Here is a 115,343-nt window from a genome sequence, read left to right as displayed (position 1 = left end):
CCGTTGCCGCTGCCAAGGATGACAAGGCGGCGCCGGTGGTTACCGCGCCAATCGCCGCGACCGAGGAAGCCAAGCCGGCCTTCGATCCCGAGGCCGATCCCCTGGACGCCATGCCGGCCGTACGCCTGGCGATGGAGCAGGGCGGGCATGTGTCGGCCAGCAGCCAGGCGCCGGCCAAAACCGCACCGACGACTACCCAGGACCAGCCAACCGCCGCACAGAACTTTGCCGCCGGCCTGGCTACCATGGTCGACCAGCAAGCCACCAAGGACAGCACTGGCCAGGGCGGCGACAAGGCCTTCAGCGGCTTGATCGAAGGCGGCCTCAAGGACTTGAAAGAGGCCAGCAGCGACACCCGCGTCGATGACTTCGCCAATCGCCTGGCCGCATTGACCCAGGCAGCCACGCCGAAAACCGCGAATGCCTTGCCGCCGGTGACGAATGCGCCGCTGGCCATGCACCAGAGCGGCTGGACCGACGAGATCGTCAACCGCGTGATGTACCTCTCCAGCGCCAACCTCAAATCGGCGGAGATCCAGTTGCAGCCGGCTGAACTCGGTCGCCTGGACATCAAGGTCAACATGACCGCCGACCAGCAGGCCCAGGTCAACTTCATGAGCGCCCACCCGGTGGTGCGCGAAGCCCTGGAAAGCCAGTCCGGTCGCTTGCGCGAGATGTTCGCCCAGCAGGGCATGGGGCAGGTGGATGTGAACGTGTCCGACCAGTCCCGTGGCCAGGAGCAGCAGCAACAGCAGGCCCAGACCCGTGGTGTGAGCGGTAGCGGCGGGCGCGGTGGAGATAACGGCGACAGCGGCAACCACATTGATGTGGCTGAAGCAGTGGCGCCCGTGACTTCGACGGTGATCGGCTCCAGCGCCGTCGATTACTACGCCTGACGTGAGTCCGGCATAGGACAAAATGTGGGAGGCGGTGTCAGTTCATACAGCAGTTGACTGATACACCGCTATCGGGCCATGGGTATCTACACAGCTTTGGCGTGGCACTGAACCTGTGGCGAGGGAGCTTGCTCCCGTGACGGCCCGAGAGCTCGATGTGAGAGGGGCTGTGCGACGATTCGACTTGCCCCCGATGGCGGCCTCTGGGCCGACCTTTTTTTGGATCATACCGAGTACATATCCGTTGCTGCGGTCACGGCCACTTAGGGTTCCGCTCTTACAGCGGGTCACTTTTTGAAGAGCGCAAAAAGTAACCCAAAAACACAGCCCCGGACCTGCCTGGCACACTGCAGCGCTCTTATTGGGGCTGCTGCGCAGCCCAACGCGGGGCAAGCCCGCTCGCCACAGGTTACTGTTTGCCCGTTCTATCTCTTAACTGACTGGCATTAGGGAAGCCCCCTCCCACATTTGATTTGTGGTGTTCCTTCCTCGGCGCTTGCCAGACAACTCTGGCATAACACTTGCTCTTGCCTTTCCGTAGATCTATGAATTCCCGAATAGTGACGGATTATTGGCATGGCGAAGAGCGACGACGCAGCAAAAGCACCCGCACCGGCAGGCAAAGGCAAGCTCAAGCTTATCCTGATGATTGTCGTGGGCCTGCTCCTGGCCATCGGTGCCTCTGTAGGCGGCACCTGGTACATCATGCACAGCAGTGCCAGCAAGCCGGCACCTGTCGCCGAAACTGCCGGTAACGTCAAGCAACCGGCAATCTTCGAGCCTATGCTTCCGGCCTTTGTCGCCAACTTCAACCAGAACGGTCGCCAACGCTACCTGCAAGTGAGCATCACCTTGCTGGCGCGGAATGCGGCGGACCTGGAGGCTCTCAAGGAGCACATGCCAGTGATCCGCAATAACCTGGTGATGCTGTTCTCCGGGCAGAGTTTCGACGCCTTGGCCACCCCGGTGGGCCAGGAAATGCTGCGCCAGAAGGTCACTGCCAGCGTGCAGGAAGTGGCCCAGAAGGAGCTCGGCAAAGTCGTGATCGAGCAGGCGCTCTTCACTAATTTCGTATTGCAGTAGGATCACCACATGGCCGTGCAGGACCTGCTGTCCCAGGATGAAATCGACGCGCTGTTGCATGGCGTCGACGACGGTCTGGTACAGACCGAAATGGCTGCCGAGCCCGGCAGCGTCAAAAGTTATGACCTGACCAGCCAGGATCGCATCGTCCGTGGACGCATGCCGACCCTGGAGATGATCAACGAACGTTTCGCCCGTTACACCCGGATCAGCATGTTCAACATGCTGCGCCGCTCGGCGGACGTGGCGGTGGGCGGTGTGCAGGTGATGAAGTTCGGCGAGTACGTGCACTCGCTGTACGTACCCACCAGCCTCAACCTGGTCAAGATCAAGCCACTGCGCGGTACCGCGCTGTTCATCCTCGACGCCAAGCTGGTGTTCAAGCTGGTGGACAACTTCTTCGGCGGTGACGGCCGTCACGCCAAGATCGAAGGCCGTGAATTCACCCCCACCGAGTTGCGCGTGGTGCGCATGGTGCTGGAACAGGCCTTCATTGACTTGAAGGAAGCCTGGCAGGCGATCATGGAAGTCAATTTCGAGTACATCAACTCGGAAGTGAACCCGGCCATGGCCAACATCGTCGGGCCGAGCGAGGCCATTGTGGTGTCCACGTTCCACATCGAACTCGATGGCGGTGGCGGCGACCTGCACGTGACCATGCCGTACTCGATGATCGAGCCGGTACGCGAGATGCTCGACGCCGGCTTCCAGTCCGACCTCGATGACCAGGACGAACGCTGGGTCAAGGCCCTGCGCGAAGACCTGCTGGACGTCGACGTGCCGCTGAGCGCCACCGTGGCCCGTCGCCAGTTGCGCCTGCGGGATATTTTGCACATGCAGCCGGGGGACATTATCCCGGTCGAATTGCCGGACGAAATGATCATGCGCGCCAACGGCGTGCCGTCGTTCAAGGTCAAGCTCGGTTCCCACAAGGGCAACCTCGCTTTGCAAGTGGTTGAGCCGATCAATCGTCGCTAGCCACACCTATTGATGCGCCCCTATTTATGAATGTTTGCTCCGCCGAGGACATGTAATGGCTACCGAACACGAAAACACTTCCGCCGAAGACCAGGCCCTGGCTGACGAATGGGCTGCGGCCCTGGAAGAAACCGGCGATGTTGGCCAGGACGATATCGACGCACTGCTGGCCGCCGACGCCGCCACTGCGCCAGCGGGTAACCGTTTGCCCATGGAAGAATTCGGCAGCGTGCCGAAGAACCACGACCCGGTGACCCTCGATGGGCCGAACCTGGACGTGATCCTCGACATCCCGGTGTCGATCTCCATGGAAGTGGGCAGCACCGACATCAACATCCGCAACCTGCTGCAACTCAACCAGGGCTCGGTGATCGAGCTGGATCGCCTGGCCGGTGAGCCGCTGGACGTGCTGGTCAACGGCACCCTGATCGCCCACGGCGAAGTGGTGGTGGTCAACGAAAAGTTCGGCATCCGCCTGACCGACGTGATCAGCCCAAGCGAACGCATCAAGAAGTTGCGCTGATATGAAACGGCTGATGGTGGGACTGTTAGCCGCGTTGCCATTGGCGGCGTGGGCGGCGGAGCCGGTGGCTCAAGCTGCCGCTGCGCCGGTCGGTGGCAGCGTTGGCGGGCAACTCACCCAGCTGGTGCTGGGCCTGTTGCTGGTGGTCGGCTTGATCTTCGTGTTGGCCTGGCTGATGCGTCGCGTGCAGAACATCGGCCCGGGCAATGCCCAGGTCATCGAAATGATCGGCTCGCGCGCCCTCGGCCCGCGTGATCGGCTGGTGCTGGTGCAAGTGGGCGAGGAGCAGATCCTGCTGGGCATTACCCCTGGCCGAATCACCCCGCTGCACGTGCTCAAGACCCCGGTGCAAACCACCCAGTCCCAGCCTGCCACGCCAGAATTCGCCCAGCGCCTGATGGAGTTGCTGGGCAAGGATCAGAAGGATAAGAAGTAATGCGCGTTTTATTGACGCTCATGCTGTTGCTGGCCGCGCCGTTGGCGTTTGGCGCCGACCCGTTGTCGATCCCGGCGATTACGCTGGGTACCAACGCGGCGGGGGCCCAGGAGTATTCGGTCAGCCTGCAGATCCTGCTGATCATGACCGCGCTGAGTTTTATCCCGGCGTTTGTCATGCTGATGACCAGTTTCACGCGGATCATCATCGTGTTCTCGATCCTGCGTCAGGCCCTGGGCTTGCAGCAGACGCCGTCGAACCAGATCCTCACCGGCATGGCCTTGTTCTTGACGCTGTTCATCATGGCGCCGGTGTTCGACAAGGTGAACCAGCAAGCCCTGCAGCCGTACCTGGCAGAGAAAATGACCGCCCAGGATGCGATCGACAAGGCCCAGGGCCCGATCAAGGACTTCATGCTGTCGCAGACGCGCTCCAGCGACCTTGAGCTGTTCATGCGGCTGTCCAAGCGCACCGACATCGCGACCCCGGACCAGGCGCCGCTGACCATCCTGGTGCCGGCGTTCGTCACCTCGGAACTGAAGACGGCGTTCCAGATCGGCTTCATGATCTTTATCCCGTTCCTGATCATCGACCTGGTGGTGGCGAGCGTGCTGATGGCCATGGGTATGATGATGCTGTCGCCGCTGATTATTTCATTGCCATTCAAGATCATGCTGTTTGTGCTGGTGGACGGCTGGGCGCTGATTATCGGCACCCTGGCCAGCAGTTTCGGAGGCGTATAGCGCCATGACCCCAGAAGTCGCCGTCGACCTGTTCCGTGAAGCGCTATGGCTGACCACCATGATGGTTGCCGTGCTGGTGGTGCCGAGCCTGTTGGTGGGCCTGCTGGTGGCGATGTTCCAGGCCGCGACCCAGATCAACGAACAGACCTTGAGCTTCCTGCCGCGCCTGCTGGTGATGCTGGTCACGCTGATCGTCGCCGGGCCCTGGTTGGTACAGACCTTCATGGAATACATCCTGCAGCTGTACGGCAGTATTCCGCAGTTGATCGGCTGACCCGATGCAGTCTTTGCTGGCATTGACCGACACCCAGATCAGCACCTGGGTGGCCTCTTTCATCCTGCCGTTGTTTCGCGTGACGGCGGTGCTGATGAGCATGCCGGTGTTCGGTACCACCCTGGTACCGCGCCGTATCCGCCTGTATTTCGCGGTGGCGATCACCGTGGTGTTGGTGCCGGGCCTGCCGCCAATGCCGCCCGTCAATGCACTCGACCTCAGTGCCCTGATGCTGATCGCCGAGCAGATCCTGATCGGCTCGCTGCTGGGCTTCTCGCTGCAACTGTTTTTCCAGGCGTTCGTGATCGCCGGGCAAATTATCTCGATCCAGATGGGCATGGGTTTCGCGTCCATGGTCGACCCCACCAACGGCGTGTCGGCGGCGGTGATCGGGCAGTTCCTGACCATGCTGGTGACCTTGCTGTTCCTGGCAATGAACGGCCATCTTGTGGTGTTCGAGGTGCTGACCGAAAGCTTCACCACTTTGCCGGTGGGGTCGGGGCTGGTGGTCAATCATTTCTGGGAGCTGGTGGGACGCCTCAGTTGGGTGCTCGGTGCCTCGCTGTTGCTGGTGCTGCCGGCGATCACGGCGTTGCTGGTGGTCAACATCGCTTTTGGCGTCATGACTCGCGCGGCGCCACAGCTGAACATCTTCTCGATTGGTTTCCCCCTGACCCTGGTGCTGGGCATGGGGATTTTCTGGGTCGGCATGGCTGACATTCTCAATCAGTATCAACCGCTGGCGACCGACGCCTTGCAGTTCTTACGTGATCTGGCACGGGCGCGCTGAGCCATGGCCGAGAGCGAGAGTGGTCAGGACAAAACAGAAGACCCCACGGAGAAACGTAAAAAGGACTCCAGGGAAAAGGGCGAGATTGCCCGCTCCAAGGAACTCAACACCGTTGCGACCATGATGGCCGGTGCCGGTGCCTTGCTGATCTATGGCGGCGGCCTGGCGCTGGACCTGATGGAGCTGATGAAGCACAACTTCACCTTGCCGCGCGATGTGTTGCTCAACCCCGGCTCCATGGGCCAATACCTGCTGCACTCGGGCAAGATCGCAATATTGGCGGTGCAGCCCATCTTGATCACCTTGCTGCTGGCCGCGCTGATCGGTCCGGTCGCCCTCGGTGGCTGGCTGTTCGCCGCCGGCAGCATGGCGCCCAAGTTCAGCCGCATGAACCCCGGGGCAGGGCTCAAGCGCATGTTTTCCGCCAAGGCCCTGGTGGAGCTGCTCAAGGCCCTGGCCAAGTTCATCCTGATTCTGTTTGTCGCGCTGATGGTGTTGTCGTCCGACATCGACGACTTGCTGCGTATTGCCCACGAGCCGCTGGAGTCGGCCATCATCCACAGCGTGCAGGTGGTGGGCTGGAGTGCGCTGTGGATGGCCGCCGGGCTGATCATCATTGCGGCGGTGGATGCGCCGATCCAGCTGTGGGAAAGCCACAAGAAACTGCTGATGACCAAGCAGGAAGTGCGCGACGAACACAAGGATCAGGAAGGCCGTCCCGAGGTCAAGCAACGCATCCGCCAACTGCAGCGGGAAATGTCCCAGCGCAAGATGATGGCTTCGGTGCCCGACGCCGACGTGGTCATCACCAACCCGACCCACTACGCCGTGGCGCTCAAATACGACCCGGAGAAGGGCGGCGCACCGATGTTGCTGGCCAAGGGCAGCGACTTCACTGCCCTGAAAATCCGTGAAATTGCGGTGGCCCACGACATCCTGTTGCTGGAGTCACCGGAACTGGCGCGGTCGATCTTCTACTCCACCGACCTCGACCAGGAAATCCCCGCAGGGTTGTACCTGGCCGTGGCCCAGGTGTTGGCGTATGTCTATCAGATTCGCCAATACCGCGCGGGCAAGGGCAAACGCCCTGATCCCCTCAAGGACTTGCCGATTCCGCCGGAATTGCGCCGCGATTCCTGATCTTTCACGCAATTACAGTGCTACCGCTCGTCGAAAAATCCCCTCTACCTGTCAACTTTGACAGTAGCCAGCATCACCTTTTCTCGGTTCTATTGCTTCAGGCACTGCGCAACAGGACGCGGGAAGTGAGGTGATGCAGTTGTTTATAGGCAGAGTCAAAGCTTATGACCCACAGACCGGTAAAGGCTCGATTGCGCCGGATGATGGTGGGGATGACGTGTCAGTAGATCTGCGCAGTTCGGGTGGATACATGCTTTTGGAGGGCCTGAAAGTGTCGTTTCGGATGATTCATCGACCGGATGGCATCTATGCATGCGACGTCAAACTGATCTGACGACACCTGTGCAGGTCCTTAATTGAAGTGTTCGGAGAACGGCAATGGCAACGGGTACTGTGAAGTGGTTTAACGCGGAGAAGGGTTTTGGTTTTATTACGCCCGACGATGGTAGTGGGGATATTTTTGTCCACTATTCAGCAATCATTGCGGGCGGGTTCAAGGCCCTTTTAGAAGGGCAAAAAGTTGAGTTTGGCGTCACCCAGGGCCAAAAAGGGCCCCAGGCCGAGAACGTAAAAGCCCTATAGAAAAAGCAGTTTGGGTCGTTTGAATGTTTCCCTCTCTGCTCCACCCCTGCACCGAAGCAAATGTGGGAATGGGCAAGCCCCCTCCCACATTTGCTTCGTGTACATCCAATAAAACCTGGGCGCCTGTAGCGATCCACACCCTCAAAAGCAAAGTTGGAAGGCTTCTTGCAATACCGCCTCCAGGACGCCTTCCGGCGTCAAAAGTTTGCTTCAAGGAAACGAGGAATACCGGTGGTGGATCGCTCTCAAATGTTCAGCACGGCCCGTGGCACCCTGACTGACCTCTCGCGGGGCAATCTGGGTGTGCCGTTGTTGTTGCTGGTCATGCTGGCAATGATGATGTTGCCGATGCCGCCGTTCTTGTTGGACGTGTTCTTCACTTTCAACATCGCCCTCTCCGTCGTGGTGCTGCTGGTGTGTGTCTACGCCCTGCGGCCGCTGGATTTCGCGGTATTCCCGACGATTCTGCTGGTGGCGACCCTGCTGCGGCTCGCGCTGAACGTGGCGTCCACCCGAGTGGTAATGCTCCACGGTCAAGATGGCCACGCGGCTGCCGGTAAGGTGATCCAGGCCTTCGGTGAGGTGGTGATCGGCGGTAACTACGTGGTCGGTATCGTGGTGTTCGCCATCCTGATGATCATCAACTTTGTCGTGGTAACCAAGGGCGCCGGGCGGATTTCCGAGGTGAGCGCACGTTTTACCCTCGACGCGATGCCCGGCAAGCAGATGGCTATCGACGCCGACCTCAACGCCGGCCTGATCGACCAGAACCAGGCCAAGACCCGCCGTTTGGAAGTCGCCCAGGAAGCCGAGTTCTACGGTTCCATGGACGGTGCCAGCAAATTCGTGCGCGGTGACGCCATCGCCGGCCTGCTGATCCTGTTCATCAACCTGATCGGCGGCATGGCGGTCGGGATCTTCCAGCACGGCATGACCTTCGGCGATGCGGGCAAGGTGTACGCCTTGCTGACCATCGGTGACGGTTTAGTGGCGCAATTGCCATCACTGTTGTTATCTACAGCTGCCGCCATCATGGTGACCCGTGCGTCGGGCTCCGAAGACATGGGCAAGCAAATCAGCCGCCAGATGTTTGCTTCGCCCAAGGCGCTGGCCGTGGCGGCGGGCATCATGGCGATCATGGGGATCGTGCCGGGCATGCCCCATGTGTCGTTCCTGAGCATGGCGGCCATGGCGGGCGGTGGTGCCTACCTGTTCTGGAAGAAGCAAAACGCGGTCAAGGTCCAAGCCCTGCAAGAAGTTGCGCGCCAGCAGGAACTGTTGCCATCGCCGGCCCGCGCCCAGGAAACCAAGGAGTTGGGCTGGGACGACGTGACCCCGATCGACATGATCGGCCTGGAAGTCGGCTACCGCTTGATTCCGCTGGTCGACCGCAACCAGGGTGGCCAGTTGCTCGCGCGGATCAAGGGCGTGCGCAAGAAGCTGTCCCAGGACCTGGGCTTCCTGATGCCCACCGTGCATATCCGCGACAACCTCGACCTGGCACCCAGTGCCTATCGCCTGACCCTGATGGGCGTGATCCTGGCCGAAGCCGAGATCTACCCGGACCGCGAGCTGGCAATCAACCCCGGCCAGGTATTCGGCAGCCTCAACGGCATTACCGCCAAAGATCCGGCTTTTGGCCTGGACGCGGTGTGGATCGAAATCAGCCAGCGCAGCCAGGCGCAGTCCCTGGGCTACACCGTCGTGGACGCCAGTACCGTGGTTGCCACTCACCTCAACCAGATTCTGTACAAGCACTCCCACGAGCTGATCGGCCACGAAGAAGTCCAGCAATTGATGGGCTTGCTGGGCAAGGCTTCGCCAAAACTGGCAGAAGAGCTGGTGCCGGGCGTGCTGTCGTTGTCGCAACTGCTCAAGGTGCTGCAGGCGCTGCTGGCCGAACAGGTGCCCGTACGCGACATTCGCAGCATTGCCGAGGCCATCGCCAACAATGCCGCCAAGAGTCAAGATACTGCCGCGCTGGTGGCGGCGGTGCGTGTCGGATTGTCCCGCGCAATCGTGCAAAGCATTGTAGGGCTTGACTCCGAGCTGCCTGTGATCACCTTGGAACCAAGGTTGGAACAGATATTGCTCAATAGTATTCAGAAGGCAGGACAAGGCCAGGAAGAGGGCGTTCTGCTGGAGCCAAGCATGGCTGAGAAACTGCAGCGTTCGTTGATCGACGCCGCACAGCGCCAGGAAATGCAGGGCCAACCGGTGATTCTGCTGGTGGCAGGCCCGGTCCGGGCGATGTTGTCGCGGTTTGGACGTCTGGCAGTACCGAATTTGCACGTTTTGGCTTATCAGGAAATTCCTGACAACAAGCAAGTGACTATCGTCGCGACAGTAGGGCCCAACGGCTGAGGGTAGTGGGTTATGCAAGTTAAGCGTTTTTTCGCCGCCGATATGCGTCAGGCCATGAAACTGGTCCGCGATGAGCTGGGTGCCGATGCTGCGATTATCGGTAACCGTCGTATTGCCGGCGGTGTCGAGCTGACGGCTGCCCTGGATTACACCCCCTCGGCATTGGCGCCGCGTGTGCCGAACATGGAACTCGAAGACGAACTGCGCAAGACCGCTTCGCGCATCGTCTCGGCCCAGGCCGAACTGAGCATGCGTGGCGACAGCGATGCCACCACCAACCGCCAATTGTTCGCCGGCCTGCCGCTGACCGCCGCCGAACCGCTGGTTGAGCCAACGTTCATCGAACCGCCGCGTCCTGCCGCGCCAGCCCCGGCCGCCGCAGTCGATCAGCGTGTATTCGACTCGATGCGTTTTGAACTCAACGGCCTGCGCGAGCTGCTGGAAGTGCAGCTGGGCTCGCTGGCCTGGACCCAACTGCAAGGCAGCAAACCGCACCAGGCCAACCTCTGGCGTCGCCTGCAACGCATTGGTCTGTCCGGCCCGCTGTCCCGTGACCTGCTGGCCCTGACCACCGAAATCGAAGAGCCTCGCCAGGCCTGGCGCATGTTGCTGGCCCACCTGGCGCGGATGATCGCCACCCCGGAAATCGAACCCCTGGAAGAGGGCGGTGTGATCGCCATGGTCGGCCCTGCCGGCATGGGCAAGACCACCACCCTCGCCAAGCTGGCGGCGCGCTATGTGCTCAAGTACGGCGCGAATAACATCGCGCTGGTGAGCATGGACAGCTACCGCATCGGCGCCCAGGAACAGCTCAAGACCTTGGGCCGTATCCTCAATGTGCCGGTCACCCATGTCGACCCGGGCCAATCCCTGGCCAACGCGCTCGACCCATTGCTGCGCAAACGCGTAGTGCTGATCGACACCGCTGGCCTGCAAGCCAGCGATCCGGCATTGCGCATGCAGCTGGAAAGCCTGGCCGGGCGTGGCATCAAGTCGAAAAATTACCTGGTGCTTGCAACCACCAGCCAGAAACAGGTTCTTACCGCTGCGTACCACAGCTACAAGCGTTGCGGTTTGGCCGGTTGCATCCTGACTAAACTGGATGAAACCGCCAGCCTGGGCGAAGTGTTGAGCCTGGCTATCAGCCATGAACTACCGGTTGCCTACCTGACCGACGGGCCGCGGATCCCGGATGATTTGCATCTGCCGCGCCGTCATCAGTTGGTCAGCCGCGCCGTCAGCGTGCAAATGCAAGAAGAGCCTAGCGAGGAAGCGATGGCCGACATGTTCGCCGACCTCTATCACAACCCGGCAAAACGGGTGGGTTGAGGCGTGATGAACACCGTGAAATGTACCTACATCGATGGTCTGCAAGCGATTCACGCGGCCAAGCCATGTAGCCTGCGTCTAAGCAAGACAAGGTAAAGAAATAAAATGGGCAGCATGCATCCCGTACAGGTGATCGCGGTGACCGGCGGCAAAGGTGGCGTCGGGAAAACTAACGTGTCAGTGAATTTGTCCCTGGCCCTGGCAGAGCTTGGCCGTCGCGTCATGCTGCTGGATGCTGACCTGGGGCTGGCGAACGTCGACGTTCTGCTGGGGCTGACGCCCAAACACACGCTTGCCGATGTGATCGAGGGGCGCTGTGAGCTGCGCGACGTGCTGCTCCAGGGCCCTGGCGGGATCCGCATCGTGCCGGCTGCCTCCGGCACCCAGAGCATGGTGCACCTGAGCCCGGCGCAGCATGCCGGCCTGATCCAGGCATTCAGTGACATCGGCGACAACCTCGACGTGCTGGTGATCGACACCGCCGCCGGGATCGGCGAGTCCGTGGTCAGCTTCGTGCGCGCGGCGCAGGAAGTCTTGCTGGTGGTCTGCGATGAACCCACCTCGATCACCGACGCCTACGCCCTGATCAAACTGCTTAACCGTGACTACGGCATGAACCGCTTCCGCGTCCTGGCCAACATGGCCCAGAGCCCGCAGGAAGGTCGCAACCTGTTCGCCAAGTTGACCAAGGTCACGGATCGCTTTCTCGATGTCGCCTTACAATACGTCGGTGCGGTTCCTTACGACGAGTGTGTGCGCAAGGCTGTGCAAAAGCAGCGTGCAGTCTACGAAGCGTTCCCTCGTTCCAAATGCGCATTGGCGTTCAAGGCTATTGCCCAGAAGGTCGATACCTGGCCGTTGCCTGCCAACCCTCGGGGGCATCTGGAGTTTTTCGTCGAGCGATTGGTGCATCAGACGAGTGCGGGACCGGTGCTATGACAGCGAACGGCTATAACGTGTACAAGAAATCTGCCCGTGACAGCCAGGGCGAATTGATCGAGCGCTATGCGCCGCTGGTCAAGCGCATTGCCTATCACCTGTTGGCACGCCTGCCCGCCAGCGTCCAGGTCGAAGACCTGATCCAGGCGGGCATGATCGGCCTGCTCGAAGTGTCGACCAAGTACGACGCGAGCAAGGGCGCGAGCTTCGAGACTTATGCGGGGATCCGCATCCGTGGCGCAATGCTCGACGAGGTGCGCAAGGGTGACTGGGCGCCGCGTTCGGTGCACCGAAATACCCGCATGGTCAGTGACGCAATTCGTGCAATTGAAGCAAAAACCGGTCGCGACGCTAAAGATCACGAAGTTGCGGCCGAACTCCAATTGAGTCTCGACGATTATTACGGGATTTTGAACGATACCTTGGGCAGCCGCCTGTTCAGTTTCGACGACCTGTTGCAGGACGGCGAACACGAAGGGCTGCATGAGGACGGCGCGAGCGCTCATATGGAGCCGTCGCGTGACCTGGAAGATGAGCGTTTCCAGGGGGCGTTGGCGGACGCCATTGCCAACTTGCCGGAGCGCGAGCGGTTGGTGTTGGCGCTGTACTACGACGAAGAGCTGAACCTCAAGGAAATCGGTGAGGTCCTGGGGGTCAGCGAATCGCGTGTCAGCCAGTTGCACAGCCAGTGCGCCGCCCGCTTGCGGGGGCGTTTGGGAGAGTGGCGAGCGCGCTGACAGGCAGTGTGGGGGAGCATTGCAACGCGATACCGCGAAGGTGATAGGCCTTCGCGGGCTCGGGCCGTGGTGCCCCCGGCAGTCCTTTTTGTGTAATGCCTGTTGATTGAAATGGCGCGTCCAGGTGCTGGGCGCGTTTAAGACTGCTTGGAGGTCGAATTGGACAAGAACATGAAAATCCTCATCGTTGATGACTTCTCAACGATGCGGCGGATCATAAAAAACCTGTTGCGTGACCTTGGGTTCACAAACACGGTCGAGGCGGATGACGGCCTTACGGCGATTCCGATCCTCAACAGCGGGAGCATCGACTTTCTGGTAACGGACTGGAACATGCCGGGCATGACCGGTATCGACTTGTTGCGCCACGTGCGTGCCGACGAAAAATTGCGCAGCCTCCCCGTGTTGATGGTGACCGCCGAAGCCAAGCGTGAACAGATCATCGAAGCCGCCCAGGCCGGGGTCAACGGTTACGTAGTCAAACCATTCACTGCACAGGCCTTGAAAGAGAAGATCGAAAAGATCTTCGAACGCATCCACGGCTAATGCCATCGCGGGGGAGCTATGGAGCATAAAGAAACGTCACAGGGCGACTTTGAGTCGACCCTGAAAAAGCATGCTCACCAGTTGGTCGACAGCCTTGAAAAAGGCCATTTCGGCGACGCGGTGCAGTTAATCCATGAGCTTAACCAGACCCGTGACCGCGGCCTGTACCAGGAAGTGGGCAAGCTCACACGCGAGCTGCACAGTGCGATCGTCAATTTCCAGATTGACCCGCACATGCCCCAGGCCGAAGAGATTTCGCAGATCACCGACGCCACCGAACGCCTGTCCTATGTGGTCAGGCTGACCGAGGCGGCGGCCAACCGCACCATGGACCTGGTGGAAAACGCCACGCCTCTGGTTAACGGCATGGCCACGGAAGCCCAGGCCCTGAGCGTTGACTGGGGCCGCTTCATGCGCCGTGAAGTCGGTGCAGAAGAGTTTCGTGAGCTGGCCCGTCGGGTTGAAGGGTTTTTGTCACGCAGCGAGCAGGAAAACCGCACGGTTTCCAGCAACCTCAATGACATTCTGCTCGCCCAGGATTACCAGGACCTGACCGGTCAGGTGATCAAGCGTGTGACCCAGTTGGTCACCGAAGTGGAAAGCAACCTGCTCAAATTGGTACTCATGGCCGGCCAGGTCGACCGTTTTGCCGGCATCGAACATGACCGCGAAGCGATCCTCTCTGAAAAAGATCCACAAAAACATCTCGCCAAGGGTGAAGGTCCGCAGATTCATGCCGATAAACGTGAAGACGTTGTGTCAGGTCAGGATGACGTAGATGACCTGTTATCCAGTTTAGGCTTCTAAGGAGCACCCACATGAGCTTCGGCGCCGATGAAGAGATCCTTCAGGATTTCCTTGTAGAGGCCGGCGAAATTTTAGAGCAACTGTCCGAACAACTGGTCGAGCTGGAAAGCCGCCCGGATGATGCGAACCTGCTCAATGCAATTTTTCGCGGTTTTCATACTGTAAAAGGGGGCGCCGGCTTCCTCCAGCTCCATGAGCTGGTGGAGTGCTGCCACATCGCCGAGAACGTGTTCGACATCCTGCGCAAGGGTGAGCGTCACGTTGATTCGGAGTTGATGGACGTGATTCTCGAAGCACTGGATGCGGTCAACGGCATGTTCAGCGAAGTTCGCGAGCGTGCCCCGATCACCGCAGCCACTCCGGAACTGCTGGCCGCCCTGGCGCGCTACGCAGAGCCGGCCGACACCTCGGCAGCGCCGGTGGTCGAAGCCGCACCGGAACCGGTGGCGGAGCCTGAAGCGGATGTGACGGACAGCGAGTTCGAGCAACTGCTCAGCTCCCTCAGCGCCGTCAAGGCCGAGGCCGAAGCGCCGGCAGCCGTTGCCCCGGCTGCCGCGCCGAGCAGCGAAGACATTACCGACGCTGAGTTCGAGTCTTTGCTCGACCAATTGCACGGCAAAGGCCAGTTCGCGGCTGATGCCGTGGCCCCTGCCGCCGCTGCTGCGGATGCGCCTGCCGCGCCTGCCAGCACCGACATCACTGACGACGAATTCGAAGCGTTGCTCGACCAATTGCATGGCAAGGGCACCTTCGCGGCCGACGCCTTGCCGGCAGTCGCCGCTACAGCCGCAGCACCGGCTGCCGGTGCCAAGCCGGCGGACGATGGGTTGATCTCCGATCACGAATTCGAAGCGCTGCTGGACGATCTGCACGGCAAGGGCAAGTTCACCGAAGTCGCCCCAGCCCCAGCCCCAGCCGCCGCTGCGGCCACGGCGGCACCGGTTGCCGCCAAAGCCGCCGCCGCGCCAGCCGCCAAGCCTGCGCCGGCTGCTGCCCCGGCGCCAGCGCGTGCCGCCGCCGCACCGGTCGCGGAAAAACCGGCCAGTGAAGCCGAAACCACCGTACGGGTCGATACCGCGCGGCTGGACGACATCATGAACATGGTCGGCGAACTGGTACTGGTGCGTAACCGCCTCGTGCGCCTGGGCCTGAGCAGCGGCGATGAAGCCATGCAGAAGGCCGTGTCGAACCTCGACGTGGTCACCGCCGACCTGCAAACCGCGGTGATGAAAACGCGGATGCAACCGATCAAGAAAGTCTTCGGCCGCTTCCCGCGCCTGGTTCGCGACCTCGCGCGCCAGCTGAAGAAAGAGATCAACCTGGAACTGGTGGGTGAAGAAACCGACCTCGACAAAAACCTTGTCGAGGCCCTGGCCGACCCGCTGGTCCACTTGGTGCGCAACGCTGTCGACCACGGTGTCGAAACCCCGGAAGAACGTGAAGCCTCGGGCAAGTCCCGTGGCGGCAAGGTGATCCTGGCGGCGGAGCAGGAAGGCGACCACATCCTGCTGTCGATCACCGATGACGGCAAGGGCATGGACCCGACCATTCTGCGCAATATCGCGGTCAAGCGTGGCGTGATGGACAAGGACGCCGCCGACCGCCTCACCGACACTGAGTGCTACAACCTGATCTTCGCCCCTGGCTTTTCGACCAAGACCGAGATCTCCGACGTGTCGGGCCGTGGCGTGGGCATGGACGTGGTGAAGACCAAGATCAGCCAGCTCAACGGTTCGATCAACATCTACTCGACCAAGGGCCAGGGTTCCAAGATCGTCATCAAGGTGCCGTTGACCCTGGCGATCATGCCGACCCTGATGGTGATGCTGGGCAACCAGGCGTTCGCCTTCCCGCTGGTCAACGTCAACGAGATCTTCCACCTCGACCTGTCGCGCACCAACGTGGTGGACGGCCAGGAAGTGGTGATCGTGCGGGACAAGGCGTTGCCGCTGTTCTACCTCAAGCGCTGGCTGGTTGCTTCGGCTGCCCATGAAGAGCAGCGCGAAGGCCATGTGGTGATTCTCTCCGTGGGCACCCAGCGTATCGGCTTTGTCGTCGATCAACTGGTTGGCCAGGAAGAAGTGGTCATCAAGCCTTTGGGCAAAATGCTGCAGGGAACCCCGGGCATGTCGGGTGCGACCATCACCGGTGACGGTCGGATCGCGCTGATTCTCGATGTTCCGAGCATGCTCAAGCGTTACGCCGCTCGGCGTATTTGATTCTGGTGGGGCAGGGCGGTACAGCCCGCCCCGCCTAACGGAGTGTTTATGGCAGTCAAGGTCCTGGTGGTGGACGATTCGGGTTTCTTCCGCCGCCGCGTCTCGGAAATTCTTTCCGCCGATCCAAGCATCCAGGTGGTCGGCACGGCCACCAACGGCAAAGAGGCGATTGATCAAGCCATTGCGTTGAAGCCGGACGTGATCACCATGGACTACGAGATGCCGATGATGGATGGCATCACGGCAGTTCGGCATATCATGCAACGCTGCCCGACCCCGGTATTGATGTTCTCCTCGCTGACCCACGAAGGCGCCCGAGTGACCCTCGACGCGTTGGATGCGGGTGCGGTGGACTTCCTGCCGAAGAATTTCGAAGACATCTCGCGCAACCCCGAGAAGGTCAAGCAACTGCTGTGCGAGAAAGTCCACAGTATTTCCCGCAGCAACCGCCGCAGCCTGTTCAGCGCGCCAGCCCCTGCGCCGGCACCGGTTGCTGCACCGGCTGCGCCGAGCAGTTCCTCATTCGGTCGTCCGGCACCTGCGCCGGTTGCACGGCCCGCCGCGCCACCGGTGCGGACGTCGGCACCTGCGGCTGCCCATTCGCCTGCGCCGAAGCGCAAGGCCTATAAGCTGGTCGCCATCGGCACCTCCACTGGCGGTCCGGTTGCCTTGCAGCGCGTGTTGACCCAATTGCCGGCGAACTTCCCGGCACCGATCGTCTTGATCCAGCACATGCCCGCCGCGTTCACCAAGGCCTTCGCCGAGCGCCTGGACAAGCTGTGCCGCATCAGCGTCAAGGAAGCCGAGGATGGCGACATCCTGCGTCCTGGCCTGGCGTTGCTGGCCCCAGGCGGCAAGCAGATGATGGTCGATGCCCGTGGCGCGATCAAAATCCTGCCGGGCGATGAACGCCTCAACTACAAGCCGTGCGTGGACATCACCTTCGGATCGGCGGCCAAGTCCTACGGTGACAAAGTTCTGGCGGTGGTGCTCACCGGCATGGGCGCCGACGGCCGTGAAGGCGCGCGCCTGCTCAAGCAGGGCGGCAGCGCGATCTGGGCTCAGGACGAAGCCAGCTGTGTGATCTATGGCATGCCCATGGCCATCGTCAAGGCTGACCTGGCCGACGCCATCTACAGCCTGGACGACATTGGCAAGCATCTGGTGGAGGCCTGCCTCTGATGGATGTATTGAGCCTGATCGGCATCATCCTGGCGTTTGTCGCGATTATTGGCGGCAACTACCTCGAAGGCGGTCACCTTGGCGCCCTGGCCAACGGCCCGGCGGCACTGATCGTGATTGGCGGCACGGTGGGCGCTGCGTTGCTGCAATCACCGATGAGTTCGTTCAAGCGTGCGATGCAAATCCTCATATGGATCATTTTTCCGCCGCGCGTCGACTTGGCCGGTGGCATCGATCGGGTGGTCAACTGGAGCCTGACCGCGCGCAAGGAAGGCCTGCTGGGCCTCGAGGGCGTGGCTGATGCCGAGCCCGACAGCTACTCGCGCAAAGGCCTGCAATTGCTGGTGGACGGCGCCGAGCCGGAAGCGATCCGCAGCATTCTTGAAGTGGATTTCTACACCCAGGAAAGCCGCGACATCAACGCCGCCAAAGTGTTTGAAAGCATGGGTGGCTACGCGCCGACCATCGGCATCATCGGCGCGGTGATGGGCTTGATCCACGTGATGGGCAACCTGGCCGATCCGTCGCAGCTGGGCAGCGGCATTGCCGTGGCGTTCGTTGCCACCATCTACGGGGTGGCCAGTGCCAACCTGGTGCTGTTGCCGGTGGCCAGCAAGCTCAAGTCGATTGCCATGCGCCAGTCCCGTTACCGCGAGATGCTGCTTGAAGGCATTCTCTCGATTGCCGAGGGCGAGAACCCACGCTCCATCGAATTGAAGCTCCAGGGCTTCATGGATTGATGGGGAGTAATGCCAATGAGCCGTCGCCGTCGCGAGCCTGAAGAACACGTCAACCACGAACGGTGGCTGGTGTCCTATGCAGACTTCATCACCTTGCTGTTCGCATTTTTCGTGGTGATGTACTCCATCTCGTCGATCAACGAAGGCAAGTACAAAGTCATTTCCCAGGCGTTGATCGGCGTGTTCAACGACACTGACCGTTCGCTCAAGCCGATCCCTATTGGCGAGGAGCGGCCCAAGACCGTGACCCCGGCCAAGCCGCTGGTCAACGACAGCGACGAAACCGCGGCCGGCGTAGGCGGCACCAGCGACCCGCTGAAAAGCATCGCCGATGACATCAGTGCCGCGTTTGGCGACCTGATCAGCTCCAACCAGATGACCGTGCGCGGCAATGAGTTGTGGGTAGAGATCGAGCTCAATTCCAGCCTGCTGTTCGCCAGTGCCGATGCGTTGCCCAGCGACCAGGCGTTCACCATCATCGACAAGGTGGCGGCGATCCTCAAACCGTTTGAAAACCCGATCCACGTTGAAGGCTTTACCGACAATGTGCCGATCAGTACCGCGCAATACCCGACCAACTGGGAGCTGTCATCGGCCCGTGCCGCGAGCATCGTGCGCATGCTTGCGATGCAGGGCGTGAACCCTGGGCGCCTGGCGTCGGTGGGGTATGGCGAGTTCCAGCCGGTGGCCAATAACGCCACGCTCGAGGGCCGCGCGCGCAACCGTCGGGTGGTGTTGGTGGTGTCACGAAACCTGGAGGTGCGCCGCAGCCTGACCGGCACCGGTACCGCCAATGCAACACCGGATGCGGCCTTGAAGCGCGCTGGCACACAAACTGCACCGGCCCCTGCAAAGCCGCCGGTTCAGCAGAGTGCCGTCAATTCTCCGTCGCCGGCTCACTAACCTTATGCAATGTCTCGGTCGCGCGTGTGCCCACCGGGAGGAACCATCCGAATGAGAGTCTGGGCAGTTGCCAATCAAAAAGGTGGAGTCGGCAAGACCACCACCTCCATCGCTTTAGCCGGCTTGCTGGCCGAGGCGGGCAAGCGTGTGGTCGTGGTCGACCTCGACCCCCACGGCTCGATGACCAGCTATTTCGGCTACGACCCGGATGCGCTCGAGCACAGCAACTACGACTTGTTCCTGCACAAAGGCAACGTACCGTCCGATCTGCCGGGGCAATTGTTGCTGCCGACCAGCAACGAGAGTATTTCCCTGCTGCCGTCCAGCACCGCGCTGGCCACCCTTGAGCGCCAGTCGCCGGGGCAGAGCGGCCTGGGCCTGGTGATCGCCAAGACCCTGGCGCAACTGTGGCAGGACTTCGACTACGCCATCATCGACAGCCCGCCGTTGCTCGGCGTGCTGATGGTCAACGCCTTGGCGGCCAGCCAGCAACTGGTGATCCCGGTGCAGACCGAGCACCTGGCGGTCAAGGGCCTGGAGCGTATGGTCAGCACCCTGGCGATGATCAACCGTTCGCGCAAACAGGCGTTGCCGTACAGCATCGTGCCGACCCTGTTCGACCGCCGCACCCAGGCCTCCCTCGGCACCTTGCGCGTACTGCGCGACGCCTACCCGGAGACCATCTGGAATGGCTACATCCCGGTGGACACGCGTCTGCGCGATGCCAGCCGTGCCGGGCTCACGCCGTCGCAGTTCGACGGCAAAAGCCGTGGCGTGCTGGCCTACCGTGCATTGCTCAAGCACCTGCTGTCCCAGCAACTTGTGGCGCAGGTGGCCTGATGATGAACCGTCCCGTCGAACTCAAGGTCAAGACCCGGCCGCAACTGGCACTGGAATCCTACCTGGATGCCTTGCTGCAGGACGCGACCGCCGAAGAATTGTCGGAACCGATGCTGGTGCTGGAACCGGCGGTCGAAGTGCCGTCCTCGAGCAGCCTCGATGAGTTCCAGTTGGCTGTATTGGAGGAACAGGCCCGTGATGCCCACGTCGCGCCGGTGATCGTGCCGGCTGTTGTGCCGGTGGCCGTCCCGGTGGTCACGCCCGTCGCGCCTGCGGTGGTCGAGCCGATTGTGGAAGTGCACCTGCCACCGAGCATCACGCCACCTCCGGTGAGCGGTGATGATCGGCCGGCCTGGGCTGCCGAACCGTTCGAATGTTTGCTGTTTGATGTCGCCGGGTTGACCCTGGCGGTGCCGCTGGTGTGCCTGGGCTCGATCTATTCCCTGGAAGGCCAGGAGTTGACGCCGTTGTTCGGGCAGCCGGAGTGGTTCCTGGGCATCCTGCCGAGCCAGGCCGGCAACCTCAAGGTGCTGGATACCGCGCGCTGGGTGATGCCTGACCGCTACCGCGATGACTTCCGCCAAGGCTTGCAATACGTGATCTCGGTGCAGGGCTACGAATGGGGGCTGGCAGTGCATCAAGTCAGCCGCTCGCTGCGCCTGGACCCGAATGAAATCAAATGGCGCAGCCACCGGGGCCAGCGGCCTTGGCTGGCAGGTACCGTGATCGAACACATGTGCGCCTTGCTGGACGTTGCCGAACTGGCCGAGTTGATCGCCAGCGGTGCCGTTAAAGCGATGCCGGTGAACAAACGCAGTTGATTGGACAATAAGGGCCGCACGCGCGTGCGGCCAAAAGAAGTACACACGCCGCCTACATCGGCATTTGAAGGGGTCACAGCTATGAACAAGTCAGCGTCCGCACAAGGTTTGGATGATCCGATCCTGCAATGGGTTACCTTCAAACTGGACAACGAAACCTACGGTATTAACGTGATGCGCGTGCAGGAAGTGCTGCGCTACACCGAAATCGCTCCGGTTCCAGGTGCGCCAAGCTATGTGCTGGGCATCATCAACCTGCGCGGCAACGTGGTGACGGTGATCGACACCCGCCAGCGTTTTGGCCTGGACACGGTCGAAGTCAGCGACAACACGCGTATCGTCATCATCGAAGCCGACAAGCAAGTGGTCGGGATCATGGTCGACAGCGTCGCGGAAGTGGTCTACCTGCGCCAATCGGAAGTGGAAACCGCGCCGAACGTGGGTAACGAGGAATCGGCCAAGTTCATCCAGGGCGTGTGCAACAAGAACAACGAACTGTTGATTCTGGTTGAGCTGGACAAAATGATGAGCGAAGAAGAATGGTCGGAACTGGAGAGCATCTGATTGTTCCTTGAGGTCGCGGTGATTGTCCTGGCCCTGTTGTGGGCCGGGACCTTGGGTTTTCTGCTGCGCTCTATACGCCAGCAGCGCGAATTGGCGATGCAGCAGGCCGAGCGCGATGCGGTGCGTGATCGACGTGTGCTGGAGCTGGTCAAGCGGGTTGATCACTTCCAGCAGAGTGCGGTGAGGGTCGGGGACGAGGTGCATGAACTGCGCGCCATTCTCGCGCCGTTGCCGGACAAGCTGGCGCAGATCGAGCAGCGTGACCCTTCCAGCCTGTCATTTGCCCAGGCGGCGAAGCTGGTGGGCATGGGCGCTACGGTGGATGAACTGACCCAGTCGTGTGGCTTGACCCAGGCTGAGGCGCAGTTGATGAGTAAATTACACAAAAGCTGATTGCGCCCTGTATACCGTGCAAAACCTCTCTATGCCTTGAAGTAGAGCCTTCTGGCTTGAAGTTCCTGGGTGTCGGCTGCGGCTGATTGTGTCGAATGTGTCACAGTGCCATGTTTCTCCATGGCACTTTTATGTCTTTGTGATGACCAACCTGCGCATGTAGGAAGTTTCATTCACAAGGATGCGAAATGTCTGTCGCCCCCCTCTCGAGCAAAACCCTCTGTTTTGCTGCCGTCTTGCGTCGCCACCTCCGCGCTTACCGCGCAATCAAACGCCGTGCTTCAAGATCGACCGCGTAGTGCTCAGTGGCGATCAGGCCGAAGATGTCCAATGAATCCTGTCGATGATCCGGTGCAAGGACGTTGCGTCCGTGCCAGCGGCATTAACCTGACGTTGAGCCATGGGCAATGCCAGGGACGCGCTGGCGCGTGAACGATCTACGCAAACCATGAGGAAGAACGCGATGTTCAGGAAGAGCCTGCTGTTGAGTGTTTACGCGGTGTTATTGATTGGCTGCACGGGCAGGGGCTTTCAACCGCCGCCGCCTGATTTTATCTATTGGCAAAAGAGCGGGGTCTCTGTAGAGGGCGTCAAGAGCAGTATGCTCGCGTGCGGGTACGAGAATGTGGCGGGCACGGGCGGCGGCTCAATCGACGAGAGACTTAGGAGCTTCTACTGCATGAAAGATGCGGGCTTCACACGCAAAGATAACTTGGACATGTGCAAGCTTGGCCGCGCTGGCGAATCACCGGTGTGCGAAGGCCGCCGCTGATCCAACACTAAAAGGAAGCAAGGCATGAACGATCTACGCAATGGACTGTACGGCGTCGCATTGGCGGTGGCAGGGCTGGGCGGTTGCGCCTCGTCGATGACGGTCACCGGCGAGCCGGGGGTGAAGATGGGCCAGAGTTACGCCCAGGTGCTCGCGGTGGTCAGCCGAAACAACGCTGTGACCAAGCAAGTTGATGGCCAAGGCTTCCGGGCTGAGGGTTATTCGCCGATGTTCAAGGACTGCCGGATCAAGTACTTCATCTTCCAGGGCGCTGATGGCTTGCAGCAGGTGAAGTACGAGCCGGCGCCAGAGCTGTCGGTCAACCAGAATTGCCGTCAGCCGTAAGCGGCCCTTTATTCCTCTGCGAGTTGACTGCTGATGAGCCTTTTACGTGTGGTTCCCGTGGCGTTGCTGGTACTGCTGACCGGCTGCGGCCAGGTGGCGAACATCCGCTCCCTGTCCACCGGCTACGTTGCACCGCAGACCGGCGAGACCGCCCGCGTGCGGTTGATCACCGATGGTCTGGTGCGCGCGGTGCCGGGGCGGGATTGCCTGGACTGGAACGTGCCGGGCGCCGGGGTGATGGCGTCGACGAAAGCGGGCTTCCCCGATCACAACGGTGAAAGCCTGGGCATGCCTGGGCCGATTTATTCGTGGGCGGCTGCGGTGTCGTCGGAATTGGTGGTGCCGGCGAACACGCCGATCGCCTTTCATTACCTGGGGCAATTGCAGTATTCCCGGCAATGCTCCGCCAGCATGGCCTTCGTGCCTCGGCCCGGGGTGGATTACAGGGTGCAGGCGTCTATGTATGCCAATTGTTCGATCCAGTTGCATGAACTGCCGGCGGGCGCCAAGCAATGGGTCGCTGTGGAGCCTGCGTCCAAGGGCAAGCTGTCGATGTGCAGCGCGATGGATAACTTCTAATCAGTCGCTGGATTAATTTTTCAACGCCCATGGCTTTTTTTCGGTCGCCCAAGGTCCACATCCTTCAAGCACCTTTGAATCCAGGAGTAAGCCATCCATGACCACACCCAAGGCACTGTTGATCCTCCACGGCAAGCAAGCCCTCAACGAGGACGTGCGCAGCGCCGTGCTGGCCCGGCGCGAGCAGGGTTGGGAGCTGGCGGTACGGGTGACCTGGGAGGGCGGTGACGCAAAGCGCCTGGTGAAGGAGGCCTTGGACGGCGGCTATACCCACATCATTGCCGGCGGCGGCGACGGTACCTTGCGCGACGTGGCCGAAGCCATGGCCCAGGCCAAGGGCCACGCCAGCCTGGTGCTGATGCCTCTGGGGACCGCCAATGATTTCGCCAAGGCTGCTGGCGTGTCGTTGGAGCCCGCCCAGGCCCTGGCGTTGCTGGACGTGCCGCCCAGGGCGATCGACCTCGGCCAGGTCGGCGGACAGATTTTCCTCAATATGGCCACCGGCGGCTTCGGCAGCCAGGTCACCGCCAATACCTCCGAAGACCTGAAGAAAGTCCTCGGTGGCGCCGCCTACCTGTTCACCGGCCTGACGCGCTTCAGCGAGTTGAAGGCCGCCTATGCCGAGCTGGACGGGCCGGATTTTCACTGGAAAGGCGAGCTGTTGGCGCTGGGCATCGGCAACGGTCGCCAGGCGGGCGGTGGGCATGTGCTGTGCCCTGGCGCATTGGCCGACGATGGCTTGCTAGACGTCAGTATCCTGCCGGCGCCCCAGGAAGTAGTCGGCACCTTGCGCGAGCTGATGGGCAACGGTTGGGAGCTGGACGCGATGTTCGTGCGTGCGCGCCTGCCGTGGGTGAATATCAAGGTCGCGCAGGGCTTGTACATCAACCTCGATGGCGAGCCGCTGGAAGGTGACGACCTGCACTTCGAGGCCTTGCCCAAGGCCCTGCGCGTGCATCTGCCGGTGGGTTCGCCCCTAGTCGTCCAGGCTGATGATCTGCTCGCGCACGGCAAATAACACCAGGCCCGCCACGTCGAATATCTGCAGGCGCTTCATGATTTGCGAGCGGTGGGCTTCGACGGTCTTGATGCTCAGGCCCAGGCCGTGGGCGATTTCCCGGGTGGATTTGCCGCGTACGATCAGGCGCAGGATTTCCAATTGGCGGGCCGTGAGGTTGTGGCCGTGGCCGGCGGGCGTTACCGGCCCCTGGCTGCGCACCAGGGCCTGGTTGATCACGGTATGGGCGATCGCCGGGCTCAGGTAACGCTCGTTGTTGCGCAAGGCCAGCAGCGCGTGTTCCAACTCGTTGGCGGTGGTGTCCTTGAGCAGGTAGCCGTGGGCGCCGGCCTCCAGCGCGCACATGATCAGCTCCGGGTCGGTGTGCATCGACAGGATCAGCACCTTGCTCTTGGGGTGCACCCGCTTGAGTTGCTGTAGAGCGTCCAGGCCACTGGTGTGTTTCATCGACAGGTCCAGCAGTACGATGTCCGGCAGCAAGGCATTGAACTGCTCGAGCAATTGCGCGCCATCGCTGGCTTCGCCGGTTACCGTGTAGCCGGGAATATCCTGGATCAGCGCACGTACGCCGGCCCGGATCAGTGCATGGTCATCCACCAGGAGTAATGTGCAGCTCACTCGATAACCTTAGGGGCGCTGGCCCGTTCGAGGGCGCGGGGCGCCCAGGGGAAAATCGCGTCGATCCGTGTCCCGTTGCCTGGCTGGCTGCTGACGGATAATGAACCGCCCAGCTGATCAATGCGCTCGGACATGCCTGCCATGCCCCGTTGACCTTCCAGACCGGGATTGATAGCGGGTGAAAAGCCCTTGCCGTCATCGCAGATGGTCAGCGACAGGCCCTCGGGCAGGCGTTGCAGGCGCACCAGCAGATTGCGCGCCTGGGCGTGGCGCAGCATGTTGGTCACGGCTTCCTGGGTAATGCGAAAGGCTGCCACGGCCATTTCTTCCGGGATGCCGGTCAGTCGTTGCTGGCATTCAAGGCTCCAGTGCACCGGAGTGTTTTCCAGGGTCTTGAGCAGGTGCGCGCGCAGGCTGGCCTCCAGGCCCAGGCTGGCGAGCTGGCGGGGGTTGAGGATGGCGGATACGTCGCGCACCTTGGCCAGGGTCTCATTCAAGGTGTTGCACAGGATACTGCACTGGCTTTGCAGCTCATCCGGCAGGCGGCGCTTGAGCCATTCGCTTTGCAGCTTGGCGGCAGTCAGCAACTGGCCGATATCGTCATGCAGTTCGCGGCTGAGGCGATGGCGTTCGTTTTCCTGCACTTGCAGCAGGCGATCGGCCAATTCCTGAGGCTGGAACTTGATGGATTTACGCGAGCGCCACTGTTGCAGGCCAACCACCATTAAGGTGGCCAGGTTGAGCAGCAGCACCATCAGCGGCAGCGGCGCGGAACGGCTGTAGGCCCACAGGCTCAGCAGGAGCGAGCCAAGGCACAGGGCGAGGATCAAACGGCGTGCGTGACTGCGGGACGCGGCCCTTGCAATGAATGTCTTAAGGCTGGCATGCATAGCGGATGGAGCCAATGAAGGTTCGCTGCGGGAAGACCGGTCGCGGCTGACCGGGCTCTGTTTGGAATACGTTCTTGAATCGTTCTCAAGCAGGCTGAAGTTCAGTTACTCCGAGCGCAGGCATAGTACCACCACTCTTACCGTTGGTCGCCAGGTGCCTTGCGTGGTGCGCTTATTTAAACGCGCAAAAACTCCGGGAATGGTAATCCCAGAGTTAATGAAGTGAGGTTGTATTATTTTAAAGGGTTTGTATCGTTAATGGCTAATTGATATTAACGCGCCACGCCGTTCCAACGAAATTAGTTGGATTCGTCGTTTTTAGATAACCCTGTGCTTGAATGCGACCTGATAACGCCTCAAGACAAATGATGCATACGTTGTTGCGGCTTGTAACTGAAACCCTTTTGCGGAATTTGTAAGGTGACCGTGTCAATCAACTTGGTCTGTTCTTCTTTATCCATGGTCAGTTGGCCTGTTTTCGCATCGATCAGTTCCAACTGCCAGGCCAGCAATGTCAAGCAGTCATGCAGGGCCTCCAGGGCTTGATCATGTAGCTGCAAAGGGTTTTCGGCGTTGGCGATCACGTCCTGGATATGCCGCGAAAACTCGCTGATCGCTTGCAGGGCCAGGCAATCGGCCTTTTCGGCGAGCTTGATCAGGCTGGTTTTCATGCAGTCGATGGCGTCACTGTCGTTGCGGATCAAATGCAGGTGGCTCAGGCATTCTTCCGACTTGGTCAGCAGCTTTTGAGCCTCGTGCAGGAACTCTGGAAGTGCAACTTGCCACTCGTTACCGTCGTTCATCATGCAAGTCTCCACAACATAAGGTCGGGTGATGAGAGGTCGCACCGGGTGAATGGCGTAAAACTACCGCTGAAAGATAACGGGAATCTGTAGGTCGCTTCTGAGTTTTCAGTAGGACGTTTATTTGAATGACGGCGACGGCTGTGCGTGGCCCTCGTGAGCGGGCTCGATTGCACACCTTCAGTTGCCGCGACGTGAACGTCTGGAAGACCCGTGGGTCGAGGACTTGGGATGGCAAACAAAAGCCTGACTCCATTCATGCAATGAGAATGGCGTCACATTAATGGCTATTAGATACTGCGAATATCAGGTTGGGCCTGATTGTGCATAGGGGAATCCCTTACATAGCGGAACCTTGCGTCGATTTGAGTGTCGCGCAACGTCGCTGCACCGCCGTATTAACAGGCTTCAGCAGTAAAGCATGATGTCAGTGTGACATCAATGAATTTACCTGGCATTTTACCGGGGTCAAGGTCCGGCGTTTGCCGCCGATAACAAGCTAACTGCACAAACACTTCGCGCATTACTTTCCAGCGCACACCAGGAGCTCTTAATGGCCGGCATTCTCGACACGGTAGACCAACGCACGCAACTGGTGGGTGAGAATCGCCTGGAGATCCTCATGTTTCGCCTGGCCGGGCGGCAACTGTTCGCTATCAACGTGTTCAAGGTGCAGGAAGTCCTGCAACTGCCCAAGTTGACCCTGATGCCCCAGCGCCACCCCTTCGTGTGCGGTGTGGTCAACCTGCGTGGCCAGACCCTGCCGGTGATCGACTTGTCCCAGGCCATCGGCATGCGTCCGCTGGTGCCGGGCCCTAACAGCACCATTATCGTCACCGAGTACAACCGCTCGGTGCAGGCGTTCCTGGTGGGCGGCGTGGACCGCATCGTCAACATGAACTGGGAAGCCATCCTGCCGCCGCCGACCAGCGCCGGGCGCCAGCATTACCTCACCGCCATCAGCAAGGTCGATGACCAGTTGGTGGAGATCATTGACGTGGAAAAAGTCCTCGCCGAGATCGTGCCGTACAACGCCAAGGTTTCCCGCGAAAAGCTCGACGACCCGGTGCTGGAACGCGCCCGTGGCCGCGAAGTGCTGCTGGTGGACGACTCCAACGTGGCCCTGTCGCAATTGCGCGACACCCTCGGCCAACTGGGCGTGAAGATGCACATCGCCAGCGACGGCCTCAAGGCGCTGAACATGCTTAAGGCCTGGGCGGACGCCGGCCATGTCATGACCGACAAGCTGCTGATGATCTTCACCGACGCCGAAATGCCCGAGATGGACGGCTACCGTCTCACGACTGAAATCCGCAACGACCCACGCCTGCGCAAGCTCTACGTGGTATTGCACACCTCGCTGTCGGGCAGCTTCAACGACTCGATGGTGAAGAAGGTCGGATGCGACAACTTCCTGTCCAAGTTCCAGCCGGACAAGCTGGTGGATGTGGTCCGTCAGCGCCTGATGCTGGACGAAGCGTCCGCTTGACCTTAGGGTGACGGCTTTGCCCCTCAGGAATGCAGGCTCATGCTTCGTCTCAGCGCGTTGTACCGTTACCCCTTGAAGTCCGGCAAGGCCGAGATCCTGCAACAGATTGGCCTGGATAAGCTCGGGTTGGACGGGGACCGACGCTGGATGCTGGTGGATGAGGCCAGCGGGCGTTTCCTCACCCAGCGCGCCGTGGCGAAGATGAGCCAGCTGTCGGCGCTGTGGAACCGCAGCGGCGGCCTGACCCTGAGTTCGCCTGGCTACGCGCCACTGGACGTGGCGTTGCCGGGCAGCGCGGCGCAGTTGCGCGGCGTGACCATCTGGCGCGACACCTTGCGTGTGCCGGACGCCGGCGACGAAGCCGCCGCGTGGGTCAGCGAGTTTATCGGCAAGCCCACGCGGCTGGTGCAGATCCCCCTGGAACGTGCCCGCACCACCCAAGCGGGTTACGGCCGCGATGATGACCAGGTAGCGTTTGCCGACGGTTATCCGTTGCTGGTGATCGGGCAAGCGTCCCTCGACGACCTCTCGCAAAAAGTCGGCCGTCCCATGGACATGCTGCGTTTTCGCCCCAACCTTGTGATCGAGGGCAGCGAAGCCTTCGCCGAAGACGGCTGGAAGCGCCTGCGCATCGGTGATGTCGAGTTTCGCGCAGTCAAACCCTGCTCACGCTGCATTCTCACCACCATCGACCCGCACACCGGCGAGCGCAGTGCCGACCGTGAGCCTTTCGTGACGCTGGAGGCCTACCGCAAGACCGAGGACGGCGCGATTTTCGGCCAGAACCTGGTCAACGATGGCGTGGGCCGCCTGGAAGTGGGCATGCCGGTGATCATCCTCGAATAAGTCATGCGCCCATAAAAAATGCCCGTCTCGCAGGAGACGGGCATTTTTTTTGCGGCGCAGCGATCAGCCGCGGTATTCGCACAGGTAAGCGGTGTCTACCGCGACCTTCAGCTGGAACTTGCTGTTGGCCGGTACGTTGAACTGGCTGCCGGCGGCGAAGGTTTCCCAGTCATTGGCATCGGGCAGCTTGACGGTCAGGGCGCCGGACACCACGTGCATGATTTCACGCTGGGCGGTACCGAATTCGTATTCACCCGGGGCCATCACGCCGAGGGTCGCCGGACCTTCTGCAGTGCCGAAAGCGATCGACTTGACGGTGCCGTCGAAGTACTCATTGACTTTAAACATGTGCGAATCCTCGGAAAAAGGGTCTGGAAAGGTCAGCCAGTATGCCCAAGGCCAGGGAAGCTGCCTAGACCGGCAAAATCAGTGGCAGCAGGCGCGCGGTGTTGCGCGCATCTTCCAGCGCTCGATGTTGCTGGCCCTGGAACTGCATCCCCGCCAATTGCAGGGCGCCATTGAGTCCTGGCGGCTTGTCCAGGCGCCGGGCCTTGGCGAAGCGCTGCTTGAGGTTCACATGGGGGGTGGTGGCCATGACGCTGGCCAGGCCATGGCGCTGCCATTCGAGCTCAAGCTGCACGCGATCATAGTCACCCCAACTGGCCCAACCTTCCAGGCGCGCCTGATGCTGGCCCAGCCAGCGCTCGAATAGCGGCCACACCTCGGTGAAGGGCGCGGCGCCGTCGATGTTTGCCTGGGTGATATGCGTCAGTTGGCGACAAAAGGGCGTGAGCAATGGGCGGCGCAGCGGCCGCACAAAACGCTGGAAGTGGTCCAGCTCGCGGCCCTGGCGGTTGACCAGGCTCGCGCCGATCTCGATGACTTCCATCTCCGTCACGGGCCAGCCGCCTTCATCCGTTGTGGCTTCAAGGTCAATAATCAGCCAATGAGGCATCGTGCAGGTTCCCGTACTCGTCCTTTCCTGTTGGGGATAGAGCGTAGCCCGGCCTTGTAGTTCCGACTAGGTGGTTATTCGATCTCCAGTAAAACCTGGCGATTGCGTACCTGATCGCCGGCTGTGACCTGTACGGCCTTGACCACGCCGTCCATGCAGGCCTTGAGTGGGTGCTCCATTTTCATGGCTTCGAGCACCAGCAGCAGTTGGCCTTTGCTCACGTGTTCACCGGCGCAGACGCGTACGTCGACGATGGCGCCGTCCATCGGAGCCTTGACGCTGCCGCTGGCGGTATCGGCCTGGCGGCTGGCGACTTGCTGGGTGCGGTTGGTCACGGTCAGGCCGGGCAGCCACAACTGGTTGCCATCGAGGTGGTAAGCGATGCGGCGGCGAATGCCGTTGAGCACCAGGGTGGCGTGACGGCCGTCGGTGCTCAGCGGCAGGGGCGCGGCGGCGATGGTGTGGGGTTCGCCGTCAACCTCAAGGCGAAAGGTGCAGGGGATACTGGCGTTGTTGCGCCATCCCGCCAGGCTTTGGGGATGCCGGTCGGCGCTGTGTTGGTAAAACAGCGCGGCGGCCAGGGCGAGTTGATCACTCGTCGCTGCCTGGCGCGGTATTTCGCTGAAGTGCTCGGCGATAAACCCGGTACTGAAATCGCCGCCGATAAAGTCTGGGTGCTTGAGCAAATCCGCCAACAACCGCTGGTTGGTCGTCACCCCCAGCAGCAGCGTGTCTTCCACCGCCCGCAGCAATTTGCGCCGCGCTTCTTCGCGGGTGGCGCCATGGGCGATGATTTTGCCGAGCATCGGGTCATAGAACGGGCTGATGGTTTCGCCTTCGCGCAGCCCATGGTCAACCCGCACACCCACAGCCGGCTCCCAGCGCAGCACCTCACCGGTTTGCGGCAGGAAGCCCTGGGCCGGGTCTTCGGCGTACAGGCGTACTTCCATGGCATGGCCGTTCAGGCTTACCTGCGCCTGCTTGAGCGGCAGCGGCTGGCCGGCGGCGATTTGCAGTTGCCAGGCCACCAGGTCGAGGCCGGTGATCAGCTCGGTGACCGGGTGCTCCACTTGCAGGCGGGTGTTCATTTCCAGGAAGTAGAACCGGCTGTTGCGGTCGAGCAGGAACTCCACGGTACCGGCGCCGACGTAATTCACCGCGCGTCCGGCCTTGAGCGCGGCCTCGCCCATGGCCTGGCGCAGTTCGGGCGTCATCACCGGGCAGGGCGCTTCCTCGATGACTTTTTGATGGCGGCGCTGGATCGAGCAGTCGCGTTCACCGAGGTAAATCAGGTTGCCGTGGCTGTCGCCGAACAGTTGGATCTCGACGTGACGCGGCTCGATCAGTGCCTGTTCGAGGATCAGTTCGTCACTGCCGAACGCATTCATGGCCTCCGAGCGAGCGGTGTGCAGATTGTCCAGCAGCGCCTCTGGCTGGTGGACCAGGCGCATGCCACGCCCGCCGCCGCCGGCGCTGGCCTTGATCATCAGCGGGTAGCCAATGTGCTCGGCTTCACGTTGCAGGCAAGTATCGTCCTGGGCGCTGCCTTGGTAGCCGGCGATGCAAGGCACTCCGGCCTCCAGCATGGCCAGTTTGGACAGGCGCTTGCTGCCCATCAGTTCGATGGCCTCGACGCTGGGGCCGATGAAGGTCAGGCCGGCGTCTCGGCAAGCGCGGGCGAAGTCGGGGTTTTCCGAGAGGAAGCCGTAGCCGGGATGGATGGCGTCGGCGCCGGTTTTTTCGGCGGCCTCGAGGATGGCTGCGATGTTGAGATAGGACTGTTGCACCGGGGCGGGGCCGATGCACACGGCTTCGTCGGCCATCTGCACGTGCAGGGCCTGGGCGTCGGCGTCGCTGTAGACGGCGACGGTGCGGTAGCCCAACGCCTGGGCCGTGCGTTGGATGCGGCAGGCGATTTCGCCGCGGTTGGCGATCAGGATTTTTGTGAACTGCGGCATTTTTTGCTCCGTGTGTATATCCGTTATTTAGGTCACGGCCACTTAGGGTTCCGCCCTTACGGCGGCTCACTTTTGGAAGGACCCAAAAGTAAGCAAAAGGTCCTCGCCCAACACTCGGCACCTCGCCTAGGCTCGGTGTGCCCTCACTCCGGCTTTGGAGCGTGGGCCGCCGCAATGGGCCATCCATGGCCCAGGACGGCTAACCCGGCGTCCTGCCGGGTTACCCACGCTCCAAAGCCTGCGTTCGGCCATACCGAGCCTAGGCGAGGTACCGAGTGGTGGGGCAAGAGCCCTTTTGGTTACGTTTGGGGCTCTTTTCCAAAAGTGACCCGCCGTAAGGGCGGAACCTTAAGCAGCCGTTACCGCAGCAACGGATATGTACTCACCCAAACCCCAAAAAGCGGCCGGCCCGAAGGCCGCCACGGCAGCAAGCGCCCTCGCCACAGACCACTGAAAATTGTGTAGATACCCATGCTCAGCGGGCGTCATTTGCACCACCCAGGCTTGCGCTTCTGCACAAACGCCTGCGTCCCCTCAATCCCTTCTGCACTGGTCACCGCCTCGGCAAACCACTGCGCCGCCTGATCCAGCAGCGGCCCCAATGGCTGCTCCACGCTGGCCAGCAGCAGCGCCTTGGTGCGCGCGTTGGCACCGGGCGCGCAGCGCAGCACCTGCCCCAGCACCTCATCCAAACGCTCCGCCAATGCCTGTGGATCGCACTCGGCGAAGTGCACCAGCCCCAGCCGTTGAGCTTCCAATCCATCAAAGCGTGCGGCGGTGAGTGCCAGTCGTCGCGCCTGGGTCAGGCCGATACGCTTGACCACAAACGGCGCAATCTGGGCCGGCAGCAACCCCAGGCTGGTCTCCGGCAAACCGAACTGCGCCTGGTGATCGGCAATCGCGATGTCGCTTACGCAGGCCAGGCCAAACCCACCGCCCAGCACGGCGCCTTGCAGCACGACGATCACCACTTGCGCCACGGCTTCCACTTCTTGCAGTAACGTGCCAAACGCCCGGTTCAGCGCCTGCAATTGATTGCCGGCGCTGACCAGATCCTTCACATCGGCACCCGCGCAAAAGTGCCCGCCTGCGCCGCTGATCACCACCGCGCGTACCTGGCTGTCCAATGCCGCCAGCACCGCGCGCAGTTCGTTGACCATTTCCAGGCTCATGGCATTGCGGCATTCGGGCCGGTTGAGAGTGATGTGCAGCACGCCGTTATGGGGTTCGAGCAGCAGGGTATTCATGGCTTTTTCCCAGGCAAAGTGCCCATCAGTTTGCAGATGATGCCCAGCATGATTTCGTCGGCGCCGCCGCCAATCGACACCAGGCGCACGTCGCGATAAGCGCGGGCCACCGGGTTGTCCCACATGAAGCCCATGCCGCCCCAGTATTGCAGGCAACTGTCGCTGACTTCGCGGCCCAGGCGCCCGGCCTTGAGCTTGGCCATGGAGGCCAGGCGCGTCACGTCCTGGCCCTTGATGTACTGCTCGGTGGCCTGGTAGACCAGTGCGCGCAGGCATTCGATTTCGGTAGCCAGTTCGGCCAGGCGGAAGTGAATCACCTGGTTGTCGATCAGCGCCTTGCCGAAGGTCTGGCGCTCCTTGCAGTAGGCGATGGTGCTGTCGATGCAGTACTCCAGGCCCTTGATCATATTGGCTGCGCCAAACAGGCGTTCTTCCTGGAACTGCAGCATTTGCATCATGAAGCCCGCGCCTTCGTGGCCGATGCGGTTGCGCTGCGGCACGCGCACGCCGTCGAAGAACACCTGGGCAGTCTCGGAGCTGTGCATGCCGAGCTTTTCCAGGGGCGGGCTGACGCTGATACCGGGGGTGTTCATCGGCACCATGATCAGCGACTTGTTGATATGCGGCTTGTCGTCGGAGGTGTTGGCCAACAGGCAGATAAAGTCGGCGCTGGGCGAATTGGTGATCCACATCTTGCTGCCGTTGATCACGTAGTCATCGCCGTCCTTGCGCGCATGGGTCTTGAGCCCGGCCACATCGGAACCGGCGCCGACTTCCGAGACGCCGATGCAGCCGACCTGCTCACCGCTGATGGCCGGGCGCAGGAACTCGTCGCGCAACTCATCGGAGCCGAAGCGGGCGAGGGCGGGAGTGCACATATCGGTCTGCACGCCGATGGACATGGGGATGCCACCGCAGCGAATGGTACCGAACTCTTCGGCGGCGACGATCGAGTAGCTGTAGTCCAGGCCCATGCCACCGAATTGTTCCGGTTTGCAGATCCCCAGCAAGCCGAGCTCGCCGGCCTTGCGGAAGATGTCGTGGATGGGGAAGCGCCCGGCCTTTTCCCATTCGTCCACATGGGGGTTGATCTCGCGGTCGACGAAGGCGCGGACGGTGCGGCGCAGTTCCTGGTGTTCCTGGGTGAAGATCATTTTTATTGTTCTCCTTAAAAACGCGCCACGCCGAAGCTGTTCGGCTGCAATGGCCGGACTTCGGCCTCGTGACAAATATCCAGCAGAAACCCCAGCAGCGTGCGGGTGTCCCGGGGATCTATCAGCCCGTCGTCCCACAGGTTGGCACTGCCATACAGTGCGGTGGACTGGCTGTCGAGCTTCTGCGCGGTGACCTGCTCGAGCATGTCCAGCACTTTGGGATCGGGCACCAAACCGTCCTTCAGCTGTTTGGCCTCGGTGACAATCCGCAGCACCTTGCCCGCCTGCGCACCGCCCATCACCGCGGTGCGGCTGTTGGGCCAGGCGAAGATAAAACGCGGGTCCAGGCCGCGACCGCACATCGCATAGTTGCCGGCGCCGTACGAGCCGCCGACCACCACGGTGAGTTTAGGCACCCGCGCGTTGGCCACCGCCTGGATCATCTTCGCGCCGTGTTTGATCACCCCTTGCTGCTCCGATTCAGTACCGACCATGAAGCCGGTGGTGTTGTGCAGGAACAGCAGCGGCGTGCGGCTCTGGTCGCACAGCTGGATAAACTGCGCCGCCTTGCTCGCGCCCTTGGGCGTGATCGGGCCGTTGTTGCCGATCACGCCGACCGCGCGGCCCTGGATGTGCAGATGGCCGCAGACGGTATGGGCGTCGAACTCTCCCTTGAACTCGAGGAACTGCGAGCCGTCGGCCAGGCGCGCGAGGATCTCGCGCACGTCGTAGGGCTTTTTCGGGTCATCGGGGATCAGCCCCAGCAGGTCGTCGATGGGGTACAGCGGTTCCTGATATGCGCGTTTTGGCGCCAGCGGCAGGCGGTCATTCCAGGGCAACAGGCTGACGATTTCTCGCACGATGCGCACGCCGTCGGCGTCGTTTTCCGCCAGGTATTCAGCGGTGCCGGCGATTTGCGCATGCATCTCGGCGCCGCCCAACTCTTCATCGGTGGCGACTTCACCGGTCGCCGCCTTGAGCAACGGCGGGCCGGCGAGGAACAGCTTGGCCTTACCGCGTACCACCACCACGTAATCCGACAGCCCTGGCTGGTACGCACCACCGGCGGTGGCCGAGCCATGCACCACGGTGATCTGCGGCAAGCCCATGGCCGACATGCGCGCCTGGTTGGCAAAGCTGCGCGCGCCTTCGACAAAAATCTCCGCGGCATAGTTGAGGTTGGCGCCGCCGCTTTCGGCGAGGGTCACCACCGGCAGTTTGTTTTCCATGGCGATCTGTTGCAGGCGCAGGGATTTTTTCAGGCCGGAGGGCGAAATGGTGCCGCCCTTGATCGCGCTGTTGTTGGCCACCACCAGCATGCGCACGCCGCTGACGTAGCCGATACCGGCGATCAATCCACCGCCGGCGGCGCTGCCGTCCTTGTCATCATGCAGCTTGTAGCCAGCCAGGCTCGCCAGTTCCAAGAACGGTGCGCCAGGGTCCAGCAGCAGGTTGAGGCGCTCGCGCGGCAGCAGTTGGCCGCGTTTGTCGAACTTAGGCTTGGCCTCCTGGGCCTTGCTCAGCAGGGCCTGTTCCAGCTGGTGCAGGTGTTGGATGCCAGCCAGCATGGCGGCGCGGTTTTGCGCAAACAGCGGGCTGTGGGGATCGATCAGGCTGTCAATCGCCGGCATGGTTTATTGCTCCCCCTTGAGCACATCGGGCAAGTACGCGCGGTGGAAACCGTTGAACGCTTCACTCGGTGGTTGCGCCTTGTGCAGCGGCCAGGCACGGCTGCCGAGGCTGGCGGCGCCGTCGATACGCAGGGTGCTGCCGCTGATAAATGCGGCGGCAGGGCTGAGCAGAAACACGATGGCGGCGCTGACTTCCGACTCGGTGCCGATGCGCTTGAGCGGCACGTGTTCACGCAGGGTGGGGATCACTGCCTTGAACGCGCCTTCGTAGGTGTCCATGCCGCTGGACGCGATCCAGCCCGGCGCCACGGCGTTGACCCGCACCCCGGCGCACCCCCACTCGAAGGCGGCGGTCTTGGTGAAGTTGTCCATGCCCGCTCGCGCCGCACCGGAGTGGCCCATGCCGGGCATGCCGCCCCACATGTCGGCGAGCATGTTGACGATGGCCCCACCGTGCTTGCTCATCGACTGGTTGAACACTTCCCGTGCCATCAGGAAACCGCCGACCAGGTTGGTGCGCAGTACGGTTTCAAAACCCTTTTGGTTGATCGACGCCAGCGGCGACGGATACTGCCCACCGGCGTTATTCACCAGGCCATGGATCGGCCCGTGCGCGTGAATAAGCTGTGTGACCAGCGCCTTCACCGCCTCTTCGTCACGAATGTCGCAGGCCTGCCAATGGGCGGTGCCGCCGTCTTCGGTAATTTCAGTCGCGACCTTGGCGAGTTTTTCCGGCTTGCGCCCAACGAGGATGACCTGGGCCCCCAGGGCCGCCAGCTCATGGGCGGTGCAGCGGCCAATCCCGCTGCCACCGCCGGTGACGATCACGGTGTGGCCCTGAAACAGGCCGGCTTTGAAGATCGAGTCGAAGGCCACGGCAGCGCTCCTTTAAGTGAGTTGATTGGCGATGTGTTGCGGCACGGCGATGGGGATTTCCAACAGTTGCTGGGCGAAGGCCTTGCCCTGGGGATCGATGCGCAGGCTGGCGATGCCGCCGCCGCCGAGGGCGTTTTCCAGCAGGAAGTTGAGGCTGTGGCTGCCGGGCAAATACCAGCGTTCGACGCGGCCGTGCACGGGGTCGAGCACGTGGCCCATCCAGTCGACGAGTACCTCCGGGGTCAGCGCTTCGGCGATCCACGGCAGGTACTCGGGGGCGCGGGCGATGACCCCGATATTGCTGTGGTTGCCCTTGTCGCCGGAGCGCGCCACGGCGAGTTTCACCAGCGGTACGCTGGCGTCGGCGCGGCCTTGGGGTTTGGGCGGGTCCATCGGGGCGGCAGGCAGGAGCGGGGCGTCGGCGATGGGCAACGCGCAGACGTGGCGTTGGCCCTGGAAGTCGATCACCACCTCGCAGGCGGCCTTATCGATCAGGAACGAGAACAAGCGGATCAACGGGTAGACCGTTGGCCGCCCGCCGACAATCCCGGTCAGTCCCGGCGCCATCCCGGTGGCAGCCTGGGCGATCTCGCGGGCGAACAACACCAGCGCCTGCTTGCTCGGGTGTCGCACCGCCAGCTTGACCACCACCTCACGGCAGTCGTGGCGCAGGGCGTGAGCGCCATACGTCGCTTCGCTGCCGAGCAGTTCGATGTTCACGTCGGTGTAGGGCGCCCAACCGCGCTGGCTGAACAGTTCCGAGGTCTTGTTGATGATCGCCTGGCTGACCCGCTCGGCCTTGGCCACCGCATCGATCCCGGCGATCAGGCAACTGGCGGTGCAGCGAAAGCCCTCCGGGTAGGTGGCGCTGACCTTGTATTGCGCGGTCGGCGGCAGGCCCTTGGCGCCGTGCAGGCGTACGCAATGTTTGCCTTGCTGCTGCAGCTTGACCTGGCTGAAGTCGCAGATCACATCGGGCAGCAGATACGCGCGTGGATCGCCGATTTCATACAACAGCTGTTCGGCCACGCTCAGTTCGCTGATCAGGCCACCGCTGCCCTCGACTTTATTGACCGTGAACTGGCCGTCGGCGCTGACGTCGACGATGGGGAAACCGATGTGCTCGTAGTCGGGCACATCGCGCCAGTCGGTGAAGTTGCCGCCGGTGCACTGCGCGCCGCATTCGATGATATGCCCGGCCAAGGCTGCCTGGGCGAGGCGATCGTAGTCCTGCCACGACCAACCGAATTCATGCACCAACGCCGCGCTGACCACCGCGCTGTCGACCACCCGGCCAGTGATGACGATGTCCGCGCCCAGTTGCAGTGCCTGCGTGATGCCTGGTGCGCCGAGGTAGGCATTGGCGGACACGCACATCGGCGGCAGCGGCGCGCCGTTGAACATGTCGGTGATGCCGTGCAGGTGCTTGAGCCGCGGTTGCAGGTCATCGCCCAGCAGCACGGCGATTTTCAGCGGGACTTGGGCTTTATCGCAGGCAGCTTGCAGGGCAGCGGCGCAGGCTTGAGGGTGGATGCCGCCGGCGTTGCTGATCACGCGGATGCCCTGGCGCTGGATCTCGGCCAGCAACGGCGTGAGTACCTCGACAAAATCCGTGGCGTAGCCGGCCTGGGGATCTTTCATCCGGGCACTGGCGAGGATCGACATCGTGACTTCCGCCAGGTAGTCGAACACCAGGTAATCCAGCTTGCCGCCGTGCACCAACTGCGCGGCGGCAGTGCAGGTGTCGCCCCAGAAGGCGCTGGCGCAGCCGATACGAACCGTTTTGCTCATGAGAAATCCTTCCTCGAATGGCTGGCAATGAGACTACCAAGCAAGCGCTTGGTTTGTAAACTCTGGTCACAAGTTTTAGCCAAGCGCTTGCTTGGGTGACTGGCACGGCCTAAATTGCCGGCCAAGACGTCAGTAGAAGTAGAGGAGAGCAGCATGGATGAGCACAAAGCCCTGCGGGTAATGCGCACCATGGTCGACGGCGGCCAATTGACCGACCCCGACAGTGCCCGGGGCAAGTTGCTGCAAACCGCGGCTCACCTGTTTCGCAACAAGGGCTTTGAGCGCACCACCGTGCGTGACCTGGCCAGCGCCGTGGGCATTCAGTCTGGCAGCATCTTTCATCACTTCAAGAGCAAGGATGAGATCCTGCGCGCGGTGATGGAGGAAACCATCCACTACAACACGGCCTTGATGCGCGCCTCGCTCGAGGAGGCGACCAACGTGCGCGAACGTGTGCTGGCGCTGATTCGCTGCGAGTTGCAGTCGATCATGGGCGGCAGCGGCGAGGCCATGGCGGTGCTGGTGTATGAATGGCGTTCGCTGTCGGCCGACGGCCAGGCCCACGTGCTGGCCCTGCGCGATGTATATGAAGACATTTGGCTGCAGGTATTGGGCGAGGCCAAGGCGGCGGGCTACATCAAGGGCGATGTGTTTATTGCGCGCCGCTTCCTCACCGGGGCCTTGTCCTGGACCACCACCTGGTTTCGCGCCGAGGGCAGCCTGACCCTGGAGCAATTGGCCGAAGAAGCCTTACTGATGGTTTTGAAGGCCGATTGAGGCGCAAGCTATTAATTTGCCGACGGAAAGTTGTCTCGCTGGACAAAAACGCCTAGCTTATCGCCATCGATGTATTGAACGGTGTGTGCCTTGATGTTATCGCCATGGCGGTTGGCTGCAGGACTTACTTTATGGGCACTCGGCACCGCAGCATGGTTGCCGGCTTCGGCTGCGCAACTGGTGCGCATCGGCGCGGCGCATTTCCCGCCCTATACCGTGCGCCCAGAGAAGGGCGCCGACACCGGATTGTTACCGCAACTGGTGGAGGCCCTGAACGCCTCGCAAACCGACTACCAGTTTGTGCTGGTGCCCACCTCCATCCCCAGGCGCTTCCGCGATTTCGAGCAGGGCCGGGTCGACGTGGCCATCTTCGAAAATCCTGCCTGGGGCTGGCAGAAAATTCCCCACACCAGCGTCGACATGGGGCTTGAGGATGCGGAAATCTTCGTCGCCCAGCGTGATCCCGGCCGTGACCAACGCTATTTCGCCGACCTGGCCGGCAAGCGCCTGGCGGTGTTCAGCGGTTATCACTACGCCTTTGCCAACTTCAACCCCGACCCCAAGTACATGGCCGAGCACTTCAACGCCACGTTGACCTACTCCCATGACAGCAACCTGCTGATGGTTGCGCGCGGACGTGCGGACATCGCCCTGGTGACCCGTTCGTACTTGAGTGACTTCATGGCGCGCAATGTGGATATGGCCGGGCAGTTCCTGGTGTCGGAGCGCATCGATCAGGTTTATCACCATTACGCGTTGCTGCGGCCCAAGGCGCCGATCACGGGCGAGGCGTTTTCGGCGTTGCTCAAGCGACTGCGCGATAGCGGCGAAATGCTGAAGATTTTCGAGCCGTATCGCATTGATGTGATGGCGGTGCCCTGAGGTCAAACTCGACGCGCAAACGTATCGCTATGGTTGCCCGACACCTTGCGGCAGTGCACCAGCGCATCGCGAATCATGAAGTTCACCAACGTCGGTGAAACCCCCAGTTCCTTGGCGATGTCCTTTTGCGGCACGCCGTGCAGGCGGTACATCTCGAACGCGTAGCGGGTGCGCTGGGGCAACTCCGTCAGCGCGTCGGCGATGTTTTCCAGGGTATTGAAATTAATGTGGGAGGTTTCCGGTGAAGCGCCGTGAATAACCACATTCAACCCTTCCTCTTCCGTCCCGGAGTATTTGAGCTCCAGGGCCTGCTTGCGGTAGTGATCGATCGCCAGGTTGCGCACGATCTGGAACAGATAACTCAGTTGGGCCTTGAACGATGACGTGATCGTCGGCGCCGATTGCAGGCGGAAGTAGGCGTCCTGCACGACGTCTTCGGCTCGGGAGCGGCACCCGGTAATACGTGCTGCGATCTTCACCAAAATCAGCCGATTGTCTACGAACGCCTGGAGAAGCGGTGAGTCGCACCTGCCTGTGGATACTTGTTCCGTCATGGAAAATCACCTTGTCGCGAAGAAGTTAGGGGAGGGCGTCCTTGCTGAAGCCTCCTACACATCGGGCAACAAATTATTCTTAATGATAATGATTGTCAAATGAGAAGACGAACTAATCTTATGCTTTCTTGTTCGGTGTGAACCACCCCTCACAGGTAACCGGCGACTAATTATTTGCCGGTGCCGTCCGTTCTTCTGGGTGACAGGGCCGTTAGTCAAGCGGCCAGGGATCAGCACCCGCAGGAGGACGAAATGGGTTTTTACCGTGCGCACAGCGTGTTTCAGTTTGGAGTCGTCGCTCGATGACTATGCCGACTCGACTGCGCCTGTTCTGCCTGCCCTATTCGGGCGCCAGTGCCATGGTTTACGCACGTTGGCGCCGCACCCTGCCGGAGTGGTTGCAGGTGTGCCCGCTGGAATTGCCCGGCCGTGGCATGCGCATGGACGAGCCCCTGCAACGTGATATCAAGGCCTTGGCGGCGCAGCTCGCGGAAGAAATCAGCCGCGACCTGAGCGGCCCTTACGCGTTGTTCGGCCATAGCCTTGGTGGCCTGCTGGCCTTTGAATTGGCCCATGCGCTGAACGCGCGAAATGTTCCAGCGCCGTTGGCACTGTTCGCCTCCGGCACGGCCGGCCCGGCCCGCCGCGATGTCAGCGAATACACCATCGAAAAGACCGACGAGCAACTGATTGCCCGCCTGCGCGAACTGCAAGGCACTGCCGAGGAAGCCCTGGCCAACCCCGAATTGATGCAGTTGATGCTGCCGATCCTGCGCGCCGACTTCCTGCTGTGCGGCAGCTTTATCTACGGCGAGCGTGAGCCGCTGGGCATACCGATCCATGTGTTCGGCGGCAAGCAGGACAGCGTGCGCGCCGACCAGTTGCTCGACTGGCAGCTTGATGCCGCCAGCGGCTTTTCCCTGGACATGTTCGACGGCCACCACTTCTTCCTTATCCAGCACGAAAGTGCCGTATTGCGCTGCGTGCGCCGCTACGCCGACGAACACCTGGCCCGCTGGCGCAATGGCGCGGCGCGGCAATTGGCCGTCGGCTGATCGCTGTTGCTCTCGATTTTCCCGTAAGCCGAATTTCCCGTAAGCCGATTTCAGGCAGGAACCCCATGATGGACGCCTTCGAACTTCCCCGCACCCTGGTCGAGTCCCTTCAACGTCGCGCCGCGCAGACCCCGGACCAGGTCGCCCTGCGCTTCCTCGCCGAGTCGGCCGAGCACAACGTGGTGCTCAGTTACCGTGACCTGGACCTGCGCGCCCGCACCATCGCCGCCGCCTTGCAGGCCAACGCCGAGTTGGGCGACCGTGCGGTGCTGTTGTTCCCCAGTGGCCCGGACTACGTCGCGGCGTTCTTTGGTTGCCTGTACGCCGGGGTGATCGCGGTGCCGGCCTACCCGCCGGAGTCCACCCGCCGTCATCACCAGGAGCGCTTGCTGTCGATTATCGGTGACGCCGAACCACGCCTGCTGCTGACCATCGCCAGCCTGGCCGATGGCCTCGCGCAGATCGAAAACGCGCCGCCGGTGCTGAGTGTCGATACCCTCGACGCACAGACCGCCAGCGCCTGGAGCGCCGCCGACCTGCAACCCGACGACATCGCCTTCCTGCAATACACCTCCGGTTCCACCGCGCTGCCCAAGGGCGTGCAAGTCAGCCACGGCAACCTGGTGGCCAACGAAGTGCTGATCCGACGCGGCTTTGGCATCGACCTGAACCCCGACGACGTGATCGTTAGCTGGCTGCCGCTGTACCACGACATGGGCCTGATCGGCGGCCTGCTGCAACCGATCTTCAGCGGCGTGCCGTGCGTGTTGATGTCGCCGGCCTACTTCCTCGGCCGGCCGTTGCGCTGGCTCGAAGCGATCAGCGAATACCGCGGCACCATCAGCGGCGGACCGGATTTCGCCTACCGCCTGTGCAGCGAGCGGGTCAGTGATTCGGCCCTGGAACGCCTGGACTTGAGCAACTGGCGCGTGGCCTATTCCGGCTCCGAGCCGATCCGCCTCGACACCCTGGAGCGCTTCGCCGAGAAGTTCGCCGCTTGCGGGTTTACCCCGAATAATTTCTTCGCCTCCTACGGCCTGGCCGAAGCCACCCTGTTTGTCGCCGGCGGCCGGCGTGGCCACGGCATCCCCGCGCTGCGTGTCGACGCGCAGGCCCTGGCCGCCAACCGCGCCGAGCCCGGGCAGGGCAGTGCGATCATGAGTTGCGGCACCCGCCAGCCGGAACACGCGGTACTGATCGCCGACCCGCACACCCTGACCGAGCTGGCCGACAACTGCGTCGGCGAACTCTGGGCCAGCGGCCCGAGCATCGCCCACGGCTACTGGCGCAACCCCGAAGCCAGCGCCAGGACCTTCGTGCAACATGCCGGCCGCACCTGGCTGCGCACCGGTGACCTGGGCTTTATCCGCGAGGGTGAGGTGTACATCACCGGCCGCCTGAAAGACCTGCTGATCGTGCGCGGGCACAACCTCTACCCCCAGGACATCGAACAGACCATCGAGCGCGAAGTGGAAGTGGTGCGCAAGGGCCGGGTCGCGGCGTTTGCGGTGAATGACAACGGCCTGGAAGGCATCGGCATCGCCGCAGAAATCAGCCGCAGCGTGCAGAAGATCCTGCCGCCTGAAGCGCTGATCAAAGCCATCCGCCAAGCCGTGGCTGAGGCCTACCAAGAGGCGCCCTGCGTGGTGGTGTTGCTCAACCCCGGCGCCTTGCCCAAGACCTCCAGCGGCAAGGTGCAGCGTGCGGCGTGTGCGCTTCGCCATGTGGATGGCAGCCTCGACAGCTACGCGCAGTTCCCCGGCCTGCCCGCGCAGGCCAGCGATACCGCGCTGGAATCCGAACTGCAAAGCCAGATTGCCGCGATCTGGTGCGAGCAGTTGCAGGTCGCCACGGTGGCGGCTGACGATCACTTCTTCCTGCTCGGCGGCAACTCCATCACCGCCACCCAGGTGGTCGCGCGTCTGCGCGAAACCCTCGGTCTGGAGCTGAACCTGCGCCTGCTGTTCGAGGCGCCGACGCTGTCTGCATTTGCTGCCAGCGTGGCGCAACTGCAACAGGATGGCGGCATCGCCCAAGGTGCTATTCATGCCCTGTCACGCCAGGAAGAGCTGCCGCAGTCCCTGGCCCAGAACCGCCTGTGGATCACCTGGCAACTGGACCCGCAAAGCAGCGCCTACACAATCCCCGGCGCCCTGCGTTTGCGTGGCGAGTTGGATGAAGACGCGGTGCGCTCGAGCTTCCAGCACCTGATCCAGCGTCATGAAGCCCTGCGCACACGTTTCTATGAGCGCGATGGCCGCGCCTTCCAGCGTGTGGATGCCAATCGCGATTTCGACCTGCAGGTTATCGATCTCAGCGACGTGCCCGTCGCCGAGCGTGAAGCCCGCGCGCAGCAGATCCGAGAAGACGAAGCCCGCACCCTGTTCGACCTGGAAAAAGGCCCGCTGCTGTGGGTGACCCTGGTGCGCCTGGACGATGCAGATCACCAGTTGCTGGTGACCCTGCACCACATCATCGCGGACGGCTGGTCGTTGAATATCCTTATCGACGAGTTCTCGCGCCTGTACGCCGCCGCAAGCCAGGGCCAGCCCCTGACGTTGCCACCCCTGGCCTTGCAGTACGCCGATTACGGCAGCTGGCAGCGTCAATGGCTGGCCGACGGTGAAGGCCAGCGGCAACTGGCGTACTGGAAAGAGCAACTGGGGGACGAGCATCCGACCCTGAGCCTGGCCACCGACCACCCGCGAGCGGCCCGGCAACGCCGCAGCGCGTCGCGCCATACTGCGCGCCTGAGTGTCAGCCTCAGCGAAGCGATTCGCCACACTGCCCAGGCCCATGAGTCCACGCCGTTCATGCTGTTGCTGGCGGCGTTCCAGACCTTGCTCTACCGCTACAGCGGCCAGCGCGACATCCGTATCGGCGTGCCCAATGCCAACCGCCCACGCCAGGAAACCCAAGGCCTGATCGGCTTCTTTATCAACACCCTGGTGCTGCGTGCCGAGCTGGACGGGCGCCTGCCTTTCACTGAGCTGTTGGCCGCCACCCGCCAGACGGCATTGGGTGCCCAGGCCCATCAGGACCTGCCGTTCGAGCAGCTGCTGGAAGCCTTCCCGCACGCTCGCGAGCAAGGCCTGTTCCAGGTCATGTTCAACCATCAGCAACGTGACCTCAGCGCCTTGCGCCGCCTGCCGGGCCTGCTCGCCGATGAGCTGCCATGGCACAGCCGCGAAGCCAAGTTCGACCTGCAACTGCACAGCGAAGAAGACCGCAACGGGCGCCTGAGCCTGTCCTTCGACTACGCCGATGAACTGTTCGACAGCGCGACGATCCAGCGCCTGGCCGAGCACTACATCCACCTGTTGCAAGCGGTCTGTGAGCAACCGCAGCAAGCCCTCGGCGACATCCAGCTGATGCAGCAGGATGAACAGCAAACGTGGTGCCAGGCGCCGTGCGCACCCGCTCAACAATGGCTGCCCGAACTGCTCAACCAGCACACCTCGGACAACACCGCGCTGGTTTGGCAGGACGGCAGCCTGACCTTCGCCCAGCTGCACACCCAGGCCAACCGCCTGGCCCATTACCTGCGCGACAAAGGTGTCGGCCCGGACGTGTGCGTGGCCATCGCTGCCGAGCGTTCGCCGCAGTTGCTGGTCGGCCTGCTGGCGATCATCAAGGCCGGTGGTGCCTATGTGCCGCTGGACCCGGATTACCCCGCCGAGCGCCTGGCCTACATGCTCAAGGACAGCGGCGTGCACCTGCTGCTGACCCAGACCGCGTTACTGGAACACTTGCCGACGGCCGACGGCGTGTGCGTGATTGCCATGGACACCCTGCACCTCGACGGTTGGCCGACCCAGCCACCGGGCCTGCACCTGCACGGCGACAACCTCGCCTATGTGATCTACACCTCCGGCTCCACCGGCCAGCCCAAGGGTGTGGGCAATACCCACGCGGCCCTGGCCGAGCGCTTGCAGTGGATGCAGGCCACGTATCAACTGAATGACAGCGACGTGCTGATGCAAAAGGCACCGATCAGTTTCGACGTGTCGGTGTGGGAGTGTTTCTGGCCGCTGATCACCGGCTGCCGCCTGGTGCTGGCCGGCCCTGGCGAACATCGCGATCCGCACCGCATCGCGCAGTTGGTGCAGGCGCACGGCGTAACCACGCTGCACTTTGTGCCGCCGCTGTTGCAGCTGTTTATCGACGAACCGCTGGTACCTGAGTGCACCAGCCTGCGGCGCCTGTTCTCCGGTGGCGAGGCCTTGCCCGCCGAGTTGCGCAATCGCGTGTTGGCGCAGTTGCCGGCGGTGCAACTGCACAACCGCTATGGTCCGACCGAGACGGCGATCAACGTCACCCACTGGCATTGCACTGCCGAGGATGGCGAGCGCTCGCCGATCGGCCGGCCGCTGGGCAATGTGATCTGCCGCGTGCTGGACGAGCAGCTCAACCCGTTGCCGGCCGGTGTGCCGGGCGAACTGTGCATTGGCGGCATCGGTCTGGCGCGCGGTTACCTTGGGCGTGCCGGTTTGACCGCTGAGCGCTTTGTCGCCGACCCGCTGGGCGAGGCCGGCGCGCGTCTGTATCGCACCGGTGACCGCGCACGCTGGAGCGCCGATGGCGTGCTCGAATACCTCGGCCGTCTCGATCAGCAGGTCAAGCTGCGTGGCTTCCGGGTGGAGCCGGAAGAAATCGAAGCGCGCCTGCTGGCCCTGGACGGTATCGCCCAGGCCGTGGTGCTGGTGCGTGACACCCAGTTGATCGGTTACTACACCGCCCATAGCGCGCTGGACGAACAGGACGTCAAAGCCGCCCTGGCCGCCGAGTTGCCGGAGTACATGGTGCCCGCGCAACTGATGCGCCTGGACGCGATGCCCCTGAGCCCGAGCGGCAAACTCGACCGTCGCGCATTGCCGGCGCCGGTGTGGCAAACCCGCGAGCACATCGCCCCCGAAACACCCTTGCAGCAGCAGATTGCAGCGATCTGGCGGGAAGTGCTGGGCTTGCCCCGTATCGGCCTGCGCGATGACTTCTTCGCCCTCGGCGGCCACTCGTTGCTGGCCACGCAAATCATCTCCCGCACCCGCCAGGCCTGCGACGTCGAGCTGCCGTTGCGCACCTTGTTCGAGGCCAGTGAGTTGGGCGCTTTTGCCGAGCAAGTCGGCCTGATCCAGGCCAGCGGCCAACGCAACCAGCAAACCGCAATCGCCACCGTCGACCGCAGCGCGCCCGTGCCGTTGTCGTATTCCCAGCAGCGCATGTGGTTCCTGTGGCAGATGGAACCGGACAGCCCGGCCTATAACGTCGGCGGCATGGCGCGCCTGCGTGGCGTGCTGGATGTGGGGCGTTTCGAGGCGGCGTTGCAGGCCTTGATCATGCGCCACGAAACCCTGCGTACCACCTTTCCGAGCGTCGATGGCGTAGCCAGTCAAAAGGTCTCGGCGCAGACCGACCTGCGCATGGGTTGGCAGGATATGTCTGCGTTGAACGCGAGCGAGCGCGAGCAGCGTTTGCGGCAACTTGCCGATGTTGAGGCCCACACGCCGTTCAACCTGGAGACCGGACCGCTGCTGCGCGCGTGCCTGGTCAAGGCCGGTGAGCAGGAGCACTACCTGGTGCTGACCCTGCACCATATCGTCACCGAAGGCTGGGCCATGGACATCTTTGCCCGTGAACTCAGCGCGCTGTATGAAGCGTTTATCGATGAGCGCCTGTCTCCGCTGCCACCGTTGCCGGTGCAGTATCTGGATTACAGCGTGTGGCAACGCCAATGGTTGGAGTCTGGCGAGCGCCAACGCCAGCTGGATTACTGGACTGCGCAACTGGGCCACGAACACCCGTTGCTCGAATTGCCCGGCGACCGTCCACGGCCACCGGTGCAAAGTCACCGGGGCGAGCTGTACCGCTTCGACCTCAGCGACGATCTCGCCGCTCGTGTGCGTGCCTTCAACGCCGAACGTGGCCTGACCCTGTTCATGACCATGACCGCCACCCTGGCTGTGTTGCTCTACCGCTACAGCGGCCAGACCGACCTGCGCATCGGCGCGCCCGTGGCCAACCGCATTCGCCCGGAAAGCGAAGGGTTGATCGGGGCGTTCCTCAATACCCAGGTGCTGCGTTGCCAGCTCACTGGGCGGATGAGTGTTGCTGAGCTGTTCGAGCAGGTCCGTCACACCGTGATCGAAGGCCAGTCCCATCAGGACCTGCCGTTCGACCATCTGGTGGAAGCCCTGCAACCGCCACGCAGCGCGGCGTACAACCCACTGTTCCAGGTGATGTGCAACGTGCAGCGCTGGGAATTCCAGCAGAGCCGCCAACTGGCCGGCATGACCGTCGAATACCTGGCCAACGATGCCCGCGCGACCAAGTTCGACCTCAACCTGGAAGTCACCGACCTCGATCACCGCCTGGGTTGCTGCCTGACCTACAGCACCGACCTGTTCGACGAACCGCGCATCGCGCGCATGGCCGAGCATTGGCGCAACCTGCTCGAAGCCTTGATCGCCAACCCGCAACAACGTCTCAGCGAACTGCCGTTGCTGAGCGCCACCGAGCAACGTGCGTTGCGGGACAGCCTGGGTGTGGAAGCCGGCGAGCATCGCCTCGACCAGTGCATCCATCAACTGTTCAGCCGTCAGGCGCTCAAGCATGCGCAGGCCCCGGCGCTGACCTTTGCCGGTGTCACCCTCACTTATGCCGAACTGGACGCTCGCGCCAACCGCCTGGCGTGGATGCTGCGCGAGCGTGGCGTCGGCCCGCAGGTGCGTGTCGGCCTGGCGCTGCCGCGCTCGCTGGAAATGGTCATCGGCCTGCTGGCGATCCTCAAGGCCGGTGGCGCGTATGTGCCGCTGGACCCGGAATACCCGCTGGACCGTCTGCACTACATGATCGAAGACAGCGGCATCGGCCTGCTGCTCAGCGATGCAGCGATGTTCGAAGCCCTCGGCGAATTGCCGGCGACCGTGGCTTGCTGGTGCCTGGAAGATGACTTGCCGGTGCTGGCGAATTACCCGGCCGGCGAGCTGCCGTTTATCAGCGTGCCGCAACATCAGGCCTACCTGATCTACACCTCCGGCTCCACCGGTAAACCCAAGGGCGTGGTGGTGTCCCACGGTGAAATCGCCATGCATTGCCAGGCCGTGATCGAACGCTTCGGCATGCGCCCGGACGATTGTGAGCTGCATTTCTATTCAATCAACTTCGACGCCGCCACCGAGCGTCTGTTGGTGCCGTTGCTCAGCGGTGCGCAAGTGGTCCTGCGCGCCCAGGGCCAATGGGATGCCGAGGAAATCTGCGGGCTGATTCGTACCCATCGCATCAACATCCTTGGTTTTACCCCGAGCTACGGCAGCCAGTTGGCGCAGTGGCTGGCGACCCAGCACCAGACCTTGCCGGTGCGCATGTGCATCACCGGCGGCGAAGCGCTGACCGGCGAACACCTGCAGCGTATCCGCGCAGCGTTCCAGCCCGAGGTGTTTTTCAACGCCTACGGCCCGACCGAAACCGTGGTCATGCCGCTGGCCAGCCTCGCGCCGCAGCAGTTGGAAGAGGGCGCCGGCAGCGTGCCGATCGGCAGCATCATCGGCGCCCGCGTGGCCTATATTCTCGACGCCGACCTGGCCTTGGTTCCGCAAGGGGCGACCGGCGAGTTGTATGTCGGCGGCGCTGGCTTGGCCCAGGGTTACCACGAACGTCCGGGGATGACGGCGGAGCGGTTTGTCGCCGACCCGTTTGCCCGCCATGGCGGTCGTCTGTATCGCACCGGCGACCTGGTGCGCCAACGCGCCGATGGCCTGGTGGAGTACCTGGGGCGCATCGATCATCAGGTGAAGATTCGCGGTTTCCGGATCGAGCTGGGCGAGATCGAAACCCGCCTGCTGGAGCATGCCTCCGTGCGCGAGGCGGTGGTGCTGGCGCTGGATTCGCCGAGTGGCAAGCAGCTGGTGGCGTACCTGGTCAGCGACGCCGACCACGCCACCTTGCGTGACGCGCTCAAGGCCCATCTCAAGGCCCATCTCCATAAACAGCTGCCGGACTACATGGTGCCCGCGCACCTGATCGTCCTCGACAGCATGCCGCTGACCGCCAACGGCAAGCTCGACCGCCGCGCCTTGCCGCAACCCGACCCCGAGGCCAATCGCCAACACTACGTGGCCCCGCGCAACGAGCTGGAAAGCACCTTGGCGGCGATCTGGTGCGCGGTGTTGAACGTGCAGCAAGTCGGCCTCGACGATAACTTCTTTGAATTGGGCGGCGATTCGATCCTGTCGATCCAGGTGGTCAGCCGCGCGCGGCAGGCGGGGATTCATTTCAGCCCTCGCGACCTGTTCCAGCACCAGACCGTGCAAACCCTGGCCGCGGTCGCCACGCGCGCCGAGCAGGTCATCGCCGAGCAAGGTGTGCTCACCGGTCGCTCGGGCCTCACGCCGATCCAGCACTGGTTCTTCGACACCGATATTCCAGCGCGTCAGCACTGGAACCAGGCGCTGGTGCTCAAACCGCTGCAACTGCTCGAGCCTCATCGCCTGGAGCAAGCGCTGCTGGCGGTACTGGAACACCACGACGCCCTGCGCCTGAGCTTCGCCCGGCGCGATGCGCAATGGCATGCCGAACACTTGGCCGTGCCCCAGGGCGGCGTGCTGATGCAGGCGCAAGTGCGCGATATGGCGCAGTGCACTGCGCTGTTCAGCGACACCCAGCGCAGCCTCGACCTGGAACACGGCCCGCTGTTGCGCGCCTTGCTGGTGGACGGCCCGCAAGGTCAGCAACGCTTGCTGATCGCGATCCATCACCTGGTGGTGGACGGTGTGTCGTGGCGCGTGTTGCTCGAGGACCTGCAAAACGTCTACCGCCAGCTCAGCGACGGCCAGTCCGTCAGCCTGCCGGCCAAGACCAGCGCCCTGCGTGACTGGGCCGCGCGCTTGCAGGCGTATGCCGGCAGCGAATCCCTGCGTGAAGAGTTGAGCGTGTGGCAGGCCCGGTTGGCCGGTCCTGACGCGGCATTGCCCGTGGCCCGCCCGCACGGTTCGCGGCGCAATCGTGATGCCGCCACCGTCAGCGTACGCCTGGATGCCGAACACACGCGCCAATTGCTGCAACAGGCGCCGAGCGCCTACCGCACCCAAGTCAACGACCTGCTGCTGACTGCACTGGCCCGTGTGCTGTGCCGCTGGAGTGGGCATGATTCGGCGCTGATCCAACTCGAAGGCCATGGCCGCGAAAACCTGTTCGACGACATCGACCTGACCCGCAGCGTCGGCTGGTTCACCAGCGCTTACCCGCTGCGCTTGACCCCGCACGTGGGGCAGGGCGACTCGATCAAGGCGATCAAGGAACAGCTGCGTGCCGTGCCCCATAAAGGCCTGGGTTATGGCGTGCTGCGCTACCTGGCGGACGACGCGTGCAAACAAAGCATGGCCGCGCTGCCAAGCGCGCAGATCACCTTCAACTACCTCGGCCAGTTCGACCAGAGCTTTGGCGATGATGCGTTGTTCCACCCGCTGGACGAATCGGCGGGCCTGGCCCATGACTTGGACGCACCGCTGCCCAACGAGCTGAGCGTCGACAGCCAGGTGTACGGCGGCGAACTGGTGCTGCGCTGGACCTTCAGCCGCGAACGCCACGACCAACAGACCATCCAGGAACTGGCGCAGGCCTACCTGGCCGAACTGCACAACCTGGTTGCCCACTGCCTTGAGGACAACGCTGGCGGCCTGACACCGTCCGACTTCCCCCTGGCCCGCCTGACCCAGCCGCAACTGGATACGTTGCCGGTACCGGCCAGCGCCATCGAAGATGTGTACCCGCTGACCCCGATGCAAGAGGGGTTGCTGCTGCACACCCTGCTTGAACCGGGCACCGGCCTCTACTACATGCAGGACCGCTACCGCATTAACAGCGTGTTGGACCCCGAGCGTTTCGCCCAGGCCTGGCAAGCGGTGATCGCCCGCCACGAAGCCTTGCGCGCCTCGTTCTGCTGGAACGTCGGCGAAGACATGCTGCAAGTGATCCACAAGCCGGGCAGCACGCCGATCGAGTACCTGGATTGGAGTGCCGATCCGCAAAGCGAACATGAACCGCGCCTGCAAGCGCTGCTCAAGGCCGAGCGCGAAGCCGGTTTCGATCTGCTCAACCAGGCGCCGTTTCACCTGCGGTTGATCCGTGTCGGTGAAGCGCGCTACTGGTTCATGATGAGCAACCACCACATCCTTATTGATGCCTGGTGCCGTTCGCTGTTGATGAATGACTTCTTCGACCTCTACACGGCCCTCGGCGAAGGTCGCGACGCGCAGTTGGCCACGCCACCGCGCTACCGCGACTACATCGCCTGGCTGCAACGCCAGAACCTCGCCGAAGCACGCCAGTGGTGGCAGCAAAACCTGCAAGGGTTCGAGCGCACCACGCCGATCCCGAGCGACCGGCCGTTCCTGCGCGAACATGCCGGCCACAGCGGCGGCATGGTGGTGGGCGACTGCTACACCCGGCTCGACGCCCGTGATGGTGCGCAACTGCGCGAACTGGCCCAGGCCCATCAACTCACCGTCAACACTTTTGCCCAGGCGGCGTGGGCGCTGGTGCTGCGACGCTTGAGTGGCGACCGTGACGTGCTGTTCGGCGTCACCGTGGCCGGGCGCCCGGTAGAAATGCCCGAGATGCAACGCACCGTCGGCCTGTTTATCAACAGCATCGCGCTGCGGGTGAAGCTGCCCGAGGACGGCCAACGTTGCAGCGTGCGCCAGTGGTTGAGCGCGTTGCTCGACAGCAATATGCAGCTGCGCGAGTACGAATACCTGCCGCTGGTGACGATCCAGGAGCACAGCGAGTTGCCCAAGGGCCAGCCGCTGTTCGACAGCCTGTTCGTGTTTGAAAACGCCCCGGTGGAAGTCTCGGTGTTGGACCGCGCCCAAAGCCTGAACGCGACCTCGGACTCCGGCCGCACCCACACCAACTTCCCGCTGACTGCGGTGTGCTATCCGGGCGATGACCTCGGCCTGCACCTGTCCTACGACCAGCGTTACTTCGACGAAACCACCGTGCAAGGCATGCTCGGTGAATTCAAGCGCCTGCTGCTGGCGTTGGTGCAGGGCTTCCACGGTGATATGGCCGACCTGCCGCTGATGGGCGAGCAGGAGCGCGCGTTCCTGTTGGACGGCTGCAACCAGAGCGAACACGCCTACCCGTTGGAGCGCAGCTATATCGAGTTGTTCGAGGCGCAGGTGAGCGCGCATCCGCAGCGCATCGCCGCCAGTTGCCTGGACCAGCAATGGACCTATGACGAGTTGAACCGCCGCAGTAACGGCCTGGGTCATGCGCTGATTGCGGCGGGCGTCGGCCTGGACCAACCGGTGGCGTTGCTGGCCGAGCGTAGCCTTGACCTGCTGGGCATGATCATCGGCAGCTTCAAGGCCGGCGCCGGCTACCTGCCGTTGGACCCGGGCCTGCCGAGCCAGCGCTTGAGCCGCATCATTGACCTGAGTCGCACACCGTTGCTGGTATGCACCGAGGCGTGCCGTGAGCAGGCCATCGAGTTGCTGGACGGTGTCGACTGCCAGTTGCTGGTGTGGGAGGAGGTGCCTGCCCGTGGGGAAAATCCGGGCATCTACAGCGGCCCGGACAACCTTGCCTACGTGATCTACACCTCGGGCTCCACCGGCCTGCCCAAAGGCGTGATGGTCGAACAGCGCGGCATGCTCAATAACCAATTGAGCAAGGTGCCGTACCTGCAACTGAGCGCAACGGATGTGATCGCGCAGACCGCTTCACAAAGCTTCGATATTTCCGTGTGGCAATTCCTCGCCGCGCCGCTGTTCGGTGCGCGGGTGGATATTGTCCCGAACAGCATCGCCCACGATCCTCAGGGCTTGCTGGCACATGTGCAGGCACACGGCATCAGCGTGTTGGAAAGCGTGCCATCGCTGATCCAGGGCATGCTCGCCCAGGATCGAATCAGTCTGGAAGGTTTGCGCTGGATGCTGCCAACCGGTGAAGCGATGCCGCCGGAACTGGCGCACCAGTGGTTGGTGCGTTACCCGGACATCGGCTTGGTCAACGCTTATGGCCCGGCGGAATGTTCTGACGACGTGGCGTTCTTCCGCGTCGATCCGGCGTCCACCCGTGGCACTTACCTGCCGATTGGGACGCCGACCGACAATAACCGTTTGTACGTAGTGGATGGCGCGCTGGAGTTGGTGCCCCAGGGCGCGGTCGGTGAACTGTGCGTGGCCGGCACCGGGGTCGGCCGCGGCTATGTCAGCGATCCGCTGCGCACCGCCCAGGTGTTTGTGCCGAACCCGTTCGGCGCACCGGGCGAGCGCCTGTACCGTACCGGAGACCTGGCACGGCGGCGCAGCGATGGCGTGCTGGAGTACGTCGGGCGTATCGACCATCAGGTGAAGATTCGCGGCTACCGCATCGAGCTGGGTGAAATCGAAGCGCGCCTGCACGAGCAACCGCACGTGCGCGATGCGGCGGTGGGCGTGCAGGAAGGCGTCAACGGCAAGCATCTGGTGGGTTACCTGGTGGCCGCCGATGAAACCCTCAACCCGAGCGAACGCCTGGACCGCATCAAGCAACGCCTGCGCGCTGAACTGCCGGAGTACATGGTGCCGCTGCATTGGCTATGGCTCGAGCGCCTGCCGCTCAACGCCAACGGCAAACTCGACCGCAAGGCCCTGCCTGAACTGGAGATTGGCCAGTTGCACAGCCAGGACTACCTGGCGCCGCGCAACGAACTGGAAAACACCTTGGCCGCGATCTGGGCCGAGGTGCTGAAAGTCGAACGGGTAGGCGTGCAGGACAACTTCTTCGAACTGGGCGGGCACTCGTTGCTGGCCACGCAGATTGCCTCACGGGTGCAGAAGACCCTGCAGCGGGATGTGCCGCTAAGGGCGATGTTCGAGTGCAGCACGGTGGCGCAATTGGCCGAGTACATCGAGGGGTTGGCGGCCAATGAGATCAGCGCGGAGAAGGTGGAGCGGTTGAGTGATTTGATGGCGGAGTTGGAAGGGCTTTAATCTCCGCTGGGTTTGGGTGAGTACATATCCGTTGCTGCGGTCACGGCTACCTATGGTTCCGCCCTTACGGCGGGTCACTTTTGGAAGAGCGCCAAAAGTAACCAAAAACGCTTCGCCCCAACACTCGGCACCTCGCCTAGGCTCGGTGTGCCCTCACTCCGGCTTTGGAGCGTGGGCCGCCGCAATGGGCCATCCTTGGCCCAGTGCGGCTAACCCGGCGTCCTGCCGGGTTACCCACGCTCCAAAGCCTGCGTTCGGCCAGCGTGTTTGACGGGGCGATCCCAGATCAAAAACAAAGCGAGGCGGCCTTAAAGCCGACCTGATCTTTGAAGCGTACGCGGTGTGGCTTCTACTTCCTTAACCGCTGACGAAGTCAGCAATCTTTTGATCTGGCTCTGGCTCTGGCTTTTGATCTTGATCTCAGGCGCCCCGTTAACCACGCTGGCCGAGCGCAGGCTTGAATCCGAGGGTAACCCGGCAGGACGCCGGGTTAGCCGTCCTGGGCCATGGATGGCCCATGACGGCGGCCCACGGATTCAAGCCGGAGTGAGGGCATACCGAGCCTAGGCGAGGTACCGAGTGGTGGGGCAAGAGCCCTTTGGTTACTTTGGGGCTTTTCCAAAGTGACCCGCCGTAAGGGCGGAACCCATAGCCGCCGTTACCGCAGCAACGGATATGTACTCACCCAAACCCCAAAAAGCGGTCGGCCCGAAGGCCGCCACGGAAACAAGCTCCCTCACCACAAAGAGATTTTTCAGCCTGAAAGTTGTGTAGATACCCATGCCCCGATGGCGTCAGACCAGGCGCCGCTTACTTCGGTCCCATAATCTTCACCAACTTATCCGGCGACGGTGCGCCTTGCTGTTGCTGCAAGCCACCCTTGTCATCCAGGTAGAAAATCGCCGGCGTCGCCGACAGTTCCAGCTCATCCATTAACTTCATATTGGCATCGAGCTTGGCTTCGATATCCGCCGGGATCTTGGCCAGCGCCTGCAATTTGCTGCCTTTGCCGGCGGCTTCGTGTTCTTCCAGGGCTTTTTGCGGGTCTTTGGCGGCGAACAGGGCGGCCGACTTGGCGGCACTGTCTTCGCGGATGATGCCGACCATGATGTGGCGCAACTGCACCTTGCCGGCTTTTACCCATGGCCGCGCTTGTTCCCAGAACATGTTGCAGTACGGGCAGTTGGGGTCGCTGAACAGGTAGACGATGCGCGGCGCGTTTTTGTCGCCGTCCTGGATCCAGCTGCTTTTTTCCATCTTGGCCCAGACTTCCTTTGCCATCGGCGCATACACCAGTGTTTCCAGGGGCGCGCTGCTCAGGTCATTGCCCTGGGCGTCGTACAGATTGCCGGCGATCACGCTCTTGCCGTCGGCAGTCAGGTACAGGGCCATGCCGCGGTTCTGGTATTGCGCGGCGTAGCCGGTGAGGCCGCTGGGGGCGTCGAATTTGCCGATGATTTTGGCGCCCTTGGCTTCGATCTGTTTGATCGGTGCCGGCCAGTCTTCGGCCTGGGCCAGGGTCGCCGCGAGCGTCAGCGGCAGCAGGGTCAGCAGGTGGCGGAGGCGAGGCATGTCGGTTTCCTTGTCGTGGCGGTGTCGAAGGGTTCCATGGCACGGGCCAGGCTGGCCTGGGACAACTCGCCCAGGTGGCTGTTGATCAGGCGCCCGTCGGCTGAGTAGAACAGCGTGGTTGGCAGGGCCATGGAACCCACGGCCTGGCCGAGTCGGCCGCTGGCGTCGAACAATACGTTATCGAGCGTCAGGCCCTGGGTGGCCAGGTAGGTGCTGACGCTTTGCATGCTTTCGGCCTGGTTGACGAACAGGAAGGTCACGTCGGGGCGTTGGTGTTGCGCACGCTCCAGCACCGGCATTTCGCGGCGGCACGGCGGGCACCAGGTGGCCCACAGGTTGATCACCAGCGGGCCACCCTTGTAATCGGTCAGTTGCACCTCTTGGCCATCGGCATTGCGCAAGGTGATCTGCGGCAGTTGCGTGCCCTTGTCGTAGAGGTTCAGGGCCAGGCTGGTCATGCCCCAGAACACCAGGCCGGTGATGACCCCGGCGCTCAGCGGCTTGCGCAGCGCCGGGCGACGCCAGCCATAGAGCAGCGCACCGAGGATCAGGACGACGATACCGGGCCAGGCGAGAAAGCCGCCGTCGCGCAGGTCGACCATCTGCAGCCAGTCGTTGCTGTAGTAGCTCCAGTACATCAGCACAAAGCTGACGCGGGCGGCCAGCATGCCCAGCAGGAACAGGCTGAACAGCACCGATTCCGGATTCTCACCGCCACGCTTGGCCACGCGCCAGCCCACCAGGGTGGCAAGAATCAACGCGCTGATCAGCAGGATATGATTCAGCGCGATGGCGAAGGTGCCGATGGTCAGGGTCAGCATCAGAGGGCGTCCCGGGTCTGGTTCCAGCGTTGCAGGAACGCCTCGGCACCCACCTCGCCGGTGATGCGTTGGGCGCGGCGTTCTTCACCGTTGGGGCCGATCCAGAGGAAGGTCGGCGGGCCCGGCACTTTGTAGCGGCCCAGCAACTCGCGGCTGGCGGCGTTGTCGGCGGTGACATCCAGGCGCAGCAGGCGCACGTCTTTCAGCGCATCCAGCACTTCGGGCTTGCCGAACACCTGCTTTTCCATGATTTTGCACGACACGCACCAGTCGGCGTAATAGTCCACCAGTACCCACTGGCCTTGGGCCTTGGCGCTGTCGAGCTGGTTTTGCAGCACGGCGGGGTCATTGAGGGTCATGAAGGCTTCGTGGGCGGAGGGCGCGGGAGTGGTCTGCGAGCCGCTGTAGACCTTCAACGGTTGCCACAGGTCATCGCTGCCACCCGCTGCACCAACGAGCAGCAGGCCGCCCCACAATCCCACGATCACGGAGCCGGCGCCGAACAGCATGGCGACCCGCCCGAAATCCTGGGCCAGGCGCCAGCCGCAGTAGGCCATGGCCATGGCCAATGCGCCCCACAGGCCGAGCCACAGGTTTTCGCCGACCACAGGCCGAATCATCAGCACGGCGGTGGCCAGGAACAGGAAGCCGAAGATGCCCTTGAGTACATTCATCCAAGTGCCCGGCTTAGGCAGGAAGCGGTTGCCCACGGTGACCAGCAACAGCAGCGGCACACCAATGCCGATGCCCATGGCGAACAGGATCAGCCCGCCGTGCAGCGCATTGCCGCTCTGGGCGATATACAGCAGTGCACCGGCTAGGGGGGCCGTCATGCAGGGGCCAACCAGCAGGCCGGAGAGGGCGCCGAGCACCCCGGCGCCGACCAGGCTGCCGCCGCTCTGGTTGCGGCTGACGTTATCCAGGCGATCACGCAGCGCCACCGGCAGTTGCAGTTCAAAGAAGCCGAACATCGGCAGGGCGAGGATCACGAACAAGGCTGCGAAGCTACCGAGGATCCACGGGGTTTGCAGCAACGCGGCGAGGTTGGCGCCGAGCAGGGCGGCCAGTACGCCGAGCGCGGCATACACCAGCGCCATGCACACCACATAGCTGCTGGCCAGGGCAAAGCCGCGACGCGGGCTGGCGCCGCTGCCTACCACCAGGCCGGCGAGGATCGGCAGCATCGGCAACGAACACGGGGCAAACGCCAACAGCAGGCCCAGGCCGAAGAACACCAGCAAGCTCCAGCCCAGGCTGCGTTGTTGCAGGCCGCTGGCCAGGCTCTGGTCCTGGGCTTCGGCGGTCGCGGCGACGGCCGGGTTGCCGCCCAGATCCACCGTGATCGACTGCGGCGGATAGCACAGGCCCGCATCGGCGCAGCCCTGCCAGCCCAGCTTGACCTGGCCGGTGGTGCCGGCCGGAATCTTCACTTCCAAGCCCTGGCGATACACCTCCTGATCGCCGAAGAATTCATCGCTATGGGCCTCGCCTTGGGGCAGCGCCGGCTTTTCGGCCAGGCCATCGAACTTCATGCGCTGCTTGTACAGGTAATAACCGTCGGCAATCTGCCAATACAGCTGGGTCTCGCCGCTTTCAAGACGTTCGGAGGTAAAGGTGAAGGCCTTGCCCACCGGAAGGAAATCGGGTTTGGTCTCAAACGGATTGCCCGGCGCGGCCTGGGCGAACCCCGCGAATAACACCAGCAGAAAGGTAAACAGATGCCGCATGGTCAAGCCTTAGTTCGATGCAAGTGAGGCACACAATGTGTGGCGTTGATTAACCGATGATTAACCGGGCGCTATTCTAAAGTGTAGGGATTATCTGAGCTTGCATCTTTTCACGGCATAATCTGCGCTTAATCCGCTGCATTTTTAATCACCCCCATCTTTCATGAAGGGTTCACCATGCACGTACTGGTCTGTGAAGACGACGAACTGATCGCCAGCGGTATCGTGGCCGGCCTCGGTGCCCAGGGCTTTACAGTCGAGCGCGTGGCCACGGCGGCGGCTGCACGTGCGATGCTCAAGGCGGCGGCCTTCGACATCATGGTGCTCGACCTCGGCCTGCCCGACGAAGACGGCCTCAAGCTGCTGCAACAGTTGCGCAGCCAGGGCCTGGAGATTCCGGTGCTGATCCTCACCGCGCGGGATTCGGTGACCAACCGCGTCGACGGCCTGCAAGCCGGTGCCGATGACTACCTGCTCAAACCCTTCGACCTGCGCGAATTGGCCGCACGCCTGCAAACCCTGTTGCGCCGGATGGCGGGGCGCAGCGTCAACCTGATCGAGCACGGCCGGCTGACCTACGACCCGAGCAGCCGCGAAACCCTGTTGGGCGGCCAGCCGGTGGACCTGTCCCGGCGCGAGCAGGCGCTGTTGCAGGCGCTGCTGCACAACAAGGGCCGGGTGCTGTCCAGCGAGCAACTCAAGGACAGCGTCTACGGCTTCAACGATGAATTGGAAAGCAACGCCCTCAACGTGCATATCCACCACCTGCGGCGCAAATTGGGCAATGGCATCGTCGAGACCGTGCGTGGCCTGGGTTATCGCCTGGGCCCGGCAGATGATGGAGAGAATGCTTCGTGAAAAGCCTGCGCCTGCGCCTGACGTTCAAGCTGGGCGCCGCTTTTGTGTTGATCTGGGCACTGGCGGCCGCCTGGATGCTCAACGACCTGCGCAACCAGATGATGTTCTCCCTCGACCAGCGCCTGGTAGCGTCGGCGCGTATGGTCGCGGGGCTCACGGAGCAGATGCCGGGCCTGGCCAGTGTGAGCGGCGGCGCGCATTTCAGTGCCGAGCAACTCAATGTGCCGGGGGGCATGGCGTGCCAGGTCAGCTCCTTGCGCGGGGAAATCCTCGCCCGCAGCCATACCACGCCGGATGAGGGTCTGGAGTCGCGCAAGAGCGGCTTTCGTGACCAGGTCATCGATGGTGTGGGCTGGCGCAGTTTTACCCTGTCCCGTGGCGACCTGTTGATCACTACCGCCGACCGTCAGGTGGAGCGCGAGGCGTTGAATATGTCGATCCTGCTCGCTGCGTCAGTGCCGGTGGGTGTGGCCATGTTGGGTTGCCTGTGCCTGCTGTGGCTGGGCATCGGCCAGAGCCTGTTGCCGCTCAACCGCATGCGTGACGCGCTGATGCGCCGCAGTGCCGACTCCCTTGAACCGTTGCAGATCCACCCGCTGCCCAGTGAGCTCAAACCGCTGCTCGACACCCAGAACCAACTGTTGCAGCGCATCGCCAAGACCATCGAGCGCGAACGCCGTCTCACGGGTGACGCTGCCCACGAGCTGCGCAGCCCGTTGACAGCGATCAAGACCCACCTGCAAGTGGCGCGCATGACCGAGGGCGCGGCCCGCGATCAGTCCCTGGCCCATGCCGAGGAGGGCGCCGACCGCTTGCATCGCACCCTGGAGCAATTGCTGCTGCTGGCGCGGGTGGAAGGCAGCCTGTCGTTTGACGATGGCGTGCAGTCCAACGCGGAGGAAGTCGCGCGTCTGGCCATCCAGGACGCCAATGCCGGTGACAACACGCGCATCGACCTGATCCTGGCGGACAACCTCACCAAAACCCCGGTGGAAATGCCGGTGGGCCTGGCCGTCGCAGCCCTGCGCAACCTGCTGGACAACGCCTTGCGCCATACCCCGGCCGACACCCGAGTGGAGCTGAGCGTGTTCACCGCTGCCGATCAAGTCGTCTTCCGCGTGCGAGACCACGGCAAGCAGATATCCGCCGAAGACCTGCAATACCTGACCCAACGCTTCTGGCGCAACGGCAACAGCGAAGGCTGCGGCCTGGGCCTGGCGATTGTGCAGGCGATTGTTCAGCGCTGTTCCTGCTCGTTGAAGTTCGACAGCCAGGCGGATGGCTTGCGCGTTGAGCTGGGCATGCCGCTGCGATGCTGATCGCCGTTCTTTCGAGTGCCAAATAGTTACCGCCCCTGTGACGTTCAAGTCTTCAGGATGGCGCTAGTTTTTTTGCGCTTGAACGGGCCGAATGATTCGGCCTGCATTGAAAAGGACGGTTCTTATGTTGGTCATCGACACCAGTTTCCCCGCCACAGGTTTCAACGAACGCAATGGCGAGCCTGTGGGGCAACTGATCCTGCATTACACCGCGGCACCTTTTGCGTCATCCCTGCGCCGCCTGACCCAGGACGGGGTCAGCGCTCACTATCTATTGCCCGACCCGCAAGAGCCCAGCTACCGCGCTGCGGGTTATGACGAACTGCGCGCGTTTCGCCTGGTGGACGAAGGCCAGCGCGCCTGGCATGCCGGCGTAAGCCAGTGGGGCGGGCGGGACGACCTCAATGGCTGCTCGATCGGTATCGAGATCGTTAACCTGGCGCGGGATGACGGCGGCGTGTTGACCTTTCCTGCGTACGCTGAGGAGCAGATCGAGGTCTTGACCGCACTGCTGCGCGACATCCTCGGTCGCTACCCGCAGATCGGGCCGACGGACATCCTCGGGCATTCGGACGTGGCCTACTGGCGCAAGAGCGATCCGGGGCCTCGGCTGCCATGGCGCGGTTTTTTCGAGGCGGGAATCGGGGCATGGTTTGACCCGTCGACGCGAGCCATGTACCAGCGCCGGTTCTGTGTCGGCTTACCGCCTGAAGTGGAGGTGGAGCGGGCATTTCAGCGCTACGGCTATAAGCCTGCGCAGAATCGCCAGGCGTTCGAGCGGCGGACCCGAGCATTTCAGATGCACTTTCGGCCGCGGGATTATTGCGGTGTGTTGGATGCCGAAACCTGCGCGATCCTGTATGCACTGAATGAAAAATACCGCGGACTGTGAAGCTGTGCGCAGTTCAAATGTGGGAGGGGGCTTGCCCCCGATAGCTATCTCACCGGCAACTCAATTCTTTCAGTTTCACCCGGTACCGTCGGCCAATCCCCAGCCGCCCACCGTTGCCTGGCCTGCTCGATCTTCAACGGATTGCTCGCGACAAAATTCCAATTGATCCGCCGTGGCCCATCCAGCGGTGCTCCGCCAAACACCACCAAGTGGCAATCGCTCTCGGCGAACAGGGTCATTGCCTGTCCGGCCGGCAGTACCACCAGGCTGTACACTTCAAGCAGCTCGCCCTCCAGCTGTGCTTCACCCTCCAGCACATACACTGCGCGTTCCTCGTGCTCGTCAGGAATCAGCAAGGTCGTGGCCGTTTGCATCTGCACATCTGCATACAACGTAGGCGACAGCACCGGCACCGGTGATTTGAGGCAGAAGCCACTGCCGGCGATCAGGCGAATCCGGACACCCAGGTTGTCACTCACCGGCAGGCTCGCCGCTGGGTGATGGCTGTAATGCCCCGGTCCCTCTTCATGGTCCTTGGGCGATGCCAGCCACACTTGCAGGCCATGCATATTGAAACCGCTGGCCTTGAGTGTTTCGGGTGTGCGCTCAACATGGGCGATCGCACTGCCAGCGGTCATCCAGCTGACATCCCCGGCCTCGACCACTTGGTCGGAACCCAGGCTGTCCTTGTGCTGCAGCACGCCTTCAAACAGGTAGGTGAGGGTGGATAGCCCGATATGTGGATGTTGGCGGATATCCATGCCGCTGCCCGGCGCATAGCGGGTGGGCAGCATATGGTCGAAAAACACAAAGGGTCCGACGCTGCGGCATTCCCGCGAGGGCAGTGGCCGCAGGATCGGCTGGCCTTCGACATCTTCGGCACGTGGTCGGATCACGGTGAGGGGGGTCATGGTGCGTCCCAGTCTGAGCGGGTTAGATGGTACTGAGCATAACCCGCTCGACGAGAGGTTGCCGCTATTGGCTGAACGCACCTTCCGAAAGGTGGGTTTCGATGGTGACCTCGGCGGTGGTCATCAGCTTGTGTACCGGGCAGCGATCGGCCACGCGGTGCAACTCGTCGCGCTGTTCGTCGGTGAGTACGCCCTTGAGCGTCAGCTTGACGTTGAGCTTGTATTTGCCCTTTTGCTCTTCGGTGGCGTCGTGGGTGACTTCCACGGTCACGCCGGTCAGCGGGATGTCCTTCTTCTGGGCATACAGCTTGACGGTCAATGCCTTGCACGAAGCCAGCGCGGCATCGAAGTAATCGTGGGGGGGGGGCGCCGAGTCGTCACCACCCAGGCTCTTGGGCAGGTCGGTAAACAGCTCGTGGTTGTTGATGTTGACGCTGTGGCGGAAGTTGTCTGCGTTCAGCGTATTGACGGTAACAGGCATGGCAAACCTCACGGGGTGGCAGGATGAAGGTCATGCAGTTATAGAGCATGCTGGCACTGGGGTGTTCCACATTTTTTGCCGGCTGAACCCCGGTATGGCGCGTAAGGTCTACCGGTATTCGCCCTTATCGAGGTTATACCGTGCCCTGGACCCGCCTGAGTCTTGCCCTGTTGCTCGCCGCCACCAGCCTTGCCGTGCAGGCCCGCGACTATGCCTACAGTGACGCGCACCTGCATTACGTGGATTTCTTCCAGGAAACGGCGGGTATGGACAAACTGCTTAAGGCGATGGCAGAAAATCGCATCGAACATGTAATGATTTCCGGCATTCCCGTCGCAAAGAAGTGGCACGAAGACGAACCCAAGCGCCCGCGCTACTACGCCGGCGACGATGCGGACGCCTATTGGTACAGCGCCACTGACGTGATTGTTGCCGCAGCGGTCAATAAACTGACACCTGAACAGCGCCAACACTTTCATCCCTTTCTGTCCGGCTTCAACCCCAACGACAAGAACTCCGCCGCCCATATCCAACGCATGCTCGACCTCAACCCAGGGCTGTGGCAGGGCATCGGTGAAGTCTTCACCCGTCACGACGACCTTACCGCCCTCACCTCCGGCGACACCCCGCGCGCCAATAACGAAGCCATGACGCGCATCTATCATCTGGCGGCGGAAAACGACTTGCCGGTAATGCTGCACTCCAACATCACCTCCAAGCGCGAGCGCAACCCGCTGTATTTGGCCGAAGTTGAAGAGCCACTGCGCAACCACCCGCACACCCGCTTTATCTGGGCCCATGCCGGCACCAGCAAGGAGATTCACCGCCATCAGGTGCAGATGGACTTTTTGCTGCCGACGTTGAGTCGCATGCTCGAGGCCTACCCCAACCTGTACATCGACCTCTCCTGGAGCATGCTCACGCCGTACTTGCTGGATGAGGCGGGTAAGCCTCGGCCAGAGTGGGTAACGCTGGTAGAGCGCTTCCCGGAGCGCTTTATGCTGGGTTCGGACGTCGTCGGGCGTTTCAACAAGCTGGGTAAGGAAATGCACCGCTTTGATGTCTTCCTTGATGCATTGCCTGAAGACGTTGCCCACAAAGTGGCGATGGACAACTTCCTGGCCATCCTGCCTAAACCGCCTCGCGATGATGGTGTGCGTTGATATTGCGTTCTCGTCTAACGCAAATGCGGCGGAGCATTGATAACTTCCAGGAGACCGGCTGCAAGGGGGCATCCAGTCGTCCATAAAAAAGCCCCGAACCAGTCGGGGCTTTTTCATGTGATCAACCTGCGGGGCTTATTTACCCTGCCAGCGTTTCAGCACCAGGGTGGCGTTAGTGCCACCGAAGCCGAAGCTGTTGCTCATCACGGTGTCGACTTTGACGTTTTCAACTGTCTTGGTCAGGATCGGCATATCGGCGACGACCGGGTCGATCTCGTCGATGTTGGCCGAACCGGCCATGAAGTTGCCTTCCATCATCAGCAGGCAGTAGATCGCTTCGTGAACGCCGGCGGCGCCCAGGGAGTGACCCGACAGGCTCTTCGTAGAGCTGATGGACGGGGCCTTGTCGCCGAATACCGCACGCACGCCTTCCATTTCCTTGGCATCGCCGACCGGAGTCGATGTGCCGTGGGTGTTCAGGTAGTCGATCGGGGTATCCACGGTGGACATCGCCATCTGCATGCAACGGATGGCGCCTTCACCGCTTGGGGCAACCATGTCGTAGCCATCGGACGTAGCGCCGTAGCCGACGATTTCCGCGTAGATCTTGGCGCCACGGGCCAGAGCGTGTTCCAGCTCCTCGACCACCACCATGCCGCCACCGCCGGCGATGACGAAACCGTCACGCTTGGCGTCGTAGGCGCGGGAGGCCTTTTCCGGGGTTTCGTTGTACTGGGTGGACAGCGCACCCATGGCGTCGAACAGGAACGACTGGCTCCAATGTTCTTCTTCACCGCCGCCGGCGAACACGATGTCCTGCTTGCCCAGTTGGATCTGCTCAACGGCGGTGCCGATGCAGTGTGCACTGGTGGCGCAGGCGGAGGAGATCGAGTAGTTCACGCCCTTGATCTGGAACGGCGTGGCCAGGCAGGCCGAAACGGTGCTGCCCATGGTCCGCGTGACACGGTACGGGCCAACGCGCTTCACGCCTTTTTCGCGCAGGATGTCCAGCGCTTCCATCTGGTTGAGGGTCGATGCGCCGCCGGAGCCGGCGATCAGGCCGGTGCGTACGTTCGATACCTGGTCTTCGCTCAGGCCGGAGTCGGCGATGGCGTCTTTCATGGCCAGGTAGGCATAGGCGGCAGCGTGGCCCACGAAACGATAGATCTTGCGATCGATCAGTTCTTCGAGGGGCAGGTCGATGGAGCCGGAAACCTGGCTACGCAGACCCATTTCGGCATATTCCGGGTTGAAGCGGATGCCAGGGCGACTTGCACGCAGGTTAGCGGTGACGGTCTCTTTGTCATTGCCCAGGCAAGAAACGATGCCCAGACCAGTGATAACGACGCGGCGCATGCGGATAACCCTTAAAAGTTGTCAGTGGAAGTAAATACGCCGACCCGAAGGCCTTCGGCAGTATAGATCTCGCGACCGTCGACAGTCACCGAACCGTCAGCGATGGCCAGGTTCAGCTTGCCCTTGAGGACGCGCTTGATTTGAATGTTGTAGGTGACTTTCTTGGCGGTCGGCAGGACCTGGCCAAAGAACTTCACTTCGCCCGAACCCAAGGCGCGGCCACGGCCTGGCAGGCCTTGCCAGCCCAGGTAGAAGCCGACCAGTTGCCACATGGCGTCGAGGCCCAGGCAGCCCGGCATGACAGGGTCACCTTCGAAGTGACAGGCGAAGAACCACAGGTCCGGGGTGATATCCAGCTCGGCGACCAATTCACCTTTGCCGTACTTGCCACCCTCTTCGCTGATATGGGTGATGCGATCCACCATCAGCATGTTCGGGGCGGGCAGTTGCGCGTTACCTGGGCCGAACAGCTCACCGCGACTGCAGCGCAGCAGGTCTTCCCGAGTAAAGGCGTTTTGTTTGGTCATGCGAGCTCCTCAATAATCCCATGCGGCAGGGTAGGGCAAATCTTCCCGAACCGAATGAAGCGTTCATGCCTCATGTCGGCAGCCTACACATAGACTATTGCGTTGTAGTGAAAGTCACAGCGGCAAGGCACTGAATGTACACTTGTTCACTGAAATTTTAAACCGAGCCTGTTTATGGGCCCGTTCGGGTGCCTAAGACTGCCGCACTTTCGTCTTTCACGCCAGTCGGAGTTGGCTGATGGCGCGCCGCTATTGCACCCAGCGCTGCAGGATTTGCTGCAAATCCGTGCGTTTGAACGGCTTGGCCAGGTAATCGTTCATTCCGGCCGCAAGACAAGCTTCCCGATCGCCCTGCAAGGCGTTGGCGGTCAGGGCGATGATCGGCAGGTCAGCGCAGCCGGGCAGTTGGCGGATCTGCCGAGTGGCTTCGTAGCCGTCGATCAAGGGCAGGCGACAATCCATCAGGATCGCGGTGAAAATCAGGCTCTCGGCACTGCGGATCGCCTCGGCGCCATCGGTGGCCAGGCTGACTTCAAAGCCCAGGCTGCGCAGCATGGCTTCGACCACGGTGCGGTTGACCGGGTTGTCCTCCACCAGTAACACATGGCGACCCTCGCCGGCGCTGTGCTTGCCCTCGGCATCCAGGACGATCGACGGCTGGCTGTGCTGGTCGATGGCCAGGGGGATCTCCAGGGTAAACACCGAGCCACGGCCTTCTTCGCTCTGCGCGCGCAGGGTGCCGCCCATGCGTTCGGCCAGGGTACGGGCGATGGGCAGCCCAAGACCGGTGCCGCCGTAACGTCTTGAAATGGAACTGTCGGCCTGCTGGAACGCATCGAACATCAATTCCAGGCGCTCGGCGGAAATCCCGATGCCGCTGTCACGCACGGTGCAGGTGAACCACACCAACTCATGGTCGAGGATCTGCCAGTGGGGCTCGACGCTGACGGTGCCGTGTTCGGTGAACTTCAAGGCATTGCCGATCAGGTTCACCAGGATCTGGCGGATCCGCGTCGGATCGCCCTGTACCCGGAGTGCGTCCATGCCGGGCGGGATCGGCAGCTTGAGCGCCAGCCCGCGCTGCTGGGCGCTGTGCTGGAAGGCCTGGGCGCAACTGTTGATCAGGTCAGCCAGGTTGAACGGGATATGCTCCAGCTCCAGGGCCGCGCGTTCGATGCGTGAGAAGTCGAGAATGTCGTTGATCACCTTGAGCAAGTGCTCGGTGGATTCGGAGGCCAGCGCCGCGTATTCAGTCTGCTCCTCGGTCATTTCGGTGGTTTCCAGCAGTTGCAGCATGCCCAGCACGCCGTTCATCGGCGTGCGCAGTTCGTGGCTCATCATGGCCAGGAAGTCTGACTTGGCGTTGTTGGCCCGTTCGGCCTCTTCGCGGGTCTGGATCAACTGGGCGATGGCCTGCTGTTGTTCGCGGCTGGCCTGGTTGAGGCCTTCGGCGAGGTTGTTGATATGCCGCGACAGGTCGCCCAGTTCCGAGTCATCCACAATCGGCAGCGGCGTTTTGTAGTCGCCTTGCTGGATGGCCTTGACCGCATGGCCCATGGCGCTGATCGGTTGCGACAGGCTCGCCGCCAGGCGCCGGGCGAGCAGGAACGTAAACAGCAGGGCGAACAGCGCGAGGATACCGGCCTTGAACAGGATTTCCTGCTGGCGCTGGCTGAAGGCGTCATTGGACATACCGACGATCACCCGGCCCAGGTAATCCGCGCGGGGTGCCTTGGGTTCATTGAGGTTGTCCTGGAAAAAGTCATTGCCCAGCTGGATATGTTGCAGGCGGATCGGCGCCTGGAACACTTTTACCGACAGCGAGCGGTCGTGTTTCTCCGAGGGTTGTTCGACGTACACCAGGATATTTTCGCTGCTGTCCTGAATCTCCAGGAAGCGCACATGGGGCGTGGCCAGCGTGGCGCGCAGCAGGCTGTCGAGCACATCGTTGTTGCCCGAGATCACCCCATATTCGGTGGCCGGTGCCAGTTGGTTGGCGATCAATTGGCCGGTGTGGTCCAGTTCCTGGCGCAGGTCCTGGATACGCACGAAGGTGAAGAAGCTGATCAACAGCAACGTCAGCAACAGCGCCGGGCCCAGGGTGATGAGCTGGGTGCGGGTATTGATGTCCCAACGGCGACGCAAGGTCATGGGCGTTTTTCTCCTTCGGCCATTCGGGCGGCGACGTTGGCTTCGTCCACCTGTTCGATGCCCAGTGAGCGTGCGACTTGCGCGTTACCCACGACTTTGAAGTGTTCGGGGTACAGCGCGCGTGGCCAACCGGCCGGCGGCTGGTCCAGCAAACGGTCGAGTACTGCCAGCCAGTCGTTCTGGTCGCTGTAGGTGCTGGCGAGGCTGCCGGCTCGGACAAACCCTGCGTTGGGCCCGAACAGCGGCAATTGCTGGGCGTAGCTGCTCAGCAGCAGGTTCTTTGCGGTCTTCGGGTTGTACAACTGCGGGTCATCGAGGCCGAGCAGCACGTCGCTGTTCCTGAACAGGCTTTGCAGCGGACGACTGTCGTTAGTGTTGTCCCAGCGCTGCGGCACGATCTCCAGCTCCAAGGCCGCCGCATGCTGGCGCAGTTCGGGCAGCAGGAATTCACTGTCGACGCCGTAGAGCACGCCGATGCGCCGTGCCTGGGGCAGGACGCTGGTGATCAGGCGCAGTTGCCGCTCCAGCGGTGGGTCGCTCCACAACAGGCTGACCCGCGCGTGCCGTGAGGCCTCCGGGCGCTGATGGGCTTGTAGCCGACTGATGCGCAGTACCAGCGTCGGCGGGCCTTGGGGATCCCGCAGGCGCCAGTCGAGGCCGGGCAGGTCGAGCAGGATCAGGCGTGTGCCGGCGGGCAGGTGGCTTGGCGCTGGCAAGTCGGCGAGGGGCGTGAAGGTGATGCGGTCTTCGGGACGTTGCTGGGCCAGCGCCTGGGCAAAGGCTTCTACCCCGGCGCCGTCTTCGGCGGCGGTCAGCAGGATCTCGGCGCTCCAGGCCGGTGCGCACAGCAACAGGCCGGCCAGCAGCACGGCAAGTCGCCGGAGCTTATAGATAAAGAAGAAGGTCATCCGTGACGAGTCGCCCATGTCAGAACTCTAACTCCGCGCTGAAGTAGAGTACGTGACGATGGTCGTAAGTGTTATCGGCCCAGGTGGTGGGCTGGTTATCGAGGCGTTGTTGCAACATGCCGGCCAGCTCCACATTGGCTTTGCCCAGGGCAATGCGCTTGGCCACCCGCAGGTCGACCCGTTCGAAACGATATTGGTTGAGTGCGTCGTCGCCATAGTAGAACAGCGCGCTGGACCAACCTTGGCCCCATTCGCGCAACCAGCCGGCCGAGCCACTGTTACGCGCGGTCTGCGCTTTGTCCAGCGGGTTGCTGGTGGTGGCGTCGACGTAAGCATAGGTCAGCCGCAGGCGGTCGGCGTTGCTTACGCGCCAGTCGAACTGGGACTCGGCGCCGGTAAACCGCGAACTGTTGGCGTTGCTGGCAATGTACTGGTTATTGCGCAGCGGCGAGCTGATCATGTCGGTGATTTCGTCGTAGAACAGCTTCACGTCCATGTTCAGCCCGATGTCGGCAAAGAACCCGTTGTAGCCCAGCTCCCGCGAGCGCATCAGCTCTTTGTCGAGGTTGCCCGGACCCCGCGTTTTCACGAAGTACTCTCCGGAACTCTGCCCATAGGCCGGTGAACTGAGGTTGGTGACGCGGTAGCTCCAGTTGACGTTGTTCTCGAACATGTCCGGCGAACGGATGGCTTCTGAGTACACCGCGCGCAAGCCGTGGCGCGGATTGATCAAATAGTTGACCGCCACCCTTGGCGTCAGCGAATGGCCGCTCAGGTGCGTGTCTTCGAACATGGCGCCGCCTTGCAGCAGCCAATGCTCACTGGCGCGCCATTCCAGCTGGCCGAACAGGCGCCAGGTAGTGTCGTCCAAGGTGCCGTTGAAGTAGGTATCCGAGTCGGCGCGGTCGTAGCGGTAGTTCATGCCGCTGACCAGACGCAGGCTGTCGGACAGGCTGAGGGTGTCTTGGATTTCCATGTCGTAGCGGCTTTCGCGGGTGCTCTGGTCGATGTCACCGCAGACGCTCTGGTTGGCGCCGTTGCGCCACTGGTCCAGTACCTGGTTGGCCAAGGCTTGTTCGGCAGCACTGCCCGGTGGCGCGGAGCCCTGGCTGTAGGTGTCCATGTGCCGGGCCAGCCGTTCGGCATAGTTGGGGTTGAGCTGCCACAACTGGGTCAGCTCGGGGCTGAACGAGACCTTGGCGTCGCAGGCCTTCCAGATTTGCCGGCGGTCCCACTGCTGGGCCGAGCCTTGGATATACAGGCTGTGCTCGGGGTTGAAATCAAAGTTCCAGCGCAGGGAACCGGCGTAGTCCTTGGCCGTGACGTCGGAATTGTCGCCGCCCTCGGTAATCCCGGCGAATACCGGGGCGTAGGTGTAAGGGCGCTGGTTAGTGCCTTCCTTGGCGTTCAGTTGCCAGTCGATACTCTGCTGCGTGTTCAAGGTCTGGCTCACTGCCAGGCTGAAGCGGTTGAGGCGACGGCCGTCCCGGCGATCGGCGCCAACGGCATCGCTGTCAAAGCCATCGTCCTGTTGCCCGGACAGCGACAGACGCAGATCGCCGGTTTCCCAGCCCACGCCCTGGCTGGCATAAAAGTCATCGATGCCCCGCTCACCGCGAATCACCTTCACCCGTGAGCCATGGCTGTTGGCCGGCGAGCGCGTAAGGATATTGACCACCGCCATCAAGGCATTCGCCCCGTAGCTGACGGTGTTGGGGCCGCGGAAGACCTCGATGCGCTCGATGTCCTCCATCGCCACCGGAATGTCGCTCCAGTCCACCGTGGCCAGGCCCGCGCGGTACACCGAACGCCCGTCGATCAACACCTGCATGCGTCGCGCATCGCTGGCACTGGTGCCGTGGTAATTCACGGCAGCCTGGTTGCCGGTGGTGTAGCCGACCATCATCCCCGGCACCAGGCGCAGCAGCTCGCTGATGTCCCTTGCGCCGCTGGCCTTGATCAACTCGCTGTCGATCACGGTCATGCTGCCCGGCACGGCGGCGGCCGACTGCTTTAGGCGCGTGGCGGTCAATACCTGCGGCAGCGGCTGGCTGTCGAGGAACAGGTCGTCAGCCAGCGCAGGTGCACTGCACAACAGCATAAGCAGTAGAGATGAACGGGAAGGAGGGCCCAAATACACGACATGGCCTTGATAATGACGGATAGCCGCCCATGTTAACTGAGGCGAGGCTATTTGCCAGTCGTCGCCCTTGCAATTGCGTCACACGGGTATGGTATTTCCCGACGAACGTAGGATTTGATACGGGGGCTGGCCGCAAGCGGGTCGCTCCGTATAATGCCGCCATCGCCACTGGTATGGATTAACGGATTGCATATGACTGAACAGCGCCCTATTGCGGTCCTGGGAGGCGGAAGTTTTGGTACCGCCGTGGCTAACCTGCTGGCCGAGAACGGTCACCCGGTGCGCCAGTGGATGCGTGATCCCGAGCAGGCCGAGGCGATTCGTGTACACCGCGAAAACCCCCGTTACCTTAAAGGCATCAAGATTCATCCGGCGGTAGAGCCGGTCACCGACCTGTTGGCCACCCTGACGGACTGCGACCTGTGCTTTGTTGCGCTGCCTTCCAGCGCCTTGCGCTCGGTGCTGGCGCCCCATGCCGAGCGCCTGGCGGGCAAGCTGCTGGTCAGCCTGACCAAGGGCATCGAGGCGCAGACCTTCAAGCTGATGAGCGAAATCCTTGCAGAGATCGCTCCCCAGGCGCGCATTGGTGTGCTGTCCGGGCCGAACCTGGCGCGGGAAGTCGCCGAGCACGCGCTGACCGCTACGGTGATCGCCAGCGAGGATGAGGAACTGTGCGAGCGTGTCCAGGCGGTGCTGCATGGCCGGACCTTCCGCGTATACGCCAGTAGCGACCGCTTTGGCGTGGAGCTGGGCGGGGCGCTGAAAAACGTCTACGCGATCATCGCCGGCATGGCGGTGGCGCTGGGCATGGGCGAAAACACCAAGAGCATGCTGATTACCCGTGCCCTGGCGGAAATGACCCGCTTCGCGGTGAACCAGGGCGCCAACCCCATGACCTTCCTGGGCCTGGCCGGTGTGGGCGACTTGATCGTCACCTGCTCGTCGCCGAAAAGCCGCAACTACCAGGTAGGGTTCGCCCTGGGCCAGGGCCTGAGCCTGGAAGACGCGGTGACGCGCCTGGGCGAAGTGGCCGAAGGGGTCAACACCCTCAAGGTGCTCAAGGCCAAGGCCCAGGAAGTCGGCGTGTACATGCCGCTGGTCGCCGGGCTGCATGCGATCCTGTTTGAAGGGCGCACCTTGAACCAGGTCATCGAATTGCTGATGCGCGCCGAACCCAAAACCGACGTCGACTTTATTTCCACCAGTGGTTTCAACTGAGGAACGCGCCATGAACGATCCGAAAGCAGCCCCCAAGTACGAGTCCATCCTCCTGCGCATCCTCTGGATGCTGGTGTTTGCCCTGGTGTGGCAGGTGGCGCAGTTCCTGCTCGGCGCATTGGTGGTGGTGCAGTTGATTTACCGCTTGGTCTACAGCGCGCCAAACCTGGGCTTGATGAACTTCGGCGACAGCCTCAGCCAGTTCCTTGCGCAGATCGGCCGCTTTGGCAGCTTCCACACTGAGCAGAAGCCTTGGCCGTTCGCCGACTGGCCGACTCCGCGTGCACCCGAGGGCGAAGCCGCCCACAGCGTGCCGCCGGCGCCGCACCCGGTGCGTGATGAGGAGCCGAAGCTATGAAGGTGTGGGTCTTGCGTCACGGTGAGGCCGAGGGCCAGGCCCGCACGGACGCCGAGCGCAACCTCACCGAGCATGGCCGCGCCGAGGTGTTGCGCAGTGCGGCGCACCTGATCGGCCAGCCGCTCAGCGCGATCATTGCCAGCCCGTACGTGCGGGCGCAGCAAACTGCACAGTTGGTGCGGGATGCGCTGGGTTTTGAGGCGGACATCCGCACGGTGCCTTGGCTCACGCCGGAGGGCAATCCGCTGGAGGTTCTGAACAAGCTCGACAGCGATGACAATGTGCTGCTGGTCAGCCATCAGCCGCTGGTCGGCAGCTTGATCAGCTTTTTGCAGCATGGTCATCAGCGCCAGCCGCAGCCGATGTACACCGCCAGCCTGGCGGAACTGGAGGGCGACTTCCCGCTGGCGGGGCTGATGAGCCTGGTCAGCGTGAAGAATCCGTAGGTCATATCGCTGCTTTGTGTGTGCTATATAGTCAGCCAAGCAAGTGCTTGGTTGGCTATCGTCGGACCACAAAGGAGCGCGTCCCATGCCCGTTGCTTTTCGTTTGCCGTTACAGGTCTTCTTCGAACGTGAAGCGCGGCATCCGCGCAAAACCTTTCTGGTCCAGCCCATTGGCGCAGGGCAGGTGCAGCACCTCACCTGGGCCGATGCCGGCCACCAGGCCCGCTGCGCCGCACACTGGCTACGTGCCAGGGCACTGCCTGCCGGCTCGCACATTGCCCTGATCTCGAAAAACTGCGCCCACTGGATCATTGCCGACCTGGCGATCTGGATGGCCGGGCATGTCTCGGTACCGCTGTACCCCAACCTCACTGCCGATTCCGTCGCCCATGTGCTCACCCATTCCGAGGCGGCGCTGGTCTTTATCGGCAAGCTCGACGATTGGCCCGCCATGGCTCCTGGCATACCGGCGGGCGTGCCGATCATCAACCTGCCGCTGTGCCCGGCAGGCACGTTCGATTTCAGTTGGACCGACCTGCAAGCCTGTGCGCCGATCCAGGATGACCCGCTGCCGGCCGCGTCCGACCTTGCCACCATCATTTACACCTCCGGCACCACCGGCCTGCCCAAAGGCGTGATGCACAGCTTTGGCGCCCTGGGTTTCGCGGCCACACGCGGCACTGAATTGTTTGGCCTGGGGGAGGGCGACCGGCTGCTCTCCTACCTGCCGCTGTGCCATGTGGCGGAGCGAATGTTCGTGGAGATGGCCTCGATCTATACCGGGCAAACGGTGTTTTTTGCCGAAAGCCTCGACACCTTCCTGGCGGACCTGCGCAGGGCACGGCCCACGGCACTGTTTGGGGTGCCGCGCATCTGGACCAAATTCCAGATGGGTGTCTATGCCAAAATCCCGCAAAAACGCCTGGACACCCTGTTGCACCTGCCGTTTATCGGCAGGCGCGTGGGCCATAAGGTACTTGCCGGCCTGGGGCTGGACGCGTTGCGCATTGCGCTGTCCGGGGCGGCGCCCGTGCCTGAGGCGCTGCTGCGCTGGTATCGACGCCTGGGCCTGGATGTACTCGAGGTGTATGGCATGACCGAGAACTGCGGCTACTCCCATGTGTGTCGGCCCGGCCAGCAGACGATCGGCTGGATCGGCCTGCCGTGCCCGGGGGTTGAAGTGCGCATCGATCCGACCGGCGAAGTCCAGGTGCGCAGCGGCGCGACTATGCTCGGCTATTTCAAGGACCCGCAGAAAACCGCCGAGACGATCACCGCTGATGGCTTCCTGCGCACCGGTGACAAGGGCGAGCAGGATGCCGAAGGCCGCCTGCGCCTGACCGGGCGGCTCAAGGAAATCTTCAAGACCAGCAAGGGCAAGTACGTGGCCCCCGCGCCGATTGAAAACCGCCTGGCCGAACATGCGCGCATCGAGCAAGTGTGCGTGGTGGGAGATGGCCTCACCGCGCCCATAGGCTTGTGCGTGTTATCGACCGGGGCCCATGACCGGCGGGCGTTGCGCAGCAGCCTTGAACAGTGGCTGGAGCAGGTCAACGTCGCGTTGGATAAACATGAACGCCTGCGCCAACTGGTGGTGGTGAAAGACAGTTGGGCGGTGGAGAACGGCTTCCTGACCCCGACCTTGAAGATCAAGCGTAACGTGATCGAGTCGACTTACGGTGCTCAGTTTCAGGTGTGGAGCGAGCGCACCGAAGTGGTTCTGTGGCAGGATTAGGGCCGTAATAAAACCAATAAGGAAAATTTCCATGAGTCTGTGGCGCACCCAACCGAATATCGAGCAACTCAATACCAGCCAGAAAAACACCATCGGTGAGCTGCTGGACATCCGCTTTGAAAGCTTCGATGACGAGTCCCTCACCGCCAGCATGGTGGTCGACCAGCGTACCCACCAGCCCTTCGGCCTGCTGCATGGCGGCGCGTCGGTAGTACTGGCGGAGAGCGTTGGCTCGATGGCGGCTTACTTGTGCGTTGATCCGAGCAAATTCTATTGCGTGGGCCTGGAGATCAACGCCAACCACTTACGCGGTGTGCGCAGCGGACGGGTGACGGCGGTGGCCAAGGCGATCCATATCGGCCGCACCACCCAGGTCTGGGACATCCGCCTGACCACCGATGACGGCAAGACCAACTGTGTCTCGCGTCTGACCATGGCCGTGGTGCCCTTGGGTGAGACGCCTCCGACGCGATAGGTGTGGCGTGAGTGTCATCATTCCTGGCGGTTACGGTCATTGCTGTGCGGCGTGAGGCTGGTGACAATCAATCTCGGTTTTTGTAGATGGATCCGCTATGTCGCAGCACGTGTTTTTTGCCCACGCCAATGGCTTCCCCTCGGCCACCTACGGCAAGCTGTTTGCCGCCCTGGCTCCGGAATATGCGGTGGCTCACTTGCCGCAGCACGGTCACGACCCCAGGTTTCCAGTGGATGATAACTGGCAAAACCTGGTGGACGAACTGATCCATCATCTGGAGCAGCAACCGGAGCCCGTGTGGGGCGTGGGCCACTCCTTGGGTGGTGTGCTGCATTTGCACGCGGCCATGCGCTGCCCGCAGCTGTATCGCGGGGTGGTGATGCTCGATTCACCGGTATTGACCCGCGCCGACCGCTGGGTGATCCGCGCCGCCAAGCGCTTCGGTTTTATCGACCGCCTGACGCCGGCCGGACGCACCCTGGGCCGCCGTGAGGAATTCAGCGACCTGGACGCCGCGCGCAGCTACTTTGCCGGCAAGACCCTGTTTCGTGGCTTCGACCCGGAATGCTTCGACGCCTACCTGCAACACGGGCTGTATCAGGCGGGTGATCGCCTGCGCCTGCGCTTCGACCCAGCCACCGAAATCAGCATCTACCGGGGCGTGCCCCACACCAGCCCCGGCCAGGTGCGCCAATTGAAAGTGCCGCTGGCGGTGGTGCGCGGTCGCCAGAGTCGCGTGGTGATGCGTCACCACGCCAGCGGTGTCGACCGTCTGCCCATGGGCGAAATGCTCACCATGCCCGGCGGCCATATGTTTCCCCTCGAACGTCCCCAGGACACCGCGACCTTGATCAAGACCCTGTTCGCCCGCTGGGAAGCCCGTGAGCGCAGTTGCGCATGAGCACACCCGTCGAAGAAGTTCGCCTGAGCCTGCCGCACATTGAGTTGGCGGCCCATCTGTTTGGTCCCGAGGACGGTTTGCCGGTGATCGCCCTGCATGGCTGGCTGGACAATGCCAACAGCTTTGCGCGCCTGGCGCCGAAGCTTGCGGGTTTGCGTATCGTGGCGCTGGACATGGCGGGCCATGGGCATTCAGCGCATCGTCCTACAGGTGCCGGTTATGCCTTGTGGGATTACGTCCACGACGTGCTGCAAGTCGCCGAGCAACTGGGCTGGAAACGTTTTGCATTACTTGGTCACTCCCTCGGCGCCATCGTTTCCCTGGTGCTGGCCGGTGCCTTGCCGGAACGGGTGACGCACCTGGGGTTAATTGACGGCGTGATCCCGCCCACGGCCAGCGGTAAGAACGCCGCCGAGCGCTTGGGCATGGCCTTGCAGGCGCAATTGAACCTGCAGGATAAGCGCAAACCGGTCTACAGCACCTTGGATCGGGCGGTAGAAGCGCGTATGAAAGGCTTGGTTGCCGTGAGCCGTGAAGCCGCAGAACTGCTGGCCCAGCGCGGTTTGATGCCGGTGCCGGGCGGTTATACCTGGCGCTCGGACAGTCGCCTGACCCTGGCTTCGCCACTGCGTCTGACCGATGAGCAGGCAATGGCCTTCGTGCGGCGCGTGGGTTGCCCTACGCAGTTGGTGGTCGCCGCCGACGGCATGTTGGCGAAACATCCCGAATTGCTTTCCCAGCTACCCTTTACGGTAACCACGTTGCCAGGTGGTCATCATTTACACCTGAATGATGAGCCCGGTGCGGTCCTTGTTGCAGACTGTTTCAATCGGTTCTTCTCCGCGCCTTGACTTGGGGCGGTCAACTGCCGAGGCTGGGCGGATTGAAAGGGAGTCAACCATGAACCAACTCAACACCGCAGCGACCTCCGATGGCCAGGGCTCACCGATCCGATGAGCCTGCGTAAAGGATGTATACGCGCCCTCGGACTGTGCTGTTTCAGCCCCTTGGTGTTCGCCGCCGATGTGCCGGGAAGCCAGGATCTACCTGCCGTGGCCCGTCAGGTCGACGCACAGATCGTCGATTACCGCCCTGCTGAAGAAAAGGAACGCATCTACCCCATGGGGGCGATCCGCAAGATCAGTGGGCAGTTGCGTTACGAGGGCCAGGCCACCGCCCGTGGGCAAACCACAGCGATTACTTATGAACTGCCCGCCGAACACACCTCCAGTGCTGCGTTCACGTCGACGCGCGAAGCGTTGCAGGCCAACGGCGCGCAGTTGTTGTTCTGGTGCCAGGCCCGCGACTGCGGTGAAAGCAGCCTGTGGGCCAACGAAGTCTTCGGTAACGCCAAGCTGGTAGGTGCCGACGGCCAGCAGGAATACCTGCTGCTGCGCCTGGCCGCCCCGCAGGAAAACTCGCTGGTGGCCATCTACGGCATCACCCGAGGCAACCGTCGTGCCTATCTGCATGTGGAGCAACTGGATGCCGGCGCACCGCTGGGCGACCTGTTGCCCACCTCGGCCACCTTGTTGCGCGAGCTGAAAAGCACCGGCGAGCTGGATTTTCCCGCGCTCGGCGGCGACCCTGACGACACCTGGCTGACCCTGATTTCCCGTGGTCTGAACCTCGATGCGACCTTGCGCGTCAGTCTGACCGGCCCGAAAGCCGAAGCCTGGCGCCAGGCCCTGGTCGACAAAGGCGTGCGCGCCGCGCGCCTGGAAACCGGCACCACTGAAACCAAAGGCCTGCATTTGCATCTGATACGCTGACCGTAACAGGGCGAACGGACCCGTGTCGTTCGCCTAAACTCTCTTCCTACAGCCTTTTCCTAGAGATACCCCATGCTCAATAACGATCGCCTGCTGGTGCAAATCCTGCTGCTGGTGCTGTTTGGTGCCAGCTTCTGGGTGATGGCGCCGTTCTGGTCGGCGCTGTTCTGGGGCGCGGTGCTGGCCTTTGCCAGTTGGCCGTTGATGCGCCTGCTCACACGCTGGCTGGGCGGCCGCGAATCCCTGGCCGCCGGCATTCTGACCTTGGGCTGGATGCTGCTGGTGGCGGTGCCGCTGGTGTGGCTGGGGTTAAACCTGGCTGACCATGTGCGCGATGCCGTGGCGTTGATCAAGGATATTCAGGTCGATGGCCTGCCCGAGGCACCGACCTGGCTTGACTCGATTCCCTTCGTGGGGGAGCGCTTGGTGGCGATGTGGAACAGCATCGACCAACAGGGCGCGGCGCTGATGGTCAGCATCAAGCCGTATCTGGGGCAGGTGGGCAACTGGCTGCTGGCGCGCAGTGCGCAGATCGGCGGCGGCATCCTCGAACTGACCCTGAGCCTGGTGTTCGTGTTCTTTTTCTATCGCGATGGGCCACGCTTGGCGATGTTCGTCCATCGCTTGCTGGAACGACTGATCGGTGACCGCGCCGGTTATTACATCGAACTGGTGGCCGGTACGGTGCAACGAGTGGTCAACGGCGTGATCGGCACTGCCGCCGCCCAGGCCCTGCTGGCGCTGATCGGCTTCCTGATCGCCGGCGTGCCGGGCGCGCTGGTGCTGGGGATCGTGACGTTCCTGCTCAGCCTGATCCCCATGGGCCCGCCGCTGGTATGGATCCCGGCCACGGCCTGGCTGGCGTGGAAGGGCGACTACACCTACGCGGTGTTTCTCGGCGTGTGGGGCACCTTCATCATCAGCGGCGTGGACAACGTGCTCAAGCCTTACCTGATCAGCCGAGGCGGCAACCTGCCGCTGGTGATCGTGCTGCTGGGGGTGTTTGGCGGGTTGATCGCCTTTGGCTTTATCGGCCTGTTTATCGGCCCGACCTTATTGGCGGTGGCGTACAGCCTGCTGATGGATTGGAGCGCAACCCAGGCGCAAGGGCGGCGCGAAGACAAGCCCCTTTAAGCCCTCGGCAACCACATTACGGCGGTCAAGCCTCCCCCTGGGGTCTCTTCCAGGCTCAGGCGTCCGCCCAGACGCTCTGCCGCTTCCTTGGAAATGGTCATGCCCAGGCCAACGCCGCCGGAGTTGCGGTTGCGCGAGCCTTCCAGCCGATAGAATGGCTCGAACACCGCCTCGCGCTTATCGGCCGCAATCCCTGGCCCGTGGTCGATCACGCGGATGACCAGTGCCTCGCGGCTGTCCTCCAGCTCCACGCGGGCAGTGCCGGCATAACGTAAGGCATTGTCGATCAGGTTGTTAAGGCATGAGCGCAGAGCCATCGGTTGCACCTGCAAGGGCACGCAGGTGCCCGCACATTGCACGTCGGAGCCCTGGTCCTGGGCGTTTTCACTCATCGATTCCACCAGCGCCTGCACGTCCAGCCAATGCCGGGTTTCACTGGTGCGCTGTTCGTGCAGGTAGCTCAAGGTGGCGTCGAGCATGCCGATCATGTCGTTCAGGTCCTGGCGCATCTGGCCCTGCAGCTTGGTGTCCTCAATCTGTTCCAGGCGCAGCTTGAGGCGTGACAGCGGGGTGCGCAGGTCATGGGAGACGGCCCCGAGCATGCGCGCGCGTTGGCTGACCTGCTCGCGAATGCGCTTTTGCATCAGGTTGAAGGTCGAGGCGGCCTGTTTGGCCTCCCGTGGCCCCGATTCATCGAGGGGCGGGCTGTCGAGGTCGAGGCTCAAGCGTTCCGCCGCTTCACTCAGGCGCTGTATCGGCCGGCTTAGCAGTTTGGCACCGTACCAGGCCGCAATAATCAACGAGACGAATTGAAAGGTAAGGGGCACCACCGGGCCGCCAAACCAGGGGCGTGGGTGCTTATCGCGCATCGGTGCCATGGTCCCGTCCGGCAACTCGATAAACCGCACCGGTGGCGGCGGGGGCGGTTGGCCGTAGTGGTGAAACCAGAAGAACGCCAGCGCATGGGCCAGCACAATCGCCACCAGCAACACACCGAACAGCCGACCGAACAGCGTGTTGAAGGGGGCACGCATCAGCCAATATCCCGTGCGTCGAACAGGTAGCCTTCGCCGCGCACCGTCTTGATCAACTGCGGTGCCTTGGGGTCATCCCCGAGTTTTTGCCGCAGGCGCGACACCAGCAAATCGATACTGCGATCAAAGGCTTCAATCGAGCGGCCACGGGCGGCATCGAGCAGTTGCTCACGGCTCAGCACCCGGCGCGGGCGTTCGATAAACACCCACAGCAGGCGGAATTCAGCGTTGGACAGCGGCACCACCAAGCCATCATCGGCCACCAGTTGACGCAATACGCTGTTGAGGCGCCAGTTGTCGAAGCGGATATTGGCGCGTTGCTCGGTGCGGTCATCGCGCACGCGGCGCAGGATGGTCTGGATCCGCGCCACCAGTTCACGCGGTTCGAAGGGCTTGGACATGTAGTCGTCGGCCCCCAGTTCCAGGCCGATGATGCGGTCGGTGGGCTCGCAGCGGGCAGTGAGCATCAGGATCGGAATATCCGACTCAGCGCGCAGCCAGCGGCACAGCGTCAGGCCGTCTTCGCCCGGCAGCATCAGGTCGAGTACCACCACATCGTAGTTTTCGGCTTGCATGGCCAGGCGCATCGCGGCGCCGTCGGTCACGCCGGTGGCGAAAATATTGAAGCGTGCCAGGTAGTCGATCAGCAATTCGCGGATCGGCACATCGTCGTCGACGATCAGCGCGCGGGTGTTCCAGCGCTTGTCATCGGCGATCACCGCGCTTTTTTGCTCGTCGTTCACGGGGACGGAAGGGGTATGCATAGTGCGATCATCTGCCTGGTTGTTACGGTCAGCATAGGCGCCCAGCCCCATGGCTGGTAGTGCTGGTCGGTGGGTCGTGCGGGCGAGGCTATCGGCAGGGCGTGTTGTGGGCATGTCGTGAATGTATCAGCTTTGAAATAATCACCTTAAATGCCCGCCTGATGGCGGTTGGTCAGTATTTACCGATCATCGGATCCCGCAACGGCGCTGCTTGCGCTACAATCCGCGCCGATTTCGACTTGCCTGAGAGCCCATTCCAATGTCCGTCTGCCAGACTCCTATCATCGTCGCCCTGGATTACCCCACCCGTGACGCCGCACTGAAGCTGGCTGACCAGTTGGACCCCAAGCTTTGCCGGGTCAAGGTCGGCAAGGAACTGTTCACCAGCTGCGCCGCGGAAATCGTCGGCACCCTGCGTGACAAAGGCTTCGAGGTGTTCCTCGACCTGAAATTCCACGACATCCCCAACACCACCGCCATGGCGGTCAAGGCTGCCGCTGAAATGGGCGTGTGGATGGTCAACGTGCACTGCTCCGGCGGCCTGCGCATGATGACCGCCTGCCGCGAAGTGCTGGAGCAGCGCAGCGGCCCCAAGCCCTTGCTGATCGGCGTGACCGTGCTGACCAGCATGGAGCGTGAAGACCTGGCAGGTATTGGCCTGGACATCGAGCCTCAGGAGCAGGTACTGCGTTTGGCAGCCCTGGCCGAGAAAGCCGGCCTTGATGGTTTGGTGTGCTCGGCGCTGGAAGCCCAGGCCTTGAAGACCGCCCATCCCTCGTTGCAATTGGTCACCCCGGGGATTCGCCCGGCGGGCAGTGCCCAGGATGACCAGCGCCGCATCCTGACCCCGCGCCAGGCTCTGGACGCGGGCTCCGACTACCTGGTGATCGGCCGTCCGATCAGCCAGGCGGCGGATCCGGCCAAGGCGTTGGCGGCAGTGGTCGCCGAGATCGCCTGATCGATGCTCGTTCCCACGCGTGGGAACGAGCGGATCTGTCCTGTATCAGCTGACCTTGAGCACCAACTTCCCAAAGTTCTCGCCGTTGAACAGCTTCATCAGCGTCTCCGGGAACGTCTCCAGCCCCTCGACAATATCCTCCTTGCTCTTGAGCTTGCCCTGGGCCATCCAAGCGGCCATTTCCTGCCCGGCGGCGGCAAAGTTCGCCGCGTGATCCATCACCACAAAGCCTTCCATCCTTGCGCGGTTGACCAGCAGTGACAGGTAGTTGGCCGGGCCTTTCACGGCTTCCTTGTTGTTGTACTGGCTGATGGCGCCGCAAATCACCACGCGGGCTTTCAACGCCAGGCGGCTGAGCACCGCGTCAAGAATGTCGCCGCCGACGTTATCGAAATACACATCCACGCCTTTGGGGCACTCGCGCTTGAGGGCGGCGGGCACGTCTTCATTCTTGTAGTCGATGGCGGCATCGAAGCCCAGTTCATCCACCAGGAACTTGCACTTGTCGGCGCCGCCGGCAATGCCGACCACGCGGCAGCCTTTGAGCTTGGCGATCTGCCCGGCAATGCTGCCGACGGCACCGGCCGCACCGGAGATCACCACGGTTTCTCCCGCCTGGGGCGCGCCGGTGTCCAGCAGCGCGAAGTAGGCGGTCATGCCGGTCATGCCCAGCGCAGACAGGTAGCGGGGCAGGGGCGCCAGCTTGGGATCGACCTTGTAGAAACCGCGTGGTTCGCCCAGGAAGTAATCCTGCACGCCCAGGGCACCATTTACGTAGTCCCCGACTGCGAATTTCGGGTTGTTCGAGGCAATCACCTTGCCCACACCCAGCGCGCGCATGACCTCGCCGATGCCGACGGGCGGTATGTAGGACTTGCCTTCATTCATCCAGCCACGCATGGCCGGGTCGAGGGACAGGTATTCGTTGTGCACCAGCACCTGCCCATCCTGGGGCGTGCCCACCGGCACTTCCTGGTAGGTGAAGGTTTCCCGCGTGGCTGCGCCGACCGGGCGTTTGGCGAGCAGGAATTGGCGGTTGGTCTGGGCGGTCATGGCAAGGACTCTTTAGAAGTGAAGCATGATTGATAGACCTTGAACGGCCAGGGGGCAAGGTCAGCCGAGGGTGCGAATGCTCATCGATAGGTGCCATTGATAGTGAGCCCGGCGGCCTTATCACTATGACTCATGCAGCACTAACCGGCCTTCTGATAGTGCTGACGCCTGCGTCTCGGCGTTGGCTAGACTCGGCCCACTGCAATTAACCCCCTATAGGACATCTTCCATGAGCATGACGTTTTCCGGTCAGGTCGCCCTGGTGACCGGCGCCGCCGCCGGTATTGGTCGCGCCACTGCGCTGGCGTTCGCCGCCGAAGGTTTGAAGGTAGTGGTCGCCGACCTGGACGTGGCTGGCGGCGAGGGTACGGTCGCGCTGATCCACCAGGCCGGTGGCGAGGCGCTGTTCGTGCGCTGCAATGTCACGCAGGAAACGGATGTGCAGCAGTTGATGGCGCAGACCATCAGCGCCTATGGTCGCCTGGACTATGCCTTCAATAATGCCGGCATCGAGATTGAGAAGGGCAAGCTGGCGGACGGCAGCCTGGATGAGTTCGACGCGATCATGGGCGTCAACGTCAAGGGCGTGTGGTTGTGCATGAAGTACCAGTTGCCGCTGCTGCTGGCCCAGGGCGGTGGTGCCATCGTCAACACCGCGTCGGTAGCGGGGTTGGGCGCGGCGCCGAAGATGAGCATCTACGCGGCTTCCAAACACGCGGTGATCGGCCTGACCAAGTCGGCGGCGATCGAATACGCGAAGAAGAAAATCCGCGTCAATGCCGTCTGCCCGGCGGTGATTGATACCGATATGTTCCGGCGCGCCTATGAAGCCGACCCCCGCAAGGCCGAATTCGCCGCCGCCATGCACCCGGTCGGGCGTATCGGCACGGTGGAGGAAATCGCCAGCGCAGTGCTCTATCTGTGCAGCGACAGAGCGGCATTCACCACTGGCCACGCCTTGGCCGTGGACGGTGGCGCGACAGCTATCTAGGACCTTGCACTGCCCCCTTGTTCGAAAACGTCTGGGGGGCCGTGGGGCTTTTCCAAAGCTGGCAAAACGCCGTGACCGAATATGTGTCATTAGGTAAATAAGTCAATAAAATCAATACTTTAATAAATTTATGCGGCCGGTAAATCCTGGCTTCTGTGCTTAACTCTTCGGGTTGATAACAGACACTTGGAGTGAGTGGGTCATGGATTTAGGGATCGATCGACAAGCCCTTGTACCGGTAGTGCAGCAAATCGTCAGTGCAGTGGCGCAATGGATTCGCAAGGACGGGGTGAGCCCCGGCACACGCTTGCCGTCCGTCCGCCAGTTGGCCCTGGATAATTTGCTCAGCCAATCCAACGTGATCGAAGCGTTCGAACGGATGGTCGCCCAAGGGGTACTGGCGCCCCGGCAGGGCTCAGGATTTGTGGTGGCCCAGCCCGTAGTCTCCCACGAAGGTAATTGGTATGAGGGGGCGGAGCGCGAGTGGGGTGCCTTTGCCGATAATCCGTTGGGAGAGTTGAAACTGGGCTGCGGCTGGTTGCCCGATGCCTGGCGCGAAAGCGATGACATCAGTTATGCCATTCGTGAAGTTGCGCGCACCGACACTGCCGGGCTGTTCAACTACAGCACGCCTCTGGGGCTGCCCGCGCTGCGCGAGCAACTGCTCAAGCGCCTGACTCAGATTCATATCGCCACCAGCCTGGATCGCATCCTTACCACCGCAGGTGCCAGCCATGCCCAGGACCTGCTGATACGTACGCTACTCAAGGCCGGCGATAGCGTGGTGGTCGAAACCCCTGGGTATGCCAACCTCTATCGGCAGTTGGCGTTCCAGGGCGTGCAACTGCTGGAAGTACCGCGCACCCGAGGCGGCCCCGACCTCCCGGCGCTGGAGGCGCTGCTACAGGAGCATCACCCCAAGTGCCTGTTCATCCACAGCCTGTACCACAACCCCACCGGGACCAGCCTGTGCCGTGTGGTGGCCGAGCGTTTGCTGGAACTGGCCCACCGCGAAAACTTCCTGATCATTGAGGAGGACGTCTACGGCGACCTGCAACAGGCCAGTTGCACGCGGCTTTCGACATTGCCCCATGATGATCGGGTGATCTACGTCGCGAGTTTTTCCAAGACCCTGAGCAGTGCCCTGCGCGTGGGCTACCTCTGCGCCAGTAGCGCAATCATTGCGCAGCTGGCCAGCCTCAAGACCTTGACCGGTTTCGGCACCTCCCGGTTTGCTGAAGCGGTGGTCGCCACCTTGCTGGCCAATGGAACGTATCGCAAGTGGGTACAGCGCCTGCGCAAGCGGCTGAGCACTGAAATGGCCGTGACCTTGCAAGTGCTGGAGGACGAAGAGTGGGAGGTGTTCGCCGTACCCTCCGGCGGTATGTTCCTGTGGGCACGCCCGGGGTTGGCGCAGCCTTCGCGATTGCAGGCGTGCGCCCGGCAGCTGGGAGTGTTGTTGTCGCCTGGGGCGTTGTTCAGTCCTTCTGGCGAGCACAGTGAGTGGCTACGCATCAATGTCGCCTATGCTACTGATCAACGTGCCTTAGCGTTGTTCCGTACAATGGGGCCCGCCAGATCGACCTCGACCATTCTGAAAACGACGAGCGTGTAGCTTTTTGCCATTATTGTGGCGCCAATGCCTTGTGCTCAGTGCCTTCTGGTTGCGAATCTCGCTGCTTGTCCATCGGGCTTGATGGCATCCGCCATTGCAAGAGGATTCAAGTGCAATGATTTCAGGCGTGCAACGACGTTTTGCCAACCTCGGTATGGCGAAAAAACTGGGCTTGGGCTTCACCCTGGTGCTGCTGCTGACGGCCTTGGTCGCGGCTATCGGCGTGTGGTCCCTGCAAACCGTTGGCCAGCGTTTCGAAGGCCTCAAGGCCATGTCGTCGCTCAACAGCGGCTTGCTCAAGGTGCGCCTGATCGAACAGGACTATGCGCTGCACGCCGACCCCAAGGCCGTCGACGCCCTGCATGAAAGCGTCGATGCGCTGGCGGCCCAGGCGGCCAGTCTCAAGGCCCAGTCTGCGGCGAATGTACCGGTGATGGCCGATGTCGAGCAGGCCCTTGCAGCCTACCGTAAGGCGTTCGATGAGTTTGTCGAACTGACACAGACCAAGGATCTGGCGCTGGAAATGGCCAGTTGGTCAGTGTCCAGCGTGGCGAATAACCTGGATGTGTTGCAGGCCGGCCTGGCGGACGACGGGGCCTACGGCCTCAAGGAAAGCCAAGGTAAGGAGGGTGCCGAGTTTATCGAGCAGGCAGGCCAGGTCAGTCAGGTTTCGCGCTTGATGTTGCAGGCCATGAACGAAGCCCATGTACGCCTGGACCAAAGCCGCAAGGTCGATGCAGACGACGCCGAGCAAGGCAAGATCGAGCAGGCTGACCAGGCCCTGGCCCAGGTCGAGCAACTGAAAACGTCGGTCAAGGATTCCGGCTATCAGACGGTGCTCAACGAAGTCTCCGGGCATATCGCCGCGTTCAGCGAGAAGCTGGGCGAATACACCGGCCTGCTGGCCCAGGAAAAAGTCGTCTACAAACAACTGCATGATCGTGCTGAGCAGGTCGTCAGCCGGGTCAACCAGGCCTATGACGCTGAAGACCTGTCGATGCAGGCGCAACTGAAGAAAAGCGCGATGCTGATCATCGGCTCGTCGGCCCTGGCCTTGCTGGTGGGCTTGATTGCCGCCTGGGTGATTACCCGCTTGATCGTTGCGCCGCTGCGCAGTGTGATCGCGGTGGCCCAACAGATTGCCGCCGGGGACCTGAGCGGGCGCATGGAGGTCGACCGTCGTGATGAAATCGGCCAGTTGATGCAGGCGATGCAACAGATGGGCAACGGCCTGAGCCAGATGGTCAGTGGCCTGCAGGCCGGTATCGAACAATTGGCCAGCTCGGCGCATTCGCTGTCCAGCGTGACCGAGCAGACCAACGTCGAGGTCAGCAGCCAGAAGGAAGAAACCGAGCAGGTTGCTACCGCGATGAACCAGATGACCGCCACCGTGCACGATGTGGCGCGCAACGCCGAAGAGGCCGCGCAAGCCGCGCAGACGGCGGACGAGAAGGTCGACAGCGGCCAGCAGGTGGTGCGCCAGAGTTTGCAGCGCATCGAGTTGCTGGCCACTTCAAGTACCCGTGCCAGCACCAGCATCGAGAGCCTCAGTGCCGAAATCCAGAATATCGGCACCGTGCTGAGCGTGATCAAAAGCGTCGCCGAACAGACCAACCTGCTGGCCCTGAACGCGGCCATCGAAGCCGCCCGGGCAGGCGAACAGGGTCGGGGTTTTGCGGTAGTGGCCGATGAAGTACGGGCACTGGCCAAGCGCACCCAGCAATCGACCGAAGAAATCGAGCGGCTGGTCGGTACCCTGCGCAGCGCAGCACAATCATCAGTGCAGCAGATCCAGCAAAGTGGCGAACTGGTCAAACTGGCGGTCAGCGATGCGCTGGAAACCGAGAGTGCCCTGGGCAGCATCGCAGTCGCGGTGTCGCTGATCCAGCAGATGAACCAGCAGATTGCTGCTGCGGCTGAGGAGCAGAGCTCGGTGGCCGAAGAGATCAACCGTAGCGTCACCAGTATTCGTGCGAGTGCCGATCAATCGGCGTTGAGCATGCAGGGCAATGCGGCGTCGAGTATCCAACTGGCGCAGTTGGGGGCGGAGCTCAAGGGGATGGTCGGGCACTTCCGCCTTTGATCGCAGCACAGCGGCCGCGATCAAGGGGGCGGCGATCAGGCGTGGTTGGCGAGGAACGTCAGCAGTGCTTCGTTGACGAAGTCCGGGTTCTCCCTGCTGGAGATATGCCCGGCGTCTGGAATCAGGATCAAGGCACAGCCAATCCGTTCGGCCATCTCCTCGGATTCGGCGGGAGGCCGAGGTTTGTCCTGCTCGCCACACATCACCAAGGTGGTATCGGCGTCCAGGCGCGGTAGTTGTTCCAGCACATCTTCGCGGCTGAAGATCAATCGACCCAGGGGCACGATGCTGTGCAGCAGGCGTTCCCGGGGAAAGTCCTGCAGCGACTTGCGAAAGTCCTGGTACAGCGCTGATTCGCGGTCGATGTCCGGGCGAAAGAAGATCGGCGCGATCACATCCAGCAACGGCTCAGGAATGGCGCCGGCGTCTTCAATCATCTTGAACAACGAGAAGTAGTACTGGCGCGTGGACTCTGGCTCTGCGCCGAGATAGGTGTCCATCAACACCAGGCTGTTGATCCGCTCGGGGGCCAGCAACGCCAGGCGTGCGCCCCACATACCGCCTACCGAGAGGCCCACCAGGTTGATCTGTGCGATCTCTAAATGGTCAAGCAGGGCCAGGGCCTGGCGCGCGAGGTCGTCGAGGGAGTGAGTGCGTGCGGGGAGTTGGCCCGATTCGCCGTGGCCCCATAGTTCGGGCACGATTACACGGTACTGTTGCGACAGGGCTTCGACCTGCGGGGCCCACATGTCGCGGTCCCACAGGTAGCTTGAGCCGAGCAGGACGACCGGGCCGGTGCCCTGGTCGACGTAATGCAGCGGTTGTCCATCAATGACGGCGATAGGCATAGCGGGCCTCTGACTTCACGGAGTGAGGGGCACTTTTTTACGCTAGTCGGGGGCGGGGCGATAGATGCAAACTGATGGCATGTTGTGGCGAGCGGGCAGCCCGCTCACCACAGGGGGAGTGGGCAGATCAGTCGTAGATGACTTTCTTTTTCCACTCGGCGTCGGCGTCGACTTCTTTCATGCCTTCGGTCAATTCGTTGACTTCCTCTGCCGCCTGTTTGCTGTTAGCCAGCACGGTAGAGTTGGCGCGGGCCAGTTGACCTTCCAGCAATTGCAGCTGCGCACTGTAGAGCACCGGCTCAGTCTGTTTGCGCAGGTACTGCACGCCACGCTCGAAGGCCAGGCGCGCCTGGCCAGGCTGACCTTGCTGCAAGGCGTGCTGGCCGAGGTTGTTGAAGAATTCTATGTGCAGCAGCACCAGGATATGACGGATTTCCTTGATCCAGTGCTTGGCTTCGTTGGTCGGCAGGAAACCGTCCTGGGCGGCGCGGGTGACCTGGCCGTGCAGGGCTTCCAGCAGGAAGCGCACGTCCTTGGCCTTGGCTTCGGTCTGGATCGGCGCCGGCGGGTTGTTCACCGGGATGGATTCGCCCTGGCCCACCAGCGTGTTCAGCTCAGCGATACGTGCCTTGATCGGTGCACTGGTCTTGTTGAGGTTCAACAGGCGCTGGTTGACGTTGAGCTCCAGGCGGGTCAGTAACAGCTTGAGCGCCGGGGTCATCAGTTGGCCAGGGAATGTCTCGGTGATCTCACCGCAACGGCGCAGGCGATCGTTAAGCTCGATCTCGGTGCGCTTCTTTTCCAGCTTGTTGTTTTCCACCACATGGTTCATGTAGCCAATGGCGATCAGTATTACGATCCCGGCTATTACCAGCAGGGTGATCATGAGTGGTGTCACCGGTGTGACCTCTTTGATAGGGTTTACAGTGGAGTGTAGTGACTGGGCTTGTCGACGGATAGGACTGATCGACCAGTTACCCAGGTAGTTTCTTCTATATAGGTAGGCGTTCCCTGCATAGCTGCACATTGCCATCATTTGCTGGAGTGAACTATAGCGTCTTGTCGGGCGCCAGAATATAGGCGTCAAGGCCTGGACGGGCAGAATGCCCGCGCAGGCCGGTAAACGCGGGCGAAGTCATTGATTTAAATAAATTTATCCTTGGGGGTTGACGACCTTTCAATCCATCCATAGAATGCGCGCCACTTACAGCGTAAAGCACACAGCGAAACGCGGTAGGGAGTGAATGTTGTACGTGTGTCCCCTTCGTCTAGTGGCCTAGGACACCGCCCTTTCACGGCGGTAACAGGGGTTCGAGTCCCCTAGGGGACGCCATATGCGGGAATAGCTCAGTTGGTAGAGCACGACCTTGCCAAGGTCGGGGTCGCGAGTTCGAGTCTCGTTTCCCGCTCCAATTTACAAGCAGTGTGGCTTTCGGGCGGCACTGAGTGAAACCAGGACCAAGTCTTCGGATGAGGCCTCTGGGCACTGAAATACACACCATGTGTTTCAGTAGCGTGTCCCCTTCGTCTAGTGGCCTAGGACACCGCCCTTTCACGGCGGTAACAGGGGTTCGAGTCCCCTAGGGGACGCCATTTGCGGGAATAGCTCAGTTGGTAGAGCACGACCTTGCCAAGGTCGGGGTCGCGAGTTCGAGTCTCGTTTCCCGCTCCATATTTAACAAAAACGCCGATCAGTGATGATCGGCGTTTTTGTTCGTGCTGTTTTTTCGATGATGCACACCTGTTTTGTAGGACATGTTGTGCGTTTTGCAGGACTTATCTGTAGTTGGCGTGAGGTTGGTGCGTATAGGTTTCGCGATCTTTACTCTGGCGTGTCCGATTTCCCGGCCCACTCCAGAGAGCTGCCTAGATGCTTGAACTCGATTTCTATTCCACCCTGGTCGCCGCGTCACTGGTTCTTTTACTGGGGCGCGGGTTGGTCGCGCGAATCAGCTTTTTGCGCACTTACAACATTCCTGAACCGGTGGCCGGCGGTTTATTGGTTGCCGTGCTGCTGCTGGCGTTGCGCGGGCTGGCTGATATCGAAGTGCGGTTCGACCCTTCGTTGCAAGCCCCGTTGATGCTGGCATTTTTTGCCACCATTGGACTGAATGCGGACTTCGCCAACCTGAAGAAAGGCGGACGCATCCTGGGTATTTTCCTGCTGGTCGTCACCGCACTGTTGGTGGTGCAGAACGCCATGGGTATTGCGTTGGCCACGGCGTTGGGACTTGACCCTCTGATGGGCTTGCTTGCTGGCTCCGTGACATTGTCGGGTGGCCACGGCACTGGGGCTGCGTGGGGCTCGGTGTTCAGCGAAAAATATGCTGTCGCCTCCGCCTCCGAACTGGCCATCGCTTCGGCGACCTTCGGTTTGGTCCTCGGCGGCTTGATTGGCGGGCCGGTCGCGCGCTTGCTCATCAAACGTGTCCAGACGCCATGCCTGGAGCACCCGCAACCGCGCTTGGCCAGGGGCTTCGAGCAGCCGCATCAGGAACGCTTGATCACTTCATTCTCTTTTATCGAGACCCTGGCACTCCTCGCGATCAGCCTGCAGGTCGGCACTTTGCTCAATGGTTTTCTTGAAGGTACGGCGTTCGAATTGCCCACCTTTGTGTGCGTGCTGTTTATCGGTGTAGTGCTGCGTAACGGGTTGTCGGCGCTGGGCTGGCATCAGGTGTTCGAGCGTGAAGTATCGCTGCTGGGCAACGTCAGCTTGTCGTTGTTCCTGGCCATTGCCCTAATGTCGCTCAAGCTCTGGGACCTGGCGGCACTGGCACTGCCGATAGTGATCCTGTTGGCCGCGCAGGCGTTGTTGATGGCGTTGTTCGCGATTTTCGTCACGTTCCGGGTCATGGGCAGCAACTATGATGCGGCGGTGTTGGCGGCAGGGCATTGCGGTTTCGGGCTCGGCGCCACACCAACGGCCATTGCCAATATGCAAGCAGTGACTCAACGCTTCGGCCCGTCGCAGATTGCGTTTCTGGTGGTGCCAATGGTGGGGGCGTTTTTCATCGATATCACCAATGCGGTGGTGATCAAGTTGTACTTGGCGTTGCCGTTCCTTGGCGTGGCAGGTTGAGTTTTTTGTCTATCAACGCAAGCGCCGATCAATGCTGATCGGCGCTTTTGCATGCGCTATCTATTGCTGGCCTGTAGCGGGTTCGAACCTCTGTCAGAGCGTCGGCAACTGTCCGATACGGCCCATCATTTCGGTAACGATCTGCAGGTCCAGCAAGAACTGGTCAACCGTCTTGAACTCATTGTCGGTGTGCCCGGTGTATTTCACTTCCGGACGCGCCAGGCCGAATTGCACGCCATTGGGCAGCTCATGCACTGAGGTCGCGCCGGCGGATGTACCGAATTTGTGCTCCATGCCCAGGTTTTCACTGGCTACGGCCAGCAATGCCTTCACCCATTCACCTTCCGGGTTGCGGAACATCGGTTCGGCGACCGAGTAGGTGAAGTCCACCTTGACCTTGGTTTTTTTGTCCCAGGCGCTCAGCTTGTCGGCGATCTCGGCCTGGAGTTTCTCCGGCGACTTGCCCTTCGGCACACGCAGGTTCACCGCCAGCTTGAAGGCCTTGTCATCCAGCCCGACAAAGGTCAGCGAGGTGGTCAGCGGCCCCATGAATTCATCGGAGAAGCCCACGCCCAATTTGCCGCCCAGGTAATCCAGGCCCCAGTTGTCGGCGGCATACTGCGCAGCGTCGGTGATGTGGTTGTGCTTGAGGGTGATCTTACCGTCGACGCTGTGGATCAGCTCCAGCATGCGCGCTACCGGGTTGATACCGGATTGCGGCTCGGAAGAGTGCGCCGACACACCGGTGACCGTCAGTTTGACGTTCTTACCGTCAACCTTGGCCGTGACGTCAAAATCGCCACCGTTGCGCTTGGCGTATTCGCTGCCGGCTTTTTGCAGGCTGGCTGCCAATTCGGCGGGCTTATCGCTGACAAGCGTGGCGACTGAGGCCGATGGAATCTGGTTGGTGGCCATGCCGCCGGTCATCGCGATGATTTCGGCGCCTTTGCCTTGCCCCTTGCGGCGCGGGAAGGTGGCCATGACAGTGCCATAACCTTTTTCGGCAATCACCACCGGGTAGCCACCATCCAGCGCCAGGTTGTACTGCGGCGTCGGGTTGCGTTCGAAGTAATAGGGGATCGCGTCGCCGGAGGTTTCTTCGGTGGTGTCCACCAGCAGCTTGAAATTGCGTGCCAGCGGCAACTTTTCTTCCTTGATCACCTTCATGGCGTACATCGCCACCACGATGCCGTTTTTGTCATCCTCGGTGCCCCGGCCATACATGCGGTCGCCGATCAGCGTGACCTTGAACGGGTCGAGCTTGGTGCCATCCTTCAACACCCAGTTTTCCGGTGTCACCGGCACCACGTCGGCATGGGCGTGGATGCCCACCACTTCGTCGCCGCTGCCTTCCAGGGAAATTTCGTACACGCGGTTGTCGACGTTACGGAAGTTCAGGTTGAAGGTCTTGGCCAGGGCCTGGATCTTGTCGGCAATCCGGATGAATTCCGGGTTTTTGTACTGCGGCATGCCGTCCACGTTGAAGGTCGGGATTTCCACCAGTTCGCGCAGGGTGTCGAGGGCGGCCTTGCCGTATTTCACTCGGGTGTAAATACCCAGCAGGCGATGGATCTCGTTCTGCTGGTCGGCGGTCAGGGTTTTGTTATCGAGGAAGGCACCGATCGCCGGGCCTACGTCGTCGGCCTTGCCCAGCTCTCCCTTGGCGAGTGTGCCGAGGAAACCCCGGAAATCAGTGACCGACGTTTCGCTGAAACTCTTCAGAATCGCCGTGCTTTGCTCTGGGGTGATGTTGGCAAAGGCCGGCGTGGTTATCACCGAAAGGCCGACCGCGAACAGGGTGGCAGCCGTTAAATGCTTGAGTCGAAAGTGCATGGCTAGGGGCATTCCTTTGCAAAGGGAAGTAGGAGATTTCTGATCAATATGTCAGAAATATTTCGACACACTACCACTGCCAAGGTGTGCCCGGGAGACCGCTGGGAGGCTTATCTAAAAACTCGATAGCACCCTCAACGCTGCGGTCGAGTCCAGGCTGTAACGCACCGACAACGCGCCCTTTTTCTCCGAAAGCGCCAGTATCGTTACCTGGCCCAACTCGCTCAGCGTTTGTACATGGGTGCCGCCACAAGCGTAGGAGGGCAGATCACCGAAGCCCACTTCGCGGGTGCCGTCTTCCAGGGTCATATGGCGCGGATAGTCGGCGGCGATCCATTGGTTGATTTGCTGTTGGATGATCTCGGCGTCCATGGCTTGTGCGGTTTCGCCACGGATAAACGTGATCTTGCCCTCACCTGGCCAGTGGTGCGCCTTGATCGGCATCCAGCCCAGGGTTTCGCCGGCATTGCCGATCAAATGCCCGGCGGAATGCAGGCGGGTGTGCAGGGCGCGGCGTGCTTCGTCGACCCGCGCGGTGATTGGGCCCGGTTCCACAGGTTGGTTGACATAGTGGACCACGCGATCAGTTTCCTGGGTGACTCGCAGCACCTGGCTATCGCCTAGCCAGCCAGTATCGAACGGCTGACCACCGCCTTGGGGATGGAAAATCGTCGACTGCAAAACGACCGCAAACTGGCCCTCGCAGGGGGTGCAGCTCAGCACTTCAAGCTCGGCAGTGAGGTGATCGTGGGTGAAAAACAGGCGCTCGGTCATTTTCTACATCCGCATCAGGGCTCTGTGGGCAGTATAAATAGTGCTTGGATGGGTGATAATCCGCTCAAATATCAATGGACCTGTGCGTCATGAGCATCAATCTTCCTTTGCCGCTACTGGGTGAAATGGCGATTTTCGTCAAGGTAGTAGAGACCGGGAGTTTCTCCGAAGCGGCGCGACAGTTGAGCGTTTCGCCGTCGGCGGTAAGCCGCAGTATTTCGCGTCTGGAAAAGGCCCTGGCTACCCGTTTGCTGCAACGCACTACGCGCAAATTGCGCCTGAGTGAAGGCGGTGAGGAGGTCTTCAAGCGCTGCCAGGAGATGGTTAATGCAGCGCGCTCCGTGATGGAGATCAGTGGCCAGTTCACCCACGACGCCGAGGGCCTGGTGCGAGTCAGTGTGCCCAAGGCGGTGGGGCGGTTTGTGGTGCACCCGCATATGCCGGAGTTTCTGCGGCGTTATCCCAAGGTGGATGTGCAGCTGATTCTTGAAGACCGGCATGTAGACCTGATCGACGACAATGTAGACCTGAGCATCCGCATCACCGACAGTCCGCCACCGGGGCTGGTCGGGCGACAGCTATTGCCCATCGAGCACTTGCTGTGCGCGACACCGCAGTACCTGGCCGAGCATGGCGCGCCGAGTCATCCCCATGATTTGCTGGAGCACAGTTGTATCTACTTGGGGGAAACTCCGGGTGACTCGCGCTGGAAATTCCGTCACGGTGGCAAGGCGGTGACGGTCGGCGTGCGTGGACGTTATGCCGCGAACCACACCGGTGTACGGCTGGATGCGGTGTTGCAGCACGTGGGAATTGGCAGCTTGCCGTATTTCACTGCGCGGCATGCGTTGGAGGAGGGGCGGTTGGTACAGGTGTTGCCCGCGTGGGATTTTATTGCGTCCTACCACGGCGAGGCGTGGCTGTTGCATTCGCCCACGCGTTACCTGCCGCCGAAGCTGCGGGTGTTTATCGATTATCTGGTGGAGTGCATGGCGAGGGAGCCGACATTGCGCCGTCGATAGGCGCGCCGTCGAAAATGTGGGAGGAGGGCCTGCTCCCTCCCATATTCAGTTGTGCAGTGTCTCGAAAGATCAGTGTTTGCTTTGGTCTTGAGGCATGGCCAGCAGTTGCTTCTCCTGGTTCCAGTCGAACGGCTCCTCGTTCTGTTCGGCTTCAAAGCGACGCTCTTCCAAGGCCTGGTACAGATCCAGCTCTTCATCGGGCATGAAGTGCAGGCAATCGCCGCCGAAGAACCACAGCAGGTCGCGGGGCACCAGGTGGGCGATCTGCGGGTAGCGCAGGATGACCTGGCTCATCAGGTCCTGGCCCAGGTACTGGCTTTCGATCGGGTCGATCGGCAGCAGGGCGCGCAGTTCGTCGAAGCGCTCCAGAAACAGGGTGTGGCTTTCCTCGGGCACCTGTTCGGCTTCGCCGACGGCAACCAGGATGCTGCGCAGGTGGTCGAGCAAGACGAGATGATCGGCAACGACGTTGGACACGAGATAAGTCCTCTAAAGCAAAAACGGGCGCGAGAGTATATGCCTCGGTGCCCTGCCTCACAAATACGATTCGTTTTGACGAGTGGCTGTTGTTGTCAGGCAACGCAGCATGGCGACAACAGACGCCGTCAAAACGGATCAGTATTTGTGAGGCAGGGCACTTTGCCCGTTTTTATATGACCGCTCAACTCAGCGGACTTTACCCTCGGTGTGTACCAGCTCTTCCTTGCTGAAATCATCCACATCGATCACCTTGCGCCGTGCCGCTTCGGCGTCACGCAGGGTTTGCGCTTCCGCCGGTTGCAGCACACCGGCATGCAGCGCGGCGTCGATGGCATGCTCGCCGGCAGTCGGTTTGACCTGGCCGCTTTTGAGCGCGGCATGCAGTTTTTTCTGCAGCGGGTGGCTGGCACCCAGCAGGTCGTAGGCATGTTGTAGCGCGCCCACCGGATCTTCTGCCGATTGCGGGCGGTAGCAGCCCGCGAGCAATTCTTCCAGGGTCGGGTCGCCTTTGGCGCGGCCAATCACCGCAGCTACTTCGGCGTCCAGCGCATCGGAAGGGCCGGTGTGGCGACGCCCGAACGGGAACACAATCACCCGCAGCAGGCAACCCAGCACTTTATTCGGGAAGTTGCTCAGCAGTTCATCCAGCGCGCGCTCGGACTCGCCGAGGCTTTCTTCCATGGCCCAGGCGAACAGCGGTTCCAGATGATCCGGCGAATCCAGGTCGTGATAACGCTTCAGCGCCGCCGAGGCCAGGTACATGTGGCTGAGCACATCACCGAGGCGTGCCGACAGGCGTTCGCGGCGTTTCAACTCGCCGCCCAGCAGCATCATGCTCAGGTCGGCGAGCAGCGCGAACGCAGCAGCCTGCCGGTTCAATGCGCGGAAATAACCCTGGCTCAAACGGTTGCCCGGGGCCTTCTCGAAATGCCCAACGCCGAGGTTCAGCACCAGGGTGCTGGCGGCGTTGCTCACGGCAAAGCCGATGTGTTGCATCAGCAGCCCGTCAAATTCCTTCAGCGCTTGGTCATGGTCTTCGCGACCGGCCAACGCCATTTCCTTGAGCACGAACGGATGGCAGCGGATGGCACCCTGGCCGAAGATCATCAGGTTGCGCGAGAGGATATTCGCGCCTTCCACGGTGATGAAGATCGGCGCGCCCTGCCAGCTGCGGCCCAGGTAGTTGTTCGGGCCCATGATGATGCCCTTGCCGCCGTGCACGTCCATGGCGTGGCTGATGCACTCGCGGCCGCGTTCGGTCAGGTGGTACTTGAGGATCGCCGACAGCACCGAGGGTTTTTCGCCAAGGTCCACGGCGTTGGCGGTGAGCATGCGCGCGCTGTCCATCAGCCAGGCGTTGCCGCCGATGCGGGCCAGGGCTTCCTGGATACCTTCGAACGCCGACAGCGGTACGTTGAACTGTTCGCGTACCTGGGCATATTGGCCGGTCACCAGGCTGGTGAACTTGGCCGCGCCGGTGCCCACGGCGGGCAGGGAGATCGAACGGCCGACCGACAGGCAGTTCATCAGCATCATCCAGCCTTTGCCGAGCATTTCCTGGCCGCCGATGAGGTACTCCAGGGGGATGAACACGTCCTTGCCGGAGTTCGGGCCGTTCATGAACGCGGCGCCGAGGGGCAGGTGGCGACGGCCGATTTCCACTCCAGGGGTGTCGGTAGGGATCAGCGCAAGGCTGATGCCCAGGTCTTCTTCTTCACCCAGCAGATGGTCCGGGTCGTGGGCCTTGAAGGCCAGGCCCAGCAGGGTCGCGACCGGGCCAAGGGTGATGTAGCGTTTTTCCCAGTTCAGGCGCAGGCCGAGGGTTTCCTTGCCTTCCCATTCGCCTTTGCAGATCACGCCGGTGTCAGGCATGGCGCCGGCATCGGAGCCGGCCAGCGGGCCGGTGAGGGCGAAGCATGGGATGTCATCGCCACGCGCCAGGCGCGGCAGGTAGTGGTTGCGTTGTTCGTCGGTGCCGTAATGCAGCAGCAGTTCGGCCGGGCCGAGGGAGTTGGGCACCATCACGGTGGAGGCCAGGTCGCCGCTGCGGGTCGCGAGTTTCATCGCGACCTGGGAGTGGGCATAAGCAGAGAAACCTTTGCCGCCATATTCCTTGGGAATGATCAGGGCGAAGAAACCGTGGGTCTTGATGTGGTCCCAAGCGGCTGGCGGCAGGTCCATGGCCTGGCCGATTTCCCAGTCGCTGACCATGGCGCAGAGTTCTTCGGTGGGGCCGTCGATAAATGCCTGTTCTTCTTCGGTCAGTTGGGCCTTGGGATAGGCCAGCAACTTGTCCCAGTCGGGGCGACCGCTGAACAGTTCGCCATCCCACCAAACGGTGCCGGCGTCGATGGCATCGCGTTCGGTCTCGGACATCGGCGGCAGAACTTTCTGAAACCAGCTGAACAGCGGCTTGCTGAAGTATTGGCGGCGCAGGTCCGGCAACAGCAGGGGCGCGGCCACTACAGCGATCAACACCCAGAAAATCAACAGCAGCCAACCCGGTGCGTGGCTCCAGGCGCCCATCGCCAGCAGGTAAACGGCGACCACACCCAGGGCGGGCAGGGGGGCGACGCGGCGATGTGCAAGGTAGGCAATGCCGACCACCAGAACCAGTATCCACAACAACAGCATATTCAATCCTCCGTGAAACCAGGGGCGAAACCACCAGGGAGCTTAGTCGGCATCCGAACAAGCGGGGTGATCAGGGTGTTACAAGTTGTACTGGAAGTTATGTTGGGAGCGCCTCTCATCAGGCGCCGACATTTGGCCGATTCGTCGTTAACTCTAGGGCAGGCCTGTCGTTAAACTCCAGGCTTCCTTCGGAGATCAAGCTCATGGATACGTACCTGAGTCCCAGCCGCTTCATCGATAGTGACCACCCTGCGGTGGTGGAGTTCGCCGAAAAACATCGTGGCTCCAGCGCGAATTTACGTGACCAGGCGGTCAGTCTGTATTACGCCGTGCGTGAGGCGATTCGCTACAACCCCTACACCTTCAGCCGCGCCCCCGGCAGCCTGAGCGCCAGCTTTGCCCTGGCCGCCGGCGAAAGCTATTGCGTGCCCAAGGCCACCTTGCTCGCCGCCTGCGCCCGCCACTGCGGCATTCCGGCGCGCATCGGCCTGGCGGACGTGCGCAACCACCTGTCGACGCCGCGCCTGATTGCGTTGCTCAAGAGTGATGTGTTTGCCATGCATGGCTACACCGAGCTTTACCTGGACGGCCACTGGGTCAAGGCGACCCCGGCGTTCAACCGGCAACTGTGTGACGTCTTCGACGTACCGCCGCTGGACTTCGACGGAGTCAACGACAGCGTATTCCATGCATTCAACCGCCAGGGGCAGCGCTCGATGGAGTACGTGGTGGACCATGGCCAGTTCCCGGATGTGCCCGAGGATTTTTTCTTCGCGCATATCCAGGCCTGTTACCCGCACTTGTTCGGCGAGGACATGCCGACCCTGCTGGGCGATATTCAGAGCGATTTAAGCCGCGCGTGAACCGGCGTATGCTGCTGCGTTCATCCAGCCATGTTCATCAACAATAAGGCGCGGTCATGCTGAAGATCTGGGGTCGTAAAAATTCATCAAACGTCAGGAAAGCACTGTGGTGCGCCGAGGAACTCGGCCTGGACTATGAGGCAATTGATGCGGGCGGGGCTTTTGGTGTGGTCGACACGCCGCAATACCGGGCCTTGAACCCTAACGGCCGGGTGCCGATGATCGAGGACGGCGACTTTGTGTTGTGGGAGTCCAACACCATCGTGCGTTACCTCTGCGCCAAGCACGCGTCGGCGTTTTACCCGAGTGACCTGCAAGTGCGCGCCAGCGCTGAAAAATGGATGGACTGGACCACCTCGACCCTGGCCGAGCCGTTCAAGGCCGTGTTCTGGGGCGTTGTGCGCACCCCGGCGGAAAAGCAGAACTGGGACAGCATCAACGCCGGGCGTCAGGCCTGTATTGATGCACTGAGCACCGTGGACAGCGTATTGGCCGACCAGCCTTACCTGTCGGGCGACACCTTCGGCATCGGTGATATTCCCCTGGGCTGCTTTATCTACGCCTGGTTCGAGATGCCCATCGAACGCCCTTCTATGCCCCATCTGGAGGCCTGGTACCAGCGCCTGCAACAACGCCCGGCCTACCGCAAAGCGGTCATGACCGCGTTGACTTAATACTGACTATTAATACAGGTGACTGTACTTGTGCGGCGCGGGCAAGCACCATGCTTGTCATGCGCCGCCGTTGAACTACGTGCGCTGCGCCCTCATCTACTGTTTCTATTCCCTTCTTTGGTGCGTATTCCGATATGAGTTCCGCTCTGTCCATCCGGCAGCTAACCAAAACCTACGGCAACGGTTTCCAGGCCCTGAGTGGTATCGATCTGGACGTTGCCGAAGGTGACTTCTTCGCCTTGCTCGGTCCCAACGGCGCCGGCAAATCCACCACCATCGGTATTCTCTCCACCTTGGTCAACAAGACCAGCGGCACGGTGAATATCTTCGGCCACGACCTGGACAAATCCCCGGCGGCGCTCAAGCGTTCCATCGGCGTGGTGCCCCAGGAATTCAACTTCAACCAGTTCGAAAAGACCTTCGACATCGTCGTGACCCAGGCTGGCTACTACGGCATCCCGGCGAAAATCGCCAAGGAACGCGCCGAGCAGTACCTGACTCAACTGGGCCTGTGGGACAAGCGCGACGTGCCGTCCCGCTCGCTGTCCGGCGGCATGAAGCGTCGCCTGATGATTGCCCGTGCACTGGTGCATGAACCGCGCCTGTTGATCCTCGATGAACCCACCGCCGGCGTGGACATCGAACTGCGCCGTTCGATGTGGACCTTCCTCACCGAGCTGAACGAGAAGGGCATCACCATCATCCTCACCACTCATTACCTTGAAGAGGCTGAGCAGCTGTGCCGCAACATCGGCATCATCGACCACGGCACTATCGTCGAGAACACCAGCATGCGTAACCTGCTGGGCCAGTTGCATGTGGAGACCTTCCTGCTCGACTTGAAGAACAACCTGTCGGTGGCGCCGCAACTGCTTGGCTACCCCAGCCGCCTGGTGGACAGCCACACCCTGGAAGTCCAGGTGGATAAAGCCATGGGCATCACTGCGTTGTTCACCCAGTTGGCGACCCAGAACATCGAAGTGCTGAGCCTGCGCAATAAAACCAATCGCCTTGAGGAGTTGTTCGTGTCCCTGGTGGAGAAAAATCTGACGAAGGTGGCGGTATGAGTTCTGAACTTCAACCCAACCTCGTCGCGCTGCAGACCATCGTCTACCGCGAAGTGAAGCGCTTTACCCGGATCTGGCCGCAGACCCTGCTGCCGCCGGCGATCACCATGGTTTTGTACTTTGTGATCTTCGGTAACCTGATCGGCCGGCAGATCGGCGATATGGGTGGTTTCACCTACATGGAGTACATCGTGCCGGGCCTGATCATGATGTCGGTGATCACCAACTCCTACGGCAACGTGGTCTCCAGTTTCTTCGGCAGCAAGTTCCAGCGCTCCATCGAAGAGCTGATGGTCTCGCCGGTGTCGCCGCACACCATCCTGATCGGCTACACCCTGGGCGGCGTGCTGCGTGGCCTGATGGTGGGGGTGATCGTGACCCTGCTGTCGCTGTTCTTCACCCACCTGCAGGTGCATCACCTCGGGGTCACCATTCTGGTGGTGGTGCTGACGGCGACGATCTTCTCGCTGCTGGGGTTTATCAACGCCGTGTTCGCACGCAACTTCGATGATATTTCGATCATCCCGACCTTTGTGCTGACACCGCTGACCTACCTGGGCGGGGTGTTCTACTCCATCACCTTGCTGCCGCCATTCTGGCAGACCGTGTCGCTGGCCAACCCGGTGCTGCACATGGTCAACGCCTTCCGCTACGGCATCCTGGGTGTGTCGGATATCAAGATCAGCGTGGCGATCACCTTCATGCTGGTGGCGACGGTGGTGTTGTATATCGGTTGCGCGAAGTTGCTGGTGAGCGGGCGCGGGATGCGTACCTGATAAACGCGGTCAAAAAATGTGGGAGGGGGCTTGCTCCCGATGGCGGTATGTCAGTCAGCTTATCTGTAGCTGACACATCGCAATCGGGAGCAAGCCCCCTCCCACATTTGGTTGTGTGTCAGGTCTTCAGGCCTTCAGCGCCAGCTCGATCAGCGTATGCAACTCCTCAACAGCCAACGGCTCCGACGAGAACAGAATACGAAACACCGTCGGCGCCGCGAGCAAGTTGATCAAGCGGTCCACGCTCGGCGGCGAGTCTTGAGGATAACGATCAACAATCGCCTGAAACTGCCCGCTCAAGATGCTCACGCAGTACCCCGGCGTCACCCTGCATTGCACATCGCGCATCATGTTGCGGCCCGGCTCCGAACTCATCTCATCCAGGTACTGCTCGGCCCACGCCCGCAAGTCGCCACGCAGGCTGCCGGTGTTGGCGGGCTCGCTGTCGGGGCGCATACGCGCCAGGGCCACATCCGCGAGCAGCACCGAGAGGTCGCCCCAACGCCGGTAGATGGTCGAGGGCGTGACGCCTGCGCGCGCGGCAATCATCGGCACCGTGACACTGGAGCGCTCATGGCTTTCCAGCAATTCACGCACGGCCGAATGGACCGATTCTTGTACCCGGGCACTGCGGCCCCCCGGGCGGAGGCCTTCTTTTATCGCCATGCCGCGACCTTAACACAAAGAATTTGCTTTAAGCGCTGGCGGGTAGCACACTCCGCAAAAGCAAAATATTAGCTTTAGCGGAGCGTGCCCATGTCCAGCCTTACTTCTCATCGTTCCAGCCTGGTGTTCCTGGCGGTCACTTTGCTGACGTTTCTCGCGGCTTCCAGTGCGCCGACACCGTTGTATCACCTGTATCAGGAGGGGCTGCATTTTTCGGCAGGCATGCTCACGCTGATCTTTGGCGTGTACGCCTTGAGCCTGTTGGCGGCGCTGTTGACCGTGGGCTCGCTGTCGGACCACCTGGGACGCAAGCCGGTGATTTTTACTGCGCTGGTCCTGAATATGCTGGCGATGTTGCTGTTTATCAATGAAGACAGCGTGGCCTGGCTGATCGCCGCGCGTACGGTGCAGGGGTTTGCCACCGGCATGGCCACGGCGGTGCTGGGTGCGGCATTGCTCGACACCGACCGCCAGCAGGGACCGCTGGTCAACAGTGTGGCGCCTTTGCTGGGCATGGCGTGCGGTGCGATGGGCAGCAGTGTGCTGGCGGAGTTCGCGCCGCTGCCGACGCAGTTGATCTACTGGACGCTGCTGGCGCTGATGCTGGTGCAGGCGCTGTATGTATGGCGCCTACCGGAAACCGTTGATCGCATTCCCGGTGCACTGGCATCGCTGCGCCCCACGTTGCATGTGCCGCCCCAGGCGCGTCGAGCGTTGTGGCTGTCGCTGCCGGTGGACGTGGCGGTGTGGGCGATGGGGGGCTTTTACTTGTCCCTGGCGCCGTCGCTGGTGCGGGCGGCGACAGGTTCTACGTCGAACCTTATCGGCGGCGGCCTGGTGGCGGTGCTGACGGTGAGCGGGGCGCTGATGATCTTCACCCTGCGCAATCGCCCGGCCAGCAAGGTGCTGCGCCTCGGCGCGACGCTGTTGGCTGTGGGTGTGGCGCTGATCCTCACGGCGGTGCACAGCGCCAGCCTGCCGCTGTTTTTTATCGCCACGTTGATCGCCGGCAGCGGCTTCGGCGCCGGCTTTCTCGGCGCGTTGCGCAGTGTGGTGCCGTTGGCCTTGCCCCATGAACGGGCAGGCTTGATGTCGGCATTCTATGTGCTGAGTTATTTGGCGTTTTGCTTGCCTTCGCTGCTGGCGGGCAACCTGATTCGCAGCTTTGGCCTGATCGCCACCACCGACGGTTACGGCGCAGTCCTCATTCTGCTGGCCCTCGGGGCGTTGGTCGCTTTGCTGCTGCAGGATTCGGCAAAGTCCAAGGCAGCCTGCATATCTACAAAGTAGATAACAGTTAGAGATATTACCCGTTATATAGATATTCGATCAGGTTCTACCATGGCCTCAACCTCATGCGAGGAAGAGGATTGCCATCATGACCTGCTCGACGACCATCAGCTACAGACCCTTCAGTCACCTGACCCGCCCTCGGGAAGTGATTCGCCAATTCACCCCCAACTGGTTCGCCGCGACCATGGGCACCGGCGTGCTGGCGTTGGCCCTGGCGCAATGGCCGGTCAACCTGCCAGGTTTGCATGCCATTGCCGAAGCGCTGTGGTGGTTCACCATTGGCTTGTTCATCTTGTTCAGTGGCTTGTATGCCGCGCGCTGGGTGATGTTTTTCCACGAGGCGCGGCGGATTTTCGGGCACTCCACGGTCTCGATGTTCTTCGGCACCATTCCCATGGGCCTGGCGACCATTCTCAATGGCTTGCTGCTGTTTGGCCTGCCGCGTTGGGGCGGCGACGTGATCCCGCTGGCCGAAGCCCTGTGGTGGCTGGATGTGGTGATGGCCCTGGCCTGCGGTGTGCTGATCCCGTTCATGATGTTCACCCGCCAGGAACACAGCATCGACCAGATGACGGCTGTCTGGTTGCTGCCGGTGGTGGCGGCCGAAGTCGCCGCAGCCAGCGGTGGCTTGCTCGCGCCGCACCTGGCGGATGTTCACTCGCAACTGGTAATGCTGGTGACCAGCTACGTGTTGTGGGCGTTTTCGCTGCCGGTGGCGTTCAGCATCCTGACCATCCTGATGTTGCGCATGGCCCTGCACAAACTGCCCCACGCCAATATGGCCGCGTCGAGCTGGCTGGCGCTGGGTCCGATCGGTACCGGTGCCCTGGGCATGTTGTTGCTGGGCGGCGATGCGCCAGCGATCTTTGCCGCTAACGGCTTACCTGGCGTGGGTGAAATGGCCAATGGTCTCGGCCTGGTTGCAGGTATCACCCTGTGGGGCTTCGGCTTATGGTGGATGCTGATCGCGGTATTGATCACCCTGCGTTACCTGCGCGGCGGTATTCCGTTCAACCTGGGCTGGTGGGGCTTTACCTTCCCTTTGGGGGTGTACGCCCTGGCCACGCTGAAGCTGGCGAGCCTGCTGCACCTGGGCTTCTTCAGCGCATTCGGTAGCCTGCTGGTGGTAGCGTTGGCGCTGATGTGGCTGATCGTGGCCAAGCGCACTCTGCAGGGCGCCTATAAAGGAGAGCTTTTTGTTTCGCCATGCATTGCAGGACTAGGGAATAAGTAAGCGGAGTTAGGTAAAGTCGTGGCCTGATAACTATTAGGCCACGCAGGAACACGGACGATGAGCCACCCCTCACAATTCACCTTGCTGCGCACACGGCGCTTCCTGCCGTTTTTCATCACCCAGTTGCTGGGCGCTTTCAATGACAACATCTTCAAGCAATCGCTGATCCTGGCGATTCTCTACAAGCTCACCATCGACGGTGACCGTACTATTTGGGTCAACCTGTGCGCCTTGCTGTTTATCCTGCCGTTCTTCCTGTTCTCGGCGCTGGCCGGGCAGTTTGGCGAGAAATACAACAAGGATGCGTTGATCCGCGCGATCAAGATCGGCGAGATCGTGATCATGGCCGTGGGTGCCACAGGCTTTCTGTTCAATCATTTGGAATTGATGCTGCTGGCGTTGTTTGCCATGGGCACCCACTCGGCGTTGTTCGGTCCGGTGAAGTACTCGATCATGCCCCAGGCCCTGCACGAAGATGAGCTGGTAGGTGGCAATGGCCTGGTGGAGATGGGCACGTTCCTGGCCATCCTCGCCGGCACCATTGGCGCCGGGATCATGATGTCGTCCACCGATTACGCGCCGATCGTGGCGGTGGCGATTGTCGGCGTGGCCGTGCTGGGTTACCTGGCAAGCCGCCACATTCCGCGGGCAGCGGCCTCTACGCCGCAACTGCGCCTGGACTGGAATATCTTCACCCAGTCGTGGGCCACGCTGCGCATGGGCCTGGGGCAGACGCCGGCGGTGTCGCGCTCGATTGTCGGTAACTCATGGTTCTGGTTTGTCGGCGCGATCTACCTGACGCAGATCCCGGCCTACGCCAAGGAGTGGTTGTACGGCGATGAAACCGTGGTCACCCTGATCCTCACCGTGTTCTCGGTGGGCATCGCCCTGGGCTCGATGCTCTGCGAAAAACTCTCGGGGCGTAAGGTGGAAATCGGCCTGGTGCCGTTTGGCTCCTTTGGCCTGACGGTGTTCGGCCTGCTGCTCTGGTGGCATTCCGGCGGCTTCCCGCAGAACGTTCAAGCGAATGATTGGCTCGCGGTGCTCAGCTATGGCCAAGCCTGGTGGGTGTTGTTCGATATCCTTGGCCTGGGTGTGTTCGGCGGCTTCTATATCGTGCCGCTGTACGCGCTGATCCAGTCGCGTACCGCCGAGAACGAGCGGGCGCGAGTGATCGCCGCCAACAACATCCTCAATGCGCTGTTCATGGTGGTGTCGGCGATCGTGTCGATCCTACTGCTGAGCGTGGCCAAGCTGTCGATCCCCGAGTTGTTCCTGGTGGTGTCGCTGCTCAACATCGCAGTCAACACCTACATCTTCAGGATCGTCCCCGAGTTCACCATGCGCTTCATGATCTGGCTGCTCAGCCATTCCATGTACCGGGTGGAGCATCGCAACCTCGACCTGATCCCGGACGAAGGCGCAGCGTTGCTGGTATGCAATCACGTGTCGTTTGTCGATGCGCTGTTGATTGGTGGCGCGGTGCGTCGGCCGATTCGCTTTGTCATGTACTACAAGATCTACCGCTTGCCAGTGCTGAACTTTATCTTCCGCACCGCCGGGGCGATTCCGATTGCCGGGCGCAACGAAGACATCCAGATCTACGAAAAGGCCTTCACGCGCATTGCCCAGTACCTGAAGGACGGGGAGTTGGTGTGCATCTTCCCGGAAGGCAAGCTGACCAGTGATGGCGAGATGAACGAGTTCCGCGGTGGCGTGACACGCATTCTGGAAGAGACGCCGGTGCCGGTGATTCCGATGGCGCTGCAGGGGTTGTGGGGGAGTTTCTTCAGTCGCGATCCGAACAAGGGCTTCTTTCATCGAATCTGGTCACGGGTGGTGTTGGTGGCGGGTAAGCCGATTGCTGTGGAGGCGGCTACGCCTGCGCAGTTGCAGGCGGTGGTCGGTGTTTTGCGGGGGAGTGTCAGGTAGTTCTGTGCTGGGTGTACTGGCCTCATCGGGGGCAAGCCCCCTCCCACCTAGACCGCGTTCGTCAGAACAACTCGGTCAAATGTGGGAGGGGGCCTGCCCTCGATTGCGGTAGCGGCCTAAGCGCTGATCTTAAGACCAATAAGCCCGCAAATGATCAGCGCCACACTGGCCAACCGAAACAGCGCCATGGATTCCCCGAACAGGATAATCCCGGCAATCACGGTGCCCACCGCGCCCACGCCGGTCCAGATGGCATAGGCGGTGCCCAGGGGCAGTTCTTTCATGGCCAGCCCCAGCAGGCCGAGGCTGATGGCCATGGCGGCAACGGTCAGGACAGTGGGCAGCGGCCTGCTGAAACCGTCGGTGTACTTCAAGCCGACGGCCCAGCCGACTTCGAACAGGCCGGCAAAAAACAGAATGATCCAGGACATGATGACCTCGCTTTTTCAGGCGGGGTCGTCCCCGGATTGTGCGCCTCGATAGCGTCGCGAGGTCGTCCCCGCGAAGCTCTGTAGAGTGCCGAAAATTGATCATGCGATCAAGTTTGTGGCGTGTTCTCCAGTGCGCGGCGGTCTTCCTTCTCGCTCATGCGACGGAAATACGTCGACAGCAACGCCCCGGAAATATTGTGCCAGACACTGAACAACGCACTGGGCACTGCCGCCAACGGCGAGAAGTGCGCGCTGGCCAATGCGGCGCCGAGCCCGGAATTCTGCATGCCCACTTCCAGCGCCAACGACTTGCGTTGGGCCAACGGCAGTTTGAACACACGGCCGGTGAAGTAGCCCAGCAGGTAACCGAAGCTGTTATGCAGCATGACCACGGCCATGATCAGCAGGCCCGATTCGGCAATTTTCGCCTGGCTGGCCGCCACTACTGCGGCGACGATGATCACAATGCTGACCACCGACACCAGTGGCAGCACGTCCACCGCGTGGCGGACCCGCTCGCCGAGCACGCGTTGTGCGACCACGCCGAGCACGATCGGCAGCAACACCACTTGCAGTATCGACCAGAACAACTCCATGAACGACACCGGCAACCAGGCCGATGCCAACAGCCAGATCAGCGCCGGGGTGAGCAGCGGGGCGAGGAGGGTGGTGACGGCGGCGATGGCCACCGACAGCGCCAGGTCGCCACGGGCCAGCCAGGTCATCACGTTGGAGGAGGTGCCGCTTGGGCAGCAACCGACCAGGATCACGCCGACGGCAATTTCCGGCGGCAGGTGAAAGGCCTGGCACAGCAGCCACGCCACCCCCGGCATGATCACGAAGTGTGCGACTACGCCCAGGGCCACGCGCCACGGGTGGCGAGCGACTTCGGCGAAGTCTTCAAGTTTGAGGGTCAGCCCCATGCCAAACATCACCAGGCCCAGCAGCGGGACGATCGCGCTTTTCAGGCCGATGAACCAGCTGGGTTCGAGGAACGCGACGACGGCGAAGATCAACACCCAGTAGGCGAAGGTATTGCCGACGAAGCGGCTCAAGGCGGCGAGTGCGCGCATGGGAGCGTCCTTTTTTGTTCGATTTTTGAATGGCTGATGCGATCAAATGTGGGAGGGGCAAGTCGAATCGTCGCACCGCCCCTCCCACAATTTGATCTTCAAACGACTTAGATGCCTTGCGGGGTTTCTTCGCCGCCCAGGGCTTCGATCAACGCCGGCAGGAAGTCACCGAAGGTCAGCATCATCAGGGTAAAGCTGGCGTCCAGTTGGCCCAAGGCTTCTTCGCCACCGTCCTGTTCCGCCTGGTCTTGCAGCAGGTCTTCGAACTTCAGGCGCTTGACGGTCATCTTGTCGTCGAGCATGAAGGACAGCTTGTCCTGCCAGGCCAGGGACAATTGGGTAACGACTTTGCCGGTGGTCAGGTGCAACTGGATTTCTTCGCCAGTCAGGTCCTGGCGCTTGCAACGCACAATGCCGCCGTCTTCATGGGTGTCGCGCAGTTCGCATTCGTCGAGGACGAAGAAGTCATTGGCCGGTTTCTGGGTGGTGACCCAGTCGGTCATGATTGCAGTGGGCGCGGTTTTCACGGTGAGTGGGCGAACCGGCAGGGTGCCGATCACTTCACGCAGGGTGGAGAGCAGGTCTTCGGCGCGTTTCGGGCTGGCCGAGTTCACCAGGATCAGGCCCTGTTTCGGCGCGATGGCGGCAAAGGTCGACGAGCGGCGAATAAAGGCGCGCGGCAGGAAGGCCTGGATGATTTCATCCTTGATCTGGTCGCGTTCCTTTTTATAGACCTTGCGCATTTGCTCGGCTTCGATCTCTTCGACTTTCTCTTTCAGTGCGTCACGCACCACGCTACCTGGCAGGATGCGTTCTTCCTTGCGGGCGGCGATCAGCAGGAAGTCACCGCTGACGTGAACCAGGGGAGCGTCCTCGCCTTTACCGAAAGGCGCGACGAAACCGTAAGTGGTCAACTCCTGGCTTGCACAAGGGCGCGCCAGTTTGGTGGCCATTGCCGCTTCCAACGCCTCGGCATCAACAGGCAGATCTTGGGTCAGGCGATAGATAAGCAGGTTCTTGAACCACATGGGGTGAGTCTCTCCTTTATACAAAGGGGGGCATTATTCTCTTGATAGCGCCCCAGGCCAACCCTGCCTAAGCCATTGGAAGGCCTCAAAAAAAAGATTTAAGAAAGTGCTTGCCAGACCCAAGGTCGCTCCGTAGAATGCGCGCCACACCGAGACGAAGGGTGATTAGCTCAGCTGGGAGAGCATCTGCCTTACAAGCAGAGGGTCGGCGGTTCGATCCCGTCATCACCCACCATTCGCTTCAAGTGTTACGCGCAGCGGTAGTTCAGTCGGTTAGAATACCGGCCTGTCACGCCGGGGGTCGCGGGTTCGAGTCCCGTCCGCTGCGCCATATTCGGTAACCTGGAACGCTGAACGCCAGGTCACCACAGAAAGCCCGCTTAATCGCGGGCTTTTTGCTGTCCGGAATATGGCAAAAAATCGTACGGTGAACTTTTTTTGAATAAATTGCATTTAAATCAAGACATTACGATTTTTTGGTGTATGATGCGCCCACACCGAAACGAAGGGTGATTAGCTCAGCTGGGAGAGCATCTGCCTTACAAGCAGAGGGTCGGCGGTTCGATCCCGTCATCACCCACCATTCGCTTCAAGTGTTACGCGCAGCGGTAGTTCAGTCGGTTAGAATACCGGCCTGTCACGCCGGGGGTCGCGGGTTCGAGTCCCGTCCGCTGCGCCATATTCGGTAACCTGGAACACTGAACGCCAGGTCACCACGGAAAGCCCGCTCATTGAGCGGGCTTTTTTTTGCCTGCGATTTGACCTTTCTGCGCCTTGCCGTCGCCCTGGCGCTACCTGGCCTTTTTCTTGCGCGGCTGGCGCGTGGCCAAGTGCTCGAAGCAAAAAGAGGCAGTGCCGAACACGGCGATGATGGTCAGTACGATCATGCCTAGGGTTGAGCTTTCCATGATGGGCTTCCTACGTGATGGAGTAGGCGTCCACGCTAGAGTTACGGCGAAAGCGCCTCAATAGACCCGACGCAATCCTTACGGCGCCGGGCCCATTGTTACGCAGTCTTTACGGGGCGTTGCGGCTGTGGCGGTAATCGCTGACGGCCTCGTACACCGCCTTGCGCAAGCGATTGATACCGCCGATAGGTCGGTGTTCTTCCACGCCAAACCACGGGTTGAACGACTGGTTGTCGCACGCCAGGTTCTGCTCGGGCGTATCGAAGTCCTGAGCCGGGATCCGCACCTTGGCCACGCTCTCGTAGGGCGCATCGCTCTCCTTCCATTCGATGCTGGTGTCTTCGATCGGCATGAATTTCTGCGGGTTCTGCCGCTGGATCTGCAACACAAAACACGCCGGCACACGGTCGGTGGACAACTGCTGGCTCAAGGCGCTGCGCAAGAAGTTCGGCAGGTCCTGGTTCTGTTTGGGCAGGACGTATTCCGGGCAGCTCTGCGGGTCGGGCGCGACGCGGAACTTGGCATTCGCCGCGCCGAATTTGTAGGGCGAGACCGAAAAGTATGTGGTCTGCGTCGGGCTGGCCGGTGCGGGCGCCAGGGTTGCCAGGGCGATAAACAGGTGACGCACCTGCCAACTGCGCGGATCGGCCTTGGGGAAGAACGCCAGGACTTTCTTGCCATCCGCCTGGGCACCGATGTTCTGCGCGTACTCCGCCACATCGCTGACAAAGAAATTCGGGTGGCTGAACATCACGAAGTCCTGTTCCGTACGTGCCTGCTGGTCGGCCAGCAGTTGTTTGCCCGGCACGTCCAACAGCTTGAGCGCCATGCCCCGGGCATCGCGAATGCTGTCGAACTGCGGGTAGGCGTTGCCGTTGGACAACCGCATCATGGCCTGCCAGGTCTTGCCCGGTTCGGCGAACACACCCTGGCGCAATGCCGGGTCGAGATCGGCCAGTACGCTGACTTCGGCCTTCACGCAACCATGGGCCTTGGCATGGGCATCGCGCAGGTAGCGCGTGCCTTCGCGATGCTGGTCAACGATGCGCACTGCCGTCTGGATGATGCCTTGGGTCATGGCCGCTTCACCTGCGGGGATCTGCTCATTCGGCGACACCGCGCCGCTGTGCTGCCAGGCAAACCAGGCGGTGCTCGCCAGCCAGCCGAGCAGTCCCAGGCCCACCAGCCACAGCAGGGTCTTGCCGAGAAACGCGCCGATGCGCAGCCACAGGCGGGCGAGCAGGGAAGGTTGGTCGTATCGAGATCGGATCATCATGGCAGTTGTTGCTCCAGCGGGCCGCCCAGCACTTTGAGGTATTCCAGCAGCGCCCAGCGTTCCTGCGGCAGCAGGCCACGGCCGATGACGCCATTGCCACGTTGGCCTGCACGGAATTCGTGGCCGCTGTTGTGGTTGCCGGTGAGTTTGGTGTCGAACAGGAAGGCATTCTTGAAGGCTGCGGTCTCAAAACCCAGGTGACGCGGGTCGTAGTTGAAGGTGCCTTTATAGAAGGTGGTGCTGCGCTCGTCCTGAGGCGACAGCAACTGGTAGATCGTCGGCACCGAGCCGTTGTGCAGGAACGGCGGGGTAGCCCACACACCGGCCAGCGGGCGGGCCTTGTAGGCGCGCAGCTCGCGCACGCCAATGGGCAGGCCGTAGCCATCCAGGCGCGGGCGCTCGGTCGGGGTGACGCCGGCGGCGCGGTAGGCGTGGTCTTCGACGAAGGCGGTGACGTAGGCCAGGCCCTTGGCCACGGACATTTTTTTCAGGTCCAGCGGCTCGGTGGGGGTGGGGTGCAGTTCGACATTGAGCTTGGCCAGCTCCGCCGGGTCCCACTGCAGGGCACTGAGGTCGTAGCGCTGGTCGGCAATGTTGCTGGCGGTGCCTGGGTCGGTGCCGATGTACTCCACTGGCAGCATTTTCAGCTGCTGCACAGGCCTGCCATTTTCCTGGGCGACAGCGGGCACGTGGCAGCCGGTGCAGTTCTCGGCGAATAGGGCGCGACCTTGGGCGGCGAGGGGCTTGTCGATGGTGCCGAACAAGTCCTCGGGCCAGGTCGGTGGCTTGAGGCGTTGCAGAGTTTCTTCGATCAGGTTGAGGTCACGCACCCTGACGCTCGACGGGTAGCGGGCATCGCCTTGAAGCGGTTGGCCGGCGGCGTCGAAAAAGGTCAGCGTCGCGCCTACACCGAGGGCTTCACCGATATTGCGCGCCATGGGTTGCTGGGCCGAGCCGTTCCATTGCACCCAATCGAAGGTCCAGATGTCCCACAGCTGCGGGTAGTCCACCGGCGCATTGGCGACGCGGTAGTTGTCCGGCGAAATGGCATCGCCAAAACTGGCATTGGCGATGCGGCCAAAGGCGTCGGTGCGACCCGGGCCTTCTTCGGTGGGGTAGAGGCCGCGGTGGGTGTCGTTCCATGCGACCTTGAGGAACTTGTCCAGCGACTGTTTGAAGTCCTCGCGCAACTGGCTGTGCTCGGCGTCGTAGCGATCCCCCAGCACCTGGCGGGCAAACCGCTCGAATTTCCATGGGTTGTAGTAGGTGGCGGCGAGGCTGGCCACCAGTGCCTGGCCGAAACTGCCACCGCGCAGGGTTGGCACGCTGGAGGGCAGTACGTGCTGGGCCGAGCCGCCGTCGATACGCAGGGCCTGGCCCCTGAAGTGCAATTCTCCGGTATGGCAGGCGGCGCAGGTGATATCCAGGTACTCGACGTTGCTGCCGACGTTTTTATGCCGGGCGAACCCCACGGGCAGGTTGCCGGGGTTTTGCGTGGTGGGCACCTGCTTGGGGTCCACCAGGAAACCGAAGCGCGCCAGATACTCCGGTGTGGCAAAACGCCGCTCGGAAAACGGTAGTTCCAGGGCGGTGAACCAGTTGTAGTGCAGGCCTTTTACTTGGGTGCCCTGGGGCGTGAAGTAATAGGTCTGGCGGTCGGCGGCACTCCATTGGTCCTGATAGTGCACCTGCTCCACGGGCACGTAGTCGGGTAGCTTGGGGTTGACGGTGTAGTACAGCACCACGGCCAGGATCAGGCCCAGCGCGGTGAGTATCAGCAGTAAAACACGGGAAAAAATGCGCAAGATGGCTATCCTTGTCTCGGCCTTGTCGAGGGGTTGCGTTGTTATGCCACTACGCCACAGGTGGGGCAAGTGGCCATGAGCCTGGTAACAAGTGGTCCCACGATCCTTCGCAGCGACCCATCATGAATGAAAATGCTTTTAAACACGTGAACTTATCAGAAGTTTCCTGCTCACATGCCGGTAGCCATTGGTCGTGGCCGCCTGATAAGCTCGCGACTTTATTCGAATGCCCTTTTGGCGCATGAACAAGGAAATAGCATGAAACAGCATCGGTTGGCGGCGGCGGTGGCCCTGGTTAGCCTGGTACTTGCGGGTTGTGATTCGCAGACCAGCGTAGAGCTGAAAACCCCGGCGCAGAAAGCTTCCTACGGCATCGGCCTGAACATGGGCAAAAGCCTTGCTCAGGAAGGCATGGATGACCTGGACTCCAAAGCGGTAGCCCAGGGCATCGAAGATGCCGTCGGCAAGAAAGAGCAGAAGCTCAAAGACGACGAACTGGTTGAAGCGTTTGCCGCACTGCAAAAACGTGCTGAAGAACGCATGACCAAAATGAGCGAAGAGTCGGCAGCCGCCGGCAAGAAATTCCTCGAAGACAACGCCAAGAAAGACGGCGTAGTCACCACTGCTTCCGGCCTGCAGTACAAGATCACCAAGAAAGCCGACGGCCCACAGCCTAAGCCGACTGACGTGGTGACTGTTCACTACACCGGCAAGCTCACCAACGGCACCACCTTTGACAGCTCCGTGGATCGCGGTAGCCCGATTGACCTGCCGGTCAGCGGCGTGATCCCAGGTTGGGTCGAAGGCCTGCAACTGATGCACGTTGGCGAGAAGGTCGAGTTGTACATCCCGTCCGACCTGGCCTACGGCGCCCAGAGCCCGAGCCCGGCGATCCCGGCCAACTCCGTGCTGGTATTCGACCTGGAACTGCTGGCCATCAAGGACCCAGCCAAGGCTGAAGCCCCTGACGCACCAGCCGCCAAGAAGTAATCGGCGCCTGAACACATAACGCCCCGTCTCGACGGGGCGTTGTTGTATCTGAAGCCTGCGCAAATCCAAATGCGGGTGCTGGTGATCCAAACGAACGTCTGCATTGGGCAACAGTCAGTAGCGCCGACTTCTATTAAAACGTAAATATTTAGGAGGGAAATATAATAAAAACAGAGGATTAGCGTACTTTTTTGCGAAAAGTAGGATTGTAGTCTAGGGTTTATTATAGTTTACCTTAGGAGTGT

At 61.8% G+C, this 115,343-nt stretch carries 99 protein-coding genes, 8 tRNA genes and 1 pseudogene (1 of these 108 running past the window's edge); 71 read left to right on the top strand and 37 right to left on the bottom strand.

Going from position 1 to position 115,343, the window contains the following annotated elements:
* The 29 genes from FIV39_RS15700 to yegS form a co-directional block, all read left to right on the top strand.
* A protein-coding gene (locus tag FIV39_RS15700; RefSeq protein ID WP_090400005.1) for a flagellar hook-length control protein FliK crosses the window boundary here: on the top strand, positions 1-896 show its 3' portion. Its footprint begins 445 nt before the window's first position; only the last 896 of its 1,341 coding nucleotides appear in the window; its start codon lies beyond the left edge, outside the window; the stop codon is at positions 894-896.
* Positions 897-1,472: 576 nt separating this feature from the next.
* A complete protein-coding gene (gene fliL / locus FIV39_RS15695; RefSeq protein WP_090400003.1) occupies positions 1,473-1,979 on the top strand; it encodes a flagellar basal body-associated protein FliL in 507 nt (168 codons plus the stop codon).
* A 9-nt stretch (positions 1,980-1,988) separates the two neighbouring features.
* The gene (gene fliM, locus FIV39_RS15690) at positions 1,989-2,957 is read left to right on the top strand and encodes a flagellar motor switch protein FliM (protein ID WP_027603859.1); all 969 of its coding nucleotides are present in this window, start codon (positions 1,989-1,991) and stop codon (positions 2,955-2,957) included.
* A 55-nt stretch (positions 2,958-3,012) separates the two neighbouring features.
* Positions 3,013-3,480, top strand: a complete 468-nt coding sequence (fliN, locus tag FIV39_RS15685; protein ID WP_090400002.1) for a flagellar motor switch protein FliN — start codon at positions 3,013-3,015, stop codon at positions 3,478-3,480.
* A 1-nt stretch (position 3,481) separates the two neighbouring features.
* Positions 3,482-3,916: a flagellar biosynthetic protein FliO gene (gene fliO, locus FIV39_RS15680; protein ID WP_090400001.1), complete on the top strand. Its 435-nt coding sequence runs from the start codon at positions 3,482-3,484 to the stop codon at positions 3,914-3,916.
* A complete protein-coding gene (fliP, locus tag FIV39_RS15675) occupies positions 3,916-4,659 on the top strand; it encodes a flagellar type III secretion system pore protein FliP (RefSeq protein WP_090399999.1) in 744 nt (247 codons plus the stop codon). Before fliO ends, fliP begins: the two co-directional genes overlap by 1 nt.
* A 4-nt stretch (positions 4,660-4,663) precedes the next feature.
* Positions 4,664-4,933 carry a flagellar biosynthesis protein FliQ gene (gene fliQ / locus FIV39_RS15670; protein ID WP_003175300.1) on the top strand — a complete coding sequence of 90 codons (270 nt, stop codon included), beginning with the start codon at positions 4,664-4,666 and terminating at the stop codon, positions 4,931-4,933.
* 4 nt (positions 4,934-4,937) lie between these two features.
* Positions 4,938-5,723, top strand: a complete 786-nt coding sequence (gene fliR / locus FIV39_RS15665) for a flagellar biosynthetic protein FliR (protein WP_024076701.1) — start codon at positions 4,938-4,940, stop codon at positions 5,721-5,723.
* 3 nt (positions 5,724-5,726) lie between these two features.
* Positions 5,727-6,863: a flagellar biosynthesis protein FlhB gene (flhB, locus tag FIV39_RS15660; protein WP_090399997.1), complete on the top strand. Its 1,137-nt coding sequence runs from the start codon at positions 5,727-5,729 to the stop codon at positions 6,861-6,863.
* 133 nt (positions 6,864-6,996) lie between these two features.
* Positions 6,997-7,197 carry a cold shock domain-containing protein gene (locus FIV39_RS15655; RefSeq protein ID WP_090399994.1) on the top strand — a complete coding sequence of 67 codons (201 nt, stop codon included), beginning with the start codon at positions 6,997-6,999 and terminating at the stop codon, positions 7,195-7,197.
* A gap of 44 nt (positions 7,198-7,241) precedes the next feature.
* Positions 7,242-7,445, top strand: a complete 204-nt coding sequence (locus FIV39_RS15650) for a cold-shock protein (RefSeq protein WP_090399993.1) — start codon at positions 7,242-7,244, stop codon at positions 7,443-7,445.
* Between the two features lie 249 nt (positions 7,446-7,694).
* Entirely contained in the window at positions 7,695-9,809 is a 2,115-nt protein-coding gene (gene flhA / locus FIV39_RS15645; RefSeq protein WP_276544464.1) for a flagellar biosynthesis protein FlhA, read from the top strand.
* Between the two features lie 12 nt (positions 9,810-9,821).
* Positions 9,822-11,138: a flagellar biosynthesis protein FlhF gene (gene flhF, locus FIV39_RS15640; protein WP_090399991.1), complete on the top strand. Its 1,317-nt coding sequence runs from the start codon at positions 9,822-9,824 to the stop codon at positions 11,136-11,138.
* Positions 11,139-11,243: 105 nt separating this feature from the next.
* Positions 11,244-12,077, top strand: a complete 834-nt coding sequence (gene fleN, locus FIV39_RS15635) for a flagellar synthesis regulator FleN (RefSeq protein ID WP_003192912.1) — start codon at positions 11,244-11,246, stop codon at positions 12,075-12,077.
* The gene (fliA, locus tag FIV39_RS15630) at positions 12,074-12,814 is read left to right on the top strand and encodes an RNA polymerase sigma factor FliA (RefSeq protein WP_090399989.1); all 741 of its coding nucleotides are present in this window, start codon (positions 12,074-12,076) and stop codon (positions 12,812-12,814) included. Before fleN ends, fliA begins: the two co-directional genes overlap by 4 nt.
* Before the next feature lie 171 nt (positions 12,815-12,985).
* Positions 12,986-13,360 carry a chemotaxis response regulator CheY gene (locus FIV39_RS15625; RefSeq protein ID WP_160385018.1) on the top strand — a complete coding sequence of 125 codons (375 nt, stop codon included), beginning with the start codon at positions 12,986-12,988 and terminating at the stop codon, positions 13,358-13,360.
* Positions 13,361-13,378: 18 nt separating this feature from the next.
* On the top strand, positions 13,379-14,167 hold the full coding sequence (locus FIV39_RS15620; protein WP_090399987.1) for a protein phosphatase CheZ: 789 nt from the start codon (positions 13,379-13,381) through the stop codon (positions 14,165-14,167).
* A gap of 11 nt (positions 14,168-14,178) precedes the next feature.
* Positions 14,179-16,386, top strand: a complete 2,208-nt coding sequence (locus tag FIV39_RS15615; RefSeq protein WP_090399985.1) for a chemotaxis protein CheA — start codon at positions 14,179-14,181, stop codon at positions 16,384-16,386.
* Positions 16,387-16,434: 48 nt separating this feature from the next.
* Entirely contained in the window at positions 16,435-17,568 is a 1,134-nt protein-coding gene (locus tag FIV39_RS15610; RefSeq protein ID WP_090399983.1) for a protein-glutamate methylesterase/protein-glutamine glutaminase, read from the top strand.
* Complete coding sequence (locus FIV39_RS15605; protein WP_027603872.1) at positions 17,568-18,308, top strand: flagellar motor protein; 741 nt, start codon at positions 17,568-17,570, stop codon at positions 18,306-18,308. The genes FIV39_RS15610 and FIV39_RS15605 overlap by 1 nt, the downstream gene beginning before the upstream one ends.
* A gap of 15 nt (positions 18,309-18,323) precedes the next feature.
* On the top strand, positions 18,324-19,211 hold the full coding sequence (motD, locus tag FIV39_RS15600; protein ID WP_090399982.1) for a flagellar motor protein MotD: 888 nt from the start codon (positions 18,324-18,326) through the stop codon (positions 19,209-19,211).
* 51 nt (positions 19,212-19,262) lie between these two features.
* A complete protein-coding gene (locus tag FIV39_RS15595) occupies positions 19,263-20,051 on the top strand; it encodes a ParA family protein (RefSeq protein ID WP_090399980.1) in 789 nt (262 codons plus the stop codon).
* Between the two features lie 2 nt (positions 20,052-20,053).
* A complete protein-coding gene (locus FIV39_RS15590; RefSeq protein WP_146371552.1) occupies positions 20,054-20,872 on the top strand; it encodes a CheW domain-containing protein in 819 nt (272 codons plus the stop codon).
* Positions 20,873-20,953: 81 nt separating this feature from the next.
* Complete coding sequence (locus FIV39_RS15585; RefSeq protein WP_005790025.1) at positions 20,954-21,436, top strand: chemotaxis protein CheW; 483 nt, start codon at positions 20,954-20,956, stop codon at positions 21,434-21,436.
* Complete coding sequence (locus FIV39_RS15580; protein WP_090399978.1) at positions 21,437-21,829, top strand: DUF2802 domain-containing protein; 393 nt, start codon at positions 21,437-21,439, stop codon at positions 21,827-21,829.
* A gap of 463 nt (positions 21,830-22,292) precedes the next feature.
* A complete protein-coding gene (locus tag FIV39_RS15575) occupies positions 22,293-22,601 on the top strand; it encodes a hypothetical protein (RefSeq protein WP_090409756.1) in 309 nt (102 codons plus the stop codon).
* 24 nt (positions 22,602-22,625) lie between these two features.
* Complete coding sequence (locus FIV39_RS15570; RefSeq protein WP_090399976.1) at positions 22,626-22,946, top strand: hypothetical protein; 321 nt, start codon at positions 22,626-22,628, stop codon at positions 22,944-22,946.
* A gap of 33 nt (positions 22,947-22,979) precedes the next feature.
* Positions 22,980-23,525, top strand: coding sequence for a hypothetical protein (locus tag FIV39_RS15565; protein ID WP_090399974.1), 546 nt, complete (start codon positions 22,980-22,982; stop codon positions 23,523-23,525).
* A gap of 97 nt (positions 23,526-23,622) precedes the next feature.
* Entirely contained in the window at positions 23,623-24,543 is a 921-nt protein-coding gene (gene yegS / locus FIV39_RS15560) for a lipid kinase YegS (protein WP_090399972.1), read from the top strand.
* On the opposite strand, the gene FIV39_RS15555 is transcribed toward yegS, so the two are convergent.
* From FIV39_RS15555 to FIV39_RS15545, 3 genes are all read right to left on the bottom strand, one after another.
* Positions 24,502-25,161 carry a response regulator transcription factor gene (locus FIV39_RS15555; protein ID WP_090399971.1) on the bottom strand — a complete coding sequence of 220 codons (660 nt, stop codon included), beginning with the start codon at positions 25,159-25,161 and terminating at the stop codon, positions 24,502-24,504. The genes yegS and FIV39_RS15555 overlap by 42 nt on opposite strands.
* Positions 25,158-26,051, bottom strand: coding sequence for a sensor histidine kinase (locus tag FIV39_RS15550; protein ID WP_090399969.1), 894 nt, complete (start codon positions 26,049-26,051; stop codon positions 25,158-25,160). The genes FIV39_RS15555 and FIV39_RS15550 overlap by 4 nt, the downstream gene beginning before the upstream one ends.
* Positions 26,052-26,407: 356 nt before the next feature.
* Positions 26,408-26,857 carry a hypothetical protein gene (locus tag FIV39_RS15545; protein WP_186731528.1) on the bottom strand — a complete coding sequence of 150 codons (450 nt, stop codon included), beginning with the start codon at positions 26,855-26,857 and terminating at the stop codon, positions 26,408-26,410.
* A 550-nt stretch (positions 26,858-27,407) separates the two neighbouring features.
* On the opposite strand from FIV39_RS15545, the gene FIV39_RS15540 reads away from it, so the two are divergent.
* Positions 27,408-28,343 carry a chemotaxis protein CheV gene (locus FIV39_RS15540; RefSeq protein ID WP_027603884.1) on the top strand — a complete coding sequence of 312 codons (936 nt, stop codon included), beginning with the start codon at positions 27,408-27,410 and terminating at the stop codon, positions 28,341-28,343.
* A gap of 39 nt (positions 28,344-28,382) precedes the next feature.
* Entirely contained in the window at positions 28,383-29,189 is an 807-nt protein-coding gene (locus FIV39_RS15535; RefSeq protein ID WP_090399967.1) for an MOSC domain-containing protein, read from the top strand.
* Between the two features lie 63 nt (positions 29,190-29,252).
* Here the strand turns inward: FIV39_RS15535 and ppnP are convergent, their stop codons facing one another.
* From ppnP to FIV39_RS15495, 8 genes are all read right to left on the bottom strand, one after another.
* Complete coding sequence (ppnP, locus tag FIV39_RS15530; RefSeq protein WP_090399965.1) at positions 29,253-29,537, bottom strand: pyrimidine/purine nucleoside phosphorylase; 285 nt, start codon at positions 29,535-29,537, stop codon at positions 29,253-29,255.
* 64 nt (positions 29,538-29,601) lie between these two features.
* Positions 29,602-30,144, bottom strand: coding sequence for an exonuclease domain-containing protein (locus FIV39_RS15525; protein ID WP_090399963.1), 543 nt, complete (start codon positions 30,142-30,144; stop codon positions 29,602-29,604).
* Positions 30,145-30,218: 74 nt separating this feature from the next.
* A complete protein-coding gene (locus tag FIV39_RS15520) occupies positions 30,219-32,102 on the bottom strand; it encodes an acetyl-CoA carboxylase biotin carboxylase subunit (protein WP_090399960.1) in 1,884 nt (627 codons plus the stop codon).
* Between the two features lie 485 nt (positions 32,103-32,587).
* The gene (locus FIV39_RS15515) at positions 32,588-33,349 is read right to left on the bottom strand and encodes an enoyl-CoA hydratase/isomerase family protein (protein ID WP_090399958.1); all 762 of its coding nucleotides are present in this window, start codon (positions 33,347-33,349) and stop codon (positions 32,588-32,590) included.
* Positions 33,346-34,503: a citronellyl-CoA dehydrogenase gene (gene atuD, locus FIV39_RS15510; protein ID WP_090399957.1), complete on the bottom strand. Its 1,158-nt coding sequence runs from the start codon at positions 34,501-34,503 to the stop codon at positions 33,346-33,348. The genes FIV39_RS15515 and atuD overlap by 4 nt, the downstream gene beginning before the upstream one ends.
* A gap of 14 nt (positions 34,504-34,517) precedes the next feature.
* A complete protein-coding gene (gene atuC / locus FIV39_RS15505; RefSeq protein ID WP_090399955.1) occupies positions 34,518-36,134 on the bottom strand; it encodes a geranyl-CoA carboxylase subunit beta in 1,617 nt (538 codons plus the stop codon).
* Between the two features lie 3 nt (positions 36,135-36,137).
* A complete protein-coding gene (locus tag FIV39_RS15500; protein WP_090399953.1) occupies positions 36,138-37,010 on the bottom strand; it encodes an SDR family oxidoreductase in 873 nt (290 codons plus the stop codon).
* Between the two features lie 12 nt (positions 37,011-37,022).
* A complete protein-coding gene (locus tag FIV39_RS15495) occupies positions 37,023-38,801 on the bottom strand; it encodes an acyclic terpene utilization AtuA family protein (RefSeq protein WP_090399951.1) in 1,779 nt (592 codons plus the stop codon).
* Positions 38,802-38,954: 153 nt separating this feature from the next.
* On the opposite strand from FIV39_RS15495, the gene FIV39_RS15490 reads away from it, so the two are divergent.
* On the top strand, positions 38,955-39,578 hold the full coding sequence (locus FIV39_RS15490; RefSeq protein WP_090399949.1) for a TetR/AcrR family transcriptional regulator: 624 nt from the start codon (positions 38,955-38,957) through the stop codon (positions 39,576-39,578).
* 93 nt (positions 39,579-39,671) lie between these two features.
* Positions 39,672-40,460 carry a substrate-binding periplasmic protein gene (locus FIV39_RS15485; RefSeq protein ID WP_090399947.1) on the top strand — a complete coding sequence of 263 codons (789 nt, stop codon included), beginning with the start codon at positions 39,672-39,674 and terminating at the stop codon, positions 40,458-40,460.
* Between the two features lie 2 nt (positions 40,461-40,462).
* Here FIV39_RS15485 and FIV39_RS15480 read toward each other — a convergent pair whose 3' ends face one another.
* A complete protein-coding gene (locus tag FIV39_RS15480) occupies positions 40,463-41,014 on the bottom strand; it encodes an RNA polymerase factor sigma-70 (RefSeq protein WP_027603895.1) in 552 nt (183 codons plus the stop codon).
* 302 nt (positions 41,015-41,316) lie between these two features.
* Here FIV39_RS15480 and FIV39_RS15470 point away from each other — a divergent pair, with 302 nt between their 5' ends.
* Both FIV39_RS15470 and FIV39_RS15465 read left to right on the top strand, forming a co-directional pair.
* Positions 41,317-42,069, top strand: a complete 753-nt coding sequence (locus FIV39_RS15470) for a thioesterase II family protein (protein ID WP_090399945.1) — start codon at positions 41,317-41,319, stop codon at positions 42,067-42,069.
* Between the two features lie 65 nt (positions 42,070-42,134).
* Positions 42,135-55,043, top strand: a complete 12,909-nt coding sequence (locus tag FIV39_RS15465) for a non-ribosomal peptide synthetase (protein ID WP_090399943.1) — start codon at positions 42,135-42,137, stop codon at positions 55,041-55,043.
* Between the two features lie 810 nt (positions 55,044-55,853).
* On the opposite strand, the gene dsbG is transcribed toward FIV39_RS15465, so the two are convergent.
* From dsbG to dsbD, 3 genes are read right to left on the bottom strand one after another with little or no spacing between them, the layout of a single operon-like run.
* Positions 55,854-56,615 (bottom strand): thiol:disulfide interchange protein DsbG, encoded by a 762-nt coding sequence (gene dsbG, locus FIV39_RS15455; RefSeq protein WP_090399939.1) that lies wholly within the window; start codon positions 56,613-56,615, stop codon positions 55,854-55,856.
* Positions 56,591-57,436 carry a TlpA disulfide reductase family protein gene (locus FIV39_RS15450; protein WP_090399937.1) on the bottom strand — a complete coding sequence of 282 codons (846 nt, stop codon included), beginning with the start codon at positions 57,434-57,436 and terminating at the stop codon, positions 56,591-56,593. Before FIV39_RS15450 ends, dsbG begins: the two co-directional genes overlap by 25 nt.
* The gene (dsbD, locus tag FIV39_RS15445) at positions 57,436-59,163 is read right to left on the bottom strand and encodes a protein-disulfide reductase DsbD (protein WP_090399935.1); all 1,728 of its coding nucleotides are present in this window, start codon (positions 59,161-59,163) and stop codon (positions 57,436-57,438) included. Before dsbD ends, FIV39_RS15450 begins: the two co-directional genes overlap by 1 nt.
* Before the next feature lie 177 nt (positions 59,164-59,340).
* Between dsbD and FIV39_RS15440 the strand changes: the two genes are divergently transcribed.
* The 3 genes from FIV39_RS15440 (at position 59,341) to FIV39_RS15430 (ending at position 62,232) form a co-directional block, all read left to right on the top strand.
* A complete protein-coding gene (locus tag FIV39_RS15440; RefSeq protein WP_090399933.1) occupies positions 59,341-60,021 on the top strand; it encodes a response regulator in 681 nt (226 codons plus the stop codon).
* Positions 60,018-61,340, top strand: coding sequence for an ATP-binding protein (locus FIV39_RS15435; RefSeq protein WP_090399931.1), 1,323 nt, complete (start codon positions 60,018-60,020; stop codon positions 61,338-61,340). Before FIV39_RS15440 ends, FIV39_RS15435 begins: the two co-directional genes overlap by 4 nt.
* Positions 61,341-61,464: 124 nt before the next feature.
* Entirely contained in the window at positions 61,465-62,232 is a 768-nt protein-coding gene (locus tag FIV39_RS15430) for an N-acetylmuramoyl-L-alanine amidase (RefSeq protein WP_090399929.1), read from the top strand.
* Positions 62,233-62,276: 44 nt separating this feature from the next.
* On the opposite strand, the gene FIV39_RS15425 is transcribed toward FIV39_RS15430, so the two are convergent.
* Together FIV39_RS15425 and FIV39_RS15420 are read right to left on the bottom strand one after the other, a co-directional pair.
* Positions 62,277-63,143, bottom strand: coding sequence for a pirin family protein (locus tag FIV39_RS15425; RefSeq protein WP_090399927.1), 867 nt, complete (start codon positions 63,141-63,143; stop codon positions 62,277-62,279).
* A gap of 64 nt (positions 63,144-63,207) precedes the next feature.
* On the bottom strand, positions 63,208-63,624 hold the full coding sequence (locus tag FIV39_RS15420) for an OsmC family protein (protein ID WP_146371550.1): 417 nt from the start codon (positions 63,622-63,624) through the stop codon (positions 63,208-63,210).
* A gap of 140 nt (positions 63,625-63,764) precedes the next feature.
* On the opposite strand from FIV39_RS15420, the gene FIV39_RS15415 reads away from it, so the two are divergent.
* Positions 63,765-64,787 (top strand): amidohydrolase family protein, encoded by a 1,023-nt coding sequence (locus tag FIV39_RS15415; RefSeq protein ID WP_090399923.1) that lies wholly within the window; start codon positions 63,765-63,767, stop codon positions 64,785-64,787.
* A gap of 135 nt (positions 64,788-64,922) precedes the next feature.
* Here the strand turns inward: FIV39_RS15415 and fabB are convergent, their stop codons facing one another.
* The 5 genes from fabB to FIV39_RS15390 form a co-directional block, all read right to left on the bottom strand.
* The gene (gene fabB, locus FIV39_RS15410; protein WP_090399921.1) at positions 64,923-66,143 is read right to left on the bottom strand and encodes a beta-ketoacyl-ACP synthase I; all 1,221 of its coding nucleotides are present in this window, start codon (positions 66,141-66,143) and stop codon (positions 64,923-64,925) included.
* Positions 66,144-66,154: 11 nt separating this feature from the next.
* Positions 66,155-66,670, bottom strand: a complete 516-nt coding sequence (gene fabA / locus FIV39_RS15405; protein WP_003210552.1) for a 3-hydroxyacyl-[acyl-carrier-protein] dehydratase FabA — start codon at positions 66,668-66,670, stop codon at positions 66,155-66,157.
* A gap of 249 nt (positions 66,671-66,919) precedes the next feature.
* Positions 66,920-68,821 (bottom strand): ATP-binding protein, encoded by a 1,902-nt coding sequence (locus FIV39_RS15400; RefSeq protein ID WP_090399919.1) that lies wholly within the window; start codon positions 68,819-68,821, stop codon positions 66,920-66,922.
* Entirely contained in the window at positions 68,818-69,747 is a 930-nt protein-coding gene (locus FIV39_RS15395) for an ABC transporter substrate-binding protein (protein WP_090399917.1), read from the bottom strand. Before FIV39_RS15395 ends, FIV39_RS15400 begins: the two co-directional genes overlap by 4 nt.
* A 1-nt stretch (position 69,748) precedes the next feature.
* Positions 69,749-71,869, bottom strand: a complete 2,121-nt coding sequence (locus FIV39_RS15390) for a TonB-dependent receptor plug domain-containing protein (protein ID WP_338062206.1) — start codon at positions 71,867-71,869, stop codon at positions 69,749-69,751.
* A 195-nt stretch (positions 71,870-72,064) separates the two neighbouring features.
* Here FIV39_RS15390 and FIV39_RS15385 point away from each other — a divergent pair, with 195 nt between their 5' ends.
* The 9 genes from FIV39_RS15385 (at position 72,065) to FIV39_RS15345 (ending at position 79,911) form a co-directional block, all read left to right on the top strand.
* Positions 72,065-73,090, top strand: coding sequence for an NAD(P)H-dependent glycerol-3-phosphate dehydrogenase (locus tag FIV39_RS15385; protein ID WP_090399913.1), 1,026 nt, complete (start codon positions 72,065-72,067; stop codon positions 73,088-73,090).
* A 10-nt stretch (positions 73,091-73,100) separates the two neighbouring features.
* Entirely contained in the window at positions 73,101-73,448 is a 348-nt protein-coding gene (locus tag FIV39_RS15380) for a DUF4389 domain-containing protein (protein WP_090399910.1), read from the top strand.
* The gene (sixA, locus tag FIV39_RS15375; protein ID WP_090399908.1) at positions 73,445-73,894 is read left to right on the top strand and encodes a phosphohistidine phosphatase SixA; all 450 of its coding nucleotides are present in this window, start codon (positions 73,445-73,447) and stop codon (positions 73,892-73,894) included. The genes FIV39_RS15380 and sixA overlap by 4 nt, the downstream gene beginning before the upstream one ends.
* 85 nt (positions 73,895-73,979) lie before the next feature.
* Positions 73,980-75,629, top strand: coding sequence for an AMP-binding protein (locus FIV39_RS15370; RefSeq protein WP_090399905.1), 1,650 nt, complete (start codon positions 73,980-73,982; stop codon positions 75,627-75,629).
* A gap of 31 nt (positions 75,630-75,660) precedes the next feature.
* Entirely contained in the window at positions 75,661-76,104 is a 444-nt protein-coding gene (locus FIV39_RS15365; RefSeq protein ID WP_090399904.1) for a hotdog fold thioesterase, read from the top strand.
* Between the two features lie 97 nt (positions 76,105-76,201).
* Entirely contained in the window at positions 76,202-77,005 is an 804-nt protein-coding gene (locus tag FIV39_RS15360) for an alpha/beta fold hydrolase (RefSeq protein WP_090399902.1), read from the top strand.
* Positions 77,002-77,856, top strand: coding sequence for an alpha/beta hydrolase (locus tag FIV39_RS15355; RefSeq protein ID WP_090399900.1), 855 nt, complete (start codon positions 77,002-77,004; stop codon positions 77,854-77,856). The genes FIV39_RS15360 and FIV39_RS15355 overlap by 4 nt, the downstream gene beginning before the upstream one ends.
* Before the next feature lie 102 nt (positions 77,857-77,958).
* A complete protein-coding gene (locus FIV39_RS15350) occupies positions 77,959-78,777 on the top strand; it encodes a DUF4892 domain-containing protein (RefSeq protein ID WP_090399897.1) in 819 nt (272 codons plus the stop codon).
* A 72-nt stretch (positions 78,778-78,849) separates the two neighbouring features.
* Entirely contained in the window at positions 78,850-79,911 is a 1,062-nt protein-coding gene (locus tag FIV39_RS15345; RefSeq protein WP_090399896.1) for an AI-2E family transporter, read from the top strand.
* Here FIV39_RS15345 and FIV39_RS15340 read toward each other — a convergent pair.
* Both FIV39_RS15340 and FIV39_RS15335 read right to left on the bottom strand, forming a co-directional pair.
* Entirely contained in the window at positions 79,908-80,945 is a 1,038-nt protein-coding gene (locus tag FIV39_RS15340) for a sensor histidine kinase (protein ID WP_090399894.1), read from the bottom strand. The genes FIV39_RS15345 and FIV39_RS15340 overlap by 4 nt on opposite strands.
* Entirely contained in the window at positions 80,945-81,709 is a 765-nt protein-coding gene (locus FIV39_RS15335; protein ID WP_090409753.1) for a response regulator, read from the bottom strand. The genes FIV39_RS15340 and FIV39_RS15335 overlap by 1 nt, the downstream gene beginning before the upstream one ends.
* A gap of 259 nt (positions 81,710-81,968) precedes the next feature.
* On the opposite strand from FIV39_RS15335, the gene pyrF reads away from it, so the two are divergent.
* A complete protein-coding gene (gene pyrF / locus FIV39_RS15330; RefSeq protein WP_090399891.1) occupies positions 81,969-82,667 on the top strand; it encodes an orotidine-5'-phosphate decarboxylase in 699 nt (232 codons plus the stop codon).
* A 45-nt stretch (positions 82,668-82,712) separates the two neighbouring features.
* Here the strand turns inward: pyrF and FIV39_RS15325 are convergent, their stop codons facing one another.
* Positions 82,713-83,720 (bottom strand): NADP-dependent oxidoreductase, encoded by a 1,008-nt coding sequence (locus FIV39_RS15325; protein ID WP_090399888.1) that lies wholly within the window; start codon positions 83,718-83,720, stop codon positions 82,713-82,715.
* Between the two features lie 229 nt (positions 83,721-83,949).
* On the opposite strand from FIV39_RS15325, the gene FIV39_RS15320 reads away from it, so the two are divergent.
* The 4 genes and pseudogenes from FIV39_RS15320 to FIV39_RS33935 all read left to right on the top strand — a co-directional run bounded on the left by FIV39_RS15320 (position 83,950) and on the right by FIV39_RS33935 (position 88,409).
* A complete protein-coding gene (locus tag FIV39_RS15320) occupies positions 83,950-84,711 on the top strand; it encodes an SDR family oxidoreductase (protein WP_090399884.1) in 762 nt (253 codons plus the stop codon).
* Positions 84,712-84,913: 202 nt separating this feature from the next.
* Positions 84,914-86,326, top strand: coding sequence for an aminotransferase-like domain-containing protein (locus FIV39_RS15315; RefSeq protein WP_090399882.1), 1,413 nt, complete (start codon positions 84,914-84,916; stop codon positions 86,324-86,326).
* 115 nt (positions 86,327-86,441) lie between these two features.
* Positions 86,442-87,503: pseudogene (locus FIV39_RS33940) on the top strand (HAMP domain-containing protein); the annotation flags it as partial.
* Positions 87,492-88,409, top strand: coding sequence for a methyl-accepting chemotaxis protein (locus FIV39_RS33935; protein WP_390620702.1), 918 nt, complete (start codon positions 87,492-87,494; stop codon positions 88,407-88,409). The pseudogene FIV39_RS33940 and the gene FIV39_RS33935, both read left to right, overlap by 12 nt.
* A 35-nt stretch (positions 88,410-88,444) precedes the next feature.
* On the opposite strand, the gene FIV39_RS15305 is transcribed toward FIV39_RS33935, so the two are convergent.
* Both FIV39_RS15305 and FIV39_RS15300 read right to left on the bottom strand, forming a co-directional pair.
* Complete coding sequence (locus FIV39_RS15305; RefSeq protein WP_090399877.1) at positions 88,445-89,257, bottom strand: alpha/beta fold hydrolase; 813 nt, start codon at positions 89,255-89,257, stop codon at positions 88,445-88,447.
* Between the two features lie 127 nt (positions 89,258-89,384).
* Positions 89,385-90,155 carry a hypothetical protein gene (locus FIV39_RS15300; RefSeq protein ID WP_090399875.1) on the bottom strand — a complete coding sequence of 257 codons (771 nt, stop codon included), beginning with the start codon at positions 90,153-90,155 and terminating at the stop codon, positions 89,385-89,387.
* 359 nt (positions 90,156-90,514) lie between these two features.
* On the opposite strand from FIV39_RS15300, the gene FIV39_RS15295 reads away from it, so the two are divergent.
* From FIV39_RS15295 to gltS, 5 genes are all read left to right on the top strand, one after another.
* A tRNA-Glu gene (locus FIV39_RS15295) sits at positions 90,515-90,590 on the top strand.
* A gap of 3 nt (positions 90,591-90,593) precedes the next feature.
* Positions 90,594-90,669: transfer RNA gene (locus FIV39_RS15290), tRNA-Gly, on the top strand.
* Between the two features lie 105 nt (positions 90,670-90,774).
* Positions 90,775-90,850, top strand: a tRNA-Glu gene (locus FIV39_RS15285).
* Between the two features lie 3 nt (positions 90,851-90,853).
* Positions 90,854-90,929: transfer RNA gene (locus tag FIV39_RS15280), tRNA-Gly, on the top strand.
* A 198-nt stretch (positions 90,930-91,127) separates the two neighbouring features.
* Positions 91,128-92,339: a sodium/glutamate symporter gene (gene gltS / locus FIV39_RS15275; RefSeq protein WP_090399872.1), complete on the top strand. Its 1,212-nt coding sequence runs from the start codon at positions 91,128-91,130 to the stop codon at positions 92,337-92,339.
* Between the two features lie 93 nt (positions 92,340-92,432).
* Here gltS and FIV39_RS15270 read toward each other — a convergent pair whose 3' ends face one another.
* A complete protein-coding gene (locus tag FIV39_RS15270) occupies positions 92,433-94,172 on the bottom strand; it encodes a dipeptidase (RefSeq protein WP_090399870.1) in 1,740 nt (579 codons plus the stop codon).
* A 114-nt stretch (positions 94,173-94,286) separates the two neighbouring features.
* A complete protein-coding gene (locus FIV39_RS15265; RefSeq protein WP_090399869.1) occupies positions 94,287-94,946 on the bottom strand; it encodes a hypothetical protein in 660 nt (219 codons plus the stop codon).
* Positions 94,947-95,035: 89 nt separating this feature from the next.
* Here FIV39_RS15265 and FIV39_RS15260 point away from each other — a divergent pair, with 89 nt between their 5' ends.
* A complete protein-coding gene (locus FIV39_RS15260; RefSeq protein WP_090399866.1) occupies positions 95,036-95,968 on the top strand; it encodes a LysR family transcriptional regulator in 933 nt (310 codons plus the stop codon).
* 69 nt (positions 95,969-96,037) lie between these two features.
* Here FIV39_RS15260 and FIV39_RS15255 read toward each other — a convergent pair whose 3' ends face one another.
* Positions 96,038-96,445, bottom strand: a complete 408-nt coding sequence (locus FIV39_RS15255; RefSeq protein ID WP_053128652.1) for a PA2817 family protein — start codon at positions 96,443-96,445, stop codon at positions 96,038-96,040.
* Between the two features lie 189 nt (positions 96,446-96,634).
* A complete protein-coding gene (locus FIV39_RS15250) occupies positions 96,635-99,082 on the bottom strand; it encodes an acyl-CoA dehydrogenase (protein WP_090399863.1) in 2,448 nt (815 codons plus the stop codon).
* A gap of 203 nt (positions 99,083-99,285) precedes the next feature.
* On the opposite strand from FIV39_RS15250, the gene FIV39_RS15245 reads away from it, so the two are divergent.
* From FIV39_RS15245 to FIV39_RS15230, 4 genes are all read left to right on the top strand, one after another.
* Positions 99,286-99,945, top strand: coding sequence for a transglutaminase-like domain-containing protein (locus tag FIV39_RS15245; RefSeq protein WP_090399861.1), 660 nt, complete (start codon positions 99,286-99,288; stop codon positions 99,943-99,945).
* 56 nt (positions 99,946-100,001) lie between these two features.
* Positions 100,002-100,619: a glutathione S-transferase family protein gene (locus FIV39_RS15240; RefSeq protein WP_090399859.1), complete on the top strand. Its 618-nt coding sequence runs from the start codon at positions 100,002-100,004 to the stop codon at positions 100,617-100,619.
* A 134-nt stretch (positions 100,620-100,753) separates the two neighbouring features.
* Positions 100,754-101,686: an ABC transporter ATP-binding protein gene (locus FIV39_RS15235; protein ID WP_090399856.1), complete on the top strand. Its 933-nt coding sequence runs from the start codon at positions 100,754-100,756 to the stop codon at positions 101,684-101,686.
* Positions 101,683-102,462 (top strand): ABC transporter permease, encoded by a 780-nt coding sequence (locus tag FIV39_RS15230; RefSeq protein WP_012723134.1) that lies wholly within the window; start codon positions 101,683-101,685, stop codon positions 102,460-102,462. Before FIV39_RS15235 ends, FIV39_RS15230 begins: the two co-directional genes overlap by 4 nt.
* A 126-nt stretch (positions 102,463-102,588) precedes the next feature.
* Here FIV39_RS15230 and FIV39_RS15225 read toward each other — a convergent pair whose 3' ends face one another.
* Positions 102,589-103,128 carry a TetR/AcrR family transcriptional regulator gene (locus FIV39_RS15225; RefSeq protein WP_090399852.1) on the bottom strand — a complete coding sequence of 180 codons (540 nt, stop codon included), beginning with the start codon at positions 103,126-103,128 and terminating at the stop codon, positions 102,589-102,591.
* 90 nt (positions 103,129-103,218) lie between these two features.
* On the opposite strand from FIV39_RS15225, the gene FIV39_RS15220 reads away from it, so the two are divergent.
* The 3 genes from FIV39_RS15220 to FIV39_RS15210 all read left to right on the top strand — a co-directional run bounded on the left by FIV39_RS15220 (position 103,219) and on the right by FIV39_RS15210 (position 107,587).
* Entirely contained in the window at positions 103,219-104,418 is a 1,200-nt protein-coding gene (locus FIV39_RS15220; protein WP_090399850.1) for an MFS transporter, read from the top strand.
* Positions 104,419-104,506: 88 nt separating this feature from the next.
* Complete coding sequence (locus tag FIV39_RS15215) at positions 104,507-105,655, top strand: TDT family transporter (protein ID WP_090399847.1); 1,149 nt, start codon at positions 104,507-104,509, stop codon at positions 105,653-105,655.
* Between the two features lie 57 nt (positions 105,656-105,712).
* The gene (locus FIV39_RS15210) at positions 105,713-107,587 is read left to right on the top strand and encodes an MFS transporter (RefSeq protein WP_090399845.1); all 1,875 of its coding nucleotides are present in this window, start codon (positions 105,713-105,715) and stop codon (positions 107,585-107,587) included.
* 116 nt (positions 107,588-107,703) lie between these two features.
* On the opposite strand, the gene sugE is transcribed toward FIV39_RS15210, so the two are convergent.
* From sugE to rdgC, 3 genes are all read right to left on the bottom strand, one after another.
* Positions 107,704-108,018: a quaternary ammonium compound efflux SMR transporter SugE gene (gene sugE, locus FIV39_RS15205; RefSeq protein WP_090399843.1), complete on the bottom strand. Its 315-nt coding sequence runs from the start codon at positions 108,016-108,018 to the stop codon at positions 107,704-107,706.
* A gap of 107 nt (positions 108,019-108,125) precedes the next feature.
* A complete protein-coding gene (locus tag FIV39_RS15200; RefSeq protein ID WP_090399841.1) occupies positions 108,126-109,091 on the bottom strand; it encodes a bile acid:sodium symporter family protein in 966 nt (321 codons plus the stop codon).
* Between the two features lie 107 nt (positions 109,092-109,198).
* On the bottom strand, positions 109,199-110,119 hold the full coding sequence (gene rdgC, locus FIV39_RS15195) for a recombination-associated protein RdgC (RefSeq protein WP_090399838.1): 921 nt from the start codon (positions 110,117-110,119) through the stop codon (positions 109,199-109,201).
* Positions 110,120-110,278: 159 nt separating this feature from the next.
* On the opposite strand from rdgC, the gene FIV39_RS15190 reads away from it, so the two are divergent.
* From FIV39_RS15190 to FIV39_RS15175, 4 genes are all read left to right on the top strand, one after another.
* Positions 110,279-110,354 (top strand) — tRNA-Val (locus tag FIV39_RS15190).
* Positions 110,355-110,373: 19 nt separating this feature from the next.
* Positions 110,374-110,450 (top strand) — tRNA-Asp (locus FIV39_RS15185).
* A 176-nt stretch (positions 110,451-110,626) separates the two neighbouring features.
* A tRNA-Val gene (locus FIV39_RS15180) sits at positions 110,627-110,702 on the top strand.
* A gap of 19 nt (positions 110,703-110,721) precedes the next feature.
* Positions 110,722-110,798 (top strand) — tRNA-Asp (locus FIV39_RS15175).
* A gap of 338 nt (positions 110,799-111,136) precedes the next feature.
* On the opposite strand, the gene FIV39_RS15170 is transcribed toward FIV39_RS15175, so the two are convergent.
* The gene (locus FIV39_RS15170) at positions 111,137-112,303 is read right to left on the bottom strand and encodes a catalase family protein (protein ID WP_090399835.1); all 1,167 of its coding nucleotides are present in this window, start codon (positions 112,301-112,303) and stop codon (positions 111,137-111,139) included.
* Positions 112,300-114,108, bottom strand: a complete 1,809-nt coding sequence (locus FIV39_RS15165) for a di-heme-cytochrome C peroxidase (RefSeq protein WP_090399833.1) — start codon at positions 114,106-114,108, stop codon at positions 112,300-112,302. Before FIV39_RS15165 ends, FIV39_RS15170 begins: the two co-directional genes overlap by 4 nt.
* 258 nt (positions 114,109-114,366) lie before the next feature.
* Here FIV39_RS15165 and FIV39_RS15160 point away from each other — a divergent pair, with 258 nt between their 5' ends.
* Positions 114,367-115,098, top strand: coding sequence for an FKBP-type peptidyl-prolyl cis-trans isomerase (locus tag FIV39_RS15160; protein ID WP_053128690.1), 732 nt, complete (start codon positions 114,367-114,369; stop codon positions 115,096-115,098).
* Positions 115,099-115,343: the final 245 nt, after the last annotated feature.

The organism is Pseudomonas grimontii, assembly GCF_007858185.1.
Classification (GTDB): Bacteria; Pseudomonadota; Gammaproteobacteria; order Pseudomonadales; family Pseudomonadaceae; genus Aquipseudomonas; species Aquipseudomonas grimontii.
The sequence above is the reverse complement of the archived record's forward strand: the minus strand, read 5'-3'. Positions and strand labels throughout refer to the sequence as shown.

Coding starts and splice junctions, on each gene's coding strand:
- gltS (WP_090399872.1), top strand. CDS start 91,128: ATGCTTGAACTCGATTTCTATTCCACCCTGGTCGCCGCGTCACTGGTT.
- fliQ (WP_003175300.1), top strand. CDS start 4,664: ATGACCCCAGAAGTCGCCGTCGACCTGTTCCGTGAAGCGCTATGGCTG.
- flhB (WP_090399997.1), top strand. CDS start 5,727: ATGGCCGAGAGCGAGAGTGGTCAGGACAAAACAGAAGACCCCACGGAG.
- FIV39_RS15400 (WP_090399919.1), bottom strand. CDS start 68,821: ATGACCTTGCGTCGCCGTTGGGACATCAATACCCGCACCCAGCTCATC.
- FIV39_RS15335 (WP_090409753.1), bottom strand. CDS start 81,709: ATGCATACCCCTTCCGTCCCCGTGAACGACGAGCAAAAAAGCGCGGTG.
- fliM (WP_027603859.1), top strand. CDS start 1,989: ATGGCCGTGCAGGACCTGCTGTCCCAGGATGAAATCGACGCGCTGTTG.
- FIV39_RS15495 (WP_090399951.1), bottom strand. CDS start 38,801: ATGAGCAAAACGGTTCGTATCGGCTGCGCCAGCGCCTTCTGGGGCGAC.
- atuC (WP_090399955.1), bottom strand. CDS start 36,134: ATGCCGGCGATTGACAGCCTGATCGATCCCCACAGCCCGCTGTTTGCG.
- FIV39_RS15420 (WP_146371550.1), bottom strand. CDS start 63,624: ATGCCTGTTACCGTCAATACGCTGAACGCAGACAACTTCCGCCACAGC.
- FIV39_RS15535 (WP_090399967.1), top strand. CDS start 28,383: ATGCTTCGTCTCAGCGCGTTGTACCGTTACCCCTTGAAGTCCGGCAAG.
- FIV39_RS15625 (WP_160385018.1), top strand. CDS start 12,986: ATGAAAATCCTCATCGTTGATGACTTCTCAACGATGCGGCGGATCATA.
- FIV39_RS15610 (WP_090399983.1), top strand. CDS start 16,435: ATGGCAGTCAAGGTCCTGGTGGTGGACGATTCGGGTTTCTTCCGCCGC.
- FIV39_RS15595 (WP_090399980.1), top strand. CDS start 19,263: ATGAGAGTCTGGGCAGTTGCCAATCAAAAAGGTGGAGTCGGCAAGACC.
- FIV39_RS15615 (WP_090399985.1), top strand. CDS start 14,179: ATGAGCTTCGGCGCCGATGAAGAGATCCTTCAGGATTTCCTTGTAGAG.
- fliA (WP_090399989.1), top strand. CDS start 12,074: ATGACAGCGAACGGCTATAACGTGTACAAGAAATCTGCCCGTGACAGC.
- pyrF (WP_090399891.1), top strand. CDS start 81,969: ATGTCCGTCTGCCAGACTCCTATCATCGTCGCCCTGGATTACCCCACC.
- FIV39_RS15225 (WP_090399852.1), bottom strand. CDS start 103,128: ATGGCGATAAAAGAAGGCCTCCGCCCGGGGGGCCGCAGTGCCCGGGTA.
- ppnP (WP_090399965.1), bottom strand. CDS start 29,537: ATGTTTAAAGTCAATGAGTACTTCGACGGCACCGTCAAGTCGATCGCT.
- FIV39_RS15525 (WP_090399963.1), bottom strand. CDS start 30,144: ATGCCTCATTGGCTGATTATTGACCTTGAAGCCACAACGGATGAAGGC.
- FIV39_RS15575 (WP_090409756.1), top strand. CDS start 22,293: ATGTTCAGGAAGAGCCTGCTGTTGAGTGTTTACGCGGTGTTATTGATT.
- FIV39_RS15200 (WP_090399841.1), bottom strand. CDS start 109,091: ATGCGCGCACTCGCCGCCTTGAGCCGCTTCGTCGGCAATACCTTCGCC.
- fabA (WP_003210552.1), bottom strand. CDS start 66,670: ATGACCAAACAAAACGCCTTTACTCGGGAAGACCTGCTGCGCTGCAGT.
- dsbG (WP_090399939.1), bottom strand. CDS start 56,615: ATGCCTCGCCTCCGCCACCTGCTGACCCTGCTGCCGCTGACGCTCGCG.
- sugE (WP_090399843.1), bottom strand. CDS start 108,018: ATGTCCTGGATCATTCTGTTTTTTGCCGGCCTGTTCGAAGTCGGCTGG.
- FIV39_RS15490 (WP_090399949.1), top strand. CDS start 38,955: ATGGATGAGCACAAAGCCCTGCGGGTAATGCGCACCATGGTCGACGGC.
- FIV39_RS15385 (WP_090399913.1), top strand. CDS start 72,065: ATGACTGAACAGCGCCCTATTGCGGTCCTGGGAGGCGGAAGTTTTGGT.
- FIV39_RS15605 (WP_027603872.1), top strand. CDS start 17,568: ATGGATGTATTGAGCCTGATCGGCATCATCCTGGCGTTTGTCGCGATT.
- rdgC (WP_090399838.1), bottom strand. CDS start 110,119: ATGTGGTTCAAGAACCTGCTTATCTATCGCCTGACCCAAGATCTGCCT.
- FIV39_RS15265 (WP_090399869.1), bottom strand. CDS start 94,946: ATGACCGAGCGCCTGTTTTTCACCCACGATCACCTCACTGCCGAGCTT.
- FIV39_RS15395 (WP_090399917.1), bottom strand. CDS start 69,747: ATGGGCGACTCGTCACGGATGACCTTCTTCTTTATCTATAAGCTCCGG.
- FIV39_RS15565 (WP_090399974.1), top strand. CDS start 22,980: ATGAGCCTTTTACGTGTGGTTCCCGTGGCGTTGCTGGTACTGCTGACC.
- flhA (WP_276544464.1), top strand. CDS start 7,695: ATGTTCAGCACGGCCCGTGGCACCCTGACTGACCTCTCGCGGGGCAAT.
- FIV39_RS15515 (WP_090399958.1), bottom strand. CDS start 33,349: ATGAATACCCTGCTGCTCGAACCCCATAACGGCGTGCTGCACATCACT.
- FIV39_RS15245 (WP_090399861.1), top strand. CDS start 99,286: ATGGATACGTACCTGAGTCCCAGCCGCTTCATCGATAGTGACCACCCT.
- FIV39_RS15590 (WP_146371552.1), top strand. CDS start 20,054: ATGAACCGTCCCGTCGAACTCAAGGTCAAGACCCGGCCGCAACTGGCA.
- fliN (WP_090400002.1), top strand. CDS start 3,013: ATGGCTACCGAACACGAAAACACTTCCGCCGAAGACCAGGCCCTGGCT.
- dsbD (WP_090399935.1), bottom strand. CDS start 59,163: ATGCGGCATCTGTTTACCTTTCTGCTGGTGTTATTCGCGGGGTTCGCC.
- FIV39_RS15240 (WP_090399859.1), top strand. CDS start 100,002: ATGCTGAAGATCTGGGGTCGTAAAAATTCATCAAACGTCAGGAAAGCA.
- FIV39_RS15370 (WP_090399905.1), top strand. CDS start 73,980: ATGCCCGTTGCTTTTCGTTTGCCGTTACAGGTCTTCTTCGAACGTGAA.
- FIV39_RS15520 (WP_090399960.1), bottom strand. CDS start 32,102: ATGCCGCAGTTCACAAAAATCCTGATCGCCAACCGCGGCGAAATCGCC.
- FIV39_RS15480 (WP_027603895.1), bottom strand. CDS start 41,014: ATGACGGAACAAGTATCCACAGGCAGGTGCGACTCACCGCTTCTCCAG.
- FIV39_RS15355 (WP_090399900.1), top strand. CDS start 77,002: ATGAGCACACCCGTCGAAGAAGTTCGCCTGAGCCTGCCGCACATTGAG.
- FIV39_RS15380 (WP_090399910.1), top strand. CDS start 73,101: ATGAACGATCCGAAAGCAGCCCCCAAGTACGAGTCCATCCTCCTGCGC.
- FIV39_RS15655 (WP_090399994.1), top strand. CDS start 6,997: ATGCAGTTGTTTATAGGCAGAGTCAAAGCTTATGACCCACAGACCGGT.
- FIV39_RS15360 (WP_090399902.1), top strand. CDS start 76,202: ATGTCGCAGCACGTGTTTTTTGCCCACGCCAATGGCTTCCCCTCGGCC.
- FIV39_RS15215 (WP_090399847.1), top strand. CDS start 104,507: ATGACCTGCTCGACGACCATCAGCTACAGACCCTTCAGTCACCTGACC.
- fliO (WP_090400001.1), top strand. CDS start 3,482: ATGAAACGGCTGATGGTGGGACTGTTAGCCGCGTTGCCATTGGCGGCG.
- FIV39_RS15450 (WP_090399937.1), bottom strand. CDS start 57,436: ATGCTGACCCTGACCATCGGCACCTTCGCCATCGCGCTGAATCATATC.
- FIV39_RS33935 (WP_390620702.1), top strand. CDS start 87,492: ATGGAGGTCGACCGTCGTGATGAAATCGGCCAGTTGATGCAGGCGATG.
- FIV39_RS15210 (WP_090399845.1), top strand. CDS start 105,713: ATGAGCCACCCCTCACAATTCACCTTGCTGCGCACACGGCGCTTCCTG.
- fleN (WP_003192912.1), top strand. CDS start 11,244: ATGGGCAGCATGCATCCCGTACAGGTGATCGCGGTGACCGGCGGCAAA.
- FIV39_RS15350 (WP_090399897.1), top strand. CDS start 77,959: ATGAGCCTGCGTAAAGGATGTATACGCGCCCTCGGACTGTGCTGTTTC.
- FIV39_RS15220 (WP_090399850.1), top strand. CDS start 103,219: ATGTCCAGCCTTACTTCTCATCGTTCCAGCCTGGTGTTCCTGGCGGTC.
- FIV39_RS15550 (WP_090399969.1), bottom strand. CDS start 26,051: ATGCATGCCAGCCTTAAGACATTCATTGCAAGGGCCGCGTCCCGCAGT.
- FIV39_RS15160 (WP_053128690.1), top strand. CDS start 114,367: ATGAAACAGCATCGGTTGGCGGCGGCGGTGGCCCTGGTTAGCCTGGTA.
- FIV39_RS15465 (WP_090399943.1), top strand. CDS start 42,135: ATGATGGACGCCTTCGAACTTCCCCGCACCCTGGTCGAGTCCCTTCAA.
- FIV39_RS15485 (WP_090399947.1), top strand. CDS start 39,672: ATGTTATCGCCATGGCGGTTGGCTGCAGGACTTACTTTATGGGCACTC.
- FIV39_RS15325 (WP_090399888.1), bottom strand. CDS start 83,720: ATGACCGCCCAGACCAACCGCCAATTCCTGCTCGCCAAACGCCCGGTC.
- flhF (WP_090399991.1), top strand. CDS start 9,822: ATGCAAGTTAAGCGTTTTTTCGCCGCCGATATGCGTCAGGCCATGAAA.
- FIV39_RS15260 (WP_090399866.1), top strand. CDS start 95,036: ATGAGCATCAATCTTCCTTTGCCGCTACTGGGTGAAATGGCGATTTTC.
- fliP (WP_090399999.1), top strand. CDS start 3,916: ATGCGCGTTTTATTGACGCTCATGCTGTTGCTGGCCGCGCCGTTGGCG.
- FIV39_RS15230 (WP_012723134.1), top strand. CDS start 101,683: ATGAGTTCTGAACTTCAACCCAACCTCGTCGCGCTGCAGACCATCGTC.
- FIV39_RS15620 (WP_090399987.1), top strand. CDS start 13,379: ATGGAGCATAAAGAAACGTCACAGGGCGACTTTGAGTCGACCCTGAAA.
- fabB (WP_090399921.1), bottom strand. CDS start 66,143: ATGCGCCGCGTCGTTATCACTGGTCTGGGCATCGTTTCTTGCCTGGGC.
- FIV39_RS15540 (WP_027603884.1), top strand. CDS start 27,408: ATGGCCGGCATTCTCGACACGGTAGACCAACGCACGCAACTGGTGGGT.
- FIV39_RS15250 (WP_090399863.1), bottom strand. CDS start 99,082: ATGCTGTTGTTGTGGATACTGGTTCTGGTGGTCGGCATTGCCTACCTT.
- FIV39_RS15345 (WP_090399896.1), top strand. CDS start 78,850: ATGCTCAATAACGATCGCCTGCTGGTGCAAATCCTGCTGCTGGTGCTG.
- fliR (WP_024076701.1), top strand. CDS start 4,938: ATGCAGTCTTTGCTGGCATTGACCGACACCCAGATCAGCACCTGGGTG.
- FIV39_RS15570 (WP_090399976.1), top strand. CDS start 22,626: ATGAACGATCTACGCAATGGACTGTACGGCGTCGCATTGGCGGTGGCA.
- sixA (WP_090399908.1), top strand. CDS start 73,445: ATGAAGGTGTGGGTCTTGCGTCACGGTGAGGCCGAGGGCCAGGCCCGC.
- FIV39_RS15170 (WP_090399835.1), bottom strand. CDS start 112,303: ATGATGATCCGATCTCGATACGACCAACCTTCCCTGCTCGCCCGCCTG.
- FIV39_RS15270 (WP_090399870.1), bottom strand. CDS start 94,172: ATGCACTTTCGACTCAAGCATTTAACGGCTGCCACCCTGTTCGCGGTC.
- FIV39_RS15650 (WP_090399993.1), top strand. CDS start 7,242: ATGGCAACGGGTACTGTGAAGTGGTTTAACGCGGAGAAGGGTTTTGGT.
- FIV39_RS15440 (WP_090399933.1), top strand. CDS start 59,341: ATGCACGTACTGGTCTGTGAAGACGACGAACTGATCGCCAGCGGTATC.
- atuD (WP_090399957.1), bottom strand. CDS start 34,503: ATGATCTTCACCCAGGAACACCAGGAACTGCGCCGCACCGTCCGCGCC.
- motD (WP_090399982.1), top strand. CDS start 18,324: ATGAGCCGTCGCCGTCGCGAGCCTGAAGAACACGTCAACCACGAACGG.
- FIV39_RS15320 (WP_090399884.1), top strand. CDS start 83,950: ATGAGCATGACGTTTTCCGGTCAGGTCGCCCTGGTGACCGGCGCCGCC.
- FIV39_RS15545 (WP_186731528.1), bottom strand. CDS start 26,857: ATGATGAACGACGGTAACGAGTGGCAAGTTGCACTTCCAGAGTTCCTG.
- FIV39_RS15235 (WP_090399856.1), top strand. CDS start 100,754: ATGAGTTCCGCTCTGTCCATCCGGCAGCTAACCAAAACCTACGGCAAC.
- FIV39_RS15585 (WP_005790025.1), top strand. CDS start 20,954: ATGAACAAGTCAGCGTCCGCACAAGGTTTGGATGATCCGATCCTGCAA.
- fliL (WP_090400003.1), top strand. CDS start 1,473: ATGGCGAAGAGCGACGACGCAGCAAAAGCACCCGCACCGGCAGGCAAA.
- FIV39_RS15365 (WP_090399904.1), top strand. CDS start 75,661: ATGAGTCTGTGGCGCACCCAACCGAATATCGAGCAACTCAATACCAGC.
- FIV39_RS15425 (WP_090399927.1), bottom strand. CDS start 63,143: ATGACCCCCCTCACCGTGATCCGACCACGTGCCGAAGATGTCGAAGGC.
- FIV39_RS15430 (WP_090399929.1), top strand. CDS start 61,465: ATGTTGGTCATCGACACCAGTTTCCCCGCCACAGGTTTCAACGAACGC.
- FIV39_RS15305 (WP_090399877.1), bottom strand. CDS start 89,257: ATGCCTATCGCCGTCATTGATGGACAACCGCTGCATTACGTCGACCAG.
- FIV39_RS15315 (WP_090399882.1), top strand. CDS start 84,914: ATGGATTTAGGGATCGATCGACAAGCCCTTGTACCGGTAGTGCAGCAA.
- yegS (WP_090399972.1), top strand. CDS start 23,623: ATGACCACACCCAAGGCACTGTTGATCCTCCACGGCAAGCAAGCCCTC.
- FIV39_RS15470 (WP_090399945.1), top strand. CDS start 41,317: ATGACTATGCCGACTCGACTGCGCCTGTTCTGCCTGCCCTATTCGGGC.
- FIV39_RS15340 (WP_090399894.1), bottom strand. CDS start 80,945: ATGCGTGCCCCCTTCAACACGCTGTTCGGTCGGCTGTTCGGTGTGTTG.